Genomic DNA, 115,343 nt, shown 5'->3' on the forward strand with positions numbered 1-115,343 from the left:
ATGTTGTGTGCTGGAATTTTGATAGTGGTGTTTTTAGAAATGTTTCTTCCAGTCTTTTCAGCTCTAGTTTTCACTATAAAACTTCCAAATCCTCTTAAGTAAACATTGTCTCCAGTTTCTAATGAAGTTTTAACTTCTTCCATAAAAGTTTCTACTGTTGCTTGAACATCTCCTTTTTCAAGACCTAGTTTCTCTGAAATTTTCGCTACGATATCTGCTTTCGTCATTTTCTTTCCTATTTTATTTTATAAATGGTGTACTATTTTTTTGAGTTTGCAAATATAGGAATTAAAAAAATAATTAATCAAGCTAATTCGTTAAATTTTAATTACATAAACATTTACTTTTGTATTCTAAGTATTTTGCAATGAATTTTTCTAACATATTGATAAAATGGTATTTACAAAACAAACGTGATTTGCCATGGCGAAAAACGACCAATCCATACCATATTTGGCTCTCAGAAATTATGTTGCAACAGACTCGAGTTGCACAAGGAATGCCATATTTTTTTGCTTTTACGGAGGAATTTCCTACGGTATTTGATTTAGCAAACGCCTCGGAAGAGCAGGTTTTGAAACTTTGGCAGGGATTAGGGTACTATTCTCGTGCTCGAAACTTGCATAAAACAGCTCAATATATCGCAAATGAACTAAATGGTGCTTTTCCTGATACCTATAAAGACTTGTTAAAATTAAAAGGTGTTGGTGAATATACCGCGGCAGCAATTGCTTCTTTTTCTTATAATGAAGTAGTTCCTGTTGTTGATGGAAATGTATTTAGGGTTCTTTCGCGTTATTTTGATATTGAATCTGATATTTCGTTGCCTGCTACAAAAAAAGAATTTTCAGAACTGGCCTACGAAATAATGCCAAAAGACAGTCCTGCAATTTTTAATCAGGCGATTATGGAGTTTGGGGCTTTGCAATGTGTACCTAAAAGCCCTGATTGTTCTATTTGTTGCTTTAATGATAGTTGTGCTGCCCTGCAAAAAAAGAAAGTGGCTGTTTTGCCTGTAAAGTCGAAAAAATTAAAAGTTACGAATCGATACTTTAATTATTTGATTCTGGAAGATGTTTTAGGGAATACTTTAATTCATAAAAGGACCGCAAAAGGTATCTGGCATAATTTATATGAATTCCCTCTTTTTGAAAGTACTGAAATTATTGGTTTTGATATTGTTTCTAAAGCAGTTAAAAATGATGTTTTTCCTTCCTATACTATACTAAGTGTAGAAGAGTGTAATGAAACTACTGTAATTCATAAACTTTCGCACCAACATCTTCATATTCAGTTTTGGAAAGTTAGAATTGCAGAAGTTATTGTGAATGGCTTGAATTTCAATGACTTGAAAATTTTTCCTTTTCCGATTGTGATTTATAATTTTATTGAAAAGCAGGAAATAAATTGCTAAAAAAATGTATCTTTGGGATAAATACCACTACTAAATTATGAACGGAACATTAAATAAAGTGATGTTAATTGGCCATTTGGGCGATGACGTAAAAATGCATTATTTTGATGGAGGAAACTGCATTGGGCGTTTTCAGTTAGCTACAAATGAGGTTTATATTAATAAAACTACTAATGAAAAAATAACTTCGACCGAATGGCATAATTTAGTTGTTCGTAATAAAGCTGCCGAAATTTGTGAAAAATACCTTTCTAAAGGCGATAAAATATATATCGAAGGACGCATAAAATCAAGACAATGGCAAGCTGAAGATGGCACTACAAAATATACAACTGAAATTCAGGTTACCGAGTTTACTTTCTTGACTACCAAAAAAGAAACTGGAAATCATAAGCCAAATAGCGATTCAGAATCCGTAAAAAATACTAACTTTGATGCGACGAATGAAGGCTTGCCGATTAATGATTTGCCTTTTTGATTGTTTAACTAATCTTTTTTAATTTGGACCCAGAGCCCAGTTTATTTTTTGCTACAACTTTAGACATCAATTTAATAATTGGTTTTGTCGGAATATTTATTTTGCTGTTTTTATCAGCAATTGTTTCAGGTGCCGAAGTTGCACTTTTTTCTTTATCCCAAAAAGACATAGACGAAACACTACAGGAAAATGTTTCAAAAGGGAAAATTATTTCTAATCTTTTAGATAAACCTAAGAAACTTTTAGCAACATTGCTAGTAGCCAATAATTTTTTCAATATCGGGGTCGTTATTTTGTTTTCATTTATAGGACAAAATATTTTTGCGAACATTAGTTCTCCGGTCCTTAAATTTATTCTCGAGATCATTGTCGTTACTTTTTTAATCTTGTTATTTGGAGAAGTTTTGCCAAAAGTTTACGCCAGTCGAAATAATATAAAATTTGCAAAGCGCATTGCATACCCAATGGCTTTTTTAGATACAATACTATCGCCAATAAGTTTACCTATGCGTAGTGTTACCTTATATTTGCATAATAAATTAGGGAAACAAAAAAACAGTTTTTCAATAAATCAGCTTTCTCAAGCGCTGGAACTTACAGATTCTGAAGGAACTTCAAGTGAAGAACAAAAAATTCTGGAAGGAATCGTTTCTTTTGGAAATACAGATACCAAGCAGGTTATGAGTCCGAGAATCGATATTTTCGCCTTAGAAATATCTGAATCTTTTGCCGGAATCTATCCCAAAATAATAGAAAAAGGGTTTTCAAGAATTCCGGTTTACCGTGATAATATCGATCAGATAGAAGGAGTTTTATTCGTTAAAGATTTATTGCCTCATATTGACAAAGAAGAATTTGACTGGACGACTTTAATTAGAGAAGCATTCTTTGTCCCGGAAAATAAAAAGCTGGATAATTTATTGAAGGATTTTCAAAGCCTGAAAAGTCATTTAGCTATTGTGGTTGATGAATACGGAGGAACTTCCGGATTGGTTTCTTTAGAAGATGTTATAGAGGAAATAGTTGGAGATATTAGTGATGAATTTGATGATGAAAATTTAAACTTCTCACAAATTGATGAAAAGAACTATCTTTTTGAAGGAAAAATTAATTTGAAAGATTTTTATCGAATTATCGATGTTGACGAAGATGTTTTTGAATCAAAAAAAGGTGAAGCCGAAACGTTGGCAGGTTTTATTTTGGAGATTTTAGGTAATTTTCCGAAAAAAGACCAGAAAGTAGCTTTTGAAAACTGTGTTTTTACTATAGAAACAGTCGATAAAAAGCGTGTAAAACAAATAAAAGTAACAATAGATTAAAATGTTAAGAAAAACAATTTCAATAGCGACGATTTTACTGGCATTGACTGTTTTAAGTTGTAAAGATGATGTAGTTCCTAAGCCGTCCGGGTTCTTACGTTTAGATTATCCGGAAGCTAAATATGTTAGTTTTGAGAATAATTGTCCGTTTAGTTTTGAAATGAATGAAAACGCTGTTATCAAAGGCGAAAAAAATTGCGGATTTGCAATTACTTACCCTAAAATGAAAGCGACGATATACCTGACTTATAAACCTGTAAATGGTGATATTAATAAGTTGCTTAAAGATGCTCAGAAATTAACTTATGAGCATGTTATTAAGGCAGATGATATATTAGAACAGCCTTATTTAAACCCGCAAAAAAAGGTTTACGGTATGTTTTATCAAGTTGACGGAAATGCGGCTACAAACTCTCAATTTTACGTTACAGATAGTACAAAGCATTTTATAACAGGATCAGTATATTTTTATGCAAAGCCAAATTTCGATTCGATTATGCCGGCGGCGAGTTATATCAAAAATGATATGCAAAGACTTATGGAAACATTGAAATGGAAATAAAAAAGGAACCCAATTTGGATTCCTTTTTTATTATAAATTTCTGTAGTTTATGTGAACGATACGTTTATGTTAAAGAAGGGATAAAGAGGAAATATTTTTATTATAGTGCTTTGCAACAATATTGTATGATAATAAAAGTAAAGTTGTTATCAAGCTAAACGGAACTGAAGGCCATATAGAAAATGACTTGAAAAATGGCGCTAACAAAAATATAGTTGATATCGAAAACATAATCCAACTAAACAATGTTTTATTGATCATCGAGGATAAAACATTTTGAATTAAGACTACCTCAAAGAAAATAAGAATAACAAAAGGTAGTATTTTATCTGTTATTTGTCTTTCATTTTCTGAAACAAATTTTGCTTCTGTAAATTTCAGCAATTCTACAAAAATAAAATAAATCAAAGTTTGAATTAGAGTTAGTATGATTCCAAGAATGAAAACTCGTTTAAGCATAAATTTAAATTTTACATTTTCAAACAAATATAAATTAAAAAAGGAATCCAATTTGGATTCCTTTTTTAAAAATTAAATCTCAAATTAAGACTTAAAATTCGAAACTTTATATGTTTTTCCGTCTCCAGTTTCTTGAACAACTTTCGTTAAAGATTCTGGATTTTGGATTGTTTTATCAAAACTTACAGTTGCAGTTTTTTTATCAAAATCAACAGTTGCTTTTTCAACTCCGTCAAGATTCGATAATTCTTTTTCGATAGTTTTTGCACATCCCATAGCACAAGTCATTCCTTCGATTTCGAAACTTGCAGTTTGTAAATTTTCTGCAGCGATTGCTTTGTGTTCCTTTGGGGCTGATGTTTCAGTTTTTATATTCGCTAAGTTTTTATCCTCTTCTTTTTTACAGCTTACAAATGCTAAACTTGCTATTGTTACAGTAGCTATGATTTTTGTGAATTTCATTATAGATGATTTTAATTTACAAATAGTGTTCTTTGCAAAATTAATAAAAAGGAAGAGGTCAGTTCGTAAAATTATTACAAATTTGCAGTAAAATATGATTTATGGATGCAAAACAATTAAAATGGGCTTATTTACTCGTGCTTTCGCTTATCTGGGGAAGTTCTTTTATTTTAATAAAAAGAGGTTTAGTTGGTTTAACAGCTGTTCAGGTTGGGTCATTCAGGATTATTTTTGCAGCTTTATTTTTATTGATAATAGGCTTTAAAAGCTTGAAGAAAATTTCGCGTCGTCAATGGAAATTTGTTGCCATAACGTCATTTTTTGGAACATTTACTCCCGCTTATCTTTTTGCAATTGCCGAAACTCAAGTCGATAGTTCGATTGTGGCTATTTTAAATTCGCTTACACCTTTAAATACTTTAGTGTTAGGAATTCTTATTTTCGGAATTCAATTTCAAAAACGACAAGTTTTAGGTGTTTTTGTTGGTTTAGTAGGTTGTCTTTTACTGGTTTTAAGTGGTGCATCGGCACATCCAGGGCAAAATTATTATTATGTTGTTTTGGTTGTGATTGCTACGCTCTGTTATGCGATCAATGTCAATTTGATTAAAAAATATTTATCAGATTTGAATTCGTTAAGTATTACAACAGGAAATTTTGCGGTTCTTCTTTTACCTGCAATAATTATTTTAAGTACAACTGATATTTCTCAAAGAGTAAGTCTGGAAGCAACACAACATTCTATTTTATTTGTAATGATTTTGGGTGTTTTAGGAACCGGAATTGCAAATGTTTTGTTCTTTAAATTAATACAAATGTCCTCACCTGTGTTCGCAACATCGGTAACCTATTTAATTCCGATAGTCGCCTTTTTCTGGGGATTATTAGATAATGAAATGCTAACGCCGATTCAGTTTTTCGGTGCTTTTATTATTTTAATTGGGGTTTATTTATCAGCTAAAAAATAAAGAGCTCAGTCTGAGTTTTAACGCAAAGTTGTCATTTCGACGAAGGAGAAATCACACATAAAACTCGACAAAGATCGGTAGTTTTACTCTATGGAATTCCTAGTGTGATTTCTCCTTCGTCGAAATGACATATATTGTGTTTTAAACTTTGACAATGTTCTTAGAAATATTTAAAACTTTTTTGTTTTTTTCAGGAGCTAATCCCGTTATCCGTTTCAATCTTTTGTGGCTCCCGAAGCCTCGGGACCGCCACAAAAGGATTTCCACTTCTATCGGGGCTAGGACAATCATTTTCTTATAAATATTTTCGTTAAGTTTGTTGTTTCGTATTTGTTAATAAAATAAATGTTGTCAGTGTTTTAGATAAAATGTATTTGTTAATCGCATTTATTTAATAGAATATATTTTGTAGTTATTTTCGTTCTTTTTTGTATCTTTACTGTCCTAAATGCAAAAAAAAATGAACTCAAAAAATTTACCCGTGTGGTATGGTGGCGGTATTGGAAACAACTGCAACGCTCTTTTTGCAGCGTAGGACACCTAAGTTATGCGGGTTCTTATTTCCTAAACCTAAATGCAAAAATTATGAGTACAAACACCCTTTCAAAGGAAACAGAATTGAAGTTAAGTGATTTTTTCAACAATTCAATTGATCCAAAACTTATGGCAAAAACAATTCGAAAAGTAAATTATTTACTTGCCTTAAGTGTAATGCGAGAATCTGAAATTCTTGAAGCTGAGAAAATTAGTCTTGAAAATGGCTTTTATTGGCTGAATGAATTAGCAGAAATTTTAAATCCTTATTTAGATTCTGAATGTTAAACAATAAAGGCTGTCGTAATCGACAGCCTTTATTGTTTTTTCAGATGTCAGCCTGAGCAAATTCGAAGAGCGATCCAATTGGAACGGGGCTTCGACTTCGCTCTGCCTGACAAACAATGAGCGGAAGTATTGTGCATAAAAAAAAGCTTTGTCAAAGTGTTTAAACTTTGACAAAGCCTTGAAAAAATCTTAGTATATCAGTGGCTTAGCGACTCAGAACCTTTGTCACTTTGAACCTCTGCACTTTTGAATCTTCCTATAAAAAATCTGCATCAGAAACTCCTTCATTGATCTTGATGTCAGACATTTTTATGTCTAATTCAAAACCAACATTCTGAACTAAATTAAAAGGAACTTTCACGCCTTTTACTTCTTTATAGTCATTAAAGTTTGTTATTTGAGTTGCTGATTTTCCTGCTTGCTCACGAACTTTAGACTCAGCTACTTTTAAGCCGGATTTAACATCGTAGTAATAAGTTGTTTTGCCGTCTTTTATTGCATAAGCATCGCTTCCGTTAATTGGTTCGATTGCATCAATTTTAAGATCGGTTCTTTTGCTTAATTGTAACTCTTCAAATGGAGCAGCATTTGCTTTCATATCTGCAAGATCTGCACCTTCAAGATTTTTACGTTGTCCTTGTTGTTCGATGTAAGCGCCTTTTTCGTTTACAACTTGTTTCATTAAATTCATGGTTCCCATAGCAAGAGATACCATCATTTTTCCTTTTGAATCTAATTTAGAAGTAAAAGTCAATGGAGTAGGAGCTTGCGGAATTGTAGTACTTCCTGTCATTGCAAGTGTTTTTACACTTGATACGGCTTTTTCTCCGCCAATTGCTTTTAGGTAATTTTCAAAAACAGTTTTTGCTGTAACCCCGGCTGGAGCTTCTTTTTTAGTAGCTGGTTTTTCAATCGGATTTCCGTATTTGTCAAAATAGTAAATTGGAATTTGAAGTTTCTCTAAACCAGAAATAACATCAGAACCTTTTCCTGCAATTACAATTCGCATATTGTCCAATAAAAAATATTTGTTGGCAACGCGATAAATATCGTCTGCGGTAACACTGTTTATTGTTTGAATGTATTTTTCGTAGAAATCAGCAGGAAGTTTTTCTGTTTCAATGTTTAAAGCGTAACGTGCAACTGTTTGTGGTTTTTCGACCTGCATTACAAATCGACCAATATATCCTGCTTTTACATTTTTCAAAACATCTTCAGATACTTTTTCAGATCTGATTCTTTTGATTTCTTTTATAAATTGAACTACAGCGCTATCTGTAACTGTGTTTCTAACAGCAGATGAAGCTTTGAATTTAGTAACATATTTTCCGCTTCCAATGTTTGAGCTTGCGCCGTACGTCCACGCATGTTGCTCGCGTAAATTCATATTAAGGTAGCTGTTAAAATCTCCTCCTAAAATTTGATTTGCAATTACTGCAGGGAAAAAATCAGGATCGCTCATTTTTAGATTTACAGTGTTTACTAATGAAATTTCAGATTGAACTGCATTTGGAACATCTACAAAATCAATTTGAAGTTTAGAAACATTCTCCGGATTAGGATATGTATTTTTTGGAGCAGCTTGTTTTTTCCATCCGCTAAAAAGTTTTTCTACAGCTGCTTTTGTTTCTTTGAATTTAACATCTCCAATAATCACTAAATAAGCATTTTCAGGAACAAAGTAAGTTGCGTAATTTGTCTGAACATCTGCAAGAGTAACGTTTTTTACAGTTTCTTCAGATAGATATTCTCCGGAAGGATGGTTTTTTCCAAAAGCTAAAACATCAACCACACGATTTGCAATTGCTGGAACACTTTTTTCATCGGCTTTAAGACCTTCTAGCAATTTAGCTTTTTCCTTTTCAAATTCAGTTTGAGTGAAGTTGGGTTGAAGAGCGCCTTCGGCCAAAAGTTCAAGAACACGTCCTGAATATTTAGAAAGTGAGCTTGCGTAAGCGCCAGATGACGAGAAATTAATGTTTGCACCATAAAAGTCAATTTCTTCATTAAAGGCTTCTTTGGTCGTTTTTTTAGTTCCGTTACCAATTAAGCTGCTGGTTAATTCATCGACACCTTTTTTATTTCCTTCGGTAAAAGGAGCATTATCTAAGGTTAGATTAAAGCTTACTCTTGGTAATTTATGATTTTCTACCACCAAAACCTTCATTCCATTTGCCAAAACAAAAGTTTGCGGTTTCTTGATGTTGACTACTGGCGAAGGGCCTGGTTTTGGTTGTGGACGATCTTGTGCTTGCATAATTCCAGTTAGGAATAAAAGGATTAAAAATGTATGTATTTTTTTCATGATTCGATAGTCTTAATTTTGAGCTTTTGTTGAAGGAATATAATCTAAAATTAAACGTTGGTTCGGATTTAAGTACTTTTTGGCTACTTCTCTGATTTCTTCTCTTGTAATAGAGTGGTAAAGATCAATTTCAGTGTTAATAAGATTTACATCTCCATAAAGTAAATAATAAGAAGCCAGGTTTTCAGCGATTCCCTCTACACTAGCGTTTGCATTCACAAAATTATTGTCGAATTTATTCTGTAGTTTTTGATAATCTTTTTCAGAAATCAAGTCGGTTTGAATTTTTACAATTTCTTCATCCATTTCTTTTAAAATGTCTGCAGTTGTGTTTGGTGCCATTGGCAAACCATACAAAATGTACATTCCGTAATCTTCCTGACTAAAACCAACGGCTCCAATTTGAAGTGCCATCTTTTTATCATCAACTATTTTTTTGTACAATTTAGAACTTTTTCCATCACTTAAGTAAGATGAAATTAGGTCTAGAACTCTTGCGTCTCTCGTTTTCATCGATGGAGTTCTGTACGAAGCGACTACCATCGGAATTTGAATATTTGGATCTTCGTAAGTTGCTTTTATTGTTTGGTTTATTGGCTCTTCAATAAAAGTTTGTTTTTTTACTTCTTCTCCTTTTGGAATTGGAGCAAAATATTTCTGAATCCATTCTTTTGTTTTTGCTTTATCGAAATCTCCGGCAACTACTAAAACGGCATTGTTTGGTGTGTAGAATTTTTTATTGAAAGCCTGAAACTCTTCAAGAGTTGCAGCATCTAAATCTTTCATTGAACCAATCGTTGTCCAGCGGTACGGATGATTTTTGAACATGTTTTTTTTAACCTCCGGAAGTATGTTTCCGTACGGTTGATTATCATAACGCATTCTTTTTTCTTCTTTAACTACTTCGTTCTGGGTATCAACACCAATTTTGTTGATTACCGGATGCATTAATCGTTCAGATTCCATCCATAAACCAAGTTCTAAACTGTTTGAAGGAAAGACTTCATAATAATAGGTTCTGTCGTCAGTTGTATTTGCATTGTTTACACCTCCGTTGGCAGTAACAATTTTCATCCATTCGCCACGTTTGATATTTTGAGTTCCTTCAAATAATAAATGTTCAAAGAAGTGTGCAAAACCAGTTCGGTCAGGACGCTCGTCCTTTGAGCCTACATGATACATTACTGAGGTTATTACAACCGGAGCAGATGGGTCATTGTGTAAAATAACGTGCATACCGTTATCTAAATTGTATTCTTCAAAAGCTACCTTTTGAGCGTGAGCCACTCCGCCGAGCATTAGTGCTGCACTTAACATCATTATTGAATTTTTCATAAAGATTAATAAATTTTATATTTACCTAATAAGTAGGTAGCTAAGAGTTGATTATCGTTACACCAAAAATAACTTTTTTTAATCATGATTTTAAGATCTATCCGGATTTTCATCAATATTTAACAGTATTTTACTTCTAAACCGTTTATGATATGCTGTAAAACGCCTTGAAAAACAGACTTTAAGACGAAATAAATATTTTTAGAATTAGAGATTGCACAGTAAATTATTAATTGTATATTTGCAACCTTAAAAATCAATAAATCAATTTGGTATGTATGCAATCGTAGAGATAGCAGGGCAACAATTTAAAGTAAGCAAAGACTTAAAGGTTTACGTTAACCGTTTGACTAATGAAGAAGGTTCAAAAGTTTCTTTTGACAAAGTTCTTTTATTAGACGATAATGGAAATGTAACTTTAGGCGCCCCAGCTATAGAAGGTGCTTCAGTAGAAGCTAAAGTGTTACAACACTTAAAAGGAGATAAAGTTATCGTTTTCAAAAAGAAAAGAAGAAAAGGATACAAAAAGAGAAATGGTCACAGACAATATCTTACTCAAATTGTAATTGAAGGTATTACTGCAGCAGGAGGAACTAAAAAAGCAGCGGCTAAAAAAGCAGTTGTAGCAGAAGAAGTAGCTACTGAAGAAGTAGAAGCTCCTAAAGCGAAAAAAGCAGCTCCAAAAGCAAAAAAAGAAGCTACTAAAGAATAATAACAATATTTAAACTCATACGTCATGGCTCACAAGAAAGGTGTCGGTAGTTCGAAGAATGGTAGAGAATCAGAATCAAAACGTTTAGGCGTTAAGATTTTTGGAGGTCAAGCTGCTATTGCTGGGAACATCATCGTTAGACAAAGAGGTTCAAAACATAATCCAGGTGAGAACGTTTACATTAGTAAAGATCACACACTACACGCAAGAGTAGCTGGAGTTGTTAAGTTCCAAAAGAAAAAAGATAACAAATCTTATGTATCTATTCTTCCATTCGAAGCATAATCATTAGATTACTTATTACAAAACCCGATCTGAAAAGATCGGGTTTTTTGTTTTTATCATTTAATCCTATAAGTTATATAAGAAAATTTAAGTTTGCTGTGTTTTGTTATTTGTTCAAAGTAGAGTTAATTGTGTTTATTTTGAACCAATTCAGAAAACCGTGGAGAGAAAAAAAAATTACCACGGAGAACGCAAAGTTTTTAAATGTTAAGTTTAGCAAAAAACACATCCCGAAGCCTCAGGGCCCAAAGCTTTGCGTGCTTAAATTGTGTAAACACAGCTTAAATCTTAGCGAACTCTGCGAAAAATCTTTGCGCTCTTTGCGGTAAAAAAAGTAGTGAGTTTTGTTTTTGTTGTTGGAAATTGAAATTTTACGACCGTATTATTTGTATTTTTGATTGGATTAATACATTATAAGCCTTGAAAAAAATAGTTTTACTTTTATTTCTTTTCTGTACAAGCCTATTCGCAAAAGAAATTCATTCTGCTGAAAAAGTAGTATCATTAAACGATTCTCAAAAAAAGATTTTATACGAGTTTGCTATTCTTCAAAAAAGCGGCTCCGACGCTAATACTTATTGGCAGCAACATAAAAATCAGTTTTCTGCAATTAATGATTCGGTAAGAGATCAATTGGCAAATGAAATTTATGTCAATTCCCATATCGTTTATACTCCTGTAAAAGATTCTGCAATTCAATTGTGGATGCAGACACAAACGCTTACTAATTGGATGTTATATTTGGCTGCTTTTACTGCAATATGTGCTATAATTGGTTTGTTGCGCAATTATTGGAGCTCGCTTATCGATATTTTAATCAGGCAATTTGCACCAGTGTTCAGGCTTTTGTTCTCTGCAATTTTATTAACCTATGAATTATTCATTCTTGGAGTTGTCTGTATTATTGGCGGATGTTATATAGAAGAAATGACCTTACGTACCGTAGTAATTCATGTAGGTTTATTTTTGTTGTGGAGTCAGTCTACGGCAATTTTTACTCAGAAATATTTAGTGAAGAAATATATTTTTGAAATACGAAATACTTTCTGGGGAAGCAATAAGTGGGAAGTAGTAAAAACAATTTGTCTTCCTGCTATTATTGTTACAATCGCTCTTTTGTACGTGTTGTATAAAATTCCGGGAGATGTATTATACAATTATGAAATTGTTGTATCTGGTATGGCAATTCTTTGTGCTTTGCCTTTCTGGCGTACATTAGACAAGTATTTTTGCCGAATTCTTATTCCGTATAAAGATACTTATATCGAAAGAAGTATTTATTCCCTTGCAGCCTGTGTTGTTTTGGCAATTGCCATTGATGGCTTTTTTATAATACAAAATAATCCGCTTTTTTCTTATGTCATAATCGCTTTGACAAGTTTGCTTGTTATCTCTTTTCTGATTTTATCGCTTAAAGAAAATTTCAAACGCAATTATAAAAATTACTATTATATACAAATTATTATCATTCTCTTTCTTGTATCAGCGTTGTTTTATAGTTTTTACATTCATTCCGGTGAGATGATTTGGGCGTCTTTAGTAGGAACAAGTGTTTATATTGTTATAAAATATTGGGAAATTCCGACCTTCTTTATTAGTTGGAAAAGAAATAGAACATCTGCGTGGGGATTTTTAGGAATGGCCGTTTTATTGTGGTTATTGGCGAAAGGTATTTTGTATGTTTCGGCAATGTTGTATGTGTAGTTTGAAATAATAAGATTGCAAAAATAAACCTTTGTCAAAGTTTTAAACTTTAACAAAGGCATATTTCAGTAATTGGAATTTTAATTCTCCGTATCCTTAGTCTCTTCAAGATCTTCTGTTTTACGACCCACTTTTACTTTAGGACTATTCTGTGTTCCTGTAACGGTGAGCGGAATACCAAAAATACCAAAAGGAGGTAGTCCTAAGCGCATTTTTAAGTTCAGTTTTCCATCAAGACTTGTTGTGCCTTCAATTCTTGGTCTGAAGCCTGCAAACTTAAATTTAAAACGTTCTACAGTGATGATATTGTTTTTGATTGTAGTCTTAATGTCTACTTTCGATAAATCCGGATTCTTAATAGATTCAGTATTTGTTTCCTTGCTTACGGCATTGAACATTTTCAGGCCTCTTACTTTTACGTCTTTTATAGAAAGTGTTCCGCCACCCACAAGCGATGGATAAACGGGATCCATATTGCCGTTTAGTCGACCTTTTAATTGGTAATCGACAGAAACAATACCTTGTGCTTTTTCAGCAGCACTGGCCATTTTTCTAAAGACTTCAATTTCATTGTAAGCTCTCTTAATGTCAAAATCTGATGCTTTAATAGCGTACTCAAAATTTGCTTTTTGAGGTGTTATTGATTGATAGGTAGCGTTCATATTGACATTACATCCAATTAAATTAAAGCCGGTATTCTGCATGCTTAGTTTTCCTTTGTTCATATTTAAGGACCCTGTTGCATTTTGAAGATTTAATTTGTCAAAATTTACCTTTTGAGCATTGGCTGTAAATTGTAAATTTAAATTTGTTGGAATTATAATTACTCCTGTTTGTCCTGATTGAGTTTGAGGTTTAGTTTCTGTTTTTGCTTCTGTTTTAGCATCCGTAACAGAAGTGTTTGTTGGAGTGCTTGACATGAATTCATCAACATTGATATAACGCGACGTAACTTTAAATGAGCCTCTTAATATACCTGTGTTTGTGGTTGCGTAATTAAAAACGTTTTGTAGGTAACCATTCAACTTAAAATCGGATTGACCGTATGCGGCCAAGAAATTATTGAACGACATTTTATCCTGATTGATTTTGAAAATACCTTCTTTAATGATGAATTTTTGAGGTAAATATTCTGATACTATTCCTATGTTTCTAAGTTCAAGAGTTCCTTTATTGTGTAATTTGCTGTAGTTGCCTTTTTCGGCATCGCTTTGTTTACCTTTCAAAACTAGATCAGCTTTTACAAAACCATCTAAATCAAGTCCCTTTTGAGAGAAAACCTTGTAGATTTTATTAATGTCAAGTTCACCTTTAGCGGTAATGTCATATGTCAGGTCATTAAAATTGCTTAGATCGGCTTGAACAAAAACTGGTTTTCCTTCAAAGGTAAATTGAGTTGGTTTTAGGCTAACTTTTAAATCGTCAAAAGTTCCTTTTTGGTTTTCAATTTTAGATTTAATTGTAATATCTGTGATTGGATTTGGATAATAAGGAGTCTTCAAGTATCCGTTTTCCAGATCTAAAATTCCATTTGTAACAGGGAAAAGTTTGTTTTTTAGGTCAAATTTTCCATTTGTTTTTACATCTCCGGCCAATGTTCCTTTTAGAACTATATCAGGAATTCCAAGTGCTTTGGTTAATTTTTCGAGATCAATTTTGGCTTTAAATTCACCATTGATGTCCGGTGTGTTTACGCCTTTAACATAGAATTTTGATTTTAAATAATCTTTGTTGATGTTTAAAGATAGATTTTTAGCGTCAACAATTGCAAGATCAGGATTTAACGACTGAACCGTTGTTTTGACATCTAAATTAAGGTTTGAAACAGGAAAAGCACTTTTGTTGTAGTTAACAAATCCGTTGTCTATTTTCACATCCAAGTTAAGATCTGGTGCTATATTTTGCGATGCAATATAATCTCCTTTTAAAGTAAAAAGTAAATTTGTGTTTCCTTTTAATTCAGTTTTAGAAAGCCATGTAATGTATTTTGGAGGAAAAGCAGTGAAAACATCATGTAAATCACTATTGTCTGATTTTATGACAAAATCCATATTGTAACCATCTTTCAAGAAGTTAAATTTGCCTTTAAAATCGACCAAAAGTTGATTGATTTTTAAGTTGTTTTGCTGGAAAAAGAAAGATAATGAATTTACGTTTACTTTAGTAATTAAGTCGGCGTCAATTTTTTTATTCATTAAATAAGGTTCATTTTCATAAACAATATTTAATTTTTCAATTTTTGCTTTCGAATACAAATCGAAAACAGCTTTGTTTAAATCGCCTTTTCCTAAATAATTAAATCCAAAAGCATCAAAATGAACTTTTGTTGAGAGATCATCGTATATGATTTTACTATTTAAAATCTCTATTCGTTCTAGTTTTAAGGCTGTTTCGGTACTGTCTTTAGGGTTTTGTTCCTGCGAAGATGATTTGTAAACATTGTAATTTGCTTCTCCTTGTGCATTTACTTTTACGTTAATAAAAGCATCAGAAAGATAAATTTGGTCGATTTTTACTTCCTTGCTAAATACTAAACTGGCGACATTTATTCCAAAAGAAACTTCTTTTGCTGTTAAGAATTTTTCGTCTTTATATGGGGCAGACCCGTTCAAATGCAGGTCACTCAAAGTCAAGGTTAACGACGGAAAATGATGAAAAAACGAAATTGAAACATCAGAATAATTAAGTTCAGCACTTAGTTTTTCGTTTGCAGTTTTTTTAATTTGCTCCTTTATTTTATCAGCAAAAATAATAGGTGTTAAGAATAGTAGTCCTATAATAACAACAAAAGTAATTCCCAGGTATTTAGCTGTTTTTAATAAAATGGTCTTCGTTTTATTTGTAGACATAACAAATTGTGGTATTTATAGGTAAAATGTAAATTAAATTTTAAAGATCTTATTATCCGTGAACAGTTTCACTTTTTCCGTAATTGGTGATAATAGAACCTTCGTATTCAATCCATTCTTTCCAGCGTTTATCAATATCAATATTGTCTGTATATTTTCGTGCAAATCCTAAAAAAGTAGTGTAGTGCCCTGCCTCAGAAATCATTAAATCGCGATAAAATTTTGCCAATTCTTCGTCTTTTATATTCTCTGAGAGTACTTTAAAACGCTCGCAACTTCTGGCTTCGATCATGGCAGAGAATAATAAACGATCGCAAAGAGCATCTTTTCGGCTTCCGTCTTTCTTCATGAATTTAAAAAGCTCATTTACATAATGGTCTTTTCTTTCGCGCCCCAAAGTTAATCCTCTCTTTTTGATGATATCATGTACCATTTGTAAATGCTCTAATTCTTCTCTGGCGATAACAAGCATTTCAGTTACTAACTCTTCTAATTCAGAGTTATAAGTCACTAAACTTATTGCATTTGAAGCTGCTTTTTGTTCGCACCAAGCGTGATCTGTCAAAATTTCTTCGATATTTGACTCGACTATATTTACCCAGCGTGGGTCTGTGGCTAATTTTAATCCTAACATAATTTTATAGAAAAAAGTATTCTGCAAAATTAGTCTTTTTTATAACTGAAAATTAGGAAATATCGTGTAAATAAGCTCAAAAAAGCATTATTTTGTAGCTCGAAACAATTATGATGAATCAAACAAAAAAACTTTTAATCATTGGCTTTGTGTGGCCAGAACCTAATTCGTCTGCTGCCGGTGGGCGTATGATGCAATTGATTTCTATTTTTAAGCAAAATGGATTTGAAATTACATTTGCAAGTCCGGCTTTAGATAGTGATTTTATGGTTGATTTGTCTGAATTTGGAGTTGAGAAAAAATCAATTGAACTGAATAACGCTAGTTTTGATGATTTTATAATCGAATTAAATCCTGATGTAGTTTTGTTTGATCGTTTTATGATCGAAGAACAATTTGGGTGGCGGGTTTCTGAAAATTGTCCGAAAGCAATACGATTATTAGATACTGAAGATTTGCATTGTTTGAGAACAGCAAGACAAAAGGCATTCAAAGAAAATAGAAATTTCGAATTAATTGATTTATTATCAGAAGAAGTTGCAAAGCGTGAAATTGCAAGTGTTTTAAGGTGTGATTTGTCTTTTATTATTTCTGAGTATGAAATGCAAATATTAAAAGATGTTTTTAAAATTGATTCGAGTTTGCTGTATTATTTGCCTTTCCTGGTAGATAAAATGGCTGAGGAAGATTTGCTGCAATTGCCTTCGTTTGAAGACAGGAAAAATTTCGTTTTCATTGGGAATTTTCTTCATGAACCGAATTGGAATACTGTTCAATATTTAAAAGAAACGATATGGACTTTAATTAAAGAACAATTTCCTGATGCTGTTTTAGAAGTTTATGGAGCATATCCCTCGCAAAAAGTGTTGCAATTGCATCAGCCTAAAAATGGTTTTTTTATTATGGGGAGAGCTGCAGATGCTAATGAAGTTGTTAAAAATGCCAGAATTGTTTTGGCACCGATTCGTTTTGGGGCAGGTTTAAAAGGGAAATTATTGGAAGCTATGCAATGTGGGACACCAAGTGTGACTACTATCATTGGTTCTGAAGCGATGCATGCAAATTTACCTTGGAATGGTTTTATTACTGATGATATTTCGGAATTTGCAAAACAGGCGGTTTCTTTATATCATGATGAAAATTTGTGGAAAAAAGCTCAAAAAAATGGAATTGAAATTGTAAATAAATGTTATCAAAAAGCAAACTATTCTGAAGAATTAATTAATGTAATAAATTTGTTATTAAGTAATTACGAAAGTCATCGTCTTCATAATTTTATGGGGAGTTTATTGCAGCATCATACTTTAAAAAGTACTAAATATATGGCAAAGTGGATTGAAGCTAAGAACAAAAACTAAAAAAACCGATTACGTTTGTAATCGGTTTTTTTGTCTCAGTCTCAGTCTCAGTCTCAGTCTCAGTAAACAGTATCGTCTGAAAACTGCGACCGATACTGAAAACTATTTCAAAATGCCTTCAACTGCTTGAACCGTTGTTGCGTGATAGCCCGATTTTGCTTTGTCGAAAATCTGTTTTGCCCAGATTTTTCCTTCTGGAGTTTTAGCCATTTCTTTATAGAGCATCATTACTGATCCAGTTCTGCTGCTTCCAATTAAAAATTGTTCAATTGCGGGATTGGCAGTTTTATACTGGTGAAGAATTGCCTGAATAAACCATTGGCGTTTAATAATAAAATTGCCTCCTTTTGTAAAGTTGAATTCGTTATCAATTGCTTCCATTTCTTTTACGGTAATATCAGCCGGAAGATGGTCTATGAAATGCTGTTTCTCTGCAGTTGTAGTGATTTTTTGACTTAAGCCTTTTACTCCTGTTTCTCTCCAGCTTTTTTGGATTTTATCGATTGCATCAAAATCTGCTGAACTTACAGGAGTGATATTGGAAGGAATTCCAGGTTTGTAAATCCAGTCCTCCGCTTTTATTTTGTCTGCAAGTGCTTTGTCTCCTTTAATAAGATTCTCGTTGTAATATTTCAGAAAATCTTCTGTCGTAATGGATTTAAAAGCGTGAGCATTAAAATAATTTTTGATGAAAACGTCAAATTTTTCACGTCCTACGGCATTTTCAATTACTCTTAAAAAAGCATAACCTTTTACATAAGGAATCATGCTGATTCCGTCATCAGGATTTCTTCCTGTTAACGATACTTTAAGTCTTGTATCGGGGTTTGTATCACCATATTCAGCTACATTATCAACTAGTTCTTTGCGCGTGATAACATTTTGCATTTCGAATTCTTTTTTGCCAAAAATTGCTTCGCCAATTCTGTGTTCAACATAAGTGGTGAAACCTTCGTTTAGCCAAATGTCGTCCCAAGTTGCGTTTGTAACTAAATTTCCGCTCCAGCTATGGCCTAATTCATGCGCTAGTAAACTGGTTAATGAGCGATCACCTGCAATAACTCCTGGAGTTAAGAAGGTTAAGTTAGGGTTTTCCATTCCGCCGTAAGGGAAGCTGGGAGGTAAAACTAAAACATCATAACGTCCCCAGCGATAAGGTCCGTATAATTTTTCAGCAGCAACAACCATTTTTCCGAGTTCAGCAAATTCCCAAGCCGATTTTTTTAGCATTGAAGGTTCTGCATAAACTCCAGTTCTGTTGTCTATAGATTGAAATTCAATATCTCCAACGGCAATCGCCATTAAATAAGATGGAATCGCTTTGTCTTGTTTAAAAGTATAAATTCCGGTATCATTTTTCTTCTGTGGATTTACAGCGCTCATCACAGCTAACAAATCTTTAGGAACTGTAACTTTTGCATTGTAAGTAAATCGAATTCCTGGTGAATCCTGACACGGAATCCAGGTACGAGACCAAACGCTTTCTCCTTGAGAGAAAAGGAATGGTTTCTTTTTGTCTGCAGTTTGTGCTGGCTTAAGCCATTGTAGTGCTATGGCGTCTTTGGTTGTACTATAGTAAATATTAACTTTAGTAGTAGTTGGTTCGATTGTTATATGAAGTGGTTTTCCATGAAATTCGACGTCTTTTCCAAGTTCAAATTTGGTTTCTTTTTCTTCATCGCCTAAAGTTACTTTGGTAATATTTAGTGTGTTTTCGTCAAAGATAATTTCATTTCCCTTGCTAACATTGTCAATTTGCCAGGAAGCTTTTCCTGAAATGGTTTGAGTATTAAAATCTACTTTGATGTCAAGATCCAAATGTTTTACGACAGCAAGTTCTGGTTTAGAATAACTGTGCTCGTCTATGACAACTGCTGGTTTTTCGGTTTGATCTTTTTTCTGGCAGGCAATTGCTGTCAGGAATAAGATGACAAGGATTAATTTTTTCATTTTATGAAGTATTGAATTAGTGGATGAAAATTAAACAAAAAATCCCGTTTTGAATAAACAAAACGGGATTTTATTATGAATTACTTCGAGTTTCTTCAAGTTGCCTTCGACTTCGCTCAGGCTGACAGGAAAATTATGCCAACATTGTAACTGGGCTTTCGATGTATTGTTTTAATGTTTGTAAAAATTGAGCGCCAGTTGCACCATCAATTGTTCTGTGGTCACAAGCCAATGATAGCATCATTGTGTTTCCAACTACAATTTGACCATTTTTAACTACTGGTTTCTCAACAATTGCACCTACAGAAAGGATAGCAGAGTTTGGTTGATTGATAATTGAATTGAATTCAGTAATACCAAACATTCCAAGGTTAGATACTGTAAAAGTACTTCCTTCCATTTCTTGTGGTCCAAGTTTTTTGTTTTTAGCTCTTCCGGCAAGATCTCTTACTGACGCGCCAATTTGAGATAAACTCATTGCATCTGTAAATTTCAAAACAGGAACTACTAATCCGTCTTCAACAGCAACAGCAACACCAATATTAACGTGGTGGTTGATGATGATAGCATCTTCTTTCCACTGAGAATTAATTTTTGGGTGTTTTTTCAATGCTAAAGCACAAGCTTTAATTACCATATCGTTGAAAGATACTTTTGTATCAGGAACAGTATTGATTGTCGCTCTTGAAGCCATTGCATCATCCATGCTTACTTCGATCACTAAGTTGTAGTGAGGTGCTGTAAATAATGATTCTGCAAGACGTTTTGCGATAATTTTACGCATTTGAGAGTTTTTGATCTCTTCTGTGAAAACTTCACCAGCAGGAACAAATACTTTTGGTGCAGCAGGAGCAGCAGTTTCTGTTTTAGCAGTAGTTGCAGCAGCAGGTTGTGCTTGCGCAGATGGAGTAAAGTTTTCAATATCGCTTTTCACGATACGTCCGTTTTCTCCAGAACCTTTTACCTGATTTAATTGGATTCCTTTGTCAGAAGCAATTTTCTTAGCTAATGGTGAAGCTAAAATTCTTCCTCCGTTTGAAGTTTCGGCTACAGCTTCAGTTGCTTTTTCAGCAGCAGGAGCAGCTTTTTCTTCAGTTGCAGGTCCAGAAGCTTCGGGAGCAGTTGCAGCGCCTCCGGCAGTATAATTATCAGCAATTCCAGAAATATCAGTTCCAGCAGGTCCAATGATAGCTAATAAGCTGTCAACAGGAGCAGTGTTTCCTTCTTGAATTCCGATGTGTAATAATGTTCCTTCATTGAAAGACTCAAACTCCATAGTCGCTTTGTCTGTTTCAATTTCGGCTAAAATATCACCTTCAGCAACAGCATCACCTACTTTTTTCAACCAGGTTGCTACGGTTCCTTCAGTCATAGTATCGCTCAAACGAGGCATTGTTACAACTATAACACCTTTTGGTAATTCAGTTGCAGCTTTTGCAGGAGCGGCAGTTTCTGTTTTTGCTTCAGCGGCAGGAGCGGCTTCGGCTTTTGGAGCTTCAGTAGCAGCACCACCAGCTAATAAAGCTGAAATGTCTTCTCCTTCGTTTCCAATAATTGCTAATAGTGAATCAACAGGAGCAGTTTCTCCAGCTTGAATTCCAATATGTAAAAGAGTTCCTTCGTTGAAAGACTCAAATTCCATTGTTGCTTTATCTGTTTCAATTTCAGCAAGGATATCTCCTTCGCTAATTTTGTCGCCTACTTTTTTAAGCCAAGTCGCTACCGTTCCTTCCGTCATAGTATCGCTCAAACGAGGCATTGTTACTTTTATCGCCATAATAATTTTATAGTTTATGAGGTGTAAATGGATAGTCTTCTTGTGCGTATACTACATCGTATAATTGTTGCAATTCTGGGTATGGAGATTCTTCAGCAAATTTCACACACTCTTCTACCAAGTCTTTAACTCTTTGGTCGATTGCTTCGATTTCTTCTTCTGTAGCATATTTTTGATCCATAATTACATCTAGTACCTGAGTAATAGGGTCAATTTTTTTGTATTCTTCAACCTCTTCTTTAGAACGGTATAATTGTGCATCAGACATTGAGTGTCCTCTGTAACGGTATGTTTTCATTTCAAGGAAAGTTGGTCCGTCTCCACGACGAGCTCTATCGATAGCTTCAGTCATTGCTTCGGCAACTTTTACAGGATTCATTCCGTCAACTGGTCCGCAAGGCATTTCGTATCCTAAACCAAGTTTCCAGATATCAGTATGATTTGCAGTTCTTTCAACAGAAGTTCCCATTGCATAACCGTTGTTTTCAACGATAAATACAACTGGAAGTTTCCATAACATAGCCATATTGAAGGCTTCGTGTAGTGAACCTTGTCTAGCAGCTCCATCACCAAAGTAAGTCATGGTAACACCGCCAGTTTCAAAATATTTGTCAGCAAAAGCTAAGCCAGCTCCTACCGGAATTTGTCCACCTACGATTCCGTGTCCACCATAAAAACGGTGTTCTTTAGAGAAAATGTGCATAGAACCTCCCATACCTTTAGAAGTTCCTGTTGCTTTTCCTAATAGTTCAGCCATTACTCGTCTAGGATCAACTCCCATACCAATTGGTTGTACGTGGTTTCTGTAAGCAGTAATCATTTTATCTTTAGTCAAGTCCATAGCATGCAAAGCACCTGCTAATACGGCTTCCTGACCATTATATAAGTGTAGAAAACCTCTAACTTTTTGTTGAATGTATAATGCTGCAAGTTTGTCCTCAAACTTTCTCCAAAGTAGCATGTCTTCGTACCACTTTAAATATACTTCTTTTGTAACTTCTTTCATCTGAATTCTTTCTTTTGCTAAAGTTTGTTTGTGTTATCAATTGTTGCCTATAACGCAAAATAGTTTCCTCCCACAAATTTGCGCCCGAAAGGTCGGGATGCAAAAATAAGACATTCCTATTAAGAAGTAAAATTTAAAAGCTACTTTTTGGCTTTTTTTTACAAGAACTTTTTATCAAACATAAAAGGAAGCAAATTTTTTAGGGATGCTGATTTGTAAACTTCGCCAATTTCACCCATAAAATAGATTTCGATAGGGGTATCTTGTTTGATTTCATATTCTGCAATAGATTGTCGGCAAGACCCACATGGCGGAATTGGTGCTTTGGTTTGGTTGGTGTCTGATGCTGCTGTGATTGCTATTTTTAAAATTTTGGCTTCAGGATAAATACTTCCGGCATGAAAAATGGCTACGCGTTCTGCACATAATCCTGACGGATAAGCCGCATTTTCCTGGTTTGATCCTAAAACTATTTTTCCATTGTCCAGAAGTAAAGCGGCTCCAACTCTAAATTGTGAATATGGCGCATATGCTTTTTTGCGAATTTCGATAGCTTCGGTCATTAAATCCTGAATGTCTTTTGAGACTTCTTCTAAAGAGTTGTAAACGGTAAAGGACGATGTAATGCTTATTTCTTTCATTTGTTTTTAAGGGAAAAAAAATCCAAATTTCTAAGGATATAGAAATTTGGATTGTTATTGTTTTTTATTTTATATGTTTAATAAACTTCGTATTTGTCACCAAAGTTAAAGGTTAAAGAAAAACGAAGTGTATTTTCTAACGGATTTTTAACTTTTGATGTTGAAAATAAATACGAAACATCGATTTTTACGACATTGTATTTAAATCCTGCTCCTAAAGAGAAGAATTGTCTTGCTCCTTTCATAGGGCTTTCATGAAAATATCCTGCGCGTAATGCAAAGGAGTCCTGGTACATGTATTCTGCTCCTAAACTATAAGTGATTTCTTTTAATTCTTCGCTAAATCCGCCTGGAGCATCTCCAAAAGATTTAAAAATTCCTGAAACCCAACCTATATCTTTATAGCTTTTGTAGTTTGAGGCATCTGCCTGTTCTTGCGAAATATCTCCCGGATCTGTAAAATCGCCATCTCCGTTAGCGTCTACAGGAGTTCCTGGTCCCGGAGGAGTTGGAACTAGAAGTTTAGTGAATTCTAAACTCACTGCTACTTTATTGTAATCGTCTAAAATAAAATCAAAACCTCCACCTAATCTTAGATTTGCCGGTAAAAAGTTAGAGCTAATGTCGTCGTTATCGTAGCTTATTTTTTGGCCTATATTTTGAACATTGAAACCAGCTCTCCATCTTCCGTTAAAGTCAGAGTAGGCGATTTCTTCTGATTGATAAAATCCTGCAACATCTACAGCGAAAGAACCAGATGCTGAAGCGTCGACATCTTCAGAAGCGATTTTTAAATTAGAGCGGATGTATCTTCCTGCAACTGCCATCGAGAATGTTTCGCTCAATTTCAACGAGTAAGATCCGTCTAATGCAAATTCATTTGGGCTTACTTCTCTTGGTATTTCGCTTGGATCTCCTGTTTGTCTTAGTTCGATTCCTCCAAAACCAAAATAGCGAAGGCTTCCTGCGAAGGCACTTTTTTCATTGATTTTGTTGTAATAGGTAACTTGTCCAAGTGAGATGTCATTAGCTAAGTCTATTAAGTAAGGAGTATAGCTAATTGAGAAACCTTGTTTGTCAACTGAAAAGGCATATTTTGCTGGGTTCCATTGCTGTGAGTAGGCATCTGCTGATGTTGCGACACCTTGATCTGCTAGACCAGCTGCTCTGGCATCTGCTGCAACTAATAAAAATGGAACTCCGGTAGTAATTGGTCTTTCAATAGTTTGAGCTTTCGCAAATGAAATTATTAATAAACAAATTAATAGTAGTGATATTTTTTTCATTTATAGATAGAGGGTTTTTTTTGTGGTACAAATATATATATTATTATAAGATGACAAGCTTCTCATATTTTTCTGCTTTTTTATTTGTTAAATTAGACCTAACAGTGAGCTTGTAAATATAAACACCTTTTCCTATTCGGTCTCCAAAGTCATCTTTTCCATCCCAGGTTATTTCTCTCGATAAAAAACCTTCTGTTGTAATAACCTGATTTTTTGTCCAGACCACTTTTCCGGTTATAGTCATGACCTGAACTTGCACATCAAGAGGTTCGTAAGGTCTATTGTGCGAGAACCAAAATTGTGTGTAAGTAGAAAAGGGATTGGGGTAATTAAGAACGTGCGTTAGTGTTAATGATTCATCTCCAACAACTATAAATTGTATTTCACTCGTTACAGGATTATTGTAAACATCCCATGCGGTAAAACTTATTGTGTGCATTCCGGGAGCTAAATTTCTTAGCGGAAAGCGTAAATTTCCGTTAGTATAATCGTCTAGTTTTGTCTGGTAGTAATCATTTAAAACATATGGATTACTAACATCTCCGTCCAGAATAGCTACAATGTCATGTCCGATTCCGCTTGCTGTATTAATTCCGTTTTCATCTTCAAGAAACGCCAGTAAAAATGGTGATTCGTTTGTGATTCCGCCGGAAACAAATGTCTCGTCGTTCATATATAACTTAACTTTTGGACTTATATTGTCCTGCGGTGCATTTTCGTTTATTCCACCTATTTTTATAGAAGTATTGTAGCCGGATTGATTTTCTAAAAGCTGATTTTTTTTAGCATAAAAGCTAATTCTGCCATAATCAACAGGAATACGGATGTCTCTTGGTACAACAAAACTAAATTCGAATTGACCATTGGTTACTGATGCATTTCCTCTAAAGATGGTTTCTCCAAGGATTTTGAATGACATTGCAGGGCTATATCCGTCGTTGTTTAAAGTGGAGGTTGTTATTAATTTGTCGAAAATTGCAGTCGAAAGTTCTCCGTTGTAATTGCTTAAGATTGTATTGTTTTCATCTGTGATTTCGCCTGATATTTTAATTTTTGCCAAGGATTTAAAATCTGAAATTGGCTGAGAAATCACAACGTCATTTACTTTTGTTAAATTAATTCTGGGTTTTGGAATCGCCAGCATTAAAGCAGGATCTCCAATATAAAAAATAACATTACTGGCGGAGCTTGGGTTTTCGTTTTTCGAAATTCTAAGTGATTCAGAAATGGCAGAATATTGGTTTGATTCGTACGAGAATAAATTTTTATTCAGAACGTCGTTAAAATCTTCAGCATTAGGTTGGCCTATTTCGCGAATGGTTGTTAACATTGAAATTGCACCGCCTTTTGGATTCCAGAAAATGTATTCTCCCGCAGTTGGTCGTGTTGGGTCGTCGAATCTTGAAAATTCGCAAGTAATTGTTATGAATAATGGATATTTGTATTGATTGTTTAGATTTTGTCCGTCTGATTTTTCCCAAATTCTCTCACTTGCCAAGCCATCCTCGCCACCGTGGCCAAGATAGTTAAAGACTAAAGCTCCTTTTTCAAAAGCATTAAAAAAATCGGTTCTGGCTTTTGGATATCTTGATCCTCCTGCCGAAGCTTCCTGAGTATAGGAGTCTAAAATGATTTTGTCTACATTGAAAAAAGGTTTTTTGGAAGCAATAAGATCGGCTAAACTGTTTTGACGTGCTTGTAAACTGGCATCTGAGATTTTATCAGAATCGTCACTAATTAAAACGAGGTTGTTTCTCCAGTTTCCGTACGATTTAGTATCTTGGTATTGTAAAACTTTATTTACGAGTTCTTCTGCTTGAGCGTTGTCAGAAATTAACATTCTCCCTACTGCAATATCAATTCCTCCAAAAAAAGTAATGTCATTTCCTTCATCAGGATCCATACGTCCGTAAAAATCATCTGATGCAAACGAAGCTTCGCCTACAGTATTACTTCTTAGGGCATGATATATAGGTACAATGTTGTCATTATTTGAAATTCGATTTTTATAGTCAAAAGAAGCATCTCCAAACAAATTCAAAAATCGGATTCTTTTCTCAGGTGCAGATGCGTTGTCGTATATGTATCTGATGAAATTTCGAATTGCTGCTATATCTTGCTTTCCTGATGAGAATTCCTGATAGATATTCTCCAGTGCAATCACTTTTACATTTAAGTTTGAATGAGTACGATGAAAACCGGCTAGTTTTTCAGCTTGAGAAACTAAAAATTTAGGAGCGACAATTACGTAATCTATATCTTGAAAACTATTTTGGATATTTTTGAAAATTGTTCCTTTTAAGTTTTGATTTGCAATTTTTGGCTGACTTTCTTTTAAAGGAGTAAAATAATCATTAGGATCGATTGCTATATATTTTCTAATTTCTCCTAGTGAAGCTTTAAAGCTAAAACTTGCCTGATTTGTGTTTTCAATTTTTGATACATTATATAGGTCTGTAACATCCCAAATTTGAGAAATGCTTGTGGCGTTTCCTATAGTGTAATTTACAATTCCGGCTGTTGAGCCGCCTAAGTCATATTGAAATTTAAATTGCTTTCCTGTACCTAGTAATTTTCTTTTGGCAATTAAATTAATGTAATCCAGATATCCTTTTGATCCGGGAACGCCATTGTTGTTGTAAGTAAGTTTTATTTTTATGCTTTCTGTTCCGGTAAACGTACTCTTAAAAGGAGAGCTTAAAGTATCAAATTTAGTATCTGAGTTAGCTGATAATGCTTTAAAGTTTAGGTTTCCTATATTTTGGCCGTTAGTGGAGACAGCAAACGAAGTAGGGGTATAGGCCGCCGCCGCCGCATTTATCTGTATTTTAACAGGAGTTGTAGCTTCTATATTTGGGAAGCTAAATGTGAATTCTTGTTCTTGAGTGATATCAAATGATTCGCCATACCATTGACGTCCTAGGTGAGCAATGTTTGTTTTGTCAATTTCATGGAATTGATAGTCGTCAAAAGTGTTTAATTCTAAAGTGATGTTGCCTGTTGGCTGGTTTAAGTTCGAAATTCGTTTTCCGTCATTGCCTGTAACTGTAATATAGTAGTATGATTTCGTGTCGTATAAATTAATATTTGTGAGGCTTTCTTTGCTCCAGTTTTCTACTCCTTCGGCATAAAAAAGAATATAGTCTTCATTATTGAAAACACCGTCACTTTCTCCTGAAATTTGAATTGCATTTTCAGTTAAATCCTCTGGATAATAAGTGCTATTGGCCAAAGGAAGCATTCTTCCTCCGTTTCCGTAAATTTTGATTCTTCTTGGGTCTACTTTTCCGGGATCGAATCCTAAACTTTGCAAAAATGATTTTGAAAGTTTATAAACACCTGATTTCTCAATATAAAAACGGTACCAATCTCCAGATGCTAAAACTGAATTATAGATAGAATTAGATTTTTGAAAAGAAGAGGAGTTGCTGTTTTTTGATGTTGAAGCAGTTGTGGAGTACGAAAAAGATCTTATCCGTTTAAAGCTATTTCCTTCCTTTATAATAGGTGATAAAGATAAAAAAGTCTGCTTAATATCTCGTGAGGTTGTTGTTTTTAAGGTTTCGTTTGGTTTTAAAGGAATGTTTGATAGCGTTAAGTCTCCTAATTCATTGGCTGAAATGGATTCGTACACGACGTTTGTAATTTGTACAGAATTATTGTTAGAAGAACTTGATTCATTCAAATGGAGTAACAACGTTATGTTTTTTTTAGTAGTATCATAACGAAAACTACTTCCGGAAAAATACGGGATTTGTATTTTTGAATCGCCAAAACCAATCTCTTTTTTGTTTTGCCAATCTAACGTAAAGCTCCCGTTTATCTGGGAAAATGAGATAATTGGAATTAAAAAAAGATATAGGAGTAAGGTTCGTTTCATTGGTGTGTAAAATGGTTTTGAATTAAAAATATTTTAGTAAGTAAAAATATAGTATTTCATGTTATAGTAAATAATAAAAAGTATATTTTTGCGTTCGTAACTATAGGTTATTTTCTGGTAAAAAACAGCTAAATAAAATTATTAGAACAGATGTTGCTAATTAAATGTTAATTATTATATTGCAGCACCTAAATTTATCACCTAAGAATGAGTATGAAAGTAAACAAAATTGTAGTCTTGCAATTAATGATGTCAATGGTATTGATGTTGGGCACGGCTAGTTGTAGCAAAAAATCGAGTTCCAGTCACGCTTCCAGAGCAACTGGTTGGGATGTAGATAGTCAGAATGGAACTGCTGCTAGAAATGCAGGGAAAAAACAACAGGCCGGTCCTGGTTTAGTTTTTGTTGAAGGAGGTACATTTACTATGGGTAAAGTACAGGATGATGTTATGCATGATTGGAATAACACACCAACTCAACAGCACGTTCAGTCTTTCTATATGGATGAAACTGAAGTTACAAACGGTATGTACTTAGAATACCTAGAGTGGTTAAAGAAAGTTTTTCCACCAACAGAAGAAAATTACAAAAACATTTACGAAGGAGCATCTCCTGATACTTTAGTTTGGAGAAATCGTTTAGGATATAATGAAACGATGACTAACAATTACTTAAGACATCCTTCATATGCAAATTATCCTGTAGTAGGAGTTAACTGGATTCAAGCTGTTGAATTTAGTAAATGGAGAACTGATCGTGTAAACGAAGCGGTTTTAGAAAAAAACAGATACATTAAAAAAGGTGCTAAAACGCAAGATGTTAGTGCTGAAAGTTTATTTAATACAGAGGCTTACTTAGCATCTCCATCTACAACCTATGGTGGTAATGAAGAATTAGTTTTAAAAGTAAATCCAAACGGAAGAAAACCAAAAGCTGGAAAAGATGGTGTACTACCTGAAGAGAAAAATGTGTATGCACAACGTTCTTCTGGAATTATCTTGCCAGAATACAGACTTCCTACTGAGGCAGAATGGGAATATGCAGCTGCAGCTGATGTTGGACAAAGAGAATATAATATTTACAAAGGACAAAAGAAATATCCTTGGTCTGGAGATTATACTCGTTCTTCAAAACGTAAAAATAAAGGAGACCAATTGGCTAACTTTAAACAAGGAAACGGTGATTACGGTGGAATTGCAGGTTGGTCTGATGATGGAGCAGATATTACAAATGCTGTGAAAAGCTATGCTGCCAATGATTTTGGATTATATGATATGGCTGGAAACGTAGCCGAATGGGTTGCTGACGTTTACAGACCTATTATTGATAATGAAGCAAATGATTTCAACTATTTTAGAGGAAATCAATATGCTAAAAACAAAATTGGTAAAGACGGTAAAATTGAAATTATTACTAAAGATAATATTCAGTACAAAACTTTAAGTAACGGTAAAAAAGTTGCGACAAACTTGCCAGGAGAAATTGCTCAGGTTCCAGTTGACGAAAATGAAACTTACTTAAGACAAAACTTCACAACAAGTGACAATATCAACTATAGAGACGGTGATAAACAATCATCTAAATATTTTGACTTTGGAGATTCTGAAGCAGGATCTAAAGCTGATCAGGCAATGTACAACTCTCCTAAACATAATGTAACTACAGATAGTTTAGGTCAAATGGTTAGAAAATATGACAACTCTAGTAAACGTACAACGTTAATCGACGATAATGTAAGAGTTTACAAAGGTGGTTCTTGGAGAGATAGAGCCTATTGGTTAGATCCGGCTCAAAGAAGATATTTCCCTCAGGATATGGCAACTGATTACATCGGATTTAGATGTGCAATGTCTAGAGTAGGTGCAAAATCTGAAAAAAGAAAATCACCAAGAAATTAAGTTTTAGAAATTTCAATATAAAAAAATTCCAAATTCCAAAAGCTGAATATTTCAGTATGGAATTTGGAATTTTTTTGTTGTTTTTTTCTACTTTTATGATCCATAAAAAAAATTTGTAAATGAATATTCAGGACATTCATAATTTGTTTTTACAATGTAAATCAGTTTCAATTGATACAAGAAAAATTGAAAAGGATTCCATGTTTTTTGCTATAAAAGGCGAAAATTTTGATGCAAATACTTTTGCTGCTTCAGCATTAGAATTAGGCGCTTTGTTTGTTATTATTGATAACGCATCTTATGTTATTGATGAGAGAACTATTCTTGTCAAAAACAGTTTAGAAACGTTGCAGGAATTAGCAAAACTTCATCGTGCTTATTTGAAATTGCCAATAGTAGCCTTAACAGGAAGTAATGGAAAAACAACAACAAAAGAGCTTATAAATGTTGTTTTGTCTAAAAAGTACAAAACGAAAGCTACAGTTGGAAATTTAAATAATCATATCGGGGTTCCCTTAACTTTGTTGTCTTTTACAAAAGAAACAGAAATTGGAATCGTTGAAATGGGAGCAAACCACAAAAAAGAAATTGAGTTTTTGTGCGAAATAGCGCAGCCTGATTTTGGTTATATAACTAATTTTGGAAAGGCACATTTAGAAGGTTTTGGTGGTGTTGAAGGTGTAATTGAAGGTAAAAGTGAGATGTATCAATATCTTGCCAAAAATAATAAATTGGCTTTTGTAAATCTTGAAGACTCAATTCAGATCGAAAAATCGAAGGGAATTAAATCATTTACTTTTGGAGTTAATAATGATAATGCAGACATTAGAATAAATAGTATTAAAGCAAATCCATTTGTAGTAATAGAATATGATAATTTTAGTGTAGCATCTCATTTAATAGGACTTTATAACGCTAATAACATCAATGCGGCAGTCGCAATGGGATATTATTTTAAAGTTGATGAAACCGATATAAAAAATGCAATTGAGCATTATATACCAGAGAATAACAGGTCTCAGTTGTTGAAAAAAGGATCTAATGAGATTATTTTAGATGCTTACAATGCAAACCCTAGTAGTATGGCAGTTGCGATTACTAATTTCTTGCAATTAGAAGGTCAGAATAAAATCATGATTTTGGGAGATATGTTTGAGTTAGGTCAGGAAAGCGCGCAAGAGCATAAAATAATTGTAGACTCTTTATCAAATCAAACAGATTCTGTTTGTTACTTGATTGGAAAGGCATTTTATGAGAATAAAGTTTCTGCAGAGAATCTCCATTTTTATGAGACTTTTGACGCTTTTTCAGCTCATCTTAAAACGATTCATTTTAATGAAAGCAAAATTCTAATAAAAGGCTCCAGAGGAATGGCACTAGAACGATCTTTAGAATATATTTTATAAATAGAAAAGCCATTTGATACGTCAAATGGCTTTTTACTTTTACTTAAACGCTCATTAAAAAGCCTATTAAGTTTTCCTTTTTGTTAAGACCTAGTTTCTTCCTTAAGCGATATCTTGCCAATTCAACACCTCCGGTCGATATATTCATGATTTCGGCAATTTCCTTAGTAGACATATTCATTAATAAATAAGTCGCCAAATCAAGTTCTCTTGGAGAAATAGTTGGGTATTTTTCTTTCAGTCGTTTTAAGAATTCAAAATGTACGTTTTTAATATGCTTTTCTAAGTCTTTCCAACTTTTATCTGTGTTTACTTCTTTTACAATACTCTTGTTTAATTTACTGACTTGAAATTTTGTCGAATCATCAAGCGCTTCAACATCTATTTCTTTTAGTTTGTGAATGATTCCGTTCAGGATTTTGTTCTTTTTTACAACTTGCAAAGAGTTGTTAACTAGTTCTTTATCCTTTGCAAGGATTTTTATTTGTAGTTTGTCATTTTTTAGTTTTTCAATTTCTTTTTCAAGATCATATTGTTCTTGTCTTATTTTTGATTCTTTTTCAAGATATAGTCTTCTTTGTTCGATAGTTTCATAGTATTTATTCTTCCTAATCTTCATTTTTATCTGATTTGAAATTATATAAATACCTATTACAATTAATATAAAATAAAGCATGAACGCTAGAAAATGTCGGTACCATGGCGGTGAAATAGTAAAAGAAAGTACAGCCGGTTCAGATTGAATTCCGTAGCTGTTTCTAACTTTTACTTTCATTGTATAATCGCCTTCTCTTAGGTTTGTATATTCTTTAATCGAAATCGTTGACCAATTGCTCCATTTATCATCAAAGGGTTCTAATTGATAAGAGAATTGAACATTTTCAAGATTTTCATAAGTTGGTGACGAAAATGTAAACCGAACATGATTTGACGAATATGGAATGCGAATACTTTCTGATTTAGTTTGGTTGTTTCCTAAAACAATAGTGTCGCCTGGAAATGAAAAACTACGAATGAAAGCTTTTGGTTTTGTTACAAAATTATTTAGCAGTTCTGAATCGTAATGAGCCAAACCGTCAGTTAAACCGATGAAAATGTTTTTCGAATCGATCGTATTTACGGATAAATAATTGCTAACCAAATTGCCTGTGAGGTTTGAAAATGGAGCAACGATATTTTTGTAACGATTATTTTGCTTCATTAAAACTCCGAGAGACTCATCAAATGCGTACCATAAATTCGATTGAGAATCTTGGCTTAAGGCACTTATAGTTGGTATGTTTTTAAATAAATTAGACATGTTTTTGTCTTCGTAAAACAGATCCTGCTCTTTTGAGAATTTATAGAAATGATTATTAGTTTGAAAATATATTTTTCCGTCAATCTTCTGGATACTGCCTATGTTTTTATAATTTGGAGATAATTGATTTATTTTTTTGATCACTGAAAAATTTGTCAAGTCATCACTAAGTTGCATTCTGTAGATAGATTCGTCTTTTTTAAGCCAAAAATATGACTCATCAAGTTCAAAACTATTAGACGATTTGTCAAACCCATTTACTTGATTTATAAAAATTAAACCGCTTGGTGTTTTTTGAAAAATTGCAAATCCATCATAATTAGAGCCGATAAAAAAGCCGGGATGACTTGGGATTTTTTTGAGTCCAAAATATCCTTTCGAATCTATAATATGTGTAACTCGCCCTCCTTTTATTACTAAGGCACCTCGGTTATTAGAGCAAATTAGTTCGTTGTCTACTACCTGAACATTCCAAGATTGAGCAGTTGTTCCTTCTACGAGTTTAAATACATCTTCCTTAAAATTATTATTCCAGGCATGATAAAAAACTCCCTGATTGGTTGCGACATATAAATTTCCATCATGAATAACAGATGCGTATACAGTGCTAATGTCGTAGCTAAAACCAAAATAAGTAAAAGGCGAGTTTTCATTTATATAAGCAATACCATTATCAAGACCAAGCCAGAGATTGTTTTTGTTGTCTATAAATGAGGATAAAACAGTATTGTTTTGCAGCCCTTTTTTTCTATTTATATGTTGAATTATTTTTCCATTAAAGTCAGAAATAATGATTCCGTCCAAAACTGAATTAAAAACTATTGAATTTTTGTTTATTACAGCGCCTCCTAAAGAGTTGTTTTTTTTAAGAAAAACGTTGGCTTCTGTATCCCAGGGTTTAACAGTATTGTTTTCATATACAAATAAACCTTTTTCTAATGTTATAATCAGCATCTTGTTTTTGGCTAACATATACATTCCCCAAATTTCGGTATTGTTTAAACTCGTCGTGTTAGGTAGGCTGTATAATTTACCATTTCTGAATTCTAAGATGCCTTTTTCTACATCTTGAAAATAAAGTTTGTTGTTTACGATAAATGAAAATTGAAAGCGTTTAGGTGCTTTTAGTATAGATAGTTTTCCGTCTTTAAATATATATGCTCTTGCAAAAGACTGGAAAATCACTTGATTGTTCAGAGTGTGAATTTTCCAGATAAAATCGATGATTTTGATTTTTTTGTTATCTACTTTTTTTGCTAATGAGGTATATTTTAATCTCCCCTTTGTATCAGGCTGAAAATATCCAAATTCATTGTAGCCTCCAACATAGATTTTTCCGGAATCATCAATTTTTAAGCATCGAACAGAGGTTAAATTTGGTAAAGGATACTTTCGCCACGAAGAGCCATCAAATTGTAAAAGTCCATTGTTATTTGCAAAATATAGATTTCCATTTTTGTCTTGTCCTATATTCCAGTTCTGGGTTCCTCCTTTGTATTCGTTTCGTTTGTAATTTCTTACATCTGGAACGCCAATATTTTTAACTTGGCCAAAAAATGTGATTGTGAATAGTGTAAAAAAAGTAATAATAAAATATGATTTTCTCAATTTCATAATTTTTTTGGTTTATCTCTTGAGTTTGGTTTTAATCAGTTGATTATTAGTGATTTATTTTCGTGTTGCTTCTTCTATTTCGATGTAGTTAAGCTAATTTTTAATAAAAATAAGCATTCTTATACAATGTAGTGTTTATTTTTATAATTAACATTTCCATAACATCTAAAAAAAAGTTTTTATATTGTTGGTTTATAGTTATTTATAAAAAAAATGATGTGTTTTTGTAATGTCTTTAAATTTAGTTTGATGTGTTTTTGTAATGAATTTTAATTGTAGATAGTAAAAAATTAACATTACTATTGCATTGAATTACTAATTAATTAACCAAAATTTTTAGAAAAATGAAATTAACAAAATTACTTATTTTTTGTATTTCGTCTTTGTTATTCTCGGTTATAGCTGTGGCTCAGGATGTCACAGTAAATGGGATAATAAATGATGAAAGTGGAATGCCAGTTCCAGGTGCATCTATTGTATTAAAAGGTACTACAAAGTCGACTGCATCAGATTTTGATGGGAAATTCCAAATTCAAGTACCTTCAAATGGTATTTTGACGGTTACTTTTATTGGATACGCAACAGTTACAGAAGCTGTAAATGGAAGAACAAAAATTACAATTCAATTAAAACCTGAATCACAATCATTGAGTGAGGTTGTGGTAGTAGGATATGGTACTCAAAAGAAAGCTGTAGTCACAGGAGCAATCTCTAGCGTAAAAGCAGCTGATCTTGAAAAAGTACCAAACGGACGCGTAGAACAAGCACTTCAAGGTAGAGTTGCCGGTGTAACTATTGCATCAAGTTCAGGACAGCCTGGTGCACCTTCTACGATTCGTATTCGTGGTATAACTACTTTTGGAGACGGTGGTAACAATCCGCTTTGGGTAATTGATGGTAACGTAGTTGATGCAGGAGCAATTGGTTTCTTAAATCAGTCAGACATTGAGTCTATTGAGGTTCTTAAAGATGCTGCATCTGCTGCAATCTACGGAACACGTGCTGCAACTGGGGTAATTTTGGTTACAACTAAAAAAGGGAAATCTGGAAAAATAACAGTTAACTACACTGGTTTTTCAGGAGTTTCTTCTCCTGCAAAAAAATTAAATCTACTAAATTCTACACAGTATGCTACGATCATGAATGAAAAAGCAGTAGCTGATGGTGGAGCAATTAGATATCCAAATCCTAATGCCTTAGGCGCAGGTACAAATTGGCAAGATGCTATTTTTAATGACCAAGCTTATAGATATTCTCACGAACTTAGTATTAGTGGTGGAGGAGAGTTTTCTACTTTTTATGCTTCTTTTGGTCTTCAGGATCAACAAGGTATTGTAACAAGTGATATCTCTAATTATACTAAAAAGAGCTTTCGTTTAAACTCTACACACAAAATATCTAAGTATTTTACTTTTGGACAAACTTTTGGTTTTGCTAGACAAAAAACATTAGATATTGGAAATAAAAACAGTGAATTTGGAGGGCCTTTAAGTTCTGCAATCAACTTAGATCCAACTACACCTTTAGTAGTTACTGATCCTGCAGTTGCAAACGCTGCTCCATATTCGACAAATCCGGTAATGCGTGACGCAAATGGAAATCCTTACGGAATTTCGAGCGTTGTAGGGCAGGAAATGACAAACCCTTTAGGATATGTTCAGACAAGATTAGGAAGGTACAATTGGTCTGATGATTTTGTAGGGAATGCTTATCTTGAAGCAAACATTACTGATCATTTAAAAATTAGATCTACTCTTGGAGGTAAAATTTCTTATTGGGGAGAACAAGGATTTACTCCGGTGAACTTTTTAAGTTCGAACGTAAGTACATTGAAAAACAGCTATTATCAAATTAATAGAAAAGCATTTAACTGGAATGTTGAGAACGTTCTTACTTATGCCAATAAATTTGGTGATCATAACATTAGTGTGTTAGTAGGACAAGGATCTTATGTTGAAAATATTGGTGGAGAAACTACAAATACTATGTTTGGTTTACCAATCACGAACTATAAAGACGCTTCATTTGATTTTGATATTCCACAATCTGATAGAACAAGTGCTACTGACGACTACATTCAACACAAAGTTACTTCATTATTTAGCCGTTTAAATTACGATTACAAAGAGAAATATCTTGTTACTGGAGTAATTCGTCGTGATGGATCGACTCGTTTTGGAGCAAATAATAAATTTGGAGTTTTCCCTTCATTCTCTTTAGGTTGGGTACTTTCTAAAGAAGGTTTCTGGAAAGAAAACAATGTAGTTAATACGATAAAATTCCGTGGAGGTTATGGAGTTGTAGGTAATGATAATTTAGATGATTTTAGATATTTATCATTAGTAAGTGGAGGTTATAACTATTCTTTTGGAAACACTGGAGCTATCACAACCGGTTATGCAAATTTAACGCTTGATAATCCTGATTTGAAATGGGAAGAAACTGCTCAAACAAGTTTTGGTTTTGATGCTAAACTTTTCAATGATTTCAACCTTACTATTGATTATTATAAAAAAACAACAACAGGTATTTTAAGAAAAGTTGTTATTCCTGGATACGTTGGAGTTGCTGAACAACCATGGGCTAACATTGCTAATATGAATAACAGTGGTTTAGAATTTGAATTGGGATACAAGAAAAGATTAGGTGAGTTTAATTTAGGAGTTAACGGAAACGTGGCTTACTTAAAAAATGAAGTTACTTATGTAGGGAAGGATAATGATTATATTATTGGAGATGCTAGTTTCCAATCTATGGGACCGGTTACAAGAACTCAGGTTGGACATTCTTATAATGAATTCTTTGGTTACAAAACCGCTGGAATTTTTCAAAATCAAGCTGAAATTGCTTCATATAAAAATGCAGCTGGAGGTATGATTCAACCTGATGCTAAGCCTGGAGATTTCCGTTGGGTAGATAATAATGGAGATGGCGCTATTTCTGATGATGATAAGCAATTTTTAGGAACTAGTATTCCAAAATATACTTTTGGTTTAACAGTGAATTTAGATTATAAAAATTTCGATTTTATGGCATTTGCTCAAGGAGCGGCCGGAAGCAAAATTTTTCAGGGATTACGCAGATTGGATATCTTGAATGCCAACTATCAAACTGAAGTTTTAAATCGTTGGACTGGAGAAGGAACTTCAAATGATTATCCTAGACTAGCAAATAACGATGGAAATGGAAATTTCAGTAAAATGTCTGATTTTTACCTTGAAAGCGGAGATTATGTACGTTTAAAAATTGTTCAATTAGGATATACACTTCCTCTTAACTTATCATCTAAAGTTGGTGCAGATAAGATCCGTTTCTATGTTACAGGAGAAAATTTATTCACTTTTACTAAATACACTGGATATGATCCTGAAATTGGAGGTCAAGTATTTGGTGTAGATAAAGGTATCTATCCACAAGCAAAATCTTTTATGCTTGGAGCTAACTTACAATTTTAATACATAAAGAATCATGAAAAATATAAAATTTAAATATATATACATTGCAATTGCAATGGCTGCTTTAGGAGGATCTTGTTCTGAAGATTTTGTAACTATTGAGCCAAAAGGATCTTTTCTTTCAACGAGTTATTATAAAAATGAGCAACAAGCAACTGCTGCACTTGTTGGAGTTTATGACCCTATCAGAAAAAATACTGGTGGTTTCGAAAACATGGTAGCAATGTTAAACGCTGGTTCAGATGATTTTTATGCTGGTGGTGGTGGAGCATCTGATGGTGCAGGAATTCAAAATTTCTCGACGCACTCGCTAACTTCAGTAATAATTCCGGGTAGCTATTGGAACGATCATTATCAAGGTGTTTATAGAGCAAATGTTTTATTATCAAACATGGCTAACGTAGATATGTCAGATGCATTAAAAGTTAGATTCACGGCCGAATCTAAATCGTTACGTGCCTTGTACTATTTTAACTTAGTTAGAATGTTTAAAAACATTCCGTTAATTCTGGAGCCATTAACAACAGCAACAATTGCAACAGTTGAACAAGCAACTCCAGAAGCAATATATGCTCAAATTGAAAAAGATTTGTTAGAAGCCATTCCAGCTTTGCCAACAACTGTTGATGTTGCAACTGAGTCTGGGCGTCTGACAAAAGTTGCAGCTCAGGCATTATTAGGGAAAGTTTATTTATTTGAAGGGAAAAAAACTGAGGCAGCTGCAATTCTTGCTCAGGTAAACGGAACTCCCGGACAACCAAATCAATATGGAAACAAATTATTACCTAGCTATAGTGATTTATGGGTTACATCTAATAAATTCAATGCCGAATCATTAATCGAAGTATCTCACACAAGTGCAGGTAACTCTGATTGGTCATTTTGGGGAACTGGAAAAGACGAAGGAAACTCATTAAACGTTATGGTTGGACCTAGAGGTTATACCAGACCGGAAAATTCTACAGCGCCAGATCTTCCTTCAGGATGGGCTTTCAGTGTTCCAACTCAAAAATTATATGATGCAATCAAAACAGATCCAAGATTTGGAGCTACGATTCTTGATATGAAAGCATTAAAAGCAGCAGGAAAGGCCAATTATATTCCGGCTTATCAAGATACAGGATATTTCTTGAACAAATATCTTCCAAGACAATCAGATGTTCGTACTGGTGGTGGAGCTGCAGAGTTAAACTACAGACAAAATTCATATATCATCAGACTTGCTGATACTTATTTAATGGAAGCCGAAGCATTAGGTTCAGGACCAAGAGCACAGGCATTGCTAGATGCAGTTAGAAACAGAGTTGGTTTAACACCAGTTCCTGTAACATTGGCCGCTATTAAAAACGAAAGAAGAATGGAGCTTGCAGGTGAAGGTCATAGGTTTTTTGACTTAGTAAGATGGGGTGACGCAGCAGCAGCATTAGCTGACAGAGGATTTAACGCTGGTACTGATGAGATTTTTCCAATACCTTTTGTAGAATTAAAAGGAACTAAATTGAAACAAAATCCTAATTACGAATAACCATTTACAAACCAAAAAAATAAAAATAATGAACCTAAATATAAATTTAAAAAGAGGAGTTTTTTTAATGCTGGCATTAGCATTAGGAACATTAACGAGTTGCGACGACGAAGTTGGTAATGGTAATGGTTTAACAGCTACAAGCGTCGATCCTTCATTTACCATAACTCCCGTGGCGGGGGAAGTCAATACGTACATTTTAACAGCGCAAGCTAAGGGAGTTATTTCATCTAAATGGGATATTGGATATGGCCCGTATATGGGAAAAATGGTTGAAAAAATTGTATTGCCGGATGCAGGTAAATACACCGTTACACATACAGCTATTGCAGCCGGAGGTTTTACACAAGAAGTTTCGCAAGATATAGTAGTAGCGCAATCTGATCCAAGTAAACCAAATTTAGTAAAAGGAGGTTTCTTTAATGACGCAAATGATGTTGCAAAATGGACCATATTAAAACTAAGTGCAACCGGAGCAGCTTTTTGGGATTTTAAACCAGGAAGTGCAACACTTCGTTCTCCTGGAGGATGGGCTCAGGAAGGTATTTATCAGGCAATTGATGTTGTAAAAGATAAAGAATATACAATTGATATGCTTGTTTCATCTGCAAGTGGTTCTGATGAGACATGGCTTGAAGTTTACGCAGGTAAATCAATGCCTGAACTTGGTGTAGAGTACAAAGACAACAAAGTAATGGGTTTAAGTACTTGGGACGGTTGTGCTAAGAGCGCATTTTTAGGAAGATTATCTATCGTAGGATGTGTTAAAAATGATGCAACAGCGTCAGTTTCTAATGTAGTAAAATTCGATACAACAGGTAAAATTTATTTACTGATTCGTTGTGGAGGAAATACTTTTACTAAAGACGGAATTACAGTAGGAAGAATCGAAATGCGAGCAAAATAAGTTTAAGTTAAGTTTAAGTTTGGTTGTAAATAGCCCATAATCACTATGAGTATGGGCTATTTTTAAATCCTTTAAGCTTTCAAAAAATGTTTTTATTGAAGAAGAGTTTCTCTAAGAACGTCAATTTAGAATTTAAAATAATAAGGAAAGAATGAGAAAAAATAGTTTTAAAGTTCTCTTTTTTTTGTTTTCGTTAACGGCTCTTGCCCAACAACCCAAAGCAAAAAAAGAATTTACGACCAATGGAAAAAAAGTAAAGGTTTATACAACAGCCGAGAATTCGAATTTGAGATTAACGGCTACAGATAATTTAACTTTTTCGGCAGCTAAACAGCCACTGGAAATCGAAACTTCAGTTTTTGTAGAACCATCTAAAAAGTTTCAAAATTTCATGGGAATTGGAGGAGCTATTACAGATGCGAGTGCCGAAATATTTGCTAAACTTTCGAAAGAAAAACAAACAGAATTTTTAAACGCTTATTATGATAAACAAAAAGGTATAGGCTATTCATTGCTAAGAACCACGATACAAAGTTCTGATTTTAGCAGTGGAAGCTATTCTTATATTGAAGAAGGCGATAAAGATTTAAAAACGTTTTCTATTGATCATGATAGACAATATCGTATTCCATTAATTAAAAAAGCAATACAAACTGCAGGTGGAAAATTAACTACATATGCAGCTCCGTGGTCTCCAAATGCTTTCATGAAAAGCAATAAAAATGTATTAAAAGGAGGAACATTATTACCTGAATATTATCAAAGCTGGGCTAATTTTTATGTCAAGTTTATAAAAGCTTATGAGAAAGAGGGAATTCCAATTTGGGGAACATCAACTCAAAATGAACCAATGGCAGTTCAAAAATGGGAATCATGTATTTATACAGCCGAAGAGGAAAGAGACTTTATTAAAAATTTTCTGGGACCAACTTTGAAAAAAGAAAAATTACAGAATATAAAAATTATCGCCTGGGATCATAATCGTGATTTAATGAATCACAGAGCAAACGTAATTTATTCAGACCCCGAAGCTTCAAAATATGTTTGGGGAATGGGTTTTCACTGGTATGAAAACTGGTCCGGAGGTGCATCAATGTTTGATAATGTTGCCAAAGTAAACGAAACATATCCTGATAAAGGATTAATGTTTACAGAAGGCTGTGTTGAAAAATTTGATGCTGCAAAATACCAATTCTGGGGTAACGGCGAAAGATATGGAATTTCTATGATTAACGACTTTAACAATGGAACAGCCGGATGGACAGATTGGAACATCCTTTTAGATCAAAACGGAGGACCTAACCATGTTGGTAACTTTTGTTTTGCACCAATTCATGCTGATACAACTACCGGCGAGTTAATCTATACACCGTCATATTATTACATAGGACATTTTTCAAAGTTCATTCATTTAAATGCCAAAAGAGTTAGCTCTGCAGTAAGCAGAAGCGCGTTGTTAAGTACTTCATTTTTGAATACAGATGGTACAATGGCAACAATAGTCATGAATCAAACAGATAAAGAAGTTAACTATAAATTAATTATAGCTGCTGAACAAACAACAGTTAAAATTCCTGCGCACGCAATACAAACACTTGTTTATTAATATTCAGTGTTAAATATGAGGGTTAATTTGAATCATCCATTTTAACCCTCCTTTGTTTTAAATTAAAATCAAACCAAAAACGCCAACATCACAATAAATAAAACTAACAATTTCTATAGTTGTAGATTCAGAAAACACACACTGCAATTATACCAGCGCACAAGTTTCAAACCACTGTAAACTAGTTGCTCTACTAACTAAAAACTATAAAAATGAAACTAAATTTTAAAAACACTATAAAAGCATTGTTTCTTGCAATAGCGGTTTTTGCTCAGGCAAAATGTTCTTCGTCTAGTGATACAGTAGACCCGCCACCTGTTGTCCCTCCAGTTGTAGTTCCTCCCGTTGTCGTAACCAACGATGTTGATTTTTGGTTGACAAAAGGTAATCAGAGTGTTTTGTTAGCAAAACAAACAGGAACTTTAGGCTTTGGCACGACCACAAATACATACACAAATATTGAAGTAAATGCTTCTCAAAAATACCAGACCGTAGATGGTTTTGGATATACTTTAACAGGTGGAAGCGCAGATGTAATTAATCAGTTAAATGCATTAAAAAAGAGCGCTCTTTTGCAGGAATTATTTGGTTCTGGCGAAAATTCGATAGGAATAAGTTATCTCAGAATCAGTATTGGAGCATCAGATTTAAATACATCTCCTTTTACTTATAATGATCTTTCAACGGGAGATACCGATTTAGCTTTAGCGAAATTTAGTTTAGACAAAGACAGAGCCGGAGTAATTGCACTTTTAAAAGAAATACTAGCAATTAATCCAAAGATTTTGATTCTGGCAACACCTTGGTCAGCACCGCTTTGGATGAAAGACAAAGACAGCTTTATTGGAGGAAAATTACAAACTCAATATTATGATGTTTATGCAAAATATTTTGTAAAATACATTCAGCAAATGAAAGCAGAAGGAATTACAATTGATGCCATTACACCTCAAAACGAACCTTTGCATGACGGAAATAACCCAAGTATGTATATGTCAGCTCTAGAGCAGACTAACTTTATAAAAAATAATTTAGGACCTGCATTTAAAGCGGCAGGAATTACCACAAAAATCATTGCCTACGATCATAATTGTGATAATCCAAATTATCCAAAAGCAATTTTGGCAGATGCCGATGCATTTCCTTTCGTAGACGGTTCAGCTTTTCACTTATACGCCGGAGATATTAGTGCACTATCAAATGTTTACAATTCTTACCCAACAAAAAATGTGTATTTCACAGAACAGTGGACCTCATCTGCAGGTGAATTTGCAGGTGATTTAAAATGGCATGTTAGAAATGTAATTATTGGTTCGATGCGAAATTACAGTAAAAATGCACTAGAGTGGAATTTAGCCAATAACGGTGCTTTCGAACCTCATACAGCAGGAGGTTGCAATATGTGTAAAGGGGCATTGACAGTAACAACAAGTGATTCTTTTCAACGAAATGTTGCATATTATATTATTGCTCATGCTTCTAAATTTGTTCCTGCTGGGTCAATAAGAATTGATAGTAATTCAGGTGGGAATTTACAAAATGTTGCTTTTATCACACCATCTGGTTCAAAAGTATTAATTGTTGAGAATGACGGATCAGCAAATGAAATTTTCAATATCAAATTCAATGGTAAATGGGTTACAACATCATTAGATGGTGGATCAGTGGCAACTTATACTTGGAAATAATTGAACTCGGCGTAATCATAAAAAAATATTAAACGCATTGAAACATAGATTTTATGTGTAAAAAAGGAGACAAAAAGAAATATATTTTTTTTTACATAGCTAGTCCCGAAGCTTCGGGATGCGTTTTAAATAAGTGAAACGCCTTTTTTAAGTAAACAAAAACTATGTTTCTATGTGTTAAAACAATTATACACAAAGGGTAAATTGAACAATTTAGAATTAAAAATTAATAGAGTTTTCAGATGAAAAAAGCACTTATAGCATTACAACTGTTACTTTCGATCGTATCTTTTGGGCAAGGTTTTTTACATAGAGATGGGCAAAAAATTGTTGACGGAAACGGAAAAAACATAATCTTAAGAGGCCTTGGTCTTGGCGGCTGGATGGTTCAGGAAGGATATATGATTAAAACAGAGCCTTTCGCAAGTCCCCAATATGTTATCAAACAAAGAATTCAGAAAGTTATTGGAGAGCAAGGAACAAAAGAATTTTATGCAGCTTACAAAGCAAACGGAATCACAAAACGCGACGTAGATTCGCTTGCAGCATGGGGTTTCAATTCGATTCGTTTACCAATGCATTACAATTTATATACACCATCGATTCAAGAAGAAAAAAATGGAGAAATTACCTGGATTGAAGAAGGATTTACGATGACAGATAATTTACTGAAATGGTGCACCGAGAATAAAATCTATCTAATTTTAGATTTGCATGCTGCGCCAGGAGGTCAGGGAAATGATGCTGCGATATCAGATTACGATACTACAAAACCATCTCTTTGGGAAAGTGAAGCCAATCAGAAAAAAATGATTGCATTATGGAAAAAACTAGCTTCTCGTTATAGAGATAATCCTTGGATAGGAGCTTATGACATTATCAATGAACCCAATTGGAATTTTACCGGAACCAACAAAAATGGTTGCGATGAAAATTCAAACGGACCTTTGAGAGATTTAATGGTTCGCGTTACAAAAGCCATTCGCGAAGTCGATACAAACCATTTGATTTTTATTGAGGGGAATTGCTGGGGCAATAATTACAACGGAATTTTTCCTTTATGGGATGATAACATGGCATTGAGTTTTCATAAGTATTGGAATTACAACACCAAAGAATCCATTCAGAAAATGTTGGATTACAGAACACAATATAACGTTCCGATTTGGTTGGGAGAAAGTGGAGAGAATTCTAATGTTTGGTTCAAAGATGCCTTGACATTAATGGAAAGTAATAATATAGGATGGGGTTTTTGGCCAATGAAAAAAATAGAAAATATTGCAGGCGTAACTTCTGTAACCAAAATCCCCGAATACGATGTTTTATTATCATATTGGAAAGATGGAGGTCAAAAGCCATCAGTTGAATTTGCCAAAAAAACATTGATGAAAATAGCCGATAATTATAAAATGGAAAACCTAACCGTTAAGCCTGATGTTATTGATGCTATGTTCAGGCAAGTACAAACAAACGATACAAAACCATATAAAAGAAATGCAGTTCCGGGTAAAACTGCTGCAACTCACTATGATTTAGGTACAAACGGACACGCTTATTCTGATACAGATTTTGTGAATTACAGAGTTGAAACTGGAAATTTTGAACAATGGAATAAAGGAAATACTATGCGGAATGATGGTGTTGATATTTTACCTTGCAAAGATGCAGGATCAAATGGTTATCAGGTTTCTTTTATTGATGATGGCGAATGGCTACAGTTTACGACCCAAGTTGCAAAACAAAATTCATATAAAGTTTCAATTCGCTATTCAAGTGAAAAATCAGAAGGTAAACTTCATTTAGAAACAGAAAACGGGAAAAAATCTGAAACTATTACACTTCCGGTAACCGGCGGAAATGAGAAATGGAAAACGATTGTTTTATCGGGAGTAGAATTGAATAAGGGAACCAATAAAATCAAAGTAGTTTTTGATAAAGGAGGATTTAATCTGAACTATTTAGATTTTTCAGACAATAAAAAAGGAAGTGTAAAAAAATAGAATTACACCTTCTGTAAATTTCAATGATTTTTACGAATTGAACCAACAAGGTTATTATTGGATTATATTTTAATCTTTAAAATCCCGTCAGATCACTTATCTATTTTAATAGAAATACATTAAATATGAAAAACATCAACAAAAAACTCCAAATTTTGCTTTTACTGCCACTTATCGCAGTACAAATAAAATGCGGATCATCAAAAAGCTCTAATGTAGTTTCAAATTCAAATAAAGTAGAAGCTTGGGTAACTACTTCAGATGAATCTCAAAAACTAAAAAAACAATCTGATTTGGTTTTTAATACAGACACCAATTCGAATCAGACGATTTTAGTAGACGCTTCTCAAAAATTTCAAACCATCGAAGGTTTCGGTTTTTCCTTGACAGGAGGGAGCGCTCAGGCGATTCTTAAACTAGATAAAGCAAAGAAAGAAGCATTGCTTCAGGAATTATTCTCTAGAAAAGATAATGCAATTGGTTTGAGTTATTTAAGAATAAGTATTGGCGCTTCAGATCTAAATGAAACTGTTTTTTCGTATGATGATATGCCGGAAGGACAAACAGATTTAAAACTGGAACATTTTAATCTTGGACCAGACTTAAAAGATGTTGTTCCACTTTTAAAAGAAATTTTAGCAATAAATCCAAATATAAAAATAATGGGATCTCCGTGGTCGCCGCCAGTTTGGATGAAAGATAACGGAAGTTCTAAAGGAGGAAGTTTACAGCCAAAGTATTATCAGGTTTATGCAGAATATTTTGTGAAATATATTCAGGCAATGAAATCTCATGGAATTGTAATTGATGCTATCACACCTCAAAACGAACCATTACATCCGGGAAATAATCCGAGTTTATTAATGCTTGCAGAACAGCAGGCAGAATTTATCAAAAACAATTTGGGCCCCGCTTTCGCGAAAGCAAAAATCAAAACCAAAATTGTGGTTTACGATCACAATTGTAACAAACCAGAGTATCCTTTAGCGATTTTAAACGATCCAAAAGCATTGCCATTTGTAGCAGGTTCAGCATTTCATTTGTACGAAGGAGACATTAGTGCTTTATCTAAAGTTCATGATGCATATCCAAACAAAGATTTGTATTTTACCGAACAATATACGGGATCAGGAAGCAGTTTTGAATCTGACTTGAAGTGGAGTGTAAAAAATGTTGTAATTGGTTCAATGCGCAACTGGAGTGTTAATGCGCTTTCGTGGGGATTAGCAAATGATGAATTCTACAAACCATTTACACCAGGCGGATGTTCAACCTGCAAAGGCGCACTGATGATCGATCAAAATCAGAATATTAAAAGAGAAGTTGGCTATTATATTATTGGTCACGCATCAAAATTTGTTCCTGAAGGATCCGTTAGAATTGGGAGTAATGTTAGTAATAATTTATACAATGTCGCGTTTAGAACTCCGTCAGGACAAATTGTTCTAATTGTAGAAAATGACGGAAGTGCAGCAGAATCATTCAATATAAAATACAATAAAAAACAAATTTCAACGACTTTAAACGCGGGTGCAGTTGCAACTTATGTTTGGTAATCAAAATTAAATTCATGAAGAAAATTACAACATTTACCTTGTTGATGGTATCGTTTTTTGCGGTCGCTCAACAAGAAACAATAGATCAGAAAGTAAATGCTCTATTGAAAAAAATGACAATTGAAGAAAAAATTGGTCAGCTTAATCAATACAGTAATGATAATTCGATAACAGGTCCAATAACGGTTAATCCTAACAAACAAGCAGAAATTAAAAATGGTTTGGTAGGTTCAATGCTAAATGTTACCGGAGTAGAATCTACCAGAAATTATCAGAAATTGGCAATGCAATCCCGTCTAAAAATACCAATGTTGTTTGGTCAGGATGTTATACATGGCTACAAAACGACATTTCCAATTCCGTTAGCCGAAGCCGCAAGTTGGGATTTAGCCGCAATTGAATTGGCTGCAAGAGTTGCCGCAACAGAAGCATCTGCAAGCGGAATTCACTGGACATTTGCTCCAATGGTAGATATTGGGCGTGACCCGCGCTGGGGAAGAGTAATGGAAGGTGCCGGAGAAGATACTTACTTAGGTTCTAAAATTGCTTATGCGAGAGTAAAAGGATTTCAAGGAAATAAGTTAGGAGACTTAAACGCTGTAATGGCCTGCGTGAAACATTTTGCAGCATATGGCGCAGCGATTGGAGGAAGAGATTATAACTCTGTAGATATGAGCGAAAGAATGTTATGGGAAACCTATTTACCTCCTTTCAAAGCAGCTCTTGATGCAGGCGCAGCAACCTTTATGAACTCGTTTAATGATTTAAACGGGATTCCTGCTACTGCAAATGTACACTTGCAACGTGATATTTTAAAAGGAAAATGGAATTTTCAAGGTTTCGTAGTTTCAGATTGGGGATCTATTGGAGAAATGGTAGCTCACGGTTATTCAAAAGATCTTAAAGCTGCAGCACTTTCTGCGATTACAGCCGGAAGTGATATGGATATGGAAAGCGTTGCCTACAAAAGCAATTTGGCACAATTGGTAAAAGAAGGTAAAGTTTCTATCGACTTAGTTGATGATGCTGTAAAACGTATTTTACGCAAGAAATTCGAATTAGGATTATTCGATGATCCATATCGATATTCAGATCAAAAAAGAGCAGATAAAGCTTTGAATGATCCTGAAAATAGGAAAGCAGCTCTTGATGTGGCACAAAAAAGTATCGTTTTATTAAAGAATGAAAATGAGACATTACCACTTTCTAAAAACCTGAAAACAATTGCATTCATTGGACCAATGGTAAAAGAATACAAAGAGAACATGGGATTTTGGTCTGTCGAATTACCAAATGTCGATTATAATAAATGGATCGTTTCGCAATGGGATGGTTTACAAAATATAGTGGGTAAAAATACAAAGTTACTATACGCAAAAGGCTGTGAAGTTGACGGAGACAATAAAGATGGCTTTGCCGAAGCTGTTGCGACAGCAAAACAAGCAGATGTTGTTATTTTGAGTATTGGTGAAAGACGCGATATGAGCGGCGAAGCAAAAAGCCGAAGCGATCTTCATTTACCTGGTGTTCAGGAAGATTTAGTAAAAGCAATTCAGGCAACAGGAAAACCAGTTGTAGTTTTGGTAAATGCAGGAAGGCCACTTATTTTTAATTGGACAGCTGATAATGTTCCGGCAATCGTATATACTTGGTGGTTGGGTACAGAAGCAGGAAGCGCAATTGCAAATGTGCTATTTGGAGATTATAATCCGTCAGGAAAATTACCAATGACTTTTCCGAGAGAAGTGGGGCAGATTCCAATTTACTATAATCATTTTAGTACCGGAAGACCGGCTAAAGACGAAGATTCTAAAAATTACGTTTCAGCATATATAGATTTAAAAAATTCACCTAAATTTCCTTTTGGATATGGATTGAGTTATACAAAATTCAATTATTCAAATTTGAAATTGTCTTCAGCAAAAATGAAAAACAATGAAACAATTAAAGTTTCTTTTCAATTGTCAAATGTTGGAAAAGTAGCCGGAGAAGAAGTTGTTCAGTTGTATTTAAAAGATAAATTTGGATCAGTAGTGCGTCCGATTTTAGAGCTTAGAGATTTTCAAAAACTAAAATTAAATGCAGGAGAATCTAAAACAATTGAATTTACTATCGACAAAGAAAAACTATCCTTCTATAATGATAAATTAGAATGGGTTGCTGAACCTGGAGATTTCGAAGTTATGATTGGAGCTTCATCTGCAGATATTAAACTTAGAGCTGACTTTGAATTAGTGCAATAAAATAGAATGTCAATTAAAATTGGCGCTATAGATTTTATAAAAGTTTCTGAATTATTTCAAAACGTTATTTATAAAATCTATAGCGCCAATTCCTTTATACGAAGCATACAAAGCCTTATCAAAAGCCTCACGTTTTGCCTTTTTATCTTTCGCTTCAGTTTCAACAATCATTTGATTGAAAATCTTTTCTTGTTCCTTACTGTATTTTATAGATTCTTCTAAAAGATACGTTTTAGAAACAAATCCAAAAGAGTCCCAGATTTTATTGCGGATTCTTTTATTGATACTTTTTAACGGATTGGTATTCATCTCTCTTGTATTGAATTTTTATTTTTTTTGAAGAAATTCAAATATAAAATCACATAAAAATATTCTTACTTTTTAATTCTGGTAATAAGATTTTATTTTAATGTGTTATTATGACGCAATGTACTTGTTTTTTTAATTCAACTTCTTACTTTTAAGTTAAAATTGTGACTTATACACTATTGTTTTTTAAACGCAATTTCGATGGATTATTACCACGAAATTGAAAAAGAAGGTTTCATTTTATAAAAATGAACTAAATTGCAACGATAATCATGATACAAAAACTGTATTTAATTGAAAATTGAATGTTAAAAGACATTATAGAAAACAATCAAAATTACCAACCCGGACTTTCAATAGATTGTGTGATTTTTGGGTTTCATGATAATCAGTTAAAGGTTTTACTTAATAAAGTCAGACATAAAAATTTGTGGTCATTGCCAGGAGGTTTTATACCAATTGATCAGGATATCGATACCGCTGCCGTTACTGTTTTAAATGAAAGAACAGGAGTAGAGGGTGTTTTTTTAAGACAATTTGCAACTTTTGGAAAGATAAAAAGAAACGATCAGCACTTTGGAAAGGAACTATTAGAATATTTAAAAATTGAAGAAAAAAAAGGGAAGTGGCTTACACAACGTTTCGTTACGATAGGTTATTATGCTTTAGTTGATTTCTTAAAAACAATTCCGAAGTGTGCTAATAAAGAAGAAATAATAGAATGGATTGATCATAAAGAAGTGCCGGAACTTATTTTAGATCACAAGGAAATTCTTGATAAAGCCTTGCAGACTTTAAGAACTGAATTAAATTTAATGCCCGTTGGATATAATTTATTACCGGAGAAATTTACGATTCCGGAACTGCAAAAATTATATGAAACCATTTTAGATAAAAAACTGGACAGAAGAAATTTTCTTCGCAAAATAACCAACATCGGAATCCTGACTAAGCTTGATGAAAAGAAAAGTAACGTGGCGCATAAAGCTCCAAACTTATATTCTTTTGATAAAGATAAATACGATGAGGTCTTAAAAAACGGATTGAATCAGGGCTGGTAAAATTAGAATTTAATTTTAAATTTAGCGATTATGGTCTCCATTGAAACATTTAGAAAATTAGCTTTGTCATTTCCGGATGCAACAGAAGAACCACATTTCGAGAAAACTTCTTTTCGAATCAAAAAGAAAATTTTTGCCACTTTTGATGAAAAGAACAATAGGGCCGTTTTGAAATTAAACGAAATTGATCAATCTGTTTTCTGTGCTTCGAGCGAAATGATTTTTTATCCAGTTCCAAATAAATGGGGGAAACAAGGCTGGACAATTGTTGAACTTTCAAAAGTGAGATCAGAAATGTTTCAAGATGCGTTGTCACTCTCTTATCAAAATGTATCCAACAAGAAATGACAAAACTGTAGAGTTTACTTTGAGACTACTTTACAATACTTCTAAAAGTCAAATTTACACGAGGTTTTGATATTGTTTTTGTTGGAGGCAAACGATGCAGCCAATGTGTTTGCGTTTCATCTTTCATAACCAATAAACTTCCATGTTCTAAAATTAAAGAAACCACTTCTTTCGTTTCCTTATGTTTGAAAGCAAACTTGCGTTCGGCACCAAAACTTACAGAACCAATCGCACCATTTTTTTTCAAATCTTTTTCGGCGTCACTATGCCATGCCATTCCTTCATCACCGGAATGGTATAAATTGAGCAAACAAGAATTAAAAGTTTCTCCCGTTTTTTCTTCAATAACTTTCTTTAATTCCAAAAGTTCCTTTGTCCACGGAAGTGCTTTTTTTGTTGTGTTAGAATAAGTATATTCAAAACTAGAATCACCGTACCAAGCTACTTTACGTTTGGTAAGGATTAATTTCCCGAAGATAACGGCTTCATCATTTTTCCATTCGATTGTATTGAGTAAAACATCTAAATAATAATGAGAGTCCTCTCTCGAGAATAATTTGCCGTAATAATTTACAGTTCCGTCTTTTGGAAGGAGATTCGTTTTTTCGTCAGTGTGCGGATTAAATAAGTCCATTTTTCCATTTTTGATATTCGGTTTTGATACAATGTCCGCAAGGTCTGAAACCATTTTCTTTTGCCTCATCTTCAGACAAAAAGAAAACCCGATTTTCTCGTTTCATCCTTTTTCCTGAAGAACATTTTAAAGTCCCGTAGATTTTTAGTTTTCGGTTTCCACCGAAACAAATTTCCGCATTTTTAAATTTATTTCGAAGATCTGAATCAGAAATTTCACAATGTTTGATCATAATAATTTCATTGGTTTTATCGTAGAGACGCACCGTAGTGCGTCTAACGTTATGTAATTAATCATGTAGAGAATCGTTGCGGAGACGCACTGCTGTGCGCCTCTACAGATGTGCTGTGTGTTTAAGCCTTTGAACCTTTGCGCCTCTGTACCTTTGCACCTTAACTCAATGCATCATGAAAAATAATTCCCAACGTATGTCTTTCTCCAGAACGAATTTCGCTGACTCCATGTTTCATATTCACGCGATAATATCCTTTTGTGCCTTTTACAGGTCTGAAATTGGTCGTAAAAACTAAGATATCACCTTTTTTGGGTTTCAAAACAATTGCCTTCGATTGTGCTCTGGGAGTTTGTTGTGTCAATACAAATTCACCACCAGTAAAATCTTCATCAGGTTCATTTAAGAAAAGTACTATTTGAATAGGAAAATAAATATCTCCGTATAAATCCTGATGCAAAGTATTAAAACCACTTTTACCATATTTTAAAATTAAAACAGTTGCTTTTAATTGATTATTTGCGTGACATTGCTCCAATAATTTCTCGTGTGTTTCAGGAAAATGAGTGTCAATATTTAAAACTTTCATCCAGGCATTAGCAATGGGAGCCAATTTAGGATAAATCGAGGACCGAAGATTTTGAATTAAATCCGGCAAAGGATAATTGAAATATTTGTATTCGCCCAAACCGAAGCGATAGCGCTCCATCACAACCGTTTTTCGATATAAAGTTGGATTATCATAATCGAATTTTAAATCTTCACATTGTTCGTTATTCAGCACATTCGGAATAATAACAAAGCCATTTTCGTGCATAGATTCGGTGATGCTTTCCCAGTTTTGGGAAGCAATTTTAGATTGTATATTTTGCATGGAATTGAGTTTTAGAGATCTGAATTTAATTGCGCACCTTCCCATCCAATAATAGCTGTTTTACGCGTGTTTCCCCACATATAACCACCAAAGGTTCCAGTAGATTGAATAACACGATGGCACGGAATAAGAAATGCTACAGGATTGCTTCCAATGGCTGTTCCGACGGCACGATACGCATTTGGTTTTTCTATTTGCTGCGCAATAGAACCGTAAGTAGATAATTGCCCCATTGGGATTTTCAATAAAGTTTCCCAAACTTTCAATTGAAAGTCAGTACCTTTTAAGTGGAGTTTTATTTCGGATAATTTGCTCCAGTCATTCTGAAAAATGAATAACGCATTCTGTTGCATTAAATCTAGTTTTCTGGAGAAAGAAGCATTCGGAAATTTGTCTTTTAAATTTTCAAAACCAGTTTCTTCGTCTTCGGCGAAAGCCATAAAACAAACACCTTTTTGAGTTGATGCAACAATGATATTTCCAAACGGACTTTCGGCAAAACTGAAGTTTATTTCCAGGTTTTTACCACCATTTTTATATTCAGCAGGCGACATTCCTTCAATGTTTACAAATAAATCATGCAAACGGCTTGTTCCCGAAAGGCCTGTGTCAAAAGCAGCGTCAAATAATGTGGCTTGATTGTCCTCTTTCAGGATTTTTTTGGCATGTTCAACACTAATATACTGCAAAAACTTCTTCGGACTTGTTCCTGCCCATTCTGTAAACAAGCGTTGAAAGTGAAACGGACTTAAATGCACTTTTTCGGCAACCTGATCTAAGTTTGGCTGTTCCTTAAAGTTAGCTTTTATATAATCGATTGCTTCTGCGATACGATTATAATTGATGTTTTCCTGTGTGTTCATTTTCATTCAATTTTATAATGCAAATATCGACTGGTTTTTGCAGTCATAAAATCCGAAACTTGCGGAGTTCTATTTTTGTTTTGTTTGTTTCAGGTTTCAGGTTCTCATAGAACTTGAAACCTGAAACTTGAAACAAATTCAACTATATTTTCTTCTCCATTTTGTAATTGATAAGCTCAACACCTAATCGAATATTTTTTTGCTCTGCTTTTACAATAAAACCTTTCTTCTCAAAAAAAGGTTTTGCAGTTATGCTAACATCTGCTGTGATGGTTTTTGAGTTTTCTTTTTTAGCCTCGAGTTCTAATTCAGTAAATATTTCGTTAGCAATTCCTTTACGCTGGAGGTCTTTGTGAACACAAAAGAAATCAATGTAGTTTCCGTCTTTAAGAGTTCCGTAACCCACAATTTTGCGTTCGATTGTAGCTAATAAAACAAATTGATCGTGAATAACTTTCGTCCAGCGTTCGGTATCGTTTAAACCCGAAACCCATGCATTAATTTGTAGCGGGCCGTAATCATTTTTACAAACCCATTTAATGGTCTCGATATACATTTCCTGCATTTCTTGTAAATCTGAAATTGTAGCTTTTCTAAGATCCATTTTTTCTAATTTTAAATTAATGCGCCGTAGTTTTCGAAAAAACATTTATTACAACAACGCCAATTAATATTAAAGCTAATCCTATAATAGCAGGTAAATCAGGTATTTGTTTGAAGAAAACAGCACCAATAAAAGTAATTAAAACAATTCCGACTCCGGACCAAATTGCATATGCAATGCCAACCGGAATAGTTCTAATAGCAAAACTTAAGAAGTAAAATGCACCGCAATAACCAATTATAGTAATGATGCTGGGGATTAATTTGGTAAATTCTTCAGATTTTTTTAAGGCTGAAGTTGCAATGATTTCGAATATAATGGCAATGCCTAAGAAAAAGAAGTTTTTCATATTTCACGTTTTTACAAAGTTAAACCTTTAAGAAAGCAGAATAATTAATTAAGATCATTTTTTGCTGTTGAAACACTGATCAATTTATAACCATTTTGAGTTCTTAGAAATTGAAAATGATCTTGTCCGCGATCCGTTTTGTTTTTGGGAGAAACAATAATATCCATTACAGGATAAATCCAGTCTTTGGATTCATTGCAATTGTTGAAATAGATTTCGTATTCGCTTGATTCAAAAATAAATTGATTTAATCCTTCAGATGAAATGAAATATTCGGTTTTTGCATCATTTAGTTGTTGCAGTTTTAATTTTAAAAGATTGTAGTTTTGCGTAATAAATTTAGTTTTTGGTTCATTTGTCCACCCGTTTGGTTCTTTCCAGTAAGTAATTTTATCAAAAGAGTGGTTTAATAAATTATCTAAGGATAAATCTGAAAGTACCGTTTTTTTTAACCAGGATTTAAATTCTTTATCATAACTTATGAAGGAATAATACAAACCGTTTACTCCAAGAAAATTTTCTCGGGTTTCATCTTTACTTGGTTCTTTTGATTTCTGTAAAGAATAAAAGTTTATATCGTTGCTGTGACTAAAATTTTCAATTAAGATTGTATTATTGGTATCAATAAGGAATTCTTTTCCACCGGTCCATCCAACGTGTTCATCATCCTTATGGAGTTTTCTTTTAGTAGCATCTTTTAGCACAATAACCATCCCGTTTCTGGATTTTGTCAAATCGCTATACATTGCCGGAATAGCAATTTTTCCTTGGCTATTGAACATTCCCATTTTGTCGGATTTCCCATCTTTAAAGCGTATAAAACCTTCATTTTCGCAATCTGTACTGTTGTCAAAAGAGTATAAGCTGTCACGACCTACTATTTTTCCTTGTTTAGTTAGATAATAACTTTTCCAGTTGTTGTTATTTTCTTCTGTAACGGCAATAATATTTTCAAATTTTTGTGCGAAGGTATAGCCTGAAAATTTAGGTTTTATTTTAATGACACCGTTTTTATCCTTAAATCCAATATGCGTGCTGTCTTTATCCCAAAAGGCAATCCAGGTATCACTGTTCTGTGCAGACACTGAACAACTTAAAAGGAGAAATGTACACAGAATGATAGTCTTTTTCATGAAATTTGTTTATCGGATATGAATTTCAGATTCATTATTTTTTGCTTCGTCAAAACAATCAGAGCATAGCATTTTAAAATCGGCTTTGGCCTGAAAAATATCAGTCCATTCTTCACCATTATCAAGAAGATATTGCTCACATGCTCCGCACCATGCAATTTGCGGAAGATCTTCTTCAGCTTCTGAATAGAAGAAACCTACTTTTTCTTTTAAATCTATTGCCATTGCAATATGGATACAAGAGAAAGACATTTCTTTTGAACCATGCATGTCGCATAAAATTTTTTCAATCATATTTTGTTGTATTCCGGACTTATTAAAATAAACGAATATTTTCGCAAGAGTTTCTACTTTTTCTTTTCCTGTTTTTCCTTTTCTTTCTTCGCTTTTTCCTCTTCTTTAAGTCTTTTTTCTTCTTCTTGTTTTTTGGCTAGTTCTTGTTTTTTGATTTTTGATTCTTGTATTTGATTTTGCAGACCTTGAATTTTTTTGGAGCTCTTTTCTATATCAACTTTTGATTTGCTAAGCTTTTCTTCTGATTTTATAATTTCTTTTTTCGCTTTTTCAATGCTTTTCAGAACGTCTTTGCTTTTGTCTTTATTGTTTTCAAGAGCTGCTAGTTCATCTTGTTTTGACTTTAAATCGGCTTCTTTTTCAGTTGATTTGGTTTGATGTTTTTTTAATTTTCTTTCTTCGTTTGCCAGTTTATCTTCTGAGGTTTGAATGTTGTTCATCATACGTGTTAGATCACGTTGTTGTTGCTGCTGTTGCATAAACATTCGGTTTTGCTGTGCAAACATTGCGTTTGACTGGCTCATTTGTCTTTGCATGCTTGATTGAGCACTGCTTATAAATGGTAAGAGCGATAGTAATAGTAAAAGTAGGCGTGTTCTCATAATTTAGTTTTAGAATTTGGAGATTTGAATTTCAAATGTAAAACTTAAAATTTAAGAATTGTATATAATATCTGATTAAATGGTGGTATACCAATATCAGATTTTAAACCCCGATTTACTTATGATATTTTTTTAAGGGTTGAGTGACAATCCGACACTAAAAAACAATCTTACTTTGTCGATATTGTTTATCCAGGAAGTATCAAAATGAATAGGGCCTAAAATGGATTGATAGGAAATAGACGCTCCTCCGGATATTACAAGGCTAGGTTCCAGGCCATCATCCCATTTTCCTTTTGGACTAAATGCTTTGTTAATGTATTTATCAAAAGATTCAAACCCAACAGTTGCGATATTAAAATGGGGAGTTAGGTAAATTTTTCCCATAAGATTTATTTGAGAAGCTATTTTTAAGCCCATATATTGCGAAACATTGAGCTCGTCTTCATGCAGGCCGGGAAATGAAAAACGATTACTTCCGGAGCTAGGTATGATTCCGCCTAAGAAATATTTTGATGCATAACCATATTCTGAGAATGGAATTTGATTGTCTTTAAGTTTATCTTGAAAAATAAAATAAGAATCAAACCCAATTATTCCTGTAATTTTCTTTTTTAAGAGTGCTCTTTTTTGATAACTGAAACCAAATTTTGTATAACCATTGGTTGCACCAGATATACTTGTTCGATTTGGGTCGTTAAAAGAGGTGTAGACATCTGATAACAATGACCGGGTTATATTTGCTTTTATAATTGTTCCGTTTTCAGCAAAGAAAACTTTATCCATATCGTTGTAGGAATAATGCATGTTTAACTCGATGCTGTTTAAGGAGTAATTTGTGATATCGATCGCGTTAGGATTGTACTCTCTGTCGTATTTTGGTTTTAGATTAGAGTATTGATAGTGTAAACCATAACCAAAATAGCTTTTAAGGGAGTTTATATTTCTGTTGATTTCATTAGTAAATTCAAGTGAATTGTAAAGTACATTATCTGAAGCTTTGCCATTAAAGAAAATTTCTTGTCTTAAAAAGGCTCCATAAAGTTCAGATGACCACCACCAATCTCGGTTTTTTCCAAAATTTTTCTGATAATTGATTCGTGCTTTTGGTTGCTCGGCTATATCGACTGTTACCAGAAGGCGGGATGCTCTGGCAAGAACATTTCTGGCAGTGTAATTAAAAATGATTCCAACGCCTCGATAAGTGTCATAATGCACAGATGTATTCAGTTGGTTTTTGGCACGTTCATGGCCAAAGATTGTAACGCCTAGTTTGTTGTCGTCTTTGATGAAATAGTTGTACGTAATCTCGTCAAAAAGATTGGTACCCATTGCTCTGTTAATGCCTGCTATTAAGTCTTTAGTGGTATATTTTACATGCATTTTAAGATTTATTCGTCCTAATACCAGAGCAAGGTTTTCCGGACTGATTTTTTTGTAAACAATCGTATCAAGAATAATTTCTGAAGGCATTTTTGGTAATTCGTGAATTCGTTGTTGATATCCTTTTAATTTTTCGGATAATGTTATTAAAGCGGGAAGATTTTCGTTTGTTGCAATTTTACCATCTTTATAAATTTCCGCACTATCAGCAAAATCTGCAGTCGAAAAACGAAGGTTGGGCATGTGATCTACTAAAATATCGCAGAGTTTTCTATTTGCAGGATTCTTAATGTTACTCGGGAACATACTGGTTTGCGTCAGTATAGTGATAACATTGTTTAGTTTGTCTATGGGTTCCAATCCGCCACCTACATCACTACCAATAATAATATCAGCTCCCATTTGTTTGGCAACATCTGTAGGGAAATTATTCAAAACGCCTCCATCAACCAATACTGTTTTTTCGTATGACATAGGTTTGAAAATAGCAGGAAGTGACATACTGGCTCTCATGGCATAAGCTAAGCTGCCTTTGCTTAAAATAACCTCTTTTCCTTCAGACAAATCAGTAGCCATGGCTCTAAACGGGATAGGCAGGCTGTCAAAATCTTTAATGTTATAGACCGGGTAAGTTAATTCGGAAAGATATTCTCTTAAATTTTGATCATTTAATAAAGAGCCAATGCTGTTTAGTCTCTTGTTTTTAATCCCTATTCCAACTAAATATCGCTGAAATTCTCTTTTTTCCTCTACGCTTACAGATTTTAATGACTGGCCTCCGCCAAGTAATTTATCCCAATTAATATTTTTGGTTAATTTTTCTATACTGTCACCAGAATATCCCATTGCGTACAAACCGCCTATAATACTTCCCATACTGTTACCAACAATAAGGTCCGGAACGATGTGTAGAGAATCCAGTTTTTGTAAAAGCGGAATATGTGCAATTCCTTTTGCTCCACCACCACTTAAGACTAAAACGACTTTGGGTTTCTTTTCCTGAGAAAAAATAATTTGCGGGACAGTAACTAAAAATAAGAAGATGATTAAATAAGTTGTTTTTTTCAAGTTTGTACTATTTAAGTATTTGAGAAATAGATTCTTATTTTAATTCTTAAAAGTAGGTAGATATTTATAAACGTGCAATTTTTTGAGAGAAATGTTTTTTTAGTTGAAGTACGAGAATAAAAAAAAATCACATTTCTGTAAGGCTCAATTTGCGTTATTTCGTTAAAGTATAAATTGTTTTTCCTTCCTTTTTTCTTTTTTCTTCTTCTTGTGATTTGGAGGTTTCTAGTTGTGTTTTTAAATCTTCTATTTTTTTCGAACTCGATTCCAATTCTTTTTTGTTTTGGTTTAATTTTTCTTGAGTTTTTTCGATATCTTTTTGAAGATCAATATTATTGCTGTCTGCTGAGTTGTTTTTAAGATTTGTAAGTTCTTCTTGTTTTGTTTTTAAATCAGCATTTAATTTTTCAGATTTCTCCTCTAAATTTTTTTTATTTTCTTCTTCTTTGGCTACTTTTTTTTCAGCAGATTGAATTTTATTTGATGAGTGAGACGTCATCACTCCCATTTGCCAGTCATTTGTCCATCTCTGTCTCTGAGCATTTATTTGTTGGTGCATTTGCTGATTGTTAGATTGTGCAGAAACAAAAAATGGTAGAATTATTAGTACTAATAAAATAAATCGTGTTCTCATAATTTGGGGGCAAAGGTTAGTTTTGAACTCAAATGTATCTTTTTATTTTAAAAATTATGACAAAATATCTGATTAATTTTAAAGTTCTTGTTGATGCTTGCGTGAGGGATAGGAGCAAGCTACCAAAGTAGCGCGGATAGCCCGACAGCATTTAAAAAAAAGGCCTAATATGCGCAACGGTACATTAGGCCTTTTTTTAAATGGTGGCACGCCCGGATAATTTTAGATTGAAGATTTCTGATTAAAAAAACAAAACCCGAAAGATTTTAAAATCTTTCGGGTTTGAAATATGTAATTAAAGAAATCCAATCTCGAAGCTTCGGGATAGAAATCTTCAATCTAAAATTGATTTAGTATCTGTAGTATTCTGGTTTGAATGGACCTTCAACCGGAACACCAATATAAGCAGCTTGATCGTCACGTAAAGTTTCCAATTCAACTCCTAATTTAGCTAAGTGCAAAGCAGCAACTTTTTCATCTAAATGTTTTGGTAACATATAAACGTCATTGTTATAAGCAGCGCTGTTTTTCCATAATTCGATTTGAGCCAAAGTTTGGTTTGTAAATGAGTTACTCATTACAAAACTTGGGTGACCTGTAGCACAACCAAGGTTAACTAAACGACCTTCAGCAAGAATGATGATATCTTTTCCAGCGATCGTATATTTGTCAACTTGTGGTTTGATTTCGATTTTAGATGCACCGTGGTTTTTGTTTAACCAAGCCATATCAATTTCGTTATCAAAGTGTCCGATGTTACAAACAACAGTTTTGTCTTTCATTTGCTCGAAGTGCTCTCCAAGAACAATATCTTTATTTCCAGTAGTTGTAATGATGATATCAGCATTAGCAATTACAGTGTTTAATTTTTTAACTTCATAACCGTCCATTGCAGCTTGTAAAGCACAAATTGGGTCAATTTCAGTAACTGTTACAATAGATCCGGCACCTCTGAAAGAAGCAGCAGTTCCTTTTCCAACATCACCGTATCCACAAACGATAACTCTTTTTCCAGCTAACATTAAGTCAGTTGCACGACGTACAGCATCTACAGCAGATTCTTTACAACCGTATTTGTTATCAAATTTAGATTTAGTAACAGAGTCATTAATGTTGATAGCAGGCATTGGTAAAGTTCCAGCTTTTACTCTTTCGTAAAGTCTGTGAACTCCAGTTGTAGTTTCTTCAGATAATCCTTTGATTCCAGGAACCAATTCCGGGAAACGGTCAATAACCATGTTTGTTAAATCTCCACCATCATCAAGAATCATGTTCAATGGTTTTCTGTCTTCACCAAAGAATAAAGTTTGCTCAATACACCAGTCAAATGATTGCTCATCAAGACCTTTCCAAGCATAAACCTGAATTCCAGCAGCAGCAATAGCAGCAGCAGCCTGATCCTGAGTAGAGAAAATGTTACAAGAAGACCAAGTAACTTCAGCACCAAGAGCGATTAAAGTTTCGATCAAAACGGCAGTCTGGATTGTCATGTGTAAACATCCAGCGATACGAGCACCTGCAAGAGGTTGTTCGTCTTTATATTCAGCACGAAGCGCCATTAAACCTGGCATTTCAGCTTCAGCTAGTTCAATTTCTTTTCTTCCCCAAGCTGCTAGAGAGATGTCTTTTACTTTGAAAGCCACAAAAGGCGTAGTTGTAGTACTCATTTATAGTATATTTGTATTGTAAAATTTTTGCAAATTTACGGAATAGGTTTTTAATTTTGACTAATTTCTGTAAGATTTGTGAAATGTTTAGTTTCTTAATATCTAGAATGTTAGATAATTACTATAATTGTCATACAGAGCATAGTCAAACTATGAAGCTAATCCTGCTGTCCACTATATCTTTTGTGGTGAACCCCACCACAAAAGGATGCCGTTCCCATCAGGGCTAAAAAAGACCAGACGATAAATTAGACGTTCTGTTTTCAAATTAGAAATATAATTCATAACTTAAAACTCATAATCCATAATAAAAAAGCATGCCTCTATTTCAAACCATACAATGCAATGCAACCAGCAAAATTTTAATTTGGGAGATTACAGAATCTTTCGAAGAATTATCAAGTAAGGTAGTTTTAAAAGAAAAAACGCAATTAAGGCTAAACGGAATGAAATCTCAAATGCATCAACGTGCTTTTTTGAGTGTTCGCATGCTAATTCAGGAAATGGGTTTTACAGACAATGATTTACATTATGACGAATTTGGAAAACCTTATTTTGATTGTCATAATTATATTTCCATCACACATTCGCATAATTTTGCAGCTATTATTGTAAGTCATGAAACCGTTGGAATTGACATGGAATTGCAACGCGAAAAAATTCTTCGCATTGCCGATAAGTTTGTCGATACAGAATTTAGTTATTTAAAACCGAATGTTTTAGAAGAATACGTAAAAAAACTTACTGTAATTTGGGGCGCAAAAGAAGCCATCTTTAAAATTAGAAACGAAAAAGGAATCAGTTTTAAAGATCATATTAGAGTCGGGGATTTTTCATTAAATGAAAATCGAACCGAGGCAAGCCTCCATTTTGATAATTTGGTAAAAGATTTTGATGTGCATTACAAAGAAATAAAATCTGATAATTCGGAAGGAAAATTTACTTTGGTTTATGCTTTTGAGAAGTGATTTTCAGTCTCAGGTTTAGCCACAATCTTGTCATTTCGACGAAGGAGAAATCACACTAGAAATTCCGTCCAGAATGTTATCAATCTTTGTAGAGCTACCAGTGTGATTTCTCCCTTCGCTCGAAATGACAAAAATGCGATTAATGTTCAAGATTCTGTCGAATTCTCTGCCATCTTTTTTCGATGTTCAAACATACTCATAAACAAAAAAGTTCCCATTTTTCTGGCACGACGTTTTAGTGTTTCGGCATTTTCTCCTTCAAAATGTTCTTCGATAGTCTGAAACCAATAGTTAAGCCATATTCCGAATTCATTCGAAGTAATTTGACCATTAAAATGAGCATCCACTTCATTATGCACCGCATGCGGATTGCCCTTGTATTTTTTTACAGCAAACAAGTTGGTTTCCCAAAAATCAGTTAGTTTTTCCAGATGAGCATCCCAATCTTTAATCATGGTATTAAAATAAAAGCCAATTTCTTTATCGGCTCTTATTTTAGTATAGAACTGATGCACTAAAAAAGATACATCAGCTCTGTTTTCTATTTGTTTTCTCAAAATATAAAATTGTTCAGGATTATCAATAAAATACTCAATATAGTACTTGTAAGAATGAAGTTAAAAACGACCTTGTGTTTCATTTGCGCCAAAATAGAAGTATTTGCTAATATACAAGCCAAAACAATAATTCCGAGTTGTATCATTTGACCAATTGAGGTTCCGTGCGAAAGAATGTACATTGCAGCGGCTGCACCTAAACAGCTTTGACCAATTACAGCCATTGTTGCAGAACCAATATAATTTTTATTGAAATTTTCGAATGTTGTTTGATAAAGTGTCATACTATTTGTTTTTAGAATAACAAAGGTACAAGCACTTTGAACCTCCATTTTATGACTTAAATCATAAAACAAGAACTTTTTTAACGGTATACTTTTCTGTTTATAATCTTTAAAATCCCCTTTTTTTCTAAACCTTTTATCGTTCTAATTACTGTTTCGACACGTAACCCTGTTAAATCTCCAATTTGCTGTCTGGTAAAGCTGATGAGGTAACCGTTCTCATCTTTCTTGAAATTAAAATAAGCAATGCCGGTATCTATTAATTTTAGAATGCGGTGTTCAGGTTCCTGGGTCGACATTTCGGCGGCCATTACCGATTTATAATACAAACGTTGGGCTAAGTTTTCAATTATTTTCAGACTGACCGCTGGGTGCTCTTCTAATAATTTCATAAAAGTATTTTTAGAAAGTAGAAAAATTTCCGAGTCTTCAACGGCAATTGCATTGGCGGGATAGTTTTGATTTAAGAACAAAGGAGGTTCACCAAAAGACTGATCTTTATAAAATATTCCCTGTATAAATTCACGCCCATCATCATTGTAATTACTCATCTTAATTTCACCTGAAATAATCTGATAATAATGTGAAGGCAGATTTCCTTCTTCAAAAATAATTTCGTTTTTGCTAAAGGATTTTTTTAATGCACCGTATTTTTCTAATAATTCACCAGCAATCATAATTTGTTTTTGTTTGATTATTAACAGAGGCTTTACAAATATAATTCATTCAAAATAGTTCTTCTACGTTAAAAACTTTTTACTTTTACAGCCATTATGGAGGAAAAATTACTCACAATTAACCAACAAATTCGAGATGCTAAGGAAAGTGGACAAAAACTATTGGCCATACTTCTGGATCCTGATAAAATTGTTTGGGAAAACTTAGATCATTTATTACTAAAAATTAATCAATCTCCTGCAACACACATTTTTGTTGGAGGGAGTATTGTTCAGAGTATTATATTAGAAGATTTAATTGCGCAGTTAAAGCAAAAAACAAGTTTGCCAGTAGTTATATTTCCAGGTGATCCTTCGCAAATTTCTCCGCAAGCCGATGCCATTTTGTTCTTATCTTTACTTTCAGGCAGAAATCCCGATTATTTAATTGAATATCAAGTTCAGGCAGCGCCAATTCTAAAAAAGACAAATCTGGAAGTTATTTCGACCGGATATATATTGATCGAAAGCGGAAACGAAACTGCAGTTGCACGAGTAAGCAAAACAAAACCTCTTAACCGTGATAATCTTGATTTGGTTTTGGCAACAGCACAAGCCGGAGAAATGTTGGGCAACCGATTAATTTATTTGGAAGCGGGAAGTGGAGCAAAAAAAGCCGTTCCGTTGGAAATGATACAGTTAATTGCTCAAAATATTAATATTCCTGTAATTGTTGGAGGAGGAATTGTAGATTTGCACGGAATTCAAAATGCGTATAAAGCTGGTGCCGATTTAGTAGTTATAGGAACTGCTTTTGAAAACGACAGTCAATTTTTTGAATCATAACAAAACCCAACCAAAAACAGCCAACTTAATGATTGATTTTTTTTTAGACAGTTATAAAAATGCGCCTTTATGGCATATTGCTTTAGAATTCTTGGTTTTTGTTTTTGGAATTTTAAGTGTTTGGTTTGCAAAAAAAGAAAACATTTTGGTATATCCAACCGGTTTAATTGCAACAGTTATTTCAGTTTACTTACTGTATATAGCAGGTTATATTGGTGATATGATCATCAACGGATATTTTTCAATCATGAGTATTTATGGTTGGTATATATGGGGAAAAGGAGGAACAGTAGAAGATAATTTGCCTATTACACGAACGAATCTTAATGAAAAATTAATAGGGATTATATTGTTTTTTGTAACTGTTTTTGTAGTTTTCGGAATTTATAAATATTTCGATTATGAAATCAAAAAAGACAATTATGTAGATATGATTTCTTCAGGAATATTTTTTGCAGGAATGTGGTACATGGCCAAGAAAAAAATCGAAAACTGGACACTTTGGATTATTGGCGATATTATTGTGGTGCCCCTTTATGCCTATCGCGGTTTAGGGATGCTGTCACTTCAATATTTAATTTTTACAATTTTGGCTATTTCAGCTTATTTAGAATGGAAAAAAATCTTAGACAGCAAAAAACAGCTATCATAAAAATTGCATTATTTGGTCCTGAGAGTACAGGAAAAACAACCTTAGCAAAACAACTTGCAGAATACTACGAAACCGAATGGATTCCCGAGTTTGCACGCGACTATTTGCAGGAAAAGTGGGAAGAGAATCAACACATTTGTGTTGCCGATGATATGTTGCCTATTGCATACGGTCAGGTTGCATTAGAAAATCAAAAGTTAGCGTCGGCAAAAAAATATTTGTTTTGTGACACTAATTTGATGGTTACAAAAGTTTTTTCTGAAATGTATTATGGTTTCTGTGATCCGCTTTTAAACGAGGCTGCATTAGAACATGAATATGACTTGTTTTTTCTAACAGATATTGATGTTCCTTGGGAGAAAGATGATATTAGAGATACTCCTGATGGAAGAGAAACAGTGTTTTCGGTTTTTAAACAAACCCTAATTGATACCAATAAACCTTTTATAACGGTGTCTGGTAATAAAGAAAGTCGTTTGGCAAAAGCAACAGCTATTATTGATAGTTTGGCTATTGCAAAGAAACATAATATTTCGTCTGCAGATTTTGTTCAGATATATGATCACGAAATTTCTTTTGAAAAAATATTGCAGCAATTAGAAATTTTTAAAAACGGAATTCTAAAGACCAATTTAATAAGTCCGGCAACAATTAACAACGGGATTTTAAATTTGTCGGAAGAAGATTTTGAAAAAAAAGCTCATTTTTTCGATACTCAAAATTCAAAACTCAAGCTTAAAAAGTTTGTTCCTGCATCTGGAGCCGCAAGCAGAATGTTTAAGTTTTTGACTGCTTTTTTGCATGATTTTGATTTTGAAAAAGAGACTATAAACGCCTACATAAATAGAAAAAAAGACAGTGAGCTGTCGATTTTTATAGTAGCGATGGATAAATTTCCTTTTTTTGAAACTGTAGATAAAAAGTTGAATGAGATTTATCCGGATTTTCAATCTCTTGAAGGAGATCTTAAAAATTATTACTTTATAAAAACATTGTTAGCTTCTGATTATTTCGATTTTGCAAACAAGCCAAAAGCAGTTTTGCCTTTTCATCAATATAAAGAACATATTGCAAATCCAATAGAAGAACATTTGAACGAATGTGTACATTATGCTTCATCAAATCAAATTTCGAATTTGCATTTCACTGTTTCTGAAATCCATCAAACTTTGTTTGAAAAAGAGGTTGAGGTTCTTAAAGAAAAAGTAGAGAAAGATTCCGGAGTTAAAATTGAAGTGGGATATTCGTATCAAAATAAAAGTACAGATTCGATTTGTGTAGATTCAAAAAATAATCCTATTCGCGATAAAAACAATAAATTGGTTTTTAGACCTGGCGGGCACGGAGCGTTAATTGAAAACTTAAACGAGCTTGACTCAGATATTATTTTTATAAAAAATATCGACAACGTAATTCAAAATCATATTGATAAAATTGCATTGTATAAGAAAGCATTGGCTGGTATTTTAGTTGATGTTCAGCAAAAAGTTTTTGGTTATTTGAATGCAATTGAAAAGCAAGAAGTAAAAGAAAACAATATCGAAGAAATTGTGGCGTTTTTGATGCAGAATTTAAACATAGAGATAAGCAGAGATTTCAATAAATTTACTTTTGAAAACAAGATTATTAAAATTAAAGATTTGCTAAACAGACCAATTCGCGTTTGCGGAATGGTAAAAAATGAAGGTGAACCGGGCGGAGGTCCGTTTTGGGTGATGAATGAAAAAGGTTCGATTTCGCTGCAAATTGTAGAAACGTCACAAGTCGATTTGTCGAACAAAAAGCAGCAGGAAATTTTAGCAGAAGCAACACATTTTAATCCCGTTGATTTAGTTTGTGGAATCAAAAATTATAAAAACGAAAAATTTGATCTCTTAAAATTTGTAGATCAAAAGGCAGGTTTTATTGTCGAAAAAAGTGTTGAAGGAAAAACAGTTAAAAGTTACGAATTGCCTGGATTATGGAATGGGGCAATGGCAAATTGGTTAACCATATTTGTAGCCGTTCCTTTAATTACCTTTAATCCTGTAAAAACAGTAAACGATTTATTAAAAGCGGCACATCAACCACAATAATGGATATAGAAAAAATCATATCAGAGTTAAGTTTTAAAGCCGTTAGAAGCAGTGGCGCCGGTGGACAGAATGTAAATAAAGTTTCGTCAAAAGTGGTTCTAACTTTTGATGTAAATGCTTCTCAGGCTTTATCTGACGAAGAGAAATTGCTTTTACAAACTAATATTGCACCGCGTTTAACAACTGAGAATATCTTAATTTTAAATTGTGACGAAGACAGAAGTCAGCTTAAAAATAAAGACATTGTCGTAAAACGTTTTTTAGAAATTATTAAAAAAGGACTGTTTGTTCCTAAAATTCGTAAAGCGACTAAAATTCCAAAATCAGTTATAAAGAAGAGAATCAAAGACAAAAAGAATATCTCAGATATAAAACAATCCAGAAGAAAGCCGAATTTAGATTAAATTCAAAATTCCAATGAGAAGATCATATAAAAAATGAGTTTTTGCTATTTGGAATTTAATTTTTGGAATTTGTTTTTTAACACTACATTTGCACTGTCTCAAAGGGGTGCTCTAAATAACGAGCTGAGATCATACCCAAAGAACCTGAGCGAGTAATGTCGCTAAGGGAAAAAACGACAATTTTAGCGTGCACACTATATTTTGTCGTGAAACATTTATTAATTTAACAAAGAATAATTCCCCCTTTTATTCGTAATTCTTTACGAATGAAAACATTTTTTTTAGGTACTTCTAATGGTACAAAGGTACAAAGGTACAAAGGTTCAAAGCTGAGCCAAAAGTCTATTTTCTTTCTTCTATTTTCTTTCCTCTATTCTCTTTCTTCTATTTCACAGGAACAAGATTCAACCAAAGTCAATAAGCTTGATGATGTTTTAGTTTCGGCAGTTCGTGTTACTACAAAAACTCCGGTTACTTTTAGTAATATGGATAAAAAAGAAATTAAATTTAGAAATCTGGGACAAGATATTCCAGTTTTAATGAATTATTTGCCGTCTGTTGTCACTACTTCTGATGCTGGAGGCGGAATAGGTTATACCGGAATCAGAGTCCGCGGAAGCGATGCAACAAGAGTAAACGTAACCATCAACGGTATTCCTTATAATGATTCTGAAAGTCAGGGAACTTTTTGGGTAAATATGCCGGATTTTGCTTCATCTGTTGAGAGTTTACAGTTACAGCGTGGTGTAGGAACTTCAACAAATGGTTCTGGAGCTTTTGGAGCGAGTTTAAATATGCTTACAGATAGTTACGCTTCAAAACCAACCGGAGAAATTTCCAGTTCTTACGGAAGTTTCAATTCAAATAAAAATACCGTAAAATTCAGTACAGGTTTATTAAACGATCATTTTGAACTTGCAGGACGTTTGTCTACCATCAAATCTGATGGTTATATAGATCGTGCGAGCTCAGATTTAAAATCATATTTTTTACAAGGTACTTATGTTGGTAAAACAACTTTAATAAAAGCTTTGGTCTTTGGTGGAACAGAGAAAACATACCAATCATGGAATGGAATTGATGCTGAAACATTAAATTCAAATCGTACTTACAATTCTGCAGGAAAGTATAAAGATGAAGCAGGAAATGTACATTTTTATGATAATGAAACCGACAATTATAATCAAAACCATTATCAATTGCATTGGAGTGAATCATTTTCTGATAAATGGAGCACTAATTTAGCTTTGCATTACACAAAAGGACTGGGTTATTATGAAAATTATAAATATAACGAACCAATTGAAGGATATGGCCCAATTCAGCCTACGAAACAAGTTGAAAATGATTTAGGAGAACTAGTACCGGGAACTGATTTAATTCGTCAGAAATGGTTAGATAATGATTTCTATGGAACTACTTTTTCAGCAAAATATAAAGATGAAAAACTGGATGTTATCATTGGTGGAGGTTGGAATAAATACGAAGGAGATCATTACGGAAAAGTAATCTGGGCCAGAAATTCTGCGCAATCAGAATTGGGCAATCATTACTATGATGATTTTTCGACAAAAACAGACGGAAACATTTTTGCAAAAGCAAATTATCAGTTTACAGAGAAGCTGAGTTTTTATGGAGATTTACAATACAGAAATGTAAAATATAAAGCCAATAGTAAAGAAACGGGATTAGTTGATGATAATTTCAATTTCTTTAATCCAAAAGCAGGTTTGAATTACGAGATTAACCAGAAAAATACACTTTACTTTTCATACGCAAGAGCCAATCGCGAGCCTAACAGAACCGATTATGAAGGCGGAAATGTGAAACCTGAAAAACTAAATGATTTTGAATTAGGATGGAGATTCAATTCAGATAAATTTCAATTGACTTCAAACGTATATTATATGGCGTACAAAGATCAATTGATCTTAACTGGCAGACTTGATGATGTAGGAAATCCAATTCGTGCAAATAGCGAAAAAAGTTATCGTTTAGGTCTTGAAGTCGATGCTACAATTAAACTTTCTGAAAAGTTTATTTTAAGACCAAACGTTACTTTGAGCAGTAATAAAAATGTTGATTTGGCAGTTGATGGTCAAGTTTACGGAACTACTGATATTGCTTATTCACCATCAGTTATTGCAGGAAATATTATAGTTTACAGCCCGATAAAAAGTGTGCATATTGCATTATTACAAAAATATGTTGGCGAACAATACATGAACAATATCGAATTACCATCGGCTAAATTGGCTGATTATTTCGTAAATGATTTAAATGTTTCTTATGAAATCAAACCAAAATCTATTTTTAAATCGATAACGATTACTGGTTTAGTAAACAATATTCTTGATAAAAAATATGTTTCAAACGGAGCAATGTGGGATATTTATCCTTACTATTATCCACAAGCTGGAATTAATTTCTTAGCGGGAATAACGTTAAAATTCTAAAAGATTTTTGAAAAATAAAAAAGCCTGAAAATTTAAACTTTCAGGCTTTTTTATTTTAATTATAAACGTGAATCACGGTTCCGATTACTTCAATACGATATTGTTTTAATGGGTATTCTTTACCTCCAAGTCCGGTAAACAAACTATACTCTGATTTGTCGCAAGAACAAACAGCGTTTATTCCGTTAATTGTCATTGCAGTGCATGCAGTGAGAGGTTGGTTCGGGCAAGCTGCGTCAAAAGCATTGTAACCGCTTCCTGTGTTAAAAATAATTATTCCTTTTGCTCCAAAATTTGGAACAATAACACCATTACTTGGAAACTTAAGATTTGAATAAGACGGCAAATTCATATCTATAGATAAATTAACCGAGTAATTTGGTATGTTAGGATTTTTGTTACTGATGCCATTATCACTACAAGAGAAAAGGATTGAAACAAATACAATTAAGATCCAGAATTTTTTCATTATTTTAATAAGAATTAGTGAAACAAAAATAAATTATTTAGTTTTGAATTCTATATGATTAACATATAATTATGTACTATTAAAAATAATAGTATATTTGTAATACAAAATCCCGTCCCGATGGGATTTTTTGTATTTATATAAACGACGAAGTTATGAGTAAAGTATCTTATTATACAGCAGAAGGATTAAAAAAATTAAAAGATGAGTTGGAGCATTTAAAAAGTGTAATGCGTCCAAAGGCATCTCAAGATATAGCAGAAGCAAGAGACAAAGGTGATTTATCTGAAAACGCCGAGTATGATGCAGCAAAAGAAGCACAAGGTTTATTAGAAATGAGAATTAATAAACTGGAAGAAGTGTATTCTAATGCAAGATTAATTGACGAATCACAATTGGATGTTTCGAAAGCGTTGGTACTTTCTAATGTAAAAATTAAGAACCAAAGCAACGGAATGGAAATGAAATATACGCTTGTTGCCGAAAGTGAAGCTGATTTAAAAACAGGGAAAATCTCAGTAACTTCTCCTATTGGAAAAGGTTTACTAGGAAAATCTGTTGGTGAAGTAGCCGAAATTACGGTTCCAAACGGAGTTTTGAAATTCGAAATTCTTGAAATTTCAAGAGACTAATTTAATTGTTTAACGTTTAACAATCGGTTAAACAAATAAACGAATAAACGATTTAACAAATAAAAAATGTCATCAATATTCACGAAAATAGTAAACGGAGAAATTCCTGCATATAAAATTGCCGAAGACGATAACTACTTGGCTTTTTTAGATGTGAATCCAAATGCTAAAGGACACACACTTTGTATTCCAAAACAAGAAATCGATAAGATTTTTGATATGGATGATGAGTCGTACTTAGGATTAATGAAGTTTTCTAAGAAAATTGCAATTGCGATAGAAAAAACCGTTCCCTGCAAAAGAGTAGGGATGGCAGTTGTAGGTTTAGAAGTTCCTCATGCACACGTACATTTGATTCCGCTAAATCATATGGATGAAATGCGTTTTCATAATAAAGTAACACTTTCTAAAGAAGAATTTGAAGCTCTAGCTAAAAGCATTCAGGCGAATTTGTAGTTTAATAATAATTGCTTTGATGGATGTCAGGCTGAGCGGAGTCGAAGCTAAGTCCTGATTGAACATAAAAGGTTTCGACTTCGCTCTACCTGACAAAACGTTCAGAAATAAAAAAAAAACATTAAAAGTGCAGTAATTTATTTTACTGCATTTTTTTATTTAGTAAAATCTGAAAAGTAGTACCCTTTCCAATTTCAGAATGTAAAACTTTTATTTTTCCGTTGTGGTATTCTTCAACAATTCTCTTTGTTAAAGAAAGGCCTAGTCCCCAGCCACGTTTTTTGGTTGTAAAGCCAGGTTCAAAAATGGTTTTAAATTGCTTTTTCGGAATTCCGGTTCCTGAATCTTTTACGTTTATTTTTACATGATGAGCATCTTGTTCAATTTGAAGGTCTAGACTTCCTTTTCCCTTCATTGCGTCAATAGCATTTTTTATTAGATTTTCGATTGTCCAGCTGTGTAAAGTTGGGTTTATCATAACCAAAACGGGGTCTTTTGGAGCATTGTAAGAGAATGTAACCTGTTTAGAAAAACGAGATTGCAAATATTCATAAGTACTTAATGTTTCAACAATAATATCATGCTCTTCTAAAACAGGCACAGATCCAATCTTAGAAAAACGATCAGTAATAGTTTGTAATCGGTCGATGTCTTTTTCGATTTCTAAAGTAATCGATTGGTCAATTTCTTCTGTTTTTAAAATTTCAACCCAACCAATTAAAGAAGATAAAGGTGTCCCAATTTGATGTGCCGTTTCCTTTGCCATACCGGCCCACAATTTATTCTGAGTGGCCATTTTAGTACTTTTGTAAAAATTGTAAATCAAAGCGCCAAACATAAAAATGATTAATAATAATGCCACAGGATAATATTTCAGCTTATTGATTAAAGCTGAATTGCCGTAATAGATCTGCTGAAATTTTCCCGGTGCATACTCAATATTAATAGGTTCATTTTCATTTTTTAGATTCTTCAAAAATGACATAGACTCTTTTTTGTCATTTAGAATATGGTCGGGAACATTTTTAGAATTGATAATTTTTCCATACATGACCAGCATGACTGGAACAGAAGTATTACTGTTTGTAATTTCAAGAGGTAAATCAAGCTCCGTATATTCGTCGGCATTGATAATTGTTTTTTGAGCATTGGCCCAAATGTTCATTTTAAGTCGTTCCTCATTTTTAAAAATTTGGAAAAAAGTATAAGTATTCCAAAGAATCAGAGATATGATTAGAAAGGAAATGAAAATAATAATCCAACGTGTTGTATTTCTTGTCTCAGAAAAAGGCATAAATATCATTTTGAGGTATAAATATAACGAAATAAACACATTTTATATTTTGTTATTCGTTAAAGATTTTTGTTTTTTATGTCCAAAACTATTTCTTCGAATTAAACGATTTATCTACTTTTGTAGTTGCCGAAATGAGATTCGGTTAAAAAAGGAAATATATGATTAGCATCGATCCAAAAGAGATACCAACGGCAAAATTACATGGTTATTTACAAAGTGCAATTGGACCGAGACCTATTGCATTCGCAAGTACAATCAGTGCAAAAGGAATCCCGAATTTGTCGCCTTTTAGCTTTTTTAATGTGTTTAGTGCTAATCCTCCAATTTTGGTTTTTTCGCCGGCAAGACGTGTTCGCGACAATACAGTTAAGCACACTTTAATTAATGTTGAAGCAACTCGCGAAGTGGTAATAAATGTGGTTAATTATGATTTAGTACAACAAACTTCATTAGCAAGCACAGAATATGGAGAAGGTGTAAACGAATTTATAAAAGCTGGATTAACACAAATTCCGTCTGATCTGGTGAAACCTTATCGAGTAAAAGAGTCTCCGGTGCAGTTTGAGTGCAAAGTCACGCAGATTATTCCGTTAGGAACAGAAGGTGGAGCAGGAAATTTGATTTTATGTGAAGTAGTAAAAATTCATATCCACGAATCTATTTTAGATGAAAACGGTGGTATTGATCAGCATAAAATAGATTTGGTTTCAAGATTAGGAAATAACTGGTATTCAAGATCTAATCAAGGACTTTTTGAAGTACCAAAACCACTAACAACTTTAGGAGTTGGTGTAGATGTGATTCCGAATTATATCAAGGAAAGTCCTGTATTTAATGGGAACGATCTCGGAAAATTAGGAAATATTGAAGCCTTGCCTACAATGGAAGAAGTTAGTATATTTGTGAAAGAAAATTTTTCAGTGAAAGGAGTTTTGAGCTCAGATGATCAGGAAAAAATTCATTTAGAAGCAAAAAAATATCTGAATAATGACGATATTGCATCGGCTTGGAAAGTGCTTTTAGCCAAAAAATAAGAATAGAAACAATAATTAATATAGACGAAGATGGAAGTTACAGGAAAAGTAAAAGTGGTGAACCCAGAGCAACAAGTTAGTGCTGCATTCAAAAAAAGAGAGTTGGTTGTTACTACAGACGAGCAATATCCTCAACACATTTTGATTGAATTTACTCAAGATAAATGTGATTTATTGAGCAGCTACAAACAAGGTGAAGCGGTAAAAGTTTCTATCAATTTAAGAGGAAGAGAATGGGTTAATCCACAAGGAGAAACTAGATATTTCAATAGTATTCAAGGTTGGAGAATCGAAAGATTAGCACCAGAAGGTCCTGGTCAAACGCCTCCAATGCCAGCTGCGGAAGCTTTTGCTCCGGCAACAAATTTAAACGAAGACGAACCAGACGATTTACCTTTCTAAAAAGTAAATCTTAAAGTTATAAATTCCAAATTCCAAATCATTTGCTTGTATTTGGGATTTGGAATTTTTTATATTCGAATTTTTTAAGAAGATGTATTACATAACCAGAGAACTGTTTTTTCCTCCAGTTTCAGAATCCGATGAAGAAGGTATTCTGGCAATTGGCGGTGACTTAAACCCGGAGCGATTGAAATTGGCTTATAAAAGCGGAGTTTTTCCTTGGTTTAATGAAGGAGAGCCTATTTTGTGGTGGTCGCCAGATCCTAGAATGGTTTTGTATTTGGATGAATTGATTGTGTCCAAAAGTATGCGAAATATTTTGAACAGAAATCAGTTTAAAGTTACTTTTAATCAAAATTTTAGAGATGTAATTTCGAATTGTCAAAAAATTAAGCGTGACGGTCAAGACGGAACTTGGATTTCAAACGAAATGATCGATGCATATTGCAAATTGAATGAGGATGGAGTTGCAAAATCTGTTGAAGTTTGGCAAGATGACGTTTTGGTTGGAGGTTTGTACGGAATAGATTTAGGACACGTTTTTTGTGGCGAAAGTATGTTTTCAAAAGTATCCAATGCTTCAAAAGTTGCCTTTATTGCTTTAGTACATTATTTAAGAGAAAATAATTATAAGCTATTAGATTGTCAGGTTTATAATCCGCATTTAGAAAGTTTAGGCTGTCGTGAAATTGATCGCGAAGAATTTATGTCTATTTTAAAAAAGTAAGGGAAAATGGGTTCAGTTCATGTTGTTAAAGAGATTTATATTTATCCGATAAAAAGTTTGGCAGGAATTAGTTGTATGAATGCCAAAGCTGAAGAAATGGGATTTGAAAACGATCGTCGATGGATGTTGATCGATGCTGAAAATCAAATGTTAACTCAGAGAGAACACAGGATTATGAGTCAGTTTTATCCACAAATTTCTGATGGAAAATTAAGTGTTACTTTTCAGGACCAAAAGCATGAATTCTCTATTAGTGAACATTTAGAAACCGCTTTAGAAGTGAATGTTTGGGATGATAAAAGTGAAGTTGTTGAGGTAAATCAAGAAACTTCAAAATGGTTTAGCAAACACTTGGGCTTTGAATGCAAATTGGTGAAAATTCTCCAAATTGGAAATCGTAAACACGAAAGTTCCAGATTAAAAGAAACCTTCAATGTAAGTCTTGCCGACGGTTATCCTTATTTATTAATAGGAACAGAAAGTCTGGATTTTTTAAATGAAAAATTAGAAGATAAAATTACCATTTTACGATTTCGCCCGAACATTGTAATAAGCAGTAAAAATCCTCATGAAGAGGATGATTTTCATACTTTTAAAATTGGAGAAGTTCAATTTAAAAACATAAAACCCTGTGGAAGATGTATTATGGTTAATAATGATCCTCAAAACGGTAAATTAAAAAAAGAGCCTCTAAAAACGTTAAGTAAATACAGAAATGTAAATAATTCGGTTTTATTCGGAACTAATATTGTGAGTTTAAATTCCGGAATTATCAGCGTTGGTGATAAAATTGTGTTCTAGAAATTTAATTTTGTAAAACTCCAATTCAGTGTATTAAAAATTACGATTTCATTTTTGAGCGTTGGCAAATCTAAAATTAATTTAAGCGTTTCATGCGCCATCATTGTGCCAATAATTCCGGGCAATGTTCCTAAAACGCCATTCAAATTACAATTCGGAACATCTTTTGGGTTTGACATTTCAGGAAATAAATCGCGAAGATTTTTACTTCCATTATGATTGAAAACAGCAATTTGACCTTCAAATTTTAAAATACTTCCGTAAACTAAAGGTTTCTGAAATTGAACACAAGTATCGTTAACCAAATATCGGGTTGTGAAATTGTCAGAGCCATCAACAATAATATCATATTGCTGAATAATTTGTGATGCATTTTCGATTGTCAGTTTCTCAGTAATTGCAACAACATCAATCAATGGGTTAAGCTTTGAAACAACTTCTTTGGCAACAAGAGCTTTTTCGTGACCAATTTTATTTTCTGTATATAAAATCTGTCTGTGGAGATTATGAATTTCAATAGTGTCAAAGTCCATAATTCCAATAAAACCAACTCCTGCCGTTGCAATATATTGTAAAATCGGACATCCCAAACCGCCGGCGCCAATTACTAAAACTTTAGCCTTTTTTAGCTTCTCTTGTCCTTCATCTCCAATTTCTGGAAGAATGGTTTGTCTGTTATAACGTAAAAATTCTTGTATAATGCTCATTTTAATTAAATCTTAAAGTTTGAAAGTCATCAAGTCAAAAGTTGTCCTGGAAGTTAAAGTCAGATTATAATGGAAAGTTTTGGACTTTATGACTTTCAACTTTCAAACATTTGACTATAAGCTTTGTTCCAATCTTTCCAAACGGGTTCGTAACCTGATTTTGTTATGATTTCAGATATTTCTTTTGCTGATCGTTCGTCGCTTATTTCAAATTGTTCTAAAGATTGCGGATCGACAACATAACCGCCAGGATTTGTTTTGGATCCCGCACTCATACTGGTAACACCAATCGGAATGATATTGTTTCTAAATTTTTCATTTTCGCGCGTTGAAATCGAGATTTCAAGATCTTCATTCCACAGACGATATGCGCAGATAAGTTGTGTCAAATCTTTATCATCCATAATAAAATTGGGTTCGATAATTCCTTCAGCGGGACGAAGTCTGGGAAATGAAACCGAGTATTTTGTCTGCCAGTATTTCTTTTGGAGATAATCTAAATGCAAAGCGTTAAAGAAACTATCCGTTCGCCAATCTTCCAAACCTAATAAAACGCCTAAGCCAATTTTATGAATGCCGGCATTTCCAATTCTATCTGGAGTTTCAAGCCGATAATCGAAATTTGATTTTTTACCTTTTGTATGATATTTTTTGTAAACTTCCTGATGATAGGTTTCTTGATAAACTAAAACCGAATAAACTCCTGCTTCATGCAAACGTTCATAGTCTTCGGTAGAAAGTGGTTGAACTTCGACCGAAATAATCGAAAATTGTTTCCGAATTAAAGCAATCGCATTTAGAAAATAATTAATATTTACAGTATAATTGGCTTCACCTGTGACCAGTAAAACATGATCAAAGCCAGTTTCTTTTAAGGCTTCAACTTCAAGTTTTATCTCAGCATCAGAAAGGGTTTTTCGTTTAATTTTATTGTCTAAACTAAAACCGCAATAGGTACAAATGTTTTGGCATTCATTACTTAGATAAAGTGGCGCATACATTTGGATCGTTTTACCGAAACGTTTTTTGGTGATTTCATGACACTGTTGGGCCATCTGTTCCAGATAGGGTTGTGCAGCAGGAGAAATTAAAACTAAAAAATCATCGAGATTTCGTTTTGTTTTAGTCAAAGAACGCTCGACATCTTTTGATGTGATTTGGTATATTTTTGATTGAATAGTATCCCAATCATATTGCTCAAAAACCGATTTGAATGTTTTCATTTGGATTGTGTTTTTTACCGCAAAGAGCACTAAGATTTACGCAAAGTTCGCTAAGATGTGGTTTTATTTTTGACTGAAAAGTTCGCAAAGCTTTGTGAACTTTGCGAAAAATCCTTGCGAACTTTGCGGTAAAAAAAACTTTGCGGTTAAATAGGTTAGTCATATAAAAATGATGTCAAAGGACTGGAAGCAACCGCATGATTTTGTTGATTAGCAATTTTAGCTTCAAAAGCTTTTCGTCCTGCAATAACGGCTGCTGCAAAAGCTTCAGCCATTAATTTTGGGTTTCCGGCGACAGCAATTGCAGTATTTACTAAAACGGCATCGGCACCAATTTCCATTGCTTTTGCAGCGTCAGAGGGAGCTCCAATTCCGGCGTCTACGATTACTGGAACTCTGCTTTGTTCAATAATAATTTCTAGAAAATCGATTGTTTTTAATCCTTTGTTGCTTCCTATTGGAGAGCCTAAAGGCATTACTGCCGTTGTTCCCGCATTTTCTAAATGTTTGCATAAAACAGGATCAGCATGAATATATGGTAAAACAAAAAAACCAAGTTTAGCCAATTCTTCTGTCGCTTTTAAGGTTTCAATAGGATCAGGCATTAGATACTTTGGATCAGGATGAATCTCTAATTTTACCCAGTTTGTTTCGAGAGCTTCTCTCGCTAATTGAGCAGCAAAAACTGCTTCTTTAGCATTTCTGGCACCTGAAGTATTTGGCAATAAGTGAATATTAGGATGCTTTAAATGAGATAGAATAGCGTCAGTGTCTGTTTCAAGATCGATGCGTTTTAAAGCAACAGTAACCAATTCGCTTTCTGAAGCCAAAATTGACTCTTCCATTTCGGTATTCGAACCAAATTTGCCGGTTCCTAAAAACAAACGCGATTTAAAGCTTTTGTCTCCGATATTAAACAATGACGTTTGCATATAATTTTTCGTTTAATTGTTGAATTAATTTTTCTTTTTCATCACTTCTTGTGACCATTCCGGAAACGGCAATTCCGTGTATTCCAGTTTCCATTAAAGGGCTTATATCATTTAATGTAATTCCACCAATGGCATAAATTGGAATTTGAATGCTGTGTTTTTTTAGCTCTTCAAGGATTTTAAAATATCCTGATAACCCCAAAATCGGGCTTAATTTTTCTTTTGTTTCCGTAAATCTAAAAGGTCCCAAACCAATATAATCACAGCCATTTTTTATGTGATTTAGAATGTCTTCAATAGTATTTGCTGTTGCGCCAATGATTTTAGTATCGCCTAAAATAGCTCTGGCTTGATCAATTTTCATGTCTGAAAGACCAAGATGAACTCCATCAGCAGCGATTTGTTGTGCGAGATAAAGATTGTCGTTTACAATGAAATTGGCCAAGTATTCTTCGCATAAAAACTTTACAGCTTCCGCTAAAGCAAAAGTATTTTTAGCGGTTTGATTTTTAAATCGCATTTGTATCCAATCGCATCCGGCGTCTAAAGCCTGATGAATATTGTACAATTGTTCTTCGATTGTATTTCCTTGTGAGATGTATTGCAGTTTATGGTACATAATGGTATCCGATTAATGTTGAAGTTGAACTCAGGTATTTTTCTATGTAAGTTTTGGCGTTTTTACAGGCTTTTTGTAAAGTCTGATCTAATGCGAGATTTGAGGCGATTGCGGATGATAAAACACATCCTGAACCATGTTTTTCGGAACATTTTTTTTGAGAAGGAAGCATTTCAATAATCTCATTTTTAAGAAATAAGCGATCAACACCAATTTCAGATTTGCTGTGTCCTCCTTTTAACAAAATGGCGGTTGGAATTTTATTTTGCAACCAAAATTTATTTAAAATAAAACCAGGAAATAAAACATCGATTTCATTGTAATTTGGTGTGATCAAATCAATTTTTGCTATTATTTTGTTTAATTCTAAATCGTTTTCAAGTTTCATAAACTCATACTTTGTAGTAGACTTTATAACCGGATCCCAAACAATTTTAGTTGTTGGAGATACTAATTTAATGGTTGAAAGAATTCGGTTTAAATAATGCAAAGAAGGAACAATTCCGATTTTTACTGCACTTATTGCATAGTTTTGGAACAACGTTTCAATAGAACGAATTACAAAACTCAAGCTTATCCATTCAATGTGATGAAACTCATTTTCGGTCTGAATGGTATTGGCGGTTGCAATTGCAAATCCGGTAACCTGATGCTGTTCAAATGTTTTGATATCTGCCAAAACACCTGCACCTCCAGAAGGATCAAAACCAGCTATAGAAAGCACGAACGGACGATTTTCTGACATAATTTGAATTGTTTTATTGGGTTTTCATTGTTCCAAATAGTTCCTAAAAGCGCAGCATCGTCAAAGCCATTTTCAAGTGTTTTTTTGATGTTTTCAGAATCAATTCCGCCCAAAGCGATGACTTTTGTCTTGTTATTAGTTTTTGATTTTAATGCTTCAAAATGGTTTTCTTTCGGATGATAATCTTCCTTAGAAATACTTGTAAAAACAGGGCCTAGAAAAGCGTAATTAAAGTTTTCCAATGCATTGAAATCTTCAATTGAATGTGTCGATGTTGAAAATGTCTTTTGATCTGGATTAATTAAAAAACTATTCGTTCTGTCCTTTTCGGAAAAATGAATTCTGTTAATTCCCAAATCTTCTGCCAATTGATGATGACTATGTAAAACCAGATTCGACCGATATTCTAATTTTATCTGATGGAGAAATTCCACCATTTCAATGTTAGAAAAATTAGGTTTCCGAATATGAAGTAAATCCAATCCTTCGACAAATAAAGAATGGATTATTTTGATTTCATTTGCAACAACAAAAGGATTAGAGATTACAATCATATCTTTCTTCTATGGTCTTTCTTCTATGTTCTTTCCTCTATTTTCTAAAATTCTAGATATAAATCTCTTTCCCTTGCTCAATAAACTCTTCTGACTTCTCCTGCATTCCTTTTTCTGCAGCAGCAACATCTCTAATTTCCTGAGATATTTTCATCGAGCAGAATTTTGGTCCACACATTGAACAAAAGTGAGCCACTTTTGCACCATCAGCAGGAAGCGTTTCATCGTGAAATTCCCTTGCGGTATCAGGATCTAATGACAAGTTGAATTGATCTTCCCAGCGGAATTCAAAACGGGCTTTGCTCAAAGCATTATCACGGTATTGCGCGCCTGGATGACCTTTGGCCAAATCTGCTGCGTGAGCGGAAATTTTATAAGTTATCACTCCGTCTTTTACATCTTTTTTGTTGGGTAAACCAAGGTGTTCTTTTGGTGTAACATAGCACAACATTGCGCAGCCGTACCAGCCAATCATTGCTGCTCCAATGGCAGATGTAATATGATCGTAACCCGGTGCAATATCTGTAGTTAACGGACCAAGTGTGTAAAATGGAGCTTCGTTGCAATGTTCTAATTGCTTGTCCATGTTTTCCTTAATCATATGCATGGGTACGTGACCCGGACCTTCAATAAAAACCTGAACGTCATGTTTCCAAGCGATTTTTGTAAGCTCTCCTAAAGTTTCTAATTCGGCAAATTGAGCTGCATCATTGGCATCAGCAATTGAGCCCGGACGCAAACCATCGCCTAGAGAAAAAGCAACATCATATTGTTTCATGATTTCGCAGATTTCCTCAAAATGTGTGTACAAGAAGTTTTCTTTATGATGAAATAAACACCATTTTGCCATAATAGATCCACCGCGCGAAACAATTCCGGTAACGCGATCTGCTGTTAAATGAATATAACGAAGTAGAACTCCGGCATGAATTGTAAAATATGAAACGCCTTGCTCAGCTTGTTCGATTAAAGTATCGCGAAAAACTTCCCAAGTTAAATCTTCAGCAATTCCTTTTACTTTTTCTAATGCCTGATATATTGGAACCGTACCAATTGGAACTGGTGAATTACGAATAATCCATTCTCTCGTTTCGTGAATATTTTTTCCTGTTGATAAATCCATAATGGTATCAGCGCCCCAACGACAGGCCCAAACGGCCTTTTCAACTTCTTCTTCGATGCTTGAAGTTACTGCGCTGTTACCAATATTCGCATTTATTTTGACTAAGAAATTACGTCCAACAATCATAGGTTCACTTTCTGGATGGTTGATATTGTTGGGAATTATGGCTCTTGCGCAGGCCACTTCAGAGCGAACGAATTCTGGAGTGATTTTGCTTTTTGGAGTGTTGGCGCCAAAGCTATGTCCGTTGTGCTGGCATCGCATTGCTTTGGTTTGCTCGTTTAAAAGTTCGATACGCTGGTTCTCACGAATCGCGATATATTCCATTTCTGGAGTAATTATACCTTGTTTAGCGTAATATAATTGGGTTACATTGGCACCTTTTTTAGCTCGTTTTGGCTGATGTAAATATTCAAAACGAAGGTGATTTAGACTTTCGTCTTTTAATCGGGTTTGCCCATAATCAGAAGTTATTTCTTCCAGAATTTCAACATCATTTCGATTTAAAATCCAATTTTCGCGCAAGCGGGGTAATCCTTTTCTAATGTCAATTTCGATATTTGGATCTGTGTAAGCTCCGGAAGTATCATAAATTGTTACCGCTGGATTTTTTTCGATTCCACCATTAGAAAGTTTTGTATCGCTAAGAATAACTTCGCGCATAGCGACTTCTATAGGGTGAATTTCTCCTTTGATGTATATTTTTTTTGAATTAGGAAAAGGGGTTCTTGAGATTTGTTCTTCTGTAGTCATAATTTTTTGTTTCAGGTTTCAAGTTTGATTTTGATTGCGGATTTTTTTTGCGTTTGTTTTTTCTGTAGAGGCGCACAGCAGTGCGTCTACACACTGTATTTGAATTGGAATTTCTAATTGGAATTTATCCCGATAGCTATAGGGACTATCCGCCCTGTGTGGCAGAAATAATTAAGATTTCGTCAGTTTCGTGTACGAGATGTTGGTTCCAATTGATTTTTGGAACAACGGTGTTGTTAATGGCAACGGCGATTCCGTTTTGTTTGTTTGGAATTTCGAGATCGAGCAATGATTGAACGCTTAGCGATTCAGCATTGAATTGTTTAATTTGTTGGTTGATTTTTAGTTCCATTCCTTTTCAGTTTAGTATATAGTTATACTTTAGGAATGGCTACAGAAACGCATAAAAATGCGCGCAGAAGTCATCTTACTTTTCCCTACGCTAGTATGAACTAGATCAGGTTCAGAGGGTAAAATCTCAGCCTACAAGTTGTAGACACCCCTAAAGTGTGAAGCAAATATAATGTTTTTTTTTAAGTTTTCAGTTTTCAGTCGCAGTTTTCAGTATTTAACTTAAAAATATCAGATTTTAAAAAACTGAAAACTGAAAACTGAAAACTGTGACTGTGACTGAGACTATTTCCCTTTTCGAGTAAAGCAATCTTGTACGTGATCGTTGACCATTCCGGTGGCTTGCATGTGCGCGTAAATCACGGTTGAACCGACAAATTTAAAGCCTCTTTTTTTTAGATCTTTACTAATTTCGTCTGAAAGTGGAGTAGTAGCAGGGACGTCCTTTAAGGTTTTAGGATTGTTATTGATGGGTTTTCCGTTCGTGAATTTCCAGATATAATTAGAGAAACTTCCAAATTCTTCCTGTACTTTTATAAATGCCTGCGCATTTGTAACTGCCGAACGGACTTTTAATTTGTTGCGAATAATGCCTGTGTTTTGAAGTAATTCTTCGATTTTTTCTTCTGGATAATCGGCTATTTTTTTATAATCAAAATGGTCGAAAGCATTTCTGAAGTTCTCTCGTTTATTTAAGATTGTTATCCAACTTAGTCCAGCCTGAAAAGTTTCTAAAATTAGAAATTCGAAAAGAGTAGGATCGTCATAAACAGGAACGCCCCATTCTTCGTCATGGTATTTTTTATATAAATCACTTGCTGAGCACCAGCCACATCGAATTTGATTTTCGTTTTTCATAATGCTAAAATCTTTTTAATCTTCTTTATGAGAAGAGTCTCCTTTTAAATAGCTTTTGATCCAGTGATGTCCTGCGTAAATTAGAGGAGTAAGTAAAACAGCAACCGTTAGTTTAAAAATATATCCTGTTAAAGCTGATGAAATGAAGGTGTCAAAGTTGATTTTTCCGGGTAACCAGAAAGCAATTCCAAGTACAATAAAAGAGTCAAATAGTTGCGATATTACAGTCGACCCAGTTGTTCTTAGCCATATTTTTCTTTCTCCAGTTCGTCTTTTGAAGAACCAAAAAATCCAAACGTCGATTAATTGAGATACCATAAAAGCAATTAAACTACCTATAATTATCCACATACTTTGTCCGAAAACGGCCTGAAACTGTTCGTCATTTACTGGGCTAATTCCTTTTGCGGCGGGAATAACAATTGCCATAAATAATATAATAAAAGCATAAGCAATTAGGCAAGCGGTAATGAAAGATAGTTTTTTGACACCTTTTTCTCCAAAATATTCATTGATCAAATCTGTAGTTAGAAAAACTACGGGCCATGGTAAAATTCCGATACTCATTACAAATGGTCCCACTTGAATTAATTTTCCTCCAATAAGTTCAGCCACAACAGCATTTGTTATAAAGATGCCGGCTAGAATTACAAAAACAATTTCTTTTCTGGTTTTAAACATGTGATTTGGTAAATAATGTTTCAAATTTAAGCTATTTCTCTATAAGTTGGAATGTATTACTTTTAAATTAAAGTACTGTTTTACGGTAATCTGAAAGTTAAAAATTTCTTTTGATTGATGATTTTTAGTTACATTTGAAACAATAATCTGTTTTATTTTATATTAAATCAATTTAATGATAATGAAAAAATTAATGACAATTTTTCTCATGGGAACAACTTTATTTGCAGCTAATGCACAATCTAATTCTGATAATCCGTTACTTAAAAAATGGCCGGGGCCTTACGGAGGAGTTCCAGCTTTTAATGAGTATAGTGTATCGCAATTTAAACCGGCAATTGAATTTGCAATTCAGGATAAACTGAATGAAATTGAAGCTATAACCAGTAATCCTAAACCAGCAACTTTTGATAATACTATTGCAGCTTTAGAACGTTCTGGAAAAGCAATGTCGCGAATTTATGCTGTTTACGGAATTTATGGGTCTACATTAAGTACTCCAGAATTTGATAGTGTTGAGACAGAAATGTCTCCAAAGCTTTCTGAATTTAATGATAAAATTTATCAGAATAAAAAGCTATTCACAAGAATTGAAACTTTGTATAATTCAAAAGAAAGTAAAAAGTTAACTAGTGAACAGCAACGTTTAGTTTGGTTGTATTATACCGATTTTGTTCGTGAGGGTGCTAAATTGAATGACAAGGACAAAGAAAAAGTGACTAAAATTAATCAGGAATTAGCGAGCCTTTTTACAAAGTTCAGCCAGAATTTATTAGCAGAAGAGCATAATCAATATGTTGCATTGAAAGTAGAAAGTGATTTTGATGGTTTGCCTACTGAGGTAAAAAATGCTGCTATTGCTGAGGCAAAAGATAGAAAACTTGATGTTATGGGGTGTGTTGCAAATACACGCTCGTCTATTGAGCCGTTTTTAACTTTTTCGACACGGAGAGATTTAAGAGAAAAGGCGTTTGATATTTTTGTAAAACGTGGAGATAACGGTAATGCAAACGATAATAATGCAACACTTGTTTCTATTTTACAATTGAGAACTCAAAAAGCTAAATTATTAGGTTTTCCTACTTTTGCTGATTGGAGTTTGTCTAATAAAATGGCAAAAGACCCTAAGAAGACCCTGGATTTAATGATGTCAGTTTGGGAGCCGGCTGTAGAAAAAGTACATCAGGATGTTGCTGAAATGCAGAAAATTGTTGATGCTGAAGGAGGTAAATTTAAAATTCAACCTTGGGATTATCGTTATTATGCTGAAAAAGTTAGAAAAGCAAAATATGATTTAGATCAAAATGAAGTTAAGCCTTATTTGCAGTTAGAAAACTTGCGTGAGGGTATGTTTTGGGTTGCTGGCGAGTTGTTTAATTTAAGCTTTAAGCAAATCACGAATGTGCCCGTTTATCATCCTGATGTACGCGTTTGGGAGGTAAGTAACAAGTTAACCGGCAAAGTTGTTGGATTGTGGTATTTTGATCCGTATGCTCGTGCTGGAAAGCGTTCTGGAGCATGGATGAATGCTTACCGCGATCAACAAGGAATGGACGGCGAGGTTTTAACAATTGTGTCTAACAATTGTAACTTTATAAAAGGGAGTGCAAATGAGCCTGTTTTAATTTCTTGGGAAGATGCTACGACTTTGTTTCATGAATTTGGACACGCACTTCATGGATTATGTTCTAATGTGACCTACCCAACCTTATCAGGTACAAACGTGGCAAGAGATTATGTAGAATTTCCTTCACAATTACTAGAGCATTGGTTAGCTACGCCTGAAGTGTTGAATAAATTTGCTTTGCATTATAAAACTAATCAGCCATTACCACAATCATTAGTGGATAGAATTGAAAAAGCAGCGAACTTCAATGAAGGTTTTGCAACAGTTGAAACAATTTCAAGTTCTTTGATTGATATGAAACTTCACTTGACAACTACAACTATCGATCCTCACAAATTTGAAAAAGAAACATTAGACGCACTTCATATGCCATCAGAAATTGTAATGCGCCATAGAATTCCGCAATTCGGACATATTTTTTCTGATGATGGATATGCCGCAGGATATTATAGTTATTTGTGGGCTGATGTAATTAATGCAGATGCGTGGGAAGCTTTTACAGAAGGAAAAGGTCCATATGATAAAGATGTGGCTAAACGTCTTTATGATAATATTTTTAGCGTTGGTAATACTATAGATCAGGAAAAAGCGTATGAAAATTTTAGAGGTAGAGCTCCTAAATCTGATGCTTTAATGCGAGCTAGGAATTTCCCGATTAAGGATAAAAAATAATAGAGAAGTTTTTAATAAAGTCCCTGCGTAATAATATTTACGCAGGGACTTTTTTGTGACTCATTTTAAAGATTTAAAAAGCTTTAAGAAAATAATTACGGCTTAATAATAAACTAGTCAATTGCCTAAATGAGCTAGAAAAGTATAGAAACAAAAAAAGCCCGAATAAATTAATATTCGGGCTTTTTAAATATTGAAATAATATATTAACCTAAAGTAACTCTTTTGAAACCTGTAATTTCAACGTTGAATCCTTTAACGTAATCGCCAACTTTTTTACTATCGTCTTTGATAAAGTTTTGATCTAACAAAGCTTTCTCTTGATCTAAAGTAGTATTGTCAGAGATAAAACGTTGAACTTTTCCAGGAATAATTTTATCCCAAATTTGTTCTGGTTTACCTTCAGCTTTTAATTCAGCTTTAGCATCTTCTTCAGCTTGTTTTAAAACTTCTTCAGTTAATTGAGAGAAAGAAATGTATTTAGGAACATTTTTTAAAGTTTTTCCTAAACGTTTTGCTTCTTCATTATCTTTTTCGATTACAGCAATACGAGCAGCAAGTTCAGATTCAACGAAAGCAGGATCAAAATCTTTGTAAGATAATGTATCAGCTCCCATAGAAGCAACTTGCATAGAAACATCTTTAGTTAAAACGTCAGCGTTAGGAATTGCAGCAGAAATTGCAGTTAATGCAGCAATTTTGTTAACGTGAACATAAGATCCAACGAAAGCACCTTCTAAAATTTCAAAACCACCGATTTCGATTTTTTCACCGATAACACCAGTTTGCTCAATTAATTTTTCAGCAACAGTAATACCATTGAAATCTGAAGCTAAGAATTCTTCTTTAGAAGAGAAATTGATCGCTTTTTCAACTAATTCTTTAGCCAAAGTTACGAAAGCCTCATTTTTACCTACGAAATCTGTTTCGCAGTTTAAAGTGATGATAGCTCCTTTAGTATTGTCAGCATTGATAAAAGAAACAGCAGCTCCTTCAGAAGACTCACGGTCAGAACGGTTAGCAGCAACTTTTTGTCCTTTTTCTCTAAGGTTTTGTATAGCTTTATCGAAATCTCCTTCAGCTTCAACTAAAGCTTTTTTACAGTCCATCATTCCGGCACCTGTAGTTTGTCTTAATTTATTTACGTCTGCAGCAGTAATTGTTGCCATAATATTTTGAATTTTAATGTTAAAAGTAAAAATTCCAGCTTTTAAATTCCAAATTCCAATTTTATTAAATTATCAACATAACGTTTTTAATTTGTGTTTGGAATTTGAAATTTAAAATTTGGAATTTAAATTTGATTTATTCTTCAGTTGCAGGAGCAGCTTCAACAGCAGGAGCCGCAGCTTCTTCTGTGAAAACTTCAGTTTCTTTTTCAGAACCTCTGTCAGAAAGACCGTCGATTACAGCAGCAGTAACTAAAGATAAAATTTTGTCAATTGATTTAGAAGCATCATCATTTGCAGGAATAACGTAATCAACCTCTCTTGGGTCAGAATTCGTATCAACCATTGCGAAAACTGGAATGTTTAATTTTTGTGCTTCTTTTATTGCGATGTGTTCAGCTTTGATATCTACTACGAACAATGCAGCTGGTAGTCTAGACATGTCAGCGATTGAACCTAAGTTTTTCTCTAATTTAGCACGTAGACGATCAACTTGCAAACGCTCTTTTTTAGATAACGTCATGAAAGTACCATCTTTCTTCATTTTGTCAATAGAAGACATTTTTTTAACTGCCTTTCTAATAGTTACAAAGTTAGTTAGCATTCCACCAGGCCATCTTTCAGTGATGTAAGGCATGTTTGCAGCTTTTGCTTTTTCAGCAACGATGTCTTTTGCTTGTTTTTTGGTAGCTACGAATAAGATTTTTCTACCTGATGCAGCGATTTTTTTCAAAGCTTCATTAGCTTCTTCAATTTTTGCTGCAGTTTTATATAGATTGATAATGTGAATACCATTACGCTCCATATAAATGTAAGGAGCCATATTTGGATCCCATTTTCTAGTCATGTGTCCAAAGTGAACACCTGCTTCTAGTAAGTCTTTAACTTCTATTTTGTTTGCCATTTTTGTACTAGTTTACGTTCTGTTGATTAGCAATGTATAAATGGCGGTTTCCCAGGCTTTATACATTTAGATGCTAAACTATTTCCTACCTCGATAGGAGAGCAACAACAACTGTGTTTTTTAATTTCAATAAATTGATAATGTCTTGTACCATATGCACAAGACAGGTAATATTAACGTTTAGAGAATTGGAATCTCTTACGAGCTTTCTTCTGACCGAATTTCTTACGTTCAACCATTCTTGGATCTCTTGTTAATAAACCTTCTGGTTTTAAGATAGCTCTGTTTTCAGCATTTACTTCACACATAACACGTGCTAATGCCATTCTTACAGCTTCTGCCTGACCAGTTGAACCACCTCCGTAAACGTTTACTTTTACATCAAAGTTGTTTACATTTTCTGTCATAGACATTGGTTGTAAAACTTTGTATTGTAAAGTTGCAGTTGGAAAGTAAGTTGCGAATTCTTTTTTGTTTACAGTGATTTTTCCTGTTCCTTCAGAAACATATACACGTGCAACAGCGGTTTTTCTTCTACCGATTTTGTGAATAACTCCCATTACTTAAGATCGTTTAGGTTAACAGTTCTAGGTTTTTGAGCTCCTTGTTTGTGCTCAGATCCTACAACAACATTTAGATTTCTAAAAAGTTCTGATCCTAATTTGTTTTTAGGTAACATTCCTTTTACAGCTTTTTCTACTAGTAATGCAGGGTTTTTTGATTGCAATACTTTAGCAGTTAAAGTTCTTTGTCCTCCTGGGTAACCTGTATGACGTACGTAAACTTTGTCATCCATTTTTCTACCTGTAAGGTTAATTTTTTCTGAGTTGATAACAATTACGTTATCTCCACAGTCAACGTGTGGTGTGTAACTTGGCTTGTACTTACCTCTTAAGATCATCGCAACCTTTGAAGCAAGACGTCCTAAGTTGTGACCTTCAGCGTCAACAACAATCCACTCTTTAGTTACAGTGGCTTTGCTAGCTGAAACTGTTTTGTAGCTTAATGCGTCCATAATATTATTTTAATTAAACATTCCATCCCCAATAAAGGGGATGCAAAAGTACAATTAATTATTTTAAAACCAAATACCTGAAAAGAATATTTTATATACTGAAAATCAGGCTATCAGTTTTATATTTAAAACAATAAAAAAAAACCACCTTCACAATAACGCGAAGGTGGTTTAATATTTAAAATTATTTGTGCTAAACAATAAATAAATTTGCAATATCTACAACTTGTTGTGTTGTAAGTGGCTCATCGTAAGATTCTGATCCTGCAGTTGCTCCAAATGCAGCAGCAGTATTAAATCCTGCTTGTACAGTTACTCCCTCGCCATTGTATACAGCTTGAGTGGCTGATGGCATTCCTGCACCTCTTTCATCATTTGAAATCCATCCTTTTAATCCGCGTAAGCGTCGAACTTCAGATGCATGACGGGCTTCTACAGAGTGAATTTGCAGCGCGGCTGTTAATAAATCTGGTGTAGTAATTAAGTTTGCGGCTTGACCTTTGTAAGCTCTTACTCCGGTATCTTCAAAAGCTTGCGCTAGTGCTAAAAAAGTAGGATAGTCGTGAAACGGGTCAAAAGCTCCTCCAACAGTAAAGTCAAAAGTGGGTTTGGGAACGAAGTTTGCACTTGCGTTTCCACCTAGTCCTGCAATCAAAAATTTAACATGACTTGACTCGTGCGCTGCAATTTGTTGAAAAACTTTTAAATCCCGACCTCCGTTTTCTGATGCCGGAATTACGCCGGAATCTAATGCCATGGCGTAAAATTCGTTTTCCAGATATTCTAAGGTCAAGGCAAATTGCAAGGCTCCAATAGGTGTTGCTGGCGTTGCAGTAATATCTTTTGCAAATGCTTTATTTGCCATAGCGGATAATCCGAATGGAATTGATGCATATGCCAATGTTTTTCCAATGTTTCCAAACTGATTAAAACTGTCTCTTCTTGATCCAGTGCTTCTCATTAAGCTGTCATCAGTAAATGTTTCTATAAATTTTAAAATATTCATAATTTCTAAGTTTTAGCTGGTTAGGATTAAGGTAAATATTTGGCAGTAAATTTTGTAGTAATAAAGCCTCCTGCAATTGGTAAAATTTTAGAAGGGTCTTTTGCTACATCTAAACCAGTTGATACGCTCACGATATCATCGCCGGCAAAATCCTTAGAATTTGGATTAATTAAGCTTCTAATAGCTGATGCGTGTCTTGCTTCGACTGAAACAATTTTTCCAGCTAGTAGTAAATAGTCCGGACTCTTGATTAGTTTTCCTGCTCCGTTGTAAGCGGCAACGCCTGTGTCTTCAAGTGCTTTTGCAGTAGCAAGAACTTCAGTACGACTGTTGAAATTCAGAGATCCATAATTGAATGCTAAGGAGGGAAGCAATTGTGTGCTTGGGTCAGGGAGTGCTCCGGTTAAAGCAGCTTTAAAAAAATCTCTGTGAATTACTTCATGATGATACAAATCAGTTAAAACCTGACGTTCAATAGGATTAAAAGTGGCATTGAAGCTTGAAGCATTTACAACTTTGGTGTAAAAATCAGCTTCTAATTGTTCTAAAGCATACGCATATGTTAATACGCCAAAATCTCCAGATCCTAAATCAAATACACCATTCTTTATTCCGGGCAGGGTATTGTCCTGCATGTCATTGTCATCATTATTGTCGCTGCAGCCAGCCAAAACCAAACCTGCACTAACTAGTGTTAAGCCGCTGAGCTTAAGAAAGCTCCTTCTGTTATTCAATGAAGGGTCAACTTCATGAATTTTAACTTCGTTTTTCATAATCAAGGTCTTTTAAAAGGTTAATAACATGTATTAAGGTATTAACGAAATTTTAAGACGTGCGGTTTTAGAAAAAGGATGTTTTTTAAATTTATTTTAAAAAAGGCTTTAGAATTTTAAATAGGAATGTGTGTTTTTTGTTTTATTATCGGTAATTCTACTATATTTGTATTAATTACACAAAATTATTTTTAAATGAAAGCTAAAGCAACTCTAAAACAAATTGCGAAAGAACTTGGTGTTTCTGTATCTACGGTGTCTAAGGCATTAAATGATAGCCCCGAAATTAGTGAGCAAACGAAGGTGAAGATTAAGGAGTATGCCAAACTCAAAAATTATAAACCAAATGTTATTGGTCTGAATTTAAAGAATCGTAAAACCAAAACAATTGGTGTAATTATACCTAATATATTGAACTCCTTTTTTGCTAAGGTTTTTAGTGGTATCGAAAAGGTAGCCGATAAAAAAGGATATAATGTAATAACGTGTATTTCGAACGAATCTTTAGAAAAAGAAATTCATACACTTGAAATGTTGAGCAACGGAACAATTGACGGATTTATTCTTTCGGTTTCTGAAGAAGCTCAAAAATTACAAGATTACAGTCATTTCTCTGCTATTATTAATGATGGTACGCCAATCGTTATGTTTGATCGTATTGCAGATGAAGTAGAATGTGACAAAGTTGTTGTAGATGATTTTGATTCGGCTTTAAACTCGACTCAACATTTAATCAATTTAGGATGTAAAAATATTGCCTTAATTTCTTCAGTAGATAATTTAAGTGTTGGAAAATTAAGAGCTGATGGATATTTGAAAGCTTTAGCAGATAATAATATTCCGGTAAACGAAAAGATTATTCTTCGTACCGATTCTGAAGAAGACATGAAAGCTAAAATTGATGCCATTTTTGATAATAAAATTGATGCCATTTTTGCCTTAGACGAAAATGATTCGGTTGCAGCTTTGAGAGTAAGTTTGAAAAAAGGATACAGAGTTCCAGAAGATATTTCGATTATTGGTTTTGCTGACGGAATTTTAGCCTCAAGACGTTTATCGCCAAGTTTAACAACAGTAAGTCAGCACGGAATTGAAATTGGAGAAGTTGCTGCCAGACAATTGATAAAACGTCTGGAAGAATCTGAAGAAGAAACTTCGGATTATGAAACTATCGTTATTAAGACGAAGTTGAAAGAAAGAGAATCAACAAGAAAGAAATAAGATTTAATATTGTATAAAAAAAGACTATCCTTCGGGGTAGTCTTTTTTTATACAATCTTGTCATTTCGACGAAGGAGAAATCACGCTCGGGATTCGACAAAGATTGACGATTCTGATTGTGGAGTTTCTGGTGTGATTTCTCCTTCGTCGAAATGACAAGATTGTATTTTTGATTTAGAATTCTAAACTTTATTAATGCGCTTCCAACCAATCTTTTCCTAAACCAAGTTCAACATCTAAAGGAACACTCATTATAAAAGCATTTTCCATTTCGTGTTTAATCATAGGCTGAATTTTTTCTAATTCGTCGTTGTGTACATCAAACACAAGCTCATCATGAACCTGAAGTAGCATTTTAGATTTCCAGTTTTCTTCTTTTAGTTTTTTATGAATGTTGATCATCGCGATTTTAATGACATCGGCAGCGCTTCCTTGAATTGGTGCATTTACAGCATTTCGTTCGGCAGCGCTTCTAACTACAGCATTTGCTGAGTTGATGTCTTTTAAATAACGACGACGACCTAAAATAGTTTGTACATATCCTTTTTCGCGTGCAAATTCTATTTGCTCCTGAATGTATGATTTTAATCTTGGGTAAGTTTTGTAATAAGCTTCAATCAATGCAGCACTTTCACTACGGGATAATGAAGTTTGGTTGCTTAATCCAAAAGCAGAAACGCCATATATAATTCCGAAGTTTACCGTTTTGGCATTGCTTCTTTGTTCACGTGATACTTCATCCAAAGGAACGTCAAAAACTTTTGCGGCGGTTGCTTTATGAATGTCTTCTCCGTTTTTGAAAGCCGCAATCATATTTTCTTCTCCACTCAAAGCCGCAATAATTCTTAATTCTATTTGCGAGTAATCGGCAGAGATTAAAGTGTGGTTTTCGTCACGTGCAACAAAAGCTTTACGAATCTGACGACCTCTTTCGGTACGAATCGGAATATTTTGCAAGTTAGGGTTGTTAGAACTCAAACGTCCTGTTGCAGCAACAGTTTGCATATAATCGGTATGAACACGTTGTGTTTTTTTGTCTACTTGTTCCGGCAAAGCCAAAATGTAAGTAGATTGTAATTTTACCATTTGGCGCCAATCCAGAATTTGTTTTACAATTGGGTTGTCATTCGCCAAATAAGTTAAAACTTCTTCGCCAGTCGCATATTGACCAGTTTTAGTTTTCTTTTGTTTTGCTCCGCCAATTTTCATTTTATCAAATAAAACATCTCCTAATTGTTTTGGAGAAGCCAAATTGAATTTCTCGCCTGCGGTTTCATAAATTTGCTGTTCTAAAGATTTAATCTCAACATCCATTTCTTTAGACATGGCGTTTAAGAACTCAACATCCAAACGGATTCCTTCTGTCTCCATAGCGGCTAAAACGCTTACTAATGGAATTTCGATTTCGTCAAATAACTTTTTCGTTTCAGTTTTGTCTAATTCAGTTGTAAAGATTTCTTTCAATTGCAAAGTAATATCTGCATCTTCAGCAGCATATTCTTTGATATCTTCGAGCGCCACATCGCGCATTGTAATTTGATTTTTTCCTTTTTTGCCAATTAAATCTTCAATTGGTTTTGGAGCATATTTTAAATACGTTTCAGATAAAATATCCATATTATGACGCATATCTGGATTAATTAAATAATGCGCAATCATAGTGTCAAAAAGTTTTCCTTTTACAGTAATACCATAATTAGAAAGTATTTTTAAATCGTATTTTAAATTCTGACCTATTTTTTCGATGTTTTCATTTTCAAAAAACGGTCTAAACTTTTCGATTAAAATCTGAGCTTCTTCTTGATTTTCTGGAAACGGAACGTAAAATGCTTTCCCTTTTTCGTAAGAAAGTGCTATTCCGACTAATTCAGCGTGCAAAGCATCTAAGCCGGTAGTTTCAGTGTCAAAACATACAGAAGTTTGGTTCTGTAAATTTTGTAAAAGTAATTTTATTCCTAAATCTCCTTGAATAGCTTGGTAGGAGTGAGGTGTGTTTTCTAAAGTATTGTAAAACGAAGTTCTTGGTGTTTCTGTATCTTCTTCTGTAGTTCCACCTCCAAAAAGATCAAATTGTTCCTCGTTTCTGGCTTGTGGTTTTTTGTATAATTTCGCGTCAGAAGCTTGTGGTTCGTTTGTTGTTTCGTTTGTGCTTCCTGTTTTAAACAGATTGTCAAACTGCTCAGCCATTCTTCTGAATTCTAATTCATTAAAAATAGCATCAGTTTTCTCGATATCAGGACGTGTTAATTCGTAATCGCTTTCATTAAAGGTAACTGGACAATCTAATAATATAGTTGCTAATGTTTTAGAAAGTAAACCTTTCTCTTTATTAGCCTCTATGTTTTCTTTCATTTTTCCTTTCAACTTATCAGTATTGGCCAAAAGGTTTTCCATTGTACCAAATTCTTTAAGAAGCTTCTTAGCGGTTACTTCACCAACTCCCGGAAGTCCTGGAATGTTATCGGCAGCATCTCCCATCATTCCAAGAAAATCGATTACTTGTTCAGGGCGCTCAATTTCGAATTTTGCTAAAACTTCAGGAACTCCCCAAATTTCAATTCCATTACCCATACGAGCGGGCTTGTACATGAAGATGTTTTCTGAAACCAATTGTGCAAAATCCTTATCAGGAGTTACCATAAAAACTTTGTAATTCTCTTTTTCGGCTTGTTTGGCAATAGTTCCAATTAAATCATCGGCTTCAAAACCTGACACTTCAATAATCGGAATGTGCATGGCTTTTAAAAGTTCTTGTATATAAGGTACGGCTATTTTTATAGCGTCTGGCGTTACGTCGCGGTTTGCTTTATATTCTGGGAAAATTTCGTTACGCAATTGGCTTCCTCCTTTATCAAAAGCAACTGCCAAATGATCTGGTTTTTCACGTTTAATAACGTCTAAAAGCGAATTCATGAAACCCATAATCGCTGATGTGTCCATTCCTTTAGAATTAATTCGCGGGTTTTTTATAAAGGCATAATAACCACGAAAAATTAATGCGTAAGCATCGAGAAGAAAAAGACGTTTTTGAGTTGACATAAAAAAAATATTAGTCTGTAAAAATAAACAATTGGGTTCTTAAAAATTAAACTAACCAGATTTTTTTTCTACCAAATCAGTTATATGAGTTCATTTTGATGGAGAGATAATACAGTGAGTCTACTTATTAAATGAAACTTATATAATTTGGATGGTTTAAAACGGTAAATAGTTAATGTCTAGTTAAAATATTTAAGTTGGAGGTTTTCTTCATTTTGTCTTCATATTACAGGGGTAAATTTGATCTATAAAATAAAAGGTATTAAAAATAAAAACTTAGAAATCATGAGAAATTTATTGATGTTATTAGTAGCAGTTTTAGGAACAAGTGTCATGGTAAGTGCATTTCCTGCCAAAGGAATTAAACCAGTTCCTATTAAAGAAGTAAAAGCGACTCCTGCAAAAGAAGTTAAAACTACAAAACACCCAAAAAAATCTGATAAAAAAGCAAAATCAGAAAAAACAGTAGCTCCAAAAGCAGAAGCAGCAAAAGCTAAAAAATAAAATAAGAGTGTATTAAAAGAATATAAAAAAATAATCAATTAAAATTTAAAGTTATGAAAAATCTAGTAATGTTATTAGTAGCAGTTTTAGGAACAAGTGCAATGGTAAGTGCTCAAACAACTCCAACTCAAGCAACTCCTGCAAAAGAGGTTAAAGCAGCTAAACACCATAAAAATAAAGCTGATAAAAAAATGAAGTCAGAAGCTCCAAAAGCAGAAACTCCAAAAGCAAAATAAGAAAAGAGGTTATTGTAAAGTAAAAGGTTAATCATTTAAAAATTAGAAATCATGAGAAATTTATTTATAGTATTAGCAGCAGTTTTAGGAACAAGTGCAATGGTAAGTGCTCAAACAACTCCAACTCAGGCAGCACCTGCGAAAGAGGTTAAAGCAACAAAACACCATAAAAACAAAGCTGATAAAAAAACAAAATCAGCAAAAAGTGAAGCTCCAAAAGCAGAAACAACTAAAATGAAATAAGAATTGTTTTTGTTTTGTTTTCAAAGAATTATAAGGGAAGTAAAACAGAAGTAATGGTTATGGAGAATGCGGTTGGAGAAAGCTGGTAAAGAAATTTATCAGCTTTTTTTTGGTTCGTTAATTTTTTAATAATAAGCAACGAGATTTTTTATAATTGCTTAAATTTAGTTGCGCTTAAACATTGTGTTATGAATATTTTGATTGTTGAAGATAATAAGGAGCTTGCTGTAGAGGTTTATGATTTTTTGTGTAATGCAGGTTATGTGTGTAAAATTGCCCATAATTGTAATGACGCTCTGGAGGAGGTGAATAGTAATGATTTTGATGCAATGTTGCTTGATCTTGGTTTACCTGACGGAGATGGTTTTGATGTTTTAAAAACTGTTCGAAAAACCAAATCAAAAATGGCTGTTATTGTGTTAACAGCAAGAGGTGAATTAGATGACAGGATAAACGGGCTGCATTTGGGCGCAGATGATTATTTAACCAAGCCTTTTGCTTTGACAGAGCTAAGTGCCAGATTATTTGCGGTTATACGCAGGATTCATGGTTTTACTTTGAATAATTTAAGCATACACGGATTTTTGCTCCAACTTCAGGATTATAAAGTAAGTTATAGTGAAATACCCATTAGTTTGACTAAAAAAGAGTTTGATATTTTTCAATATTTGGTTTTAAATAAAAATCGGGTAATTACCCGTTTGCAATTGACGGAGCATATTTGGGGAGATATTCTGGAGGTCAATTCAGATTCTAATTTTATAGATGTTCATGTTCGAAATCTTCGAAAAAAATTAGATAAACATACTGCTATCGATTGGTTTGAAACCGTAAGAAATGTTGGTTATCGTATAAATGAATAAATAGAGTATTGTGAAGATAAAACATCAGTTGGCTATTTTTAATGCATTGACACGATTGCTTGTCATTTTGATTTTGTGGCTGATGCTGCCAATTTTGGTCGAAAATGTTGTTTATCGACACATTAATAATGGATTACTGGAGAAAAAACAAAAATTCATTGAACATTTAGATCGAAATGAAATCAATGATTTTATCGAAAATTCAAGTGATTCGACTGAAACCTATTCGCAATTCTCAACACTGCACAGCGAATTTTTGGTACTTTCAAAATCGCCAATAAAGTCTGATCAAAAGAAAGCAGTCTTTACAAATGAATATCGAATTATCGAAGGTGAAGAAAATGAATATAGAATCCTTCAATATCATTTTGTGTTCGACAATCAAGGTTATCAATTAGAAATAGGAAGTAGTCTAGGCGAAGTAAAAGATCTTACTTTTATTATTCGGTTTTTTATAATAATTGTTTTTGTTGTTATCTTGTTGATTACTTTTTTGGCAGATACTTTTTATATTGAATATTTGCTGAAACCTTTTTATAAAATTATTGATACCAAAATAAGGCGCGTCAACGAACCTGAAGCTTTTGATCATACGCCAATAAAGGCAAGATCTAGGGATTTTAGAGAGCTTGATTCTGTTTTAAATCAAATGATGGATCGTATTTCAGAGCTTTTTAAAAAAGAAAAACAATTTATTTCCAATGTTTCTCATGAATTGTTAACACCAATAGCTTTGCTTAAAAATAAGTTTGAGAACTTACTCCAAAATGATTCTTTAGATGATAATGCTTTTGATAAAATTGCAGGATCTCTGAGAACATTAGATATGTTGAAGAAGATCATTAATAATTTATTATTGATTTCAAGAATCGAAAATAATCAGTACGAGGCAAATGAGAGTGTGAATTTTCATGAGCTTATTGCAGATCTGCACGAAGATTTGGAGGACAGAATTGAGGATCGGGATATTCAGTTCTGTAACAATATGCAGCATGATTATGTTTTTACAGGAAACAAAACTTTAATGCACATTCTTATTTATAATTTAGTAACCAATGCTATAAAATACAATAAACCTAAAGGAAGTATTGTGATAGAAGATGGTTTTCTGGATAATCATTATTTTATATCTATAGCAGATTCAGGAATTGGAATGACTGCTTCTCAAATTGAAAATATATTTAATCGGTTCGCAAGAATAAGTTCAGAGCAAGATGGTCAGGGTTTAGGGCTTGCTATTGCAGAGAGTATTGCCTCTTTTCATCATATTGAAATTAGAGTAACATCTCAAATAAATGAAGGAACCACATTTACACTTTTATTTCCTGAAGCTGTAAAACATAATTAAAAGTTAATTTTTCTCGGGTAGTTCAATCTTCATTTAATCTTCATTTAGTGATTATATCTTTGAGGTATAATAAATGAAATAATAACAATCATAAAACTACAATCATGAAAAAATTAGTAATGTTAGCAGTGGCTATTTTAGGAACAACTGCAATGGTAAATGCTCAAACAACTCCAGCTCAAACAACTCCGGCAAAAGAAGCAAAAGCTCCTAAAAAAGACAAAAAAGCGGACAAAAAAGCTAAAAAAGCCGAAGCAGCTAAACCAGAGGCAGCAAAAGCTCAAAAATAAAACAACATAGTTTACACACGTAAACATTGTTGTGGATTAAAAGGTTTTAAAAAATTTGGTAGAGAAAAAGCTGGTAGAGAAATCTATCAGCTTTTTGTTATTATTTGAGTTAAATTTTTGATAATAGAAAGCAATAGAATTTTCATTCTTTGTTACTTTGCTTAAAACTATAACTAATGATCATTCGTTTTGTAATTCTATGTGCTCTTTTTTTATTTATTGAGTTCTATTCTTATCAAGCCTTTCGTACCTTAATTAAATTAAGATGGGTTTTGGTTAGCTATCAGGTTGTAAGTTTACTAATCTTAATTTTCATTATATATTCTTTTTCGCAAGTAGATCGCTCTGTTGGACAGACTAAGCAGTTTATGTTTACGACAGGTTTGATGTTATTGGTTTATGTTCCTAAAATTGTAATGACTCTTGCCTTGTTTGGAGAAGATATTTTTAGAGTTGGAGCAAGTATTTTAAATTATTTTATTTATAATGCTCCTAGGAAAGAAATGATGCCGGAAAGACGAAAATTTGTTAGTCAGATTGCTTTAGGTTTGGCTGCAATTCCTTTTTTATCATTGATTTATGGAATATTTGAAGGAAAATATAATTTTAAAGTTATCAAGCAAACCGTATTTTTTCCTGATTTGCCCGATGCTTTTGATGGTTTTAAAATCACTCAAATTTCAGACGTCCATAGTGGAAGTTTTGATAATCCTGAAAAGATAAACTACGCGATCGATTTAATTAACGAGCAAGAAGCAGACATGATTTTGTTTACTGGAGATATTGTAAATACTCATGCTAAAGAAATGCACCCGTGGATAGCAACTTTTAATAGAATTAAAGAGTATAAATACGGAAAGTTTTCTGTTTTAGGAAATCATGATTATGGCGAATATGTTACTTGGCCTTCAGAAAAAGAGAAAGATGAAAACTTTGCTGCGATAAAAAATCTGTATGGTCAAATAGGATTTAATCTTATGTTAAACGAGCATACTTATATTCAAAAAGGTGATGATAAAATCGCTTTAATTGGAGTTGAAAATTGGGGTCATAATTTTAAAAAAGCAGGAGATTTAAACAAAGCTTCTCAACACGTGCATCAAGACGATTTTAAAGTATTAATGAGTCATGATCCGAGTCATTGGGAGTATGAAATTAAAAATCATCCTAAAAACTTTCATTTAACATTGGCAGGTCATACACATGGCATGCAATTTGGAATAGAAATTCCGGGATATTTTAAATGGAGTTTAGCACAATATATTTACAAACAATGGGCCGGACTATATGAAAATGTAGGACGATATGTATATGTTAACCGCGGATTTGGTTTTCATGCGTACCCGGGGAGAGTTGGTATTATGCCTGAAATAACAGTCATTGAACTAAAAAAAGGCAACAGTGTGGCTTAATTCGTTAAAAATGCTACATTTGTATATAATTATCTCTTTTTAAAAGATTAAAAGAATTAAATTTTTGGTTTTATGTCAAAATTTGGAGAACTTATAAATGCTCAAGTTCCAGTGTTAATTGATTTTTACACCGATTGGAACGAATCATCTGTATCAATGCATCCCGTTATTAAGGATGTTGCGGCTGCACTAGGCGACAAAGCCAAAGTCATCAAAATTGATGTGGATAAAAATCAGGAATTGGCAGAAGCGCTTCGTATTAAAGGGCTTCCGACTTTAATGATTTATAAAGAAGGACAAATGATCTGGAGGCAATCAGGGGAACTTGATGCTAATACAATTATAGGAATTGTCCAGGAGCAGTTTAGTAACTTATAGGATACTCTTTTTAAGGATGTCATTTAATGAATGATGTCAAACTTATACCCATTTTCTTTTAAAAAATGTAAGGTTTTAGGTAGCGCAAATTTTAAATTTGGCGAAGCCTTTATGCTGTCATGAAATACTATTACACTTCCTGATTTTACATTTTTAGTCACATTTTCAAGACATTTTTCCGGAGTGATAGATTGATCGAAATCTGCGCTCAAAACATCCCACATAACAATTTTATATCCTAGTTTACGTAGAATTTTAGATTGCGCTTTTTTGATTTTTCCATAAGGTGGACGAAACAAAAGGTTGCATGTTTTTTCTTCTTCTAAAACGGCTGCGCAATTTTGAACATTCTCAATGTAATCATTAGTATGGCTTTTCCATCCATTAACATGATTCATGGTATGGTTTCCTATAGAATGTCCTTCAGTAATTAATTTTTCGAATAAGGATAAATTAGCTTTAATGTTTTTTCCAATACAAAAGAAAGTGGCTTTTGCATCAAATTTTTTTAACTCAGATAAAACCCAATCTGTAATTTCTGGAGTAGGGCCATCATCAAAGGTTAGGTATATTTTCTTTTCATTGTTTGGGATGTCCCAGCAATATTTAGAAAATACCCTTTTTATGAATGAATTTGTTTTTACCCAGTAAAAGCTCATTTTGATTTGATTTACAGATATGTAAAATTAAAAAATGCAGCGCTATAAATCAAACAGCGCTGCATTTTTTTAATTACTATATTTTTCGTATATTATTCTTTTTCTCTACCAAAACGTTCGAAAACATTTACATAAGTATTAAAAGTTACTTTGTGTTTTTCGTAGAAAGCAGTGTCTTTGTTTTCTTGCATAACTTGCAATAAACTTCTGTAACGCTCAATATCAGTGATAATATCGATAGCTAAATCAGTTTGATCGCCAGGTGTTAATGTTGCATAATAGTTTAATTCTTCTTTGTATTTCTGAACTAATTTATTTAACAAATCATGTGCTTTTGCGGTTTCTCCAACTTTGTAGTATCCTCCTGCAAAAGGTTCAACTAAAGAATAGTAGCCAAATTTGTCTAGAGGCATTTTTGTCATTGCTAAATTGATAATGTTTTTAGCTTTGTCGATTTTACCTTCGGCAATAAGTTGGTTCATTAAACGCGATAAATTCGTGCGATAAGTAATACTGTTTCTTCTTGTTTCAGGATCGTGGTAAATTTTATCACTTTCGCTGTTGCCCCAATCCCATTTCATTACAATGTTGTACATTTTATCGGCATCAATTTGTCCCATGTCCATTGGTCCGCCATCTTTTGAAGGTGTATTCTTAATTGGAACCAATTTGTAAACCATTCCGTCTAATTGAAGATAGTCTTTTAGCCATAAATAATCTTCATCATCAAAGGCTCCTCCACTAAAGTAAATTGGTCTTTTCCAATTGTTATTAGCTAAAATATCTAGCATTATTAAGCGGTTTTTGTATAACGCGCTTCCTTTTATGTCGATATCCATATACTGAACAATTGAATCGTTGTATTTAGGATTAACAACTTTGTTTTTTATGATTACATCTTTATCAACAGGAACTCTGATTTTATTTGTTGGATAAAAGTGAATCGTTTGTCCGTTTTGTAAACCGACAGTTGATTTTGGATTTTTAATAAAGTCAATTAAGTCTTTAATGTTCCAACGCGTGTCTATTTTTTGAATATAAGCTACATAGTCAAGTTTGTCTCCTACATATTCATCATGTGTAAATGATATCGGTAACGGATCAGATTCGTATGCTTTTGCTTTCATTTGATCAATATACCAGTCTGTATTTACTAAACTTGTATTTACAATTTTAACATCGGTTCTAATGTGTTCAATTTCCTGGGCGTACCATAGAGGGAAGGTATCATTGTCACCAATAGTAAATAAAATGGCATTTTTGTCGCAAGAGTTCAAGTAAGCTTTAGCCATTGCAACTGCAGTATATCTTCCTGATCTGTCGTGATCATCCCAATTTTGAGAAGCCATTAAAATTGGCGCGGCTAATAAACTTCCGGCAATAACAATTGGACCAGCAATTTTTGGAGCGATATATTTCTGAATACTTTCGTAGAGAGAATATACTCCAAAACCTATCCAGATTGCAAATACATAAAAAGAGCCCACAAGAGCGTAATCTCTTTCACGAGGTTCAAAAGGTCTTTCGTTTAGGTATATTTTTAATGCAATTCCAGTAAATAAAAACAAGGCTAAAAGAACGTAAAAGCTTTTAAGATCTTTGTTTGCGTGATACATTATACCAATTAATCCTAAGATAAAAGGAAGGAAAAAGTAAACATTTCGTCCTTTGTTGTTTAAAACATCAGAAGGCAAGTTGTCTTGAGGTCCAAGGTGTAAAGAATCAAGAGCTTTGATACCGCTAATCCAGTTTCCATCCAGATTATCGTATTTTCCCTGAACGTCACTTTGGCGTCCGACAAAATTCCACATTAAATATCTCCAATACATATATCCAAATTGATATTCGAACATAAAGCTGAAGTTATCTACAGCAGACGGTTTTTCAATGATTAAATACTCACCATAGCTTTTTAGGAATTTAACATATCCTTCGTTATCAATTTGCTTTTGAGCATACGCATTTTTGAATTCAGAAATTGTTTTTTCAACCTCATTGCGCAATTGTGCGGTTGCTTTATTGTATTCTTCTTCGCTAAGCTGGCTTGCGTCAATTCCGTATTTTCCTAAATCTTGCTCGTAATCATAATTAGGATTTATTTTAAATTTAGGAGGATTCGTAAAGCTGATGTAGTTCTGAATATGTCCAGTTTCAGTGCTCCACATTCTTGGTAGAATTGTCTTTTGATTGTCGTCACTGTTCTGATTTGCGTTTTTATAATTGTTGGTAATAATATATTTACCAGTTTTATAATCTCTTTCGTAGTTAGGTTTTTTGTCTGAATATGGGTTTTTTGCATCAAGACCTGCGAAAACTTCTGTGTATTGAGGTCCGTAGAATAATGGATTTACACCATATTGCTCACGATTATAGTAGGCTAATACCTCGGCAGCATCAGATGGTTTGTTTTCGTTAATTACAGTGTTGGCATTAGCACGAACAGGCAGCATCATCCAGGTTGAGAAACCAATGAATATAAATAAAATACAAAGGATTATGGTGTTGTAAAAAATTAACCCTTTTTGCTTTGTGTATTTTAATCCAAAATAAAAGAAAGCAATTAAAACTAATGCAACAAAGAGAGTTCCTGAGTTAAACGGAAGTCCAAAGCTGTTTACCATGAAAACCTCAGTATCAGCAAACGCTTCCATAGTTAGTGGTAAAAGTAGCTTGAAAATAAATAATAAAATACCAATTACTATTACATTGGCAATAAGAAAGTTTTTAATTGTGACTTTCTCGTAATGTTTAAAGTAGTAAAGAAAACCTATTGAAGGAATGGTTAGTAAAGCCATGAAGTGAACTCCAAATGAAAGTCCAACAACAAGAGAAATAAGTAATAACCATTTGTTTCCTTTAGGTTTGTCCATGTCTTGTTCCCAACGAAGACCAAGCCAAAAAAGTAATGCAATTAATAAAGAAGCCATTGCATAAACTTCAGCTTCAACAGCATTGAACCAAAAACTATCTGAGAACGTGTAAGCAAGAGCTCCTACAAAAGAGCTTCCTAAAATAACAATTGAATTATTTTGGTTGATTTCAGAGAATCGAGCTACAATTTTTTTTAAAATCATAGACGAAGACCAAAATAAAAACAGAATGGTAAATGCACTTGAGAAAACAGACATCATGTTAACCATTAAAGCTACATGTTGATCATCTGTAGCGAACATAGCAAAGAAAGCGCCCATCATTTGGAATAAAGGAGCTCCGGGAGGGTGTCCAACTTCTAGTTTGGCGGCTGTGGCAATGTATTCGCCACAATCCCAAAAGCTCATAGTAGGTTCAACAGTTAATGTATAGGTAATTAAAGCGATTGCAAATGCAAACCAACCAATAATTGTATTCCATTTATTGAAATTGAATTGTGCCATATTTAGGTGTTATAATTTTGTATGTTTTCTATCCTACAAAGAAAATGTTTTTTTGTTTAAAGAGAAGTGCATTAACATAAAATTCTAAAAAAGTATTTGCTGGTGATAATGTATTGTTTGTTAAATGGTTGTGTGAATGTTATGGATTTGAAAGAAAAAAAATGAAAAAAAAATGAGTTTTTTTTGCTAAAAAGTTTGCGCAAACTAAAAAAAGCTTTAAATTTGCACTCGCTTAACAGCAACGCTGGTCTATGGTGTAATGGTAACACAACTGTTTTTGGTGCAGTCTTTCAAGGTTCGAGTCCTTGTAGACCAACATAAAAGCCTCTCAATTGAGAGGCTTTTTTATTATTTTTAAATTAAATTTGCGTAAATAAAAAAAAGCTTTAAATTTGCGCTCGCTTAAACGCTTTATTGGTCTATGGTGTAATGGTAACACAACTGTTTTTGGTGCAGTCTTTCAAGGTTCGAGTCCTTGTAGACCAACATAAAAAGCCTCTCAATTGAGAGGCTTTTTTTATGTGATAATAAATAGTGAGTTTTTTAAATTTTGAAAGTGATAACGGGTTTAACAGCGTGATTAACCAGTCCTTCGCTAATGCTTCCGTTAAAAAAGTGTGCGAAACCAGTTCTTCCATGTGTGCACATACCAATGATATCAGCGTTTATGCTGTTGGAGAAATTGATAATTCCTTTTTCGATATTGGTGTCGTTATAGATTTGAGTTGAATAATTTGTTATGTTAAAATCAGATACAAAATTATTTATGGCTTTTTCAATTTCGTGTGTCGGTTTAAAACTGTTTGGTGTGCAAATGGTAACTAAATGGATTTTTGAATTAAAAGCTTTGCTGAAGTTTAGGAGTTTTTCGAAAGGTTTTTTTGCTTCTGCTGAAAAATCTGAAGCAAAAACAATATTTTCGGCATTAAAATTTGAGATATTTTTTTTGATTACTAGTACAGGAATTTCAGAATTGCGAACAACTTTTTCTGTATTAGAGCCAATAAGTAATTCTTCGACTCCTGAAGATCCATGTGATCCCATTACAATTAAGTCTATGTTGTAGTCTTTGCTGACCTGGGTGATGCCGTGAATTGGCTTGTCCATTTTTACGATTTCTGTGATTGAAATTCCGTCTAGATAAGATCTTGAGGCGACTTCATCCAGCATTTCGTTGGCTTTTTTCATGAAAAGCATAGTCTCCGGAATGCTTGCGCCGCCAAGAACTGCATCGTTCATTTGGCTGGGTAGTTCCAGCATGTGTAAGATGATAATTTCGGAGTTGTTTTTCTTTGCAATTTGACTTGCAGCTTTTAAAGCATCTTCGGCATGTTCAGAGAAGTCGGTAGGTACTAAAATTCGTTTCATAGTTTTTAAGGGGTTAAATAATGTGAAAATCTGTAATTTTAATGCTATCATAAAGATAAGAAATATTTTTAGAGCAATCTATTTATTTTGATTTATAAAAAAAACACTATATTTGCACCGTTATTTATTAAAATCTAAATAATGAGGGGACTAAGTGTCCCCTCTTTTTATAAAATTATGACATTTAAAGAAAAAGTAAACGGATTAATTACAGAAGCCCTTCTGGATAAGCCATCAATATTTTTGATTGATCTGGCGATATCAGATTCTTTTAAGATTAGTGTTGGTTTAGATGGTGATAATGGAGTGGCGTTACAGGATTGTATTGACGTTAGTCGTGCAGTCGAGAATAATCTGGATCGTGAAGAGCAGGATTTTTCGCTTGAAGTAGCATCGGTTGGAGTAGGATCACCTTTGAAAATGACAAGACAATACATTAAAAATATTGGTAGAACATTGATTGTTACTACAAATACTGAAAAAATTGAAGCAGAATTGGTGGAAGCTAACGATGTTTTCATAATTTTGTCTTGGAAAGCAAGAGAACCGAAAAAAGTAGGAAAAGGAAAAGAAACAGTTCAAAAAGAGCAACAAATACCTTATACAGAAATTAAAGAGGCAATTGTTACAGTAACATTTTAATTAAAGAATTCGCATGGAAAATTTAGCATTAATCGATTCATTCTCAGAGTTTAAAGATAATAAACTTATTGATCGTGTAACGCTTATGGCAATTTTAGAGGACGTGTTTAGAAATGCATTAAAGAAAAAATACGGTTCTGATGATAATTTCGATATCATTATTAATCCTGATAAGGGAGATATGGAGATATGGAGAAGAAGAGTAATTGTTGCTGACGAAGATCTTGATTTTGAAAACGAAGAGATTACTTTGACCGAAGCAAGAATGATTGAAGCTGATTTTGAAATTGGTGAAGAGGTTTCTGAAGAGGTGAAATTAATCGATCTTGGTAGAAGAGCTATTTTGGCTTTACGCCAAAACTTAATATCTAAAATTCACGAACACGATAATACAAATCTTTACAAGCAATTTAAAGATATTATCGGTGATATCTATACTGCAGAAGTACACCATGTGCGTCCTAGAGTAGTTATCTTGGTTGATGACGAAGGGAACGAAATTGTACTTCCGAAAGAAAAACAAATTCCGTCTGACTTTTTCCGTAAAGGGGATAATGTTCGTGGAATTATTGAAAGCGTTGAATTAAAAGGAAATAAACCTCAAATTATTATGTCTAGAACTTCTGAGAAGTTTTTAGAGAAATTATTTGAACAAGAAATTCCTGAAGTGTTCGACGGATTGATTACAGTTAAAAATGTAGTGCGTATTCCTGGTGAAAAAGCAAAAGTAGCGGTAGATTCTTATGATGATAGAATTGATCCTGTTGGAGCTTGTGTTGGTATGAAAGGTTCTCGTATTCATGGAATTGTTCGTGAATTAGGAAACGAAAATATCGATGTAATCAATTATACAAGCAATATTCAATTGTTTATTACAAGAGCATTAAGCCCTGCTAAAGTTTCGTCTATTAAAATTGATGAAGAAAATAAAAGAGCTGAAGTTTTCTTGAAATTAGAAGAAGTTTCTAAAGCAATTGGTAGAGGTGGTCATAATATTAAATTAGCGGGTCAGCTAACAGGTTACGAGCTTGATGTTATCAGAGAAGGTGATGTTGCTAGTGGTGAAGATGATGACGTTGAATTAACTGAGTTTTCAGATGAAATTGAAGGCTGGGTTATTGAAGAATTTGCAAAAATTGGTTTAGATACAGCTAGAAGTATCTTAAAGCAAGAAGTAGAAGATTTAGTAAGAAGAACAGATTTAGAAGAGGAAACGATTCTTGATGTTATGAAAATACTAAAAGAAGAGTTTGATAGCTAGTTATCTGCTCTAACAACACAACGAAAAAGGTAATAATAAAAAGGTTATATGTCTGAAGAGAGAGTAATAAGAATAAACAAGGTTTTAAGGGAATTAAATATTTCGTTAGAAAGAGCTGTTGATTATCTAAAAGATAAGGGAATTGCTATTGATGCAAATCCAAATGCGAAAATTTCTGATAGCGAATTTAATATCCTACAAAGCCAATTTGCGGGCGATAAGGGGAATAAGGAAGCTTCTAAAGAGGTAGGAGAGGAAAAGAGAAAAGAAAAAGAAGCATTACGTGTTGAACGTGAGAAAGAAATTGAAGACAAACGCAGACAAGACGAAGAACGTCAAAAGCAGCAGGAAATTATAAAAGCGAGAGCTGTTGTAACAGGACCTGTTCAAGTAGGTAAAATTGATTTAAATCCAAAGAAACCTGCAGTTGTTTCTACTCCTTCTGAGGAACCAGTAAAAGCTGAAGAACCAAAAGTAGTTGTTGCTCCAACTCAACCAGAAAAACCTGTTCAAAAAGAAGTTGTACAGCCTGAGCCAGTTGCTCCTCCTGTAGTTTCTGAAGAGAAAAAGGTAGAAAAACCTATTATTACAGAGAAAAAAGAAGTAAAAGAAGTAAAAGTGGAAACTCCAAAAGTGGCACAAGAACCAGTTGTTTCAACTGATCCTGCAACTGCTGAAGAAACAATTACTACGCAATATCAAAAATTATCTGGAACGACTCTTACTGGGCAAACAATTGACTTATCTCAATTTAATAAGCCTAAGAAAAAGAAAGAAGATCCAAAAATAACTCCTAATAAACCAGGAGCTCCAGGTGCAAATAATAACGCTAACAAAAATAAGCGTAAAAGAATTGCTCCTAAACCAGGAACTCCAGGTGCACCAAAACCTGCTACAGGTAATTCGCCAGGAACTCCAAATCCTAATAAAATTACACCAAATACTGGTGGAGGAGGTTTTAATGCTAACAGAAGTGCGAGACCTGGTTTTGTAAAAGGAAACCGTCCGGCTATTGTTGCTAAAGTTGAGCCAACTGAAGAGGAGGTAAAAAACCAAATTAGAGAGACTCTTGAAAAACTTCAAGGTAAAGGTGGAAAATCTAAAGCGGCTAAATACAGAAGAGATAAAAGAGATACGCACCGTCAGAAATCTGATGAAGAGCAAAGAGCAATTGACGAAGGAAGTAAAACTATAAAAGTTACGGAATTTGTTACTGTAGGTGAAATTGCTATCATGATGGATGTGCCGATTACTAAAGTAATTGGAACTTGTATGTCTCTAGGTATTATGGTAACTATGAACCAGCGTTTAGATGCTGAAACATTAACTATTGTTGCCGATGAATTTGGTTACGAAGTTGAGTTTATTACAGTTGATATTGAAGATGCTATTGAGGTAGTTGAAGATAAAGAAGAGGATTTAGTTGTTAGAGCGCCGATTGTTACTGTAATGGGTCACGTCGATCACGGTAAAACATCTTTACTGGATTATATTCGTAAAGAAAATGTTATCGCTGGTGAGTCTGGAGGTATTACACAGCACATTGGAGCATACGGAGTTACTTTAGATAACGGTCAAAAAATCGCATTCTTAGATACACCGGGTCACGAGGCGTTTACCGCGATGCGTGCACGTGGAGCTCAAGTTACCGATATCGCTATTATCGTTGTAGCGGCAGATGATGATATCATGCCACAAACAAAAGAAGCAATTTCTCACGCACAAGCGGCGGGAGTGCCAATTATATTTGCAATCAATAAAATTGATAAACCAAATGCTAATGTTGAGAAAATCAAAGAGCGTTTGGCTAGTATGAATTTACTTGTTGAAGATTGGGGTGGAAAAATTCAGTCACATGATATTTCTGCAAAAGTTGGAACTGGTGTAAAAGAATTATTAGAGAAAGTTTTATTAGAAGCTGAAATCTTAGATTTAAAATCTAACCCAAATAAAGCGGCTCAAGGAACAGTTGTTGAGGCTTTCTTGGATAAAGGAAAAGGATATGTATCAACAATTTTGGTTCAACACGGAACTTTAAAAGTTGGTGATTATATGTTGGCAGGTAAGCATCATGGTAAAATTAAAGCTATGCATGACGAACGTGGGCATATAGTTAAAGAAGCAGGTCCTTCGACTCCGGTATCCGTATTAGGACTTGATGGTGCAGCTACTGCAGGTGATAAGTTCAATGTATTTGAAGATGAAAAAGAGGCAAAACAAATTGCATCTAAACGTTCTCAATTAATGCGTGAACAATCTGTACGTACACAACGTCATATTACTCTTGATGAAATTGGTCGTCGTATTGCACTTGGTCAGTTTAAAGAATTGAACGTGATCCTTAAAGGAGACGTTGATGGATCTGTTGAAGCATTATCAGATTCGTTCTCTAAACTTTCTACAGAAGAAGTTCAAATTAATATTATCCATAAAGGTGTTGGAGCAATTACAGAAACTGACGTTATGTTGGCTTCTGCTTCTGATGCGATCATTATTGGATTTAACGTTCGTCCTGCTGGAAATGCGAGACAACTTGCTGATAAAGAAGAAATCGATATTCGTTATTATTCTATTATCTACGCTGCTATCGATGACTTGAAAGATGCAATGGAAGGAATGTTAGCTCCAGAAATGAAAGAAGAAATTCTTGGAACTGCTGAAATTCGTGAGATTTTCAAAATTTCTAAAGTAGGTTCAATCGCTGGTTGTATGGTAACTGACGGTAAAATTATGAGAAGTTCTAAAATTAGAGTTATTAGAGATGGAGTAGTTGTGCATACAGGAGAACTTGTAGCATTGAAACGTTTCAAAGACGATGTTAAAGAGGTTTCTAAAGGTTATGATTGTGGTATTCAAATTAAAGGTTACAATGATATTGAAGAAAGAGATGTTATTGAAGCGTACCATGAAGTTGCAATTAAAAAGAAATTGAAGTAATATTCAAGAATTATATAAAAAAGTCTCAATGAAAATTGGGACTTTTTTTGTGGCAATATTTTAAATAGAATCTGTTACGGTTAATTTATGTGTAGTTAAAAACGGATATTTAAATTTTTTTCATATTTTAATATTATTTTTGATAAAATTATTTAAAATATGAAACGATTAATATATGCTGTTGTTGTTTTTATAAGTATTTCAACTCAGTCATTTTCGCAGGAAGCTGTAGAGAAAAAAGGGCTTCCGGAAGGTAGTGCTGCAGTTGGTGATTATTATGGGGCTGATATCTCTAAAATCTCTGAAAGTAAAGCGATTTCGGTTGCGGTATTAGAGGCTAAACTCGCGCATGATAAAAAAGTGACTAATATTGCAATAAAAGGTGTGGTGACTGATGTTTGTAGTAAAAGAGGATGCTGGGTAACTCTTAAAACTGATAGTGGGTCTTCTTTTTTTGTAAAGATGAAAGATTATGCCTTTTTTGTGCCTAGTGCATTAAAGGGCAAAAATGTTGTTTTAGAGGGAAGTGCTGAAAGAGAGGTTACATCTGTTGATGAACTTAAGCATTATGCTAAAGATGCTAAAAAAGCGCAATCGGAGATAGAGGCTATTGTACTGCCAAAAGAGGAAATAAGATTTTTGGCGAAAGGAATAAAAGTCGTGAATTAGTTTATTAGGTCTGTGGGTTAATTTGACTATAATATTTAAAGCTTCAATTTAATTGAGGCTTTTTTTTGTTTAACAAGTTTATGTTTAGTGTGTTTTTTAATAAGTGAATCGGATAAATTTATAGCTCTATTGTCGTGAGTTTTGATTGTATTATTGTGCTTTCTTTTTTCGTGTAATGTAATTTCTGCTGAATAAAAAATGTCGTTTTGTGTTCTGATTAAGTCTTGAATCTTTGCTTAAAAAGGTGTTTTCGAGAAATTGTTTATTTGAATTAAAACGAACTTTGGTGTTGTTTATTGAATACAAAAAAAAGCGAGATATTATCTCGCTTTTTTTTGTATTCAATAGTTGTTTTTATTTGCTGGGCTTGATCAAAAAGACGCTTTTGTATCTTTTTTTAATCTCAGTTAGATTGCGTTCAGCTTCTATTCTGGTTTTAAAATTGCCTACAATTACTTTATAATTGGGAGTATTGAAAATAATAGTTCCGTCGATATTGCTATATTCTCTTTTGAAATCTGCCAGTGTTTTTTTTGCGTCCTCGCTTTTGCCGCTGAAAATTTGAATTTTATAAGTATCATTTGTACTTATTGATGTGTTAATTTTACGTTTGTCGCTTAATAATTGCTCAAATTTAGGATCTTGATTCAGTGTTAAATTTTGGTCTTGAGCATGAATATTATATGCTAAAGTGAACATTGTTAATGTTAAGAAAACTCTTTTTGAGTGGGTTAAAATTCTCATAATGTGATGGTTTTTATGCAAAAATAGTATTTAAAGTTTGTATGGAAAATTTTAATATTATTTAGAATTAATATAAATTGATATTTAAGAGTATTTTAAGGTTTTGAGAATAGTTCATAAGTCGTATTTTTGTGCAAGTTTTAAAAGAAGGTATTAGTTTTTTGTTGATTTACTACAGAAAAAATCATACCAAAAATTAGTAGATAATTATTATACTATATGAAAAAGGTGGGTAACCATAATTCGATCTCAAGAAAATTGCTGCTTAGCTTATCGCTAACGCTAATTTTCTCCCTAACTTCATTTGCTCAAGATGCTGCTGCTCCTGCGGCGCCTGAAGCTGCTGCTCCGGCTGCAACTGCAGGAGGTGATCCAGTAAAAGGGAAAGAACTTTTTAATGCAAATTGCGCTGCATGTCACAAATTAGATGCCAAATCAACAGGTCCTGCTTTAAGAGGAGTTGCTGCTAAGCACGAAATGGCTTGGATTTACAAGTGGGTGCATAACAGCTCTGATATGATTAAATCAGGTGATGCTGTTGCAGTTAAACTTTTTGAAGAAAACAACAAGTCTGTAATGACTTCTTTTCCTCAATTATCAACAGGTGATATTGATAATATTATCGCTTATACTTCTGAAGTAAAAGCGGAGCCTGCTCCAGGTGCGGCTACTCCTCCTGGAACTAAAGTTGAAGGTGGTGGAATTTCTAATAACATTATTTTAGGGGTTCTTGCTCTTGTAATGGCTATTTTAGTTGTGATGTTGTTCATGGTGAACAAAGTGTTGACTAAGGTTGCAAGTAATAATGGTATCGAAGTTGCTCCTAGAGAAGCAAGAACTCCAATATGGAAAGCTTTTGCTAAAAATCAATTCTTGGTTTTAGTTACTTCTATATTTTTGCTTTTGGCAAGTGGTTATTTTGTGTATGCTTTCCTAATGCAGGTTGGTGTTGATCAAAATTATGAGCCAATTCAGCCAATTCACTATTCTCACAAGATACACGCTGGAGATAACGAAATCAATTGTAAATATTGTCACTCTGCTGCTCGTGTGAGTAAGACTGCTGGTATTCCTTCTTTGAATGTTTGTATGAACTGTCATAAAAATATTTCTGAAGTTGCTGAAACTACTGCTACTCCTGAGTATAGCAAGGCATTTTATGATGCGCAAATCCAGAAGTTGTATGATGCTGTTGGTTGGGATAAAGCAAAACAAGCTTATACCGGAAAAACGCAACCTGTAAAATGGGTTCGTATTCATAATCTTCCTGATTTTGTTTACTTCAATCACTCTCAACACGTAACTGTTGCAGGAATTGAATGTCAAACTTGTCACGGTCCAGTACAGGAATTTGAGATCATGAAGCAATATTCTAAATTAACAATGGGATGGTGTGTTGATTGCCATAGAAAAACTGATGTTAAGATGGAAGGAAATGCATATTATGATAAAATTCATGCTGAACTTTCTAAAAAATACGGTGTAGAGAAATTGACTGCAGCGCAAATGGGAGGTTTAGAATGCGGTAAATGCCACTATTAATCGAATTATTAAGATTTTAATATTTATATACAATGTCATCAAACAAAAAATACTGGAAAAGTGTTGAAGAACTAGAAAATAGTTCTATTGTTGAGGCGCTTAGAAATAACGAATTTGTTGAAGAGATTCCTACGGATGAATTCTTAGGAAATGCAGATGCATTAGCTTCATCTGGAACTTCACGTCGTGACTTTTTAAAGTACGTAGGGTTTAGTACTGCAGCTGTTACACTTGCTGCTTGCGAAGGTCCTGTTCACAAGTCTATACCTTATGTGTTACAACCGGAACAAATCATTCCTGGTGTTGCAGATTATTATGCAACGACTGTTTTTGATGGTTTTGATTTTGCTAACTTGTTGGTGAAAACTCGTGAGGGGCGTCCAATTAAAATTGATAACAATACTATTTCTGGAGCTAAATTTTCAGCCAACGCAAGAATTCACGCGTCTATCTTATCTTTATATGATAGTATGCGTTTGAAAGAACCTAAGTTGGAAGGAAAAAATAGTAGCTGGTCTGCTGTTGATTTGAAACTTAAATCAAGTCTTGCTGATGCAAAAGCAAAAGGAGGTCAGGTAGTATTGTTGACTAATACTTTGGCAAGTCCATCTACTGAAAAATTAATTAGCGAATTTATTGCTAAAAATCCAAATGCTAAGCATGTTGTTTATGATGCAGTTTCTTCATCTGAGGCTTTAGATGCTTTTGAAACAGTTTATGGAGAA

102 protein-coding genes, 2 tRNA genes and 1 riboswitch (2 of these 105 running past the window's edge) are annotated in these 115,343 nt (G+C 33.6%); of the genes, 52 read left to right on the forward strand and 52 right to left on the reverse strand.

Annotation, left to right across the window (positions count from 1 at the left end; all coding sequences use genetic code 11):
• Positions 1 to 227, reverse strand: partial view of an HU family DNA-binding protein gene (locus tag ACHRVZ_RS10635; RefSeq protein WP_007805026.1) — the 5' portion only. Its footprint begins 64 nt before the window's first position; the window shows 227 of its 291 coding nt (coding positions 1–227); it begins with the start codon at positions 225 to 227; its stop codon lies off the left edge, out of view.
• 140 nt (positions 228 to 367) lie between these two features.
• Here ACHRVZ_RS10635 and mutY point away from each other — a divergent pair, with 140 nt between their 5' ends.
• Genes mutY through gldD form a run of 4 tightly spaced genes read left to right on the forward strand, consistent with a single transcriptional unit; the run spans position 368 to position 3,773 of the window.
• The gene (gene mutY, locus ACHRVZ_RS10640) at positions 368 to 1,414 is read left to right on the forward strand and encodes an A/G-specific adenine glycosylase (RefSeq protein WP_395422378.1); all 1,047 of its coding nucleotides are present in this window, start codon (positions 368 to 370) and stop codon (positions 1,412 to 1,414) included.
• A gap of 37 nt (positions 1,415 to 1,451) precedes the next feature.
• On the forward strand, positions 1,452 to 1,892 hold the full coding sequence (locus tag ACHRVZ_RS10645; protein WP_395422379.1) for a single-stranded DNA-binding protein: 441 nt from the start codon (positions 1,452 to 1,454) through the stop codon (positions 1,890 to 1,892).
• Positions 1,893 to 1,915: 23 nt separating this feature from the next.
• Positions 1,916 to 3,211 (forward strand): gliding motility-associated protein GldE, encoded by a 1,296-nt coding sequence (locus tag ACHRVZ_RS10650; RefSeq protein ID WP_395422381.1) that lies wholly within the window; start codon positions 1,916 to 1,918, stop codon positions 3,209 to 3,211.
• Position 3,212: 1 nt separating this feature from the next.
• Complete coding sequence (gldD, locus tag ACHRVZ_RS10655) at positions 3,213 to 3,773, forward strand: gliding motility lipoprotein GldD (RefSeq protein ID WP_395422382.1); 561 nt, start codon at positions 3,213 to 3,215, stop codon at positions 3,771 to 3,773.
• Positions 3,774 to 4,316: 543 nt separating this feature from the next.
• On the opposite strand, the gene ACHRVZ_RS10660 is transcribed toward gldD, so the two are convergent.
• Positions 4,317 to 4,694 (reverse strand): heavy-metal-associated domain-containing protein, encoded by a 378-nt coding sequence (locus tag ACHRVZ_RS10660; RefSeq protein ID WP_395422383.1) that lies wholly within the window; start codon positions 4,692 to 4,694, stop codon positions 4,317 to 4,319.
• A gap of 101 nt (positions 4,695 to 4,795) precedes the next feature.
• On the opposite strand from ACHRVZ_RS10660, the gene ACHRVZ_RS10665 reads away from it, so the two are divergent.
• Positions 4,796 to 5,662, forward strand: a complete 867-nt coding sequence (locus ACHRVZ_RS10665; protein ID WP_395422384.1) for a DMT family transporter — start codon at positions 4,796 to 4,798, stop codon at positions 5,660 to 5,662.
• Between the two features lie 585 nt (positions 5,663 to 6,247).
• Positions 6,248 to 6,484, forward strand: a complete 237-nt coding sequence (locus ACHRVZ_RS10670; protein WP_395422385.1) for a hypothetical protein — start codon at positions 6,248 to 6,250, stop codon at positions 6,482 to 6,484.
• 256 nt (positions 6,485 to 6,740) lie between these two features.
• On the opposite strand, the gene ACHRVZ_RS10675 is transcribed toward ACHRVZ_RS10670, so the two are convergent.
• Together ACHRVZ_RS10675 and ACHRVZ_RS10680 are read right to left on the reverse strand one after the other, a co-directional pair.
• Entirely contained in the window at positions 6,741 to 8,789 is a 2,049-nt protein-coding gene (locus tag ACHRVZ_RS10675; protein WP_395422386.1) for an insulinase family protein, read from the reverse strand.
• Between the two features lie 12 nt (positions 8,790 to 8,801).
• Positions 8,802 to 10,124: a M16 family metallopeptidase gene (locus tag ACHRVZ_RS10680; RefSeq protein ID WP_395422387.1), complete on the reverse strand. Its 1,323-nt coding sequence runs from the start codon at positions 10,122 to 10,124 to the stop codon at positions 8,802 to 8,804.
• A 274-nt stretch (positions 10,125 to 10,398) separates the two neighbouring features.
• Between ACHRVZ_RS10680 and rplU the strand changes: the two genes are divergently transcribed.
• The 3 genes from rplU to ACHRVZ_RS10695 all read left to right on the forward strand — a co-directional run bounded on the left by rplU (position 10,399) and on the right by ACHRVZ_RS10695 (position 12,825).
• Positions 10,399 to 10,836: a 50S ribosomal protein L21 gene (gene rplU / locus ACHRVZ_RS10685; protein WP_194658520.1), complete on the forward strand. Its 438-nt coding sequence runs from the start codon at positions 10,399 to 10,401 to the stop codon at positions 10,834 to 10,836.
• A 24-nt stretch (positions 10,837 to 10,860) separates the two neighbouring features.
• The gene (gene rpmA / locus ACHRVZ_RS10690) at positions 10,861 to 11,121 is read left to right on the forward strand and encodes a 50S ribosomal protein L27 (RefSeq protein WP_017497241.1); all 261 of its coding nucleotides are present in this window, start codon (positions 10,861 to 10,863) and stop codon (positions 11,119 to 11,121) included.
• 420 nt (positions 11,122 to 11,541) lie between these two features.
• Complete coding sequence (locus ACHRVZ_RS10695; protein ID WP_395422388.1) at positions 11,542 to 12,825, forward strand: hypothetical protein; 1,284 nt, start codon at positions 11,542 to 11,544, stop codon at positions 12,823 to 12,825.
• An 80-nt stretch (positions 12,826 to 12,905) separates the two neighbouring features.
• Here ACHRVZ_RS10695 and ACHRVZ_RS10700 read toward each other — a convergent pair whose 3' ends face one another.
• Entirely contained in the window at positions 12,906 to 15,674 is a 2,769-nt protein-coding gene (locus tag ACHRVZ_RS10700; protein ID WP_395422389.1) for an AsmA family protein, read from the reverse strand.
• Positions 15,675 to 15,726: 52 nt separating this feature from the next.
• Positions 15,727 to 16,308, reverse strand: coding sequence for a tRNA-(ms[2]io[6]A)-hydroxylase (locus ACHRVZ_RS10705; protein ID WP_035685975.1), 582 nt, complete (start codon positions 16,306 to 16,308; stop codon positions 15,727 to 15,729).
• A 113-nt stretch (positions 16,309 to 16,421) separates the two neighbouring features.
• Here ACHRVZ_RS10705 and ACHRVZ_RS10710 point away from each other — a divergent pair, with 113 nt between their 5' ends.
• Positions 16,422 to 17,666, forward strand: a complete 1,245-nt coding sequence (locus tag ACHRVZ_RS10710; RefSeq protein ID WP_395422509.1) for a glycosyltransferase family 4 protein — start codon at positions 16,422 to 16,424, stop codon at positions 17,664 to 17,666.
• 102 nt (positions 17,667 to 17,768) lie between these two features.
• On the opposite strand, the gene ACHRVZ_RS10715 is transcribed toward ACHRVZ_RS10710, so the two are convergent.
• The 6 genes from ACHRVZ_RS10715 to porU all read right to left on the reverse strand — a co-directional run bounded on the left by ACHRVZ_RS10715 (position 17,769) and on the right by porU (position 28,206).
• Positions 17,769 to 19,616, reverse strand: coding sequence for a leukotriene A4 hydrolase C-terminal domain-containing protein (locus ACHRVZ_RS10715; RefSeq protein ID WP_395422390.1), 1,848 nt, complete (start codon positions 19,614 to 19,616; stop codon positions 17,769 to 17,771).
• 133 nt (positions 19,617 to 19,749) lie between these two features.
• On the reverse strand, positions 19,750 to 21,393 hold the full coding sequence (locus tag ACHRVZ_RS10720) for a pyruvate dehydrogenase complex dihydrolipoamide acetyltransferase (protein WP_395422391.1): 1,644 nt from the start codon (positions 21,391 to 21,393) through the stop codon (positions 19,750 to 19,752).
• Positions 21,394 to 21,400: 7 nt separating this feature from the next.
• Entirely contained in the window at positions 21,401 to 22,399 is a 999-nt protein-coding gene (pdhA, locus tag ACHRVZ_RS10725) for a pyruvate dehydrogenase (acetyl-transferring) E1 component subunit alpha (RefSeq protein WP_026983801.1), read from the reverse strand.
• Between the two features lie 158 nt (positions 22,400 to 22,557).
• Positions 22,558 to 23,040, reverse strand: a complete 483-nt coding sequence (cdd, locus tag ACHRVZ_RS10730; protein WP_395422393.1) for a cytidine deaminase — start codon at positions 23,038 to 23,040, stop codon at positions 22,558 to 22,560.
• Between the two features lie 77 nt (positions 23,041 to 23,117).
• A complete protein-coding gene (gene porV, locus ACHRVZ_RS10735; RefSeq protein ID WP_395422394.1) occupies positions 23,118 to 24,326 on the reverse strand; it encodes a type IX secretion system outer membrane channel protein PorV in 1,209 nt (402 codons plus the stop codon).
• Positions 24,327 to 24,369: 43 nt separating this feature from the next.
• Positions 24,370 to 28,206 (reverse strand): type IX secretion system sortase PorU, encoded by a 3,837-nt coding sequence (gene porU, locus ACHRVZ_RS10740; protein ID WP_395422395.1) that lies wholly within the window; start codon positions 28,204 to 28,206, stop codon positions 24,370 to 24,372.
• Positions 28,207 to 28,419: 213 nt separating this feature from the next.
• Between porU and gldJ the strand changes: the two genes are divergently transcribed.
• Together gldJ and murF are read left to right on the forward strand one after the other, a co-directional pair.
• Positions 28,420 to 30,105 (forward strand): gliding motility lipoprotein GldJ, encoded by a 1,686-nt coding sequence (gene gldJ / locus ACHRVZ_RS10745; protein WP_395422396.1) that lies wholly within the window; start codon positions 28,420 to 28,422, stop codon positions 30,103 to 30,105.
• A 119-nt stretch (positions 30,106 to 30,224) separates the two neighbouring features.
• Entirely contained in the window at positions 30,225 to 31,511 is a 1,287-nt protein-coding gene (gene murF, locus ACHRVZ_RS10750; protein WP_395422398.1) for a UDP-N-acetylmuramoyl-tripeptide--D-alanyl-D-alanine ligase, read from the forward strand.
• Positions 31,512 to 31,554: 43 nt separating this feature from the next.
• Here murF and ACHRVZ_RS10755 read toward each other — a convergent pair whose 3' ends face one another.
• On the reverse strand, positions 31,555 to 34,425 hold the full coding sequence (locus ACHRVZ_RS10755) for a triple tyrosine motif-containing protein (RefSeq protein ID WP_395422399.1): 2,871 nt from the start codon (positions 34,423 to 34,425) through the stop codon (positions 31,555 to 31,557).
• Between the two features lie 344 nt (positions 34,426 to 34,769).
• Here ACHRVZ_RS10755 and ACHRVZ_RS10760 point away from each other — a divergent pair, with 344 nt between their 5' ends.
• The 8 genes from ACHRVZ_RS10760 (at position 34,770) to bglX (ending at position 49,405) form a co-directional block, all read left to right on the forward strand.
• On the forward strand, positions 34,770 to 37,880 hold the full coding sequence (locus ACHRVZ_RS10760; protein WP_395422400.1) for a SusC/RagA family TonB-linked outer membrane protein: 3,111 nt from the start codon (positions 34,770 to 34,772) through the stop codon (positions 37,878 to 37,880).
• Positions 37,881 to 37,893: 13 nt separating this feature from the next.
• Positions 37,894 to 39,405, forward strand: coding sequence for a RagB/SusD family nutrient uptake outer membrane protein (locus ACHRVZ_RS10765; protein WP_395422401.1), 1,512 nt, complete (start codon positions 37,894 to 37,896; stop codon positions 39,403 to 39,405).
• 28 nt (positions 39,406 to 39,433) lie between these two features.
• Positions 39,434 to 40,312 (forward strand): hypothetical protein, encoded by an 879-nt coding sequence (locus ACHRVZ_RS10770; RefSeq protein ID WP_395422403.1) that lies wholly within the window; start codon positions 39,434 to 39,436, stop codon positions 40,310 to 40,312.
• 151 nt (positions 40,313 to 40,463) lie between these two features.
• Positions 40,464 to 41,918 carry a glycoside hydrolase family 30 beta sandwich domain-containing protein gene (locus tag ACHRVZ_RS10775; RefSeq protein ID WP_395422405.1) on the forward strand — a complete coding sequence of 485 codons (1,455 nt, stop codon included), beginning with the start codon at positions 40,464 to 40,466 and terminating at the stop codon, positions 41,916 to 41,918.
• 212 nt (positions 41,919 to 42,130) lie between these two features.
• Positions 42,131 to 43,606: a glycoside hydrolase family 30 beta sandwich domain-containing protein gene (locus ACHRVZ_RS10780; RefSeq protein ID WP_395422406.1), complete on the forward strand. Its 1,476-nt coding sequence runs from the start codon at positions 42,131 to 42,133 to the stop codon at positions 43,604 to 43,606.
• Positions 43,607 to 43,848: 242 nt separating this feature from the next.
• Positions 43,849 to 45,606: a cellulase family glycosylhydrolase gene (locus ACHRVZ_RS10785; protein ID WP_395422407.1), complete on the forward strand. Its 1,758-nt coding sequence runs from the start codon at positions 43,849 to 43,851 to the stop codon at positions 45,604 to 45,606.
• A gap of 125 nt (positions 45,607 to 45,731) precedes the next feature.
• A complete protein-coding gene (locus tag ACHRVZ_RS10790; RefSeq protein ID WP_395422409.1) occupies positions 45,732 to 47,162 on the forward strand; it encodes a glycoside hydrolase family 30 beta sandwich domain-containing protein in 1,431 nt (476 codons plus the stop codon).
• A gap of 14 nt (positions 47,163 to 47,176) precedes the next feature.
• Complete coding sequence (bglX, locus tag ACHRVZ_RS10795; protein WP_395422410.1) at positions 47,177 to 49,405, forward strand: beta-glucosidase BglX; 2,229 nt, start codon at positions 47,177 to 47,179, stop codon at positions 49,403 to 49,405.
• Between the two features lie 51 nt (positions 49,406 to 49,456).
• Here bglX and ACHRVZ_RS10800 read toward each other — a convergent pair whose 3' ends face one another.
• Positions 49,457 to 49,714 carry a hypothetical protein gene (locus tag ACHRVZ_RS10800; protein WP_395422412.1) on the reverse strand — a complete coding sequence of 86 codons (258 nt, stop codon included), beginning with the start codon at positions 49,712 to 49,714 and terminating at the stop codon, positions 49,457 to 49,459.
• Positions 49,715 to 50,019: 305 nt separating this feature from the next.
• Here ACHRVZ_RS10800 and ACHRVZ_RS10805 point away from each other — a divergent pair, with 305 nt between their 5' ends.
• Both ACHRVZ_RS10805 and ACHRVZ_RS10810 read left to right on the forward strand, forming a co-directional pair.
• Positions 50,020 to 50,775: an NrtR DNA-binding winged helix domain-containing protein gene (locus tag ACHRVZ_RS10805; protein WP_395422413.1), complete on the forward strand. Its 756-nt coding sequence runs from the start codon at positions 50,020 to 50,022 to the stop codon at positions 50,773 to 50,775.
• Positions 50,776 to 50,805: 30 nt separating this feature from the next.
• Entirely contained in the window at positions 50,806 to 51,123 is a 318-nt protein-coding gene (locus ACHRVZ_RS10810; RefSeq protein WP_395422414.1) for an MmcQ/YjbR family DNA-binding protein, read from the forward strand.
• A 25-nt stretch (positions 51,124 to 51,148) separates the two neighbouring features.
• Here ACHRVZ_RS10810 and ACHRVZ_RS10815 read toward each other — a convergent pair whose 3' ends face one another.
• From ACHRVZ_RS10815 to ahcY, 12 genes are all read right to left on the reverse strand, one after another.
• Complete coding sequence (locus tag ACHRVZ_RS10815; RefSeq protein ID WP_395422415.1) at positions 51,149 to 51,757, reverse strand: alpha-ketoglutarate-dependent dioxygenase AlkB family protein; 609 nt, start codon at positions 51,755 to 51,757, stop codon at positions 51,149 to 51,151.
• Positions 51,744 to 51,989 carry an Ada metal-binding domain-containing protein gene (locus ACHRVZ_RS10820; RefSeq protein WP_395422416.1) on the reverse strand — a complete coding sequence of 82 codons (246 nt, stop codon included), beginning with the start codon at positions 51,987 to 51,989 and terminating at the stop codon, positions 51,744 to 51,746. Before ACHRVZ_RS10820 ends, ACHRVZ_RS10815 begins: the two co-directional genes overlap by 14 nt.
• Before the next feature lie 160 nt (positions 51,990 to 52,149).
• Positions 52,150 to 52,863 (reverse strand): 2OG-Fe(II) oxygenase, encoded by a 714-nt coding sequence (locus tag ACHRVZ_RS10825; RefSeq protein WP_395422417.1) that lies wholly within the window; start codon positions 52,861 to 52,863, stop codon positions 52,150 to 52,152.
• An 11-nt stretch (positions 52,864 to 52,874) separates the two neighbouring features.
• Positions 52,875 to 53,726, reverse strand: a complete 852-nt coding sequence (locus ACHRVZ_RS10830) for a methylated-DNA--[protein]-cysteine S-methyltransferase (protein ID WP_395422418.1) — start codon at positions 53,724 to 53,726, stop codon at positions 52,875 to 52,877.
• A 142-nt stretch (positions 53,727 to 53,868) separates the two neighbouring features.
• Complete coding sequence (locus ACHRVZ_RS10835; RefSeq protein WP_395422419.1) at positions 53,869 to 54,330, reverse strand: GNAT family N-acetyltransferase; 462 nt, start codon at positions 54,328 to 54,330, stop codon at positions 53,869 to 53,871.
• 16 nt (positions 54,331 to 54,346) lie between these two features.
• On the reverse strand, positions 54,347 to 54,679 hold the full coding sequence (locus tag ACHRVZ_RS10840) for a DMT family transporter (protein ID WP_395422420.1): 333 nt from the start codon (positions 54,677 to 54,679) through the stop codon (positions 54,347 to 54,349).
• Between the two features lie 44 nt (positions 54,680 to 54,723).
• Positions 54,724 to 55,812, reverse strand: a complete 1,089-nt coding sequence (locus tag ACHRVZ_RS10845) for a WG repeat-containing protein (RefSeq protein WP_395422421.1) — start codon at positions 55,810 to 55,812, stop codon at positions 54,724 to 54,726.
• A 9-nt stretch (positions 55,813 to 55,821) separates the two neighbouring features.
• Positions 55,822 to 56,106, reverse strand: coding sequence for a hypothetical protein (locus ACHRVZ_RS10850; RefSeq protein WP_395422422.1), 285 nt, complete (start codon positions 56,104 to 56,106; stop codon positions 55,822 to 55,824).
• A gap of 53 nt (positions 56,107 to 56,159) precedes the next feature.
• Positions 56,160 to 56,585, reverse strand: coding sequence for a hypothetical protein (locus ACHRVZ_RS10855; RefSeq protein ID WP_395422423.1), 426 nt, complete (start codon positions 56,583 to 56,585; stop codon positions 56,160 to 56,162).
• A 255-nt stretch (positions 56,586 to 56,840) separates the two neighbouring features.
• Complete coding sequence (locus ACHRVZ_RS10860; protein WP_395422425.1) at positions 56,841 to 59,159, reverse strand: patatin-like phospholipase family protein; 2,319 nt, start codon at positions 59,157 to 59,159, stop codon at positions 56,841 to 56,843.
• A gap of 154 nt (positions 59,160 to 59,313) precedes the next feature.
• Positions 59,314 to 59,793, reverse strand: coding sequence for a hypothetical protein (locus ACHRVZ_RS10865; RefSeq protein WP_395422426.1), 480 nt, complete (start codon positions 59,791 to 59,793; stop codon positions 59,314 to 59,316).
• A gap of 350 nt (positions 59,794 to 60,143) precedes the next feature.
• On the reverse strand, positions 60,144 to 61,460 hold the full coding sequence (ahcY, locus tag ACHRVZ_RS10870; protein ID WP_056245149.1) for an adenosylhomocysteinase: 1,317 nt from the start codon (positions 61,458 to 61,460) through the stop codon (positions 60,144 to 60,146).
• Between the two features lie 317 nt (positions 61,461 to 61,777).
• Here ahcY and ACHRVZ_RS10875 point away from each other — a divergent pair, with 317 nt between their 5' ends.
• Complete coding sequence (locus ACHRVZ_RS10875) at positions 61,778 to 62,428, forward strand: 4'-phosphopantetheinyl transferase family protein (RefSeq protein ID WP_395422427.1); 651 nt, start codon at positions 61,778 to 61,780, stop codon at positions 62,426 to 62,428.
• A gap of 146 nt (positions 62,429 to 62,574) precedes the next feature.
• Here the strand turns inward: ACHRVZ_RS10875 and ACHRVZ_RS10880 are convergent, their stop codons facing one another.
• The 3 genes from ACHRVZ_RS10880 to ACHRVZ_RS10890 all read right to left on the reverse strand — a co-directional run bounded on the left by ACHRVZ_RS10880 (position 62,575) and on the right by ACHRVZ_RS10890 (position 63,946).
• Positions 62,575 to 62,985 carry a group III truncated hemoglobin gene (locus ACHRVZ_RS10880; protein ID WP_395422428.1) on the reverse strand — a complete coding sequence of 137 codons (411 nt, stop codon included), beginning with the start codon at positions 62,983 to 62,985 and terminating at the stop codon, positions 62,575 to 62,577.
• A complete protein-coding gene (locus ACHRVZ_RS10885; RefSeq protein WP_395422429.1) occupies positions 62,982 to 63,269 on the reverse strand; it encodes a hypothetical protein in 288 nt (95 codons plus the stop codon). The genes ACHRVZ_RS10880 and ACHRVZ_RS10885 overlap by 4 nt, the downstream gene beginning before the upstream one ends.
• An 80-nt stretch (positions 63,270 to 63,349) precedes the next feature.
• Positions 63,350 to 63,946, reverse strand: a complete 597-nt coding sequence (locus tag ACHRVZ_RS10890) for a Crp/Fnr family transcriptional regulator (RefSeq protein ID WP_395422430.1) — start codon at positions 63,944 to 63,946, stop codon at positions 63,350 to 63,352.
• A 96-nt stretch (positions 63,947 to 64,042) separates the two neighbouring features.
• On the opposite strand from ACHRVZ_RS10890, the gene ACHRVZ_RS10895 reads away from it, so the two are divergent.
• The 5 genes from ACHRVZ_RS10895 to ACHRVZ_RS10915 all read left to right on the forward strand — a co-directional run bounded on the left by ACHRVZ_RS10895 (position 64,043) and on the right by ACHRVZ_RS10915 (position 70,358).
• The gene (locus ACHRVZ_RS10895; RefSeq protein WP_395422431.1) at positions 64,043 to 64,771 is read left to right on the forward strand and encodes a geranylgeranylglyceryl/heptaprenylglyceryl phosphate synthase; all 729 of its coding nucleotides are present in this window, start codon (positions 64,043 to 64,045) and stop codon (positions 64,769 to 64,771) included.
• A 28-nt stretch (positions 64,772 to 64,799) separates the two neighbouring features.
• Entirely contained in the window at positions 64,800 to 65,423 is a 624-nt protein-coding gene (pnuC, locus tag ACHRVZ_RS10900) for a nicotinamide riboside transporter PnuC (protein WP_395422432.1), read from the forward strand.
• Positions 65,384 to 67,498 carry a DUF4301 family protein gene (locus tag ACHRVZ_RS10905; protein WP_395422433.1) on the forward strand — a complete coding sequence of 705 codons (2,115 nt, stop codon included), beginning with the start codon at positions 65,384 to 65,386 and terminating at the stop codon, positions 67,496 to 67,498. Before pnuC ends, ACHRVZ_RS10905 begins: the two co-directional genes overlap by 40 nt.
• A complete protein-coding gene (arfB, locus tag ACHRVZ_RS10910; protein ID WP_395422434.1) occupies positions 67,498 to 67,902 on the forward strand; it encodes an alternative ribosome rescue aminoacyl-tRNA hydrolase ArfB in 405 nt (134 codons plus the stop codon). Before ACHRVZ_RS10905 ends, arfB begins: the two co-directional genes overlap by 1 nt.
• 266 nt (positions 67,903 to 68,168) lie before the next feature.
• Entirely contained in the window at positions 68,169 to 70,358 is a 2,190-nt protein-coding gene (locus ACHRVZ_RS10915; RefSeq protein WP_395422436.1) for a TonB-dependent receptor, read from the forward strand.
• Between the two features lie 55 nt (positions 70,359 to 70,413).
• Here the strand turns inward: ACHRVZ_RS10915 and ACHRVZ_RS10920 are convergent, their stop codons facing one another.
• Positions 70,414 to 70,827, reverse strand: coding sequence for a Rieske (2Fe-2S) protein (locus tag ACHRVZ_RS10920; protein ID WP_395422437.1), 414 nt, complete (start codon positions 70,825 to 70,827; stop codon positions 70,414 to 70,416).
• 155 nt (positions 70,828 to 70,982) lie between these two features.
• Here ACHRVZ_RS10920 and greA point away from each other — a divergent pair, with 155 nt between their 5' ends.
• Both greA and ACHRVZ_RS10930 read left to right on the forward strand, forming a co-directional pair.
• Positions 70,983 to 71,459 (forward strand): transcription elongation factor GreA, encoded by a 477-nt coding sequence (gene greA, locus ACHRVZ_RS10925; RefSeq protein WP_121326925.1) that lies wholly within the window; start codon positions 70,983 to 70,985, stop codon positions 71,457 to 71,459.
• 66 nt (positions 71,460 to 71,525) lie between these two features.
• Complete coding sequence (locus tag ACHRVZ_RS10930; protein ID WP_395422438.1) at positions 71,526 to 71,915, forward strand: HIT family protein; 390 nt, start codon at positions 71,526 to 71,528, stop codon at positions 71,913 to 71,915.
• Positions 71,916 to 72,057: 142 nt separating this feature from the next.
• On the opposite strand, the gene ACHRVZ_RS10935 is transcribed toward ACHRVZ_RS10930, so the two are convergent.
• Positions 72,058 to 73,209 (reverse strand): sensor histidine kinase, encoded by a 1,152-nt coding sequence (locus tag ACHRVZ_RS10935; RefSeq protein WP_395422439.1) that lies wholly within the window; start codon positions 73,207 to 73,209, stop codon positions 72,058 to 72,060.
• A 161-nt stretch (positions 73,210 to 73,370) separates the two neighbouring features.
• Here ACHRVZ_RS10935 and ACHRVZ_RS10940 point away from each other — a divergent pair, with 161 nt between their 5' ends.
• From ACHRVZ_RS10940 to ACHRVZ_RS10955, 4 genes are all read left to right on the forward strand, one after another.
• Positions 73,371 to 74,246, forward strand: coding sequence for a flavin reductase family protein (locus ACHRVZ_RS10940; protein WP_395422440.1), 876 nt, complete (start codon positions 73,371 to 73,373; stop codon positions 74,244 to 74,246).
• 30 nt (positions 74,247 to 74,276) lie between these two features.
• On the forward strand, positions 74,277 to 74,648 hold the full coding sequence (locus tag ACHRVZ_RS10945) for a DUF3127 domain-containing protein (RefSeq protein WP_017497965.1): 372 nt from the start codon (positions 74,277 to 74,279) through the stop codon (positions 74,646 to 74,648).
• Between the two features lie 91 nt (positions 74,649 to 74,739).
• Entirely contained in the window at positions 74,740 to 75,375 is a 636-nt protein-coding gene (gene aat, locus ACHRVZ_RS10950; RefSeq protein WP_395422441.1) for a leucyl/phenylalanyl-tRNA--protein transferase, read from the forward strand.
• Positions 75,376 to 75,381: 6 nt separating this feature from the next.
• The gene (locus tag ACHRVZ_RS10955; protein WP_395422442.1) at positions 75,382 to 76,176 is read left to right on the forward strand and encodes an MOSC domain-containing protein; all 795 of its coding nucleotides are present in this window, start codon (positions 75,382 to 75,384) and stop codon (positions 76,174 to 76,176) included.
• On the opposite strand, the gene ACHRVZ_RS10960 is transcribed toward ACHRVZ_RS10955, so the two are convergent.
• The 10 genes from ACHRVZ_RS10960 to ACHRVZ_RS11005 form a co-directional block, all read right to left on the reverse strand.
• Positions 76,173 to 76,883, reverse strand: a complete 711-nt coding sequence (locus ACHRVZ_RS10960; RefSeq protein ID WP_395422444.1) for a HesA/MoeB/ThiF family protein — start codon at positions 76,881 to 76,883, stop codon at positions 76,173 to 76,175. The genes ACHRVZ_RS10955 and ACHRVZ_RS10960 overlap by 4 nt on opposite strands.
• 95 nt (positions 76,884 to 76,978) lie before the next feature.
• The gene (gene thiH, locus ACHRVZ_RS10965; protein ID WP_395422445.1) at positions 76,979 to 78,106 is read right to left on the reverse strand and encodes a 2-iminoacetate synthase ThiH; all 1,128 of its coding nucleotides are present in this window, start codon (positions 78,104 to 78,106) and stop codon (positions 76,979 to 76,981) included.
• A 155-nt stretch (positions 78,107 to 78,261) separates the two neighbouring features.
• Positions 78,262 to 79,038 carry a thiazole synthase gene (locus ACHRVZ_RS10970; protein ID WP_395422446.1) on the reverse strand — a complete coding sequence of 259 codons (777 nt, stop codon included), beginning with the start codon at positions 79,036 to 79,038 and terminating at the stop codon, positions 78,262 to 78,264.
• Positions 79,019 to 79,657: a thiamine phosphate synthase gene (locus ACHRVZ_RS10975; protein ID WP_395422447.1), complete on the reverse strand. Its 639-nt coding sequence runs from the start codon at positions 79,655 to 79,657 to the stop codon at positions 79,019 to 79,021. Before ACHRVZ_RS10975 ends, ACHRVZ_RS10970 begins: the two co-directional genes overlap by 20 nt.
• The gene (locus ACHRVZ_RS10980) at positions 79,647 to 80,402 is read right to left on the reverse strand and encodes a hydroxymethylpyrimidine/phosphomethylpyrimidine kinase (protein ID WP_395422448.1); all 756 of its coding nucleotides are present in this window, start codon (positions 80,400 to 80,402) and stop codon (positions 79,647 to 79,649) included. Before ACHRVZ_RS10980 ends, ACHRVZ_RS10975 begins: the two co-directional genes overlap by 11 nt.
• The gene (locus ACHRVZ_RS10985; RefSeq protein WP_395422450.1) at positions 80,369 to 80,956 is read right to left on the reverse strand and encodes a thiamine phosphate synthase; all 588 of its coding nucleotides are present in this window, start codon (positions 80,954 to 80,956) and stop codon (positions 80,369 to 80,371) included. The genes ACHRVZ_RS10980 and ACHRVZ_RS10985 overlap by 34 nt, the downstream gene beginning before the upstream one ends.
• Positions 80,957 to 81,008: 52 nt before the next feature.
• On the reverse strand, positions 81,009 to 82,832 hold the full coding sequence (gene thiC / locus ACHRVZ_RS10990; protein WP_395422451.1) for a phosphomethylpyrimidine synthase ThiC: 1,824 nt from the start codon (positions 82,830 to 82,832) through the stop codon (positions 81,009 to 81,011).
• Positions 82,833 to 82,977: 145 nt separating this feature from the next.
• Positions 82,978 to 83,184: a sulfur carrier protein ThiS gene (gene thiS / locus ACHRVZ_RS10995; RefSeq protein WP_394773731.1), complete on the reverse strand. Its 207-nt coding sequence runs from the start codon at positions 83,182 to 83,184 to the stop codon at positions 82,978 to 82,980.
• 65 nt (positions 83,185 to 83,249) lie between these two features.
• A riboswitch (TPP riboswitch) is annotated at positions 83,250 to 83,346 on the reverse strand.
• A gap of 122 nt (positions 83,347 to 83,468) precedes the next feature.
• Positions 83,469 to 84,041, reverse strand: a complete 573-nt coding sequence (locus ACHRVZ_RS11000) for a DNA-3-methyladenine glycosylase I (protein WP_395422453.1) — start codon at positions 84,039 to 84,041, stop codon at positions 83,469 to 83,471.
• Between the two features lie 15 nt (positions 84,042 to 84,056).
• Complete coding sequence (locus ACHRVZ_RS11005) at positions 84,057 to 84,722, reverse strand: queuosine precursor transporter (RefSeq protein WP_395422455.1); 666 nt, start codon at positions 84,720 to 84,722, stop codon at positions 84,057 to 84,059.
• A gap of 193 nt (positions 84,723 to 84,915) precedes the next feature.
• Here ACHRVZ_RS11005 and ACHRVZ_RS11010 point away from each other — a divergent pair, with 193 nt between their 5' ends.
• Complete coding sequence (locus ACHRVZ_RS11010) at positions 84,916 to 87,021, forward strand: M3 family metallopeptidase (RefSeq protein WP_395422456.1); 2,106 nt, start codon at positions 84,916 to 84,918, stop codon at positions 87,019 to 87,021.
• Positions 87,022 to 87,227: 206 nt separating this feature from the next.
• Here ACHRVZ_RS11010 and tsf read toward each other — a convergent pair whose 3' ends face one another.
• The 6 genes from tsf to ACHRVZ_RS11040 form a co-directional block, all read right to left on the reverse strand.
• Complete coding sequence (gene tsf / locus ACHRVZ_RS11015) at positions 87,228 to 88,190, reverse strand: translation elongation factor Ts (RefSeq protein ID WP_395422457.1); 963 nt, start codon at positions 88,188 to 88,190, stop codon at positions 87,228 to 87,230.
• Positions 88,191 to 88,326: 136 nt separating this feature from the next.
• Entirely contained in the window at positions 88,327 to 89,094 is a 768-nt protein-coding gene (gene rpsB, locus ACHRVZ_RS11020; protein ID WP_395422459.1) for a 30S ribosomal protein S2, read from the reverse strand.
• A 173-nt stretch (positions 89,095 to 89,267) separates the two neighbouring features.
• Complete coding sequence (gene rpsI, locus ACHRVZ_RS11025; RefSeq protein ID WP_007808909.1) at positions 89,268 to 89,654, reverse strand: 30S ribosomal protein S9; 387 nt, start codon at positions 89,652 to 89,654, stop codon at positions 89,268 to 89,270.
• A complete protein-coding gene (gene rplM / locus ACHRVZ_RS11030; RefSeq protein ID WP_395422460.1) occupies positions 89,654 to 90,109 on the reverse strand; it encodes a 50S ribosomal protein L13 in 456 nt (151 codons plus the stop codon). The genes rpsI and rplM overlap by 1 nt, the downstream gene beginning before the upstream one ends.
• Before the next feature lie 193 nt (positions 90,110 to 90,302).
• Positions 90,303 to 91,115 (reverse strand): ferritin-like domain-containing protein, encoded by an 813-nt coding sequence (locus tag ACHRVZ_RS11035; protein ID WP_395422461.1) that lies wholly within the window; start codon positions 91,113 to 91,115, stop codon positions 90,303 to 90,305.
• 26 nt (positions 91,116 to 91,141) lie between these two features.
• Complete coding sequence (locus ACHRVZ_RS11040; RefSeq protein WP_395422462.1) at positions 91,142 to 91,888, reverse strand: ferritin-like domain-containing protein; 747 nt, start codon at positions 91,886 to 91,888, stop codon at positions 91,142 to 91,144.
• 195 nt (positions 91,889 to 92,083) lie between these two features.
• Between ACHRVZ_RS11040 and ACHRVZ_RS11045 the strand changes: the two genes are divergently transcribed.
• Positions 92,084 to 93,109 carry a LacI family DNA-binding transcriptional regulator gene (locus tag ACHRVZ_RS11045; RefSeq protein WP_395422463.1) on the forward strand — a complete coding sequence of 342 codons (1,026 nt, stop codon included), beginning with the start codon at positions 92,084 to 92,086 and terminating at the stop codon, positions 93,107 to 93,109.
• Positions 93,110 to 93,301: 192 nt separating this feature from the next.
• Here ACHRVZ_RS11045 and polA read toward each other — a convergent pair whose 3' ends face one another.
• Positions 93,302 to 96,148, reverse strand: a complete 2,847-nt coding sequence (polA, locus tag ACHRVZ_RS11050) for a DNA polymerase I (RefSeq protein ID WP_395422464.1) — start codon at positions 96,146 to 96,148, stop codon at positions 93,302 to 93,304.
• A 285-nt stretch (positions 96,149 to 96,433) separates the two neighbouring features.
• Between polA and ACHRVZ_RS11055 the strand changes: the two genes are divergently transcribed.
• The 8 genes from ACHRVZ_RS11055 to ACHRVZ_RS11090 all read left to right on the forward strand — a co-directional run bounded on the left by ACHRVZ_RS11055 (position 96,434) and on the right by ACHRVZ_RS11090 (position 101,422).
• A complete protein-coding gene (locus ACHRVZ_RS11055) occupies positions 96,434 to 96,652 on the forward strand; it encodes a hypothetical protein (protein ID WP_395422465.1) in 219 nt (72 codons plus the stop codon).
• A 53-nt stretch (positions 96,653 to 96,705) separates the two neighbouring features.
• The gene (locus ACHRVZ_RS11060; RefSeq protein ID WP_395422466.1) at positions 96,706 to 96,888 is read left to right on the forward strand and encodes a hypothetical protein; all 183 of its coding nucleotides are present in this window, start codon (positions 96,706 to 96,708) and stop codon (positions 96,886 to 96,888) included.
• A gap of 51 nt (positions 96,889 to 96,939) precedes the next feature.
• Complete coding sequence (locus ACHRVZ_RS11065) at positions 96,940 to 97,131, forward strand: hypothetical protein (protein ID WP_395422467.1); 192 nt, start codon at positions 96,940 to 96,942, stop codon at positions 97,129 to 97,131.
• A 188-nt stretch (positions 97,132 to 97,319) separates the two neighbouring features.
• A complete protein-coding gene (locus ACHRVZ_RS11070; protein WP_395422468.1) occupies positions 97,320 to 97,994 on the forward strand; it encodes a response regulator transcription factor in 675 nt (224 codons plus the stop codon).
• A gap of 10 nt (positions 97,995 to 98,004) precedes the next feature.
• Entirely contained in the window at positions 98,005 to 99,342 is a 1,338-nt protein-coding gene (locus ACHRVZ_RS11075; protein WP_395422469.1) for a sensor histidine kinase, read from the forward strand.
• Between the two features lie 104 nt (positions 99,343 to 99,446).
• Positions 99,447 to 99,632 carry a hypothetical protein gene (locus ACHRVZ_RS11080; RefSeq protein WP_395422470.1) on the forward strand — a complete coding sequence of 62 codons (186 nt, stop codon included), beginning with the start codon at positions 99,447 to 99,449 and terminating at the stop codon, positions 99,630 to 99,632.
• A 176-nt stretch (positions 99,633 to 99,808) separates the two neighbouring features.
• Positions 99,809 to 101,044: a metallophosphoesterase gene (locus tag ACHRVZ_RS11085; RefSeq protein ID WP_395422471.1), complete on the forward strand. Its 1,236-nt coding sequence runs from the start codon at positions 99,809 to 99,811 to the stop codon at positions 101,042 to 101,044.
• A 72-nt stretch (positions 101,045 to 101,116) separates the two neighbouring features.
• The gene (locus tag ACHRVZ_RS11090) at positions 101,117 to 101,422 is read left to right on the forward strand and encodes a co-chaperone YbbN (protein WP_041516386.1); all 306 of its coding nucleotides are present in this window, start codon (positions 101,117 to 101,119) and stop codon (positions 101,420 to 101,422) included.
• A 23-nt stretch (positions 101,423 to 101,445) separates the two neighbouring features.
• On the opposite strand, the gene ACHRVZ_RS11095 is transcribed toward ACHRVZ_RS11090, so the two are convergent.
• Positions 101,446 to 102,081, reverse strand: a complete 636-nt coding sequence (locus tag ACHRVZ_RS11095) for a polysaccharide deacetylase family protein (protein ID WP_395422472.1) — start codon at positions 102,079 to 102,081, stop codon at positions 101,446 to 101,448.
• 92 nt (positions 102,082 to 102,173) lie between these two features.
• Complete coding sequence (locus ACHRVZ_RS11100) at positions 102,174 to 105,455, reverse strand: DUF2723 domain-containing protein (RefSeq protein ID WP_395422473.1); 3,282 nt, start codon at positions 105,453 to 105,455, stop codon at positions 102,174 to 102,176.
• 245 nt (positions 105,456 to 105,700) lie between these two features.
• Here ACHRVZ_RS11100 and ACHRVZ_RS11105 point away from each other — a divergent pair.
• Together ACHRVZ_RS11105 and ACHRVZ_RS11110 are read left to right on the forward strand one after the other, a co-directional pair.
• Positions 105,701 to 105,771 (forward strand) — tRNA-Gln (locus ACHRVZ_RS11105).
• A 99-nt stretch (positions 105,772 to 105,870) separates the two neighbouring features.
• Positions 105,871 to 105,941: transfer RNA gene (locus tag ACHRVZ_RS11110), tRNA-Gln, on the forward strand.
• Positions 105,942 to 105,998: 57 nt separating this feature from the next.
• Here ACHRVZ_RS11110 and ACHRVZ_RS11115 read toward each other — a convergent pair.
• Entirely contained in the window at positions 105,999 to 106,823 is an 825-nt protein-coding gene (locus ACHRVZ_RS11115) for a universal stress protein (RefSeq protein WP_395422474.1), read from the reverse strand.
• A 177-nt stretch (positions 106,824 to 107,000) separates the two neighbouring features.
• Here ACHRVZ_RS11115 and rimP point away from each other — a divergent pair, with 177 nt between their 5' ends.
• From rimP to ACHRVZ_RS11135, 4 genes are all read left to right on the forward strand, one after another.
• Complete coding sequence (gene rimP, locus ACHRVZ_RS11120; RefSeq protein ID WP_395422476.1) at positions 107,001 to 107,465, forward strand: ribosome assembly cofactor RimP; 465 nt, start codon at positions 107,001 to 107,003, stop codon at positions 107,463 to 107,465.
• Positions 107,466 to 107,478: 13 nt separating this feature from the next.
• Positions 107,479 to 108,726, forward strand: coding sequence for a transcription termination factor NusA (gene nusA / locus ACHRVZ_RS11125; RefSeq protein ID WP_041516381.1), 1,248 nt, complete (start codon positions 107,479 to 107,481; stop codon positions 108,724 to 108,726).
• A gap of 48 nt (positions 108,727 to 108,774) precedes the next feature.
• On the forward strand, positions 108,775 to 111,663 hold the full coding sequence (gene infB, locus ACHRVZ_RS11130) for a translation initiation factor IF-2 (protein WP_395422477.1): 2,889 nt from the start codon (positions 108,775 to 108,777) through the stop codon (positions 111,661 to 111,663).
• 159 nt (positions 111,664 to 111,822) lie between these two features.
• Positions 111,823 to 112,332, forward strand: a complete 510-nt coding sequence (locus ACHRVZ_RS11135) for a DUF4920 domain-containing protein (RefSeq protein WP_395422478.1) — start codon at positions 111,823 to 111,825, stop codon at positions 112,330 to 112,332.
• Positions 112,333 to 112,686: 354 nt separating this feature from the next.
• Here ACHRVZ_RS11135 and ACHRVZ_RS11140 read toward each other — a convergent pair whose 3' ends face one another.
• Positions 112,687 to 113,076 (reverse strand): SPOR domain-containing protein, encoded by a 390-nt coding sequence (locus ACHRVZ_RS11140; protein WP_395422480.1) that lies wholly within the window; start codon positions 113,074 to 113,076, stop codon positions 112,687 to 112,689.
• 219 nt (positions 113,077 to 113,295) lie between these two features.
• Here ACHRVZ_RS11140 and ACHRVZ_RS11145 point away from each other — a divergent pair, with 219 nt between their 5' ends.
• Positions 113,296 to 114,618 (forward strand): cytochrome c3 family protein, encoded by a 1,323-nt coding sequence (locus ACHRVZ_RS11145; RefSeq protein WP_395422482.1) that lies wholly within the window; start codon positions 113,296 to 113,298, stop codon positions 114,616 to 114,618.
• A gap of 32 nt (positions 114,619 to 114,650) precedes the next feature.
• Positions 114,651 to 115,343, forward strand: the 5' portion of a protein-coding gene (locus ACHRVZ_RS11150) for a TAT-variant-translocated molybdopterin oxidoreductase (protein ID WP_395422483.1). The gene runs 2,373 nt beyond the window's last position; only the first 693 of its 3,066 coding nucleotides appear in the window; it begins with the start codon at positions 114,651 to 114,653; its stop codon lies off the right edge, out of view.

The organism is Flavobacterium sp. FlaQc-57 (genome assembly GCF_044007395.1).
Taxonomy (GTDB): domain Bacteria; phylum Bacteroidota; class Bacteroidia; order Flavobacteriales; family Flavobacteriaceae; genus Flavobacterium.

Coding starts and splice junctions, on each gene's coding strand:
- mutY (WP_395422378.1), top strand. CDS start 368: ATGAATTTTTCTAACATATTGATAAAATGGTATTTACAAAACAAACGT.
- ACHRVZ_RS10645 (WP_395422379.1), top strand. CDS start 1,452: ATGAACGGAACATTAAATAAAGTGATGTTAATTGGCCATTTGGGCGAT.
- gldD (WP_395422382.1), top strand. CDS start 3,213: ATGTTAAGAAAAACAATTTCAATAGCGACGATTTTACTGGCATTGACT.
- ACHRVZ_RS10660 (WP_395422383.1), bottom strand. CDS start 4,694: ATGAAATTCACAAAAATCATAGCTACTGTAACAATAGCAAGTTTAGCA.
- ACHRVZ_RS10665 (WP_395422384.1), top strand. CDS start 4,796: ATGGATGCAAAACAATTAAAATGGGCTTATTTACTCGTGCTTTCGCTT.
- ACHRVZ_RS10670 (WP_395422385.1), top strand. CDS start 6,248: ATGAGTACAAACACCCTTTCAAAGGAAACAGAATTGAAGTTAAGTGAT.
- ACHRVZ_RS10675 (WP_395422386.1), bottom strand. CDS start 8,789: ATGAAAAAAATACATACATTTTTAATCCTTTTATTCCTAACTGGAATT.
- ACHRVZ_RS10680 (WP_395422387.1), bottom strand. CDS start 10,124: ATGAAAAATTCAATAATGATGTTAAGTGCAGCACTAATGCTCGGCGGA.
- rplU (WP_194658520.1), top strand. CDS start 10,399: ATGTATGCAATCGTAGAGATAGCAGGGCAACAATTTAAAGTAAGCAAA.
- rpmA (WP_017497241.1), top strand. CDS start 10,861: ATGGCTCACAAGAAAGGTGTCGGTAGTTCGAAGAATGGTAGAGAATCA.
- ACHRVZ_RS10700 (WP_395422389.1), bottom strand. CDS start 15,674: ATGTCTACAAATAAAACGAAGACCATTTTATTAAAAACAGCTAAATAC.
- ACHRVZ_RS10705 (WP_035685975.1), bottom strand. CDS start 16,308: ATGTTAGGATTAAAATTAGCCACAGACCCACGCTGGGTAAATATAGTC.
- ACHRVZ_RS10710 (WP_395422509.1), top strand. CDS start 16,422: ATGAATCAAACAAAAAAACTTTTAATCATTGGCTTTGTGTGGCCAGAA.
- ACHRVZ_RS10715 (WP_395422390.1), bottom strand. CDS start 19,616: ATGAAAAAATTAATCCTTGTCATCTTATTCCTGACAGCAATTGCCTGC.
- ACHRVZ_RS10720 (WP_395422391.1), bottom strand. CDS start 21,393: ATGGCGATAAAAGTAACAATGCCTCGTTTGAGCGATACTATGACGGAA.
- pdhA (WP_026983801.1), bottom strand. CDS start 22,399: ATGAAAGAAGTTACAAAAGAAGTATATTTAAAGTGGTACGAAGACATG.
- cdd (WP_395422393.1), bottom strand. CDS start 23,040: ATGAAAGAAATAAGCATTACATCGTCCTTTACCGTTTACAACTCTTTA.
- porV (WP_395422394.1), bottom strand. CDS start 24,326: ATGAAAAAAATATCACTACTATTAATTTGTTTATTAATAATTTCATTT.
- porU (WP_395422395.1), bottom strand. CDS start 28,206: ATGAAACGAACCTTACTCCTATATCTTTTTTTAATTCCAATTATCTCA.
- gldJ (WP_395422396.1), top strand. CDS start 28,420: ATGAAAGTAAACAAAATTGTAGTCTTGCAATTAATGATGTCAATGGTA.
- murF (WP_395422398.1), top strand. CDS start 30,225: ATGAATATTCAGGACATTCATAATTTGTTTTTACAATGTAAATCAGTT.
- ACHRVZ_RS10755 (WP_395422399.1), bottom strand. CDS start 34,425: ATGAAATTGAGAAAATCATATTTTATTATTACTTTTTTTACACTATTC.
- ACHRVZ_RS10760 (WP_395422400.1), top strand. CDS start 34,770: ATGAAATTAACAAAATTACTTATTTTTTGTATTTCGTCTTTGTTATTC.
- ACHRVZ_RS10765 (WP_395422401.1), top strand. CDS start 37,894: ATGAAAAATATAAAATTTAAATATATATACATTGCAATTGCAATGGCT.
- ACHRVZ_RS10770 (WP_395422403.1), top strand. CDS start 39,434: ATGAACCTAAATATAAATTTAAAAAGAGGAGTTTTTTTAATGCTGGCA.
- ACHRVZ_RS10775 (WP_395422405.1), top strand. CDS start 40,464: ATGAGAAAAAATAGTTTTAAAGTTCTCTTTTTTTTGTTTTCGTTAACG.
- ACHRVZ_RS10780 (WP_395422406.1), top strand. CDS start 42,131: ATGAAACTAAATTTTAAAAACACTATAAAAGCATTGTTTCTTGCAATA.
- ACHRVZ_RS10785 (WP_395422407.1), top strand. CDS start 43,849: ATGAAAAAAGCACTTATAGCATTACAACTGTTACTTTCGATCGTATCT.
- ACHRVZ_RS10790 (WP_395422409.1), top strand. CDS start 45,732: ATGAAAAACATCAACAAAAAACTCCAAATTTTGCTTTTACTGCCACTT.
- bglX (WP_395422410.1), top strand. CDS start 47,177: ATGAAGAAAATTACAACATTTACCTTGTTGATGGTATCGTTTTTTGCG.
- ACHRVZ_RS10800 (WP_395422412.1), bottom strand. CDS start 49,714: ATGAATACCAATCCGTTAAAAAGTATCAATAAAAGAATCCGCAATAAA.
- ACHRVZ_RS10805 (WP_395422413.1), top strand. CDS start 50,020: ATGTTAAAAGACATTATAGAAAACAATCAAAATTACCAACCCGGACTT.
- ACHRVZ_RS10810 (WP_395422414.1), top strand. CDS start 50,806: ATGGTCTCCATTGAAACATTTAGAAAATTAGCTTTGTCATTTCCGGAT.
- ACHRVZ_RS10815 (WP_395422415.1), bottom strand. CDS start 51,757: ATGGACTTATTTAATCCGCACACTGACGAAAAAACGAATCTCCTTCCA.
- ACHRVZ_RS10820 (WP_395422416.1), bottom strand. CDS start 51,989: ATGATCAAACATTGTGAAATTTCTGATTCAGATCTTCGAAATAAATTT.
- ACHRVZ_RS10825 (WP_395422417.1), bottom strand. CDS start 52,863: ATGCAAAATATACAATCTAAAATTGCTTCCCAAAACTGGGAAAGCATC.
- ACHRVZ_RS10830 (WP_395422418.1), bottom strand. CDS start 53,726: ATGAACACACAGGAAAACATCAATTATAATCGTATCGCAGAAGCAATC.
- ACHRVZ_RS10835 (WP_395422419.1), bottom strand. CDS start 54,330: ATGGATCTTAGAAAAGCTACAATTTCAGATTTACAAGAAATGCAGGAA.
- ACHRVZ_RS10840 (WP_395422420.1), bottom strand. CDS start 54,679: ATGAAAAACTTCTTTTTCTTAGGCATTGCCATTATATTCGAAATCATT.
- ACHRVZ_RS10845 (WP_395422421.1), bottom strand. CDS start 55,812: ATGAAAAAGACTATCATTCTGTGTACATTTCTCCTTTTAAGTTGTTCA.
- ACHRVZ_RS10850 (WP_395422422.1), bottom strand. CDS start 56,106: ATGATTGAAAAAATTTTATGCGACATGCATGGTTCAAAAGAAATGTCT.
- ACHRVZ_RS10855 (WP_395422423.1), bottom strand. CDS start 56,585: ATGCAACAGCAGCAACAACAACGTGATCTAACACGTATGATGAACAAC.
- ACHRVZ_RS10865 (WP_395422426.1), bottom strand. CDS start 59,793: ATGAGAACACGATTTATTTTATTAGTACTAATAATTCTACCATTTTTT.
- ahcY (WP_056245149.1), bottom strand. CDS start 61,460: ATGAGTACTACAACTACGCCTTTTGTGGCTTTCAAAGTAAAAGACATC.
- ACHRVZ_RS10875 (WP_395422427.1), top strand. CDS start 61,778: ATGCCTCTATTTCAAACCATACAATGCAATGCAACCAGCAAAATTTTA.
- ACHRVZ_RS10885 (WP_395422429.1), bottom strand. CDS start 63,269: ATGACACTTTATCAAACAACATTCGAAAATTTCAATAAAAATTATATT.
- ACHRVZ_RS10890 (WP_395422430.1), bottom strand. CDS start 63,946: ATGATTGCTGGTGAATTATTAGAAAAATACGGTGCATTAAAAAAATCC.
- ACHRVZ_RS10895 (WP_395422431.1), top strand. CDS start 64,043: ATGGAGGAAAAATTACTCACAATTAACCAACAAATTCGAGATGCTAAG.
- pnuC (WP_395422432.1), top strand. CDS start 64,800: ATGATTGATTTTTTTTTAGACAGTTATAAAAATGCGCCTTTATGGCAT.
- ACHRVZ_RS10905 (WP_395422433.1), top strand. CDS start 65,384: ATGGAAAAAAATCTTAGACAGCAAAAAACAGCTATCATAAAAATTGCA.
- arfB (WP_395422434.1), top strand. CDS start 67,498: ATGGATATAGAAAAAATCATATCAGAGTTAAGTTTTAAAGCCGTTAGA.
- ACHRVZ_RS10915 (WP_395422436.1), top strand. CDS start 68,169: ATGAAAACATTTTTTTTAGGTACTTCTAATGGTACAAAGGTACAAAGG.
- ACHRVZ_RS10920 (WP_395422437.1), bottom strand. CDS start 70,827: ATGAAAAAATTCTGGATCTTAATTGTATTTGTTTCAATCCTTTTCTCT.
- greA (WP_121326925.1), top strand. CDS start 70,983: ATGAGTAAAGTATCTTATTATACAGCAGAAGGATTAAAAAAATTAAAA.
- ACHRVZ_RS10930 (WP_395422438.1), top strand. CDS start 71,526: ATGTCATCAATATTCACGAAAATAGTAAACGGAGAAATTCCTGCATAT.
- ACHRVZ_RS10935 (WP_395422439.1), bottom strand. CDS start 73,209: ATGCCTTTTTCTGAGACAAGAAATACAACACGTTGGATTATTATTTTC.
- ACHRVZ_RS10940 (WP_395422440.1), top strand. CDS start 73,371: ATGATTAGCATCGATCCAAAAGAGATACCAACGGCAAAATTACATGGT.
- ACHRVZ_RS10945 (WP_017497965.1), top strand. CDS start 74,277: ATGGAAGTTACAGGAAAAGTAAAAGTGGTGAACCCAGAGCAACAAGTT.
- aat (WP_395422441.1), top strand. CDS start 74,740: ATGTATTACATAACCAGAGAACTGTTTTTTCCTCCAGTTTCAGAATCC.
- ACHRVZ_RS10955 (WP_395422442.1), top strand. CDS start 75,382: ATGGGTTCAGTTCATGTTGTTAAAGAGATTTATATTTATCCGATAAAA.
- ACHRVZ_RS10960 (WP_395422444.1), bottom strand. CDS start 76,883: ATGAGCATTATACAAGAATTTTTACGTTATAACAGACAAACCATTCTT.
- thiH (WP_395422445.1), bottom strand. CDS start 78,106: ATGAAAACATTCAAATCGGTTTTTGAGCAATATGATTGGGATACTATT.
- ACHRVZ_RS10970 (WP_395422446.1), bottom strand. CDS start 79,038: ATGCAAACGTCATTGTTTAATATCGGAGACAAAAGCTTTAAATCGCGT.
- ACHRVZ_RS10975 (WP_395422447.1), bottom strand. CDS start 79,657: ATGTACCATAAACTGCAATACATCTCACAAGGAAATACAATCGAAGAA.
- ACHRVZ_RS10980 (WP_395422448.1), bottom strand. CDS start 80,402: ATGTCAGAAAATCGTCCGTTCGTGCTTTCTATAGCTGGTTTTGATCCT.
- ACHRVZ_RS10985 (WP_395422450.1), bottom strand. CDS start 80,956: ATGATTGTAATCTCTAATCCTTTTGTTGTTGCAAATGAAATCAAAATA.
- thiC (WP_395422451.1), bottom strand. CDS start 82,832: ATGACTACAGAAGAACAAATCTCAAGAACCCCTTTTCCTAATTCAAAA.
- thiS (WP_394773731.1), bottom strand. CDS start 83,184: ATGGAACTAAAAATCAACCAACAAATTAAACAATTCAATGCTGAATCG.
- ACHRVZ_RS11000 (WP_395422453.1), bottom strand. CDS start 84,041: ATGAAAAACGAAAATCAAATTCGATGTGGCTGGTGCTCAGCAAGTGAT.
- ACHRVZ_RS11005 (WP_395422455.1), bottom strand. CDS start 84,722: ATGTTTAAAACCAGAAAAGAAATTGTTTTTGTAATTCTAGCCGGCATC.
- ACHRVZ_RS11010 (WP_395422456.1), top strand. CDS start 84,916: ATGACAATTTTTCTCATGGGAACAACTTTATTTGCAGCTAATGCACAA.
- tsf (WP_395422457.1), bottom strand. CDS start 88,190: ATGGCAACAATTACTGCTGCAGACGTAAATAAATTAAGACAAACTACA.
- rpsB (WP_395422459.1), bottom strand. CDS start 89,094: ATGGCAAACAAAATAGAAGTTAAAGACTTACTAGAAGCAGGTGTTCAC.
- rpsI (WP_007808909.1), bottom strand. CDS start 89,654: ATGGGAGTTATTCACAAAATCGGTAGAAGAAAAACCGCTGTTGCACGT.
- rplM (WP_395422460.1), bottom strand. CDS start 90,109: ATGGACGCATTAAGCTACAAAACAGTTTCAGCTAGCAAAGCCACTGTA.
- ACHRVZ_RS11035 (WP_395422461.1), bottom strand. CDS start 91,115: ATGAATATTTTAAAATTTATAGAAACATTTACTGATGACAGCTTAATG.
- ACHRVZ_RS11040 (WP_395422462.1), bottom strand. CDS start 91,888: ATGAAAAACGAAGTTAAAATTCATGAAGTTGACCCTTCATTGAATAAC.
- ACHRVZ_RS11045 (WP_395422463.1), top strand. CDS start 92,084: ATGAAAGCTAAAGCAACTCTAAAACAAATTGCGAAAGAACTTGGTGTT.
- polA (WP_395422464.1), bottom strand. CDS start 96,148: ATGTCAACTCAAAAACGTCTTTTTCTTCTCGATGCTTACGCATTAATT.
- ACHRVZ_RS11055 (WP_395422465.1), top strand. CDS start 96,434: ATGAGAAATTTATTGATGTTATTAGTAGCAGTTTTAGGAACAAGTGTC.
- ACHRVZ_RS11060 (WP_395422466.1), top strand. CDS start 96,706: ATGAAAAATCTAGTAATGTTATTAGTAGCAGTTTTAGGAACAAGTGCA.
- ACHRVZ_RS11065 (WP_395422467.1), top strand. CDS start 96,940: ATGAGAAATTTATTTATAGTATTAGCAGCAGTTTTAGGAACAAGTGCA.
- ACHRVZ_RS11070 (WP_395422468.1), top strand. CDS start 97,320: ATGAATATTTTGATTGTTGAAGATAATAAGGAGCTTGCTGTAGAGGTT.
- ACHRVZ_RS11080 (WP_395422470.1), top strand. CDS start 99,447: ATGAAAAAATTAGTAATGTTAGCAGTGGCTATTTTAGGAACAACTGCA.
- ACHRVZ_RS11085 (WP_395422471.1), top strand. CDS start 99,809: ATGATCATTCGTTTTGTAATTCTATGTGCTCTTTTTTTATTTATTGAG.
- ACHRVZ_RS11090 (WP_041516386.1), top strand. CDS start 101,117: ATGTCAAAATTTGGAGAACTTATAAATGCTCAAGTTCCAGTGTTAATT.
- ACHRVZ_RS11095 (WP_395422472.1), bottom strand. CDS start 102,081: ATGAGCTTTTACTGGGTAAAAACAAATTCATTCATAAAAAGGGTATTT.
- ACHRVZ_RS11100 (WP_395422473.1), bottom strand. CDS start 105,455: ATGGCACAATTCAATTTCAATAAATGGAATACAATTATTGGTTGGTTT.
- ACHRVZ_RS11115 (WP_395422474.1), bottom strand. CDS start 106,823: ATGAAACGAATTTTAGTACCTACCGACTTCTCTGAACATGCCGAAGAT.
- rimP (WP_395422476.1), top strand. CDS start 107,001: ATGACATTTAAAGAAAAAGTAAACGGATTAATTACAGAAGCCCTTCTG.
- nusA (WP_041516381.1), top strand. CDS start 107,479: ATGGAAAATTTAGCATTAATCGATTCATTCTCAGAGTTTAAAGATAAT.
- infB (WP_395422477.1), top strand. CDS start 108,775: ATGTCTGAAGAGAGAGTAATAAGAATAAACAAGGTTTTAAGGGAATTA.
- ACHRVZ_RS11135 (WP_395422478.1), top strand. CDS start 111,823: ATGAAACGATTAATATATGCTGTTGTTGTTTTTATAAGTATTTCAACT.
- ACHRVZ_RS11140 (WP_395422480.1), bottom strand. CDS start 113,076: ATGAGAATTTTAACCCACTCAAAAAGAGTTTTCTTAACATTAACAATG.
- ACHRVZ_RS11145 (WP_395422482.1), top strand. CDS start 113,296: ATGAAAAAGGTGGGTAACCATAATTCGATCTCAAGAAAATTGCTGCTT.